The 93,377-nt window shown below is 52.0% G+C and carries 86 protein-coding genes, 6 tRNA genes and 1 pseudogene; 27 read left to right on the top strand and 66 right to left on the bottom strand.

Annotation, left to right across the window (positions count from 1 at the left end; translation table 11 throughout):
- Positions 1-122: 122 nt before the first annotated feature.
- From hemG to pepQ, 4 genes are read right to left on the bottom strand one after another with little or no spacing between them, the layout of a single operon-like run.
- The gene (gene hemG, locus ACJHW7_RS19265) at positions 123-668 is read right to left on the bottom strand and encodes a menaquinone-dependent protoporphyrinogen IX dehydrogenase (protein ID WP_000853970.1); all 546 of its coding nucleotides are present in this window, start codon (positions 666-668) and stop codon (positions 123-125) included.
- 11 nt (positions 669-679) lie between these two features.
- Positions 680-2,131 carry a Trk system potassium transporter TrkH gene (trkH, locus tag ACJHW7_RS19270; RefSeq protein ID WP_000545677.1) on the bottom strand — a complete coding sequence of 484 codons (1,452 nt, stop codon included), beginning with the start codon at positions 2,129-2,131 and terminating at the stop codon, positions 680-682.
- A gap of 41 nt (positions 2,132-2,172) precedes the next feature.
- Positions 2,173-2,784 (bottom strand): IMPACT family protein, encoded by a 612-nt coding sequence (locus tag ACJHW7_RS19275; protein ID WP_410233570.1) that lies wholly within the window; start codon positions 2,782-2,784, stop codon positions 2,173-2,175.
- Positions 2,784-4,115, bottom strand: a complete 1,332-nt coding sequence (gene pepQ, locus ACJHW7_RS19280) for a Xaa-Pro dipeptidase (protein ID WP_000444580.1) — start codon at positions 4,113-4,115, stop codon at positions 2,784-2,786. The genes ACJHW7_RS19275 and pepQ overlap by 1 nt, the downstream gene beginning before the upstream one ends.
- 189 nt (positions 4,116-4,304) lie before the next feature.
- On the opposite strand from pepQ, the gene fadB reads away from it, so the two are divergent.
- The gene (gene fadB, locus ACJHW7_RS19285; RefSeq protein WP_021557375.1) at positions 4,305-6,494 is read left to right on the top strand and encodes a fatty acid oxidation complex subunit alpha FadB; all 2,190 of its coding nucleotides are present in this window, start codon (positions 4,305-4,307) and stop codon (positions 6,492-6,494) included.
- Between the two features lie 9 nt (positions 6,495-6,503).
- Positions 6,504-7,667, top strand: a complete 1,164-nt coding sequence (gene fadA, locus ACJHW7_RS19290) for an acetyl-CoA C-acyltransferase FadA (protein ID WP_000438729.1) — start codon at positions 6,504-6,506, stop codon at positions 7,665-7,667.
- A 191-nt stretch (positions 7,668-7,858) separates the two neighbouring features.
- On the opposite strand, the gene fre is transcribed toward fadA, so the two are convergent.
- Both fre and ubiD read right to left on the bottom strand, forming a co-directional pair.
- Entirely contained in the window at positions 7,859-8,560 is a 702-nt protein-coding gene (gene fre, locus ACJHW7_RS19295) for an NAD(P)H-flavin reductase (RefSeq protein ID WP_000209826.1), read from the bottom strand.
- A 45-nt stretch (positions 8,561-8,605) separates the two neighbouring features.
- A complete protein-coding gene (gene ubiD, locus ACJHW7_RS19300) occupies positions 8,606-10,099 on the bottom strand; it encodes a 4-hydroxy-3-polyprenylbenzoate decarboxylase (RefSeq protein WP_000339804.1) in 1,494 nt (497 codons plus the stop codon).
- Positions 10,100-10,265: 166 nt separating this feature from the next.
- Between ubiD and rfaH the strand changes: the two genes are divergently transcribed.
- The gene (gene rfaH / locus ACJHW7_RS19305; RefSeq protein ID WP_001192396.1) at positions 10,266-10,754 is read left to right on the top strand and encodes a transcription/translation regulatory transformer protein RfaH; all 489 of its coding nucleotides are present in this window, start codon (positions 10,266-10,268) and stop codon (positions 10,752-10,754) included.
- Here rfaH and tatD read toward each other — a convergent pair.
- From tatD to udp, 9 genes are all read right to left on the bottom strand, one after another.
- Positions 10,751-11,533: a 3'-5' ssDNA/RNA exonuclease TatD gene (gene tatD, locus ACJHW7_RS19310; RefSeq protein WP_001296978.1), complete on the bottom strand. Its 783-nt coding sequence runs from the start codon at positions 11,531-11,533 to the stop codon at positions 10,751-10,753. The two genes, rfaH and tatD, sit on opposite strands and share 4 nt — an antisense overlap.
- A 41-nt stretch (positions 11,534-11,574) precedes the next feature.
- Positions 11,575-12,351, bottom strand: coding sequence for a Sec-independent protein translocase subunit TatC (gene tatC / locus ACJHW7_RS19315; protein WP_000109943.1), 777 nt, complete (start codon positions 12,349-12,351; stop codon positions 11,575-11,577).
- 2 nt (positions 12,352-12,353) lie between these two features.
- Entirely contained in the window at positions 12,354-12,869 is a 516-nt protein-coding gene (gene tatB / locus ACJHW7_RS19320) for a Sec-independent protein translocase protein TatB (protein WP_000459594.1), read from the bottom strand.
- Positions 12,870-12,872: 3 nt separating this feature from the next.
- Entirely contained in the window at positions 12,873-13,142 is a 270-nt protein-coding gene (gene tatA / locus ACJHW7_RS19325; RefSeq protein WP_001315927.1) for a Sec-independent protein translocase subunit TatA, read from the bottom strand.
- A gap of 78 nt (positions 13,143-13,220) precedes the next feature.
- Positions 13,221-14,861, bottom strand: a complete 1,641-nt coding sequence (ubiB, locus tag ACJHW7_RS19330) for a ubiquinone biosynthesis regulatory protein kinase UbiB (RefSeq protein WP_000187530.1) — start codon at positions 14,859-14,861, stop codon at positions 13,221-13,223.
- Positions 14,858-15,463: a ubiquinone biosynthesis protein UbiJ gene (ubiJ, locus tag ACJHW7_RS19335; RefSeq protein WP_021557374.1), complete on the bottom strand. Its 606-nt coding sequence runs from the start codon at positions 15,461-15,463 to the stop codon at positions 14,858-14,860. Before ubiJ ends, ubiB begins: the two co-directional genes overlap by 4 nt.
- A gap of 13 nt (positions 15,464-15,476) precedes the next feature.
- Positions 15,477-16,232 carry a bifunctional demethylmenaquinone methyltransferase/2-methoxy-6-polyprenyl-1,4-benzoquinol methylase UbiE gene (gene ubiE, locus ACJHW7_RS19340; RefSeq protein WP_000227958.1) on the bottom strand — a complete coding sequence of 252 codons (756 nt, stop codon included), beginning with the start codon at positions 16,230-16,232 and terminating at the stop codon, positions 15,477-15,479.
- A 94-nt stretch (positions 16,233-16,326) separates the two neighbouring features.
- A complete protein-coding gene (gene rmuC, locus ACJHW7_RS19345; RefSeq protein WP_000347714.1) occupies positions 16,327-17,754 on the bottom strand; it encodes a DNA recombination protein RmuC in 1,428 nt (475 codons plus the stop codon).
- Between the two features lie 140 nt (positions 17,755-17,894).
- Positions 17,895-18,656, bottom strand: coding sequence for a uridine phosphorylase (udp, locus tag ACJHW7_RS19350; RefSeq protein ID WP_000045177.1), 762 nt, complete (start codon positions 18,654-18,656; stop codon positions 17,895-17,897).
- Between the two features lie 261 nt (positions 18,657-18,917).
- Here udp and ACJHW7_RS19355 point away from each other — a divergent pair, with 261 nt between their 5' ends.
- A complete protein-coding gene (locus tag ACJHW7_RS19355; RefSeq protein ID WP_001296987.1) occupies positions 18,918-19,733 on the top strand; it encodes a dienelactone hydrolase family protein in 816 nt (271 codons plus the stop codon).
- A 38-nt stretch (positions 19,734-19,771) separates the two neighbouring features.
- Here the strand turns inward: ACJHW7_RS19355 and metE are convergent, their stop codons facing one another.
- Positions 19,772-22,033: a 5-methyltetrahydropteroyltriglutamate--homocysteine S-methyltransferase gene (metE, locus tag ACJHW7_RS19360; protein WP_000153973.1), complete on the bottom strand. Its 2,262-nt coding sequence runs from the start codon at positions 22,031-22,033 to the stop codon at positions 19,772-19,774.
- A 117-nt stretch (positions 22,034-22,150) separates the two neighbouring features.
- Between metE and metR the strand changes: the two genes are divergently transcribed.
- On the top strand, positions 22,151-23,104 hold the full coding sequence (gene metR, locus ACJHW7_RS19365) for an HTH-type transcriptional regulator MetR (protein ID WP_000573621.1): 954 nt from the start codon (positions 22,151-22,153) through the stop codon (positions 23,102-23,104).
- Here the strand turns inward: metR and bioP are convergent.
- The 3 genes from bioP to pldB all read right to left on the bottom strand — a co-directional run bounded on the left by bioP (position 22,992) and on the right by pldB (position 25,797).
- On the bottom strand, positions 22,992-23,891 hold the full coding sequence (gene bioP, locus ACJHW7_RS19370; protein ID WP_001196238.1) for a biotin transporter: 900 nt from the start codon (positions 23,889-23,891) through the stop codon (positions 22,992-22,994). The two genes, metR and bioP, sit on opposite strands and share 113 nt — an antisense overlap.
- A gap of 75 nt (positions 23,892-23,966) precedes the next feature.
- The gene (yigL, locus tag ACJHW7_RS19375; protein WP_000285352.1) at positions 23,967-24,767 is read right to left on the bottom strand and encodes a sugar/pyridoxal phosphate phosphatase YigL; all 801 of its coding nucleotides are present in this window, start codon (positions 24,765-24,767) and stop codon (positions 23,967-23,969) included.
- Between the two features lie 7 nt (positions 24,768-24,774).
- Positions 24,775-25,797: a lysophospholipase L2 gene (gene pldB, locus ACJHW7_RS19380; protein WP_000487654.1), complete on the bottom strand. Its 1,023-nt coding sequence runs from the start codon at positions 25,795-25,797 to the stop codon at positions 24,775-24,777.
- 110 nt (positions 25,798-25,907) lie between these two features.
- Here pldB and rhtB point away from each other — a divergent pair, with 110 nt between their 5' ends.
- Positions 25,908-26,528 carry a homoserine/homoserine lactone efflux protein gene (gene rhtB / locus ACJHW7_RS19385; protein ID WP_000171710.1) on the top strand — a complete coding sequence of 207 codons (621 nt, stop codon included), beginning with the start codon at positions 25,908-25,910 and terminating at the stop codon, positions 26,526-26,528.
- Positions 26,529-26,589: 61 nt separating this feature from the next.
- Here rhtB and rhtC read toward each other — a convergent pair whose 3' ends face one another.
- The 3 genes from rhtC to pldA form a co-directional block, all read right to left on the bottom strand.
- On the bottom strand, positions 26,590-27,210 hold the full coding sequence (gene rhtC / locus ACJHW7_RS19390) for a threonine export protein RhtC (protein WP_000928824.1): 621 nt from the start codon (positions 27,208-27,210) through the stop codon (positions 26,590-26,592).
- 63 nt (positions 27,211-27,273) lie between these two features.
- A complete protein-coding gene (recQ, locus tag ACJHW7_RS19395) occupies positions 27,274-29,103 on the bottom strand; it encodes an ATP-dependent DNA helicase RecQ (protein WP_000035581.1) in 1,830 nt (609 codons plus the stop codon).
- A 132-nt stretch (positions 29,104-29,235) separates the two neighbouring features.
- Positions 29,236-30,105: a phospholipase A gene (pldA, locus tag ACJHW7_RS19400; RefSeq protein WP_001259700.1), complete on the bottom strand. Its 870-nt coding sequence runs from the start codon at positions 30,103-30,105 to the stop codon at positions 29,236-29,238.
- A gap of 164 nt (positions 30,106-30,269) precedes the next feature.
- Between pldA and yigI the strand changes: the two genes are divergently transcribed.
- Both yigI and rarD read left to right on the top strand, forming a co-directional pair.
- Positions 30,270-30,737 carry an acyl-CoA thioesterase YigI gene (yigI, locus tag ACJHW7_RS19405; RefSeq protein ID WP_001277142.1) on the top strand — a complete coding sequence of 156 codons (468 nt, stop codon included), beginning with the start codon at positions 30,270-30,272 and terminating at the stop codon, positions 30,735-30,737.
- A 51-nt stretch (positions 30,738-30,788) separates the two neighbouring features.
- Complete coding sequence (gene rarD / locus ACJHW7_RS19410; RefSeq protein ID WP_000339103.1) at positions 30,789-31,676, top strand: EamA family transporter RarD; 888 nt, start codon at positions 30,789-30,791, stop codon at positions 31,674-31,676.
- 46 nt (positions 31,677-31,722) lie between these two features.
- On the opposite strand, the gene ACJHW7_RS19415 is transcribed toward rarD, so the two are convergent.
- Together ACJHW7_RS19415 and ACJHW7_RS19420 are read right to left on the bottom strand one after the other, a co-directional pair.
- Positions 31,723-32,022, bottom strand: coding sequence for a hypothetical protein (locus ACJHW7_RS19415; protein WP_000526430.1), 300 nt, complete (start codon positions 32,020-32,022; stop codon positions 31,723-31,725).
- A gap of 623 nt (positions 32,023-32,645) precedes the next feature.
- Positions 32,646-32,792 (bottom strand): annotated as a pseudogene (locus ACJHW7_RS19420) (CorA family divalent cation transporter); the annotation flags it as partial.
- Positions 32,793-32,978: 186 nt separating this feature from the next.
- Here ACJHW7_RS19420 and ACJHW7_RS19425 point away from each other — a divergent pair.
- Together ACJHW7_RS19425 and ACJHW7_RS19430 are read left to right on the top strand one after the other, a co-directional pair.
- Complete coding sequence (locus ACJHW7_RS19425) at positions 32,979-33,827, top strand: YPO3983 family protein (protein WP_001059703.1); 849 nt, start codon at positions 32,979-32,981, stop codon at positions 33,825-33,827.
- Positions 33,824-34,315 (top strand): DUF943 family protein, encoded by a 492-nt coding sequence (locus tag ACJHW7_RS19430; protein WP_000837563.1) that lies wholly within the window; start codon positions 33,824-33,826, stop codon positions 34,313-34,315. Before ACJHW7_RS19425 ends, ACJHW7_RS19430 begins: the two co-directional genes overlap by 4 nt.
- Positions 34,316-34,356: 41 nt before the next feature.
- Here ACJHW7_RS19430 and corA read toward each other — a convergent pair whose 3' ends face one another.
- On the bottom strand, positions 34,357-35,307 hold the full coding sequence (gene corA, locus ACJHW7_RS19435) for a magnesium/cobalt transporter CorA (protein WP_000947159.1): 951 nt from the start codon (positions 35,305-35,307) through the stop codon (positions 34,357-34,359).
- Positions 35,308-35,458: 151 nt separating this feature from the next.
- On the bottom strand, positions 35,459-35,515 hold the full coding sequence (ysgD, locus tag ACJHW7_RS19440) for a protein YsgD (protein WP_211180520.1): 57 nt from the start codon (positions 35,513-35,515) through the stop codon (positions 35,459-35,461).
- 161 nt (positions 35,516-35,676) lie between these two features.
- Between ysgD and ACJHW7_RS19445 the strand changes: the two genes are divergently transcribed.
- A complete protein-coding gene (locus ACJHW7_RS19445) occupies positions 35,677-36,441 on the top strand; it encodes a phosphodiester glycosidase family protein (RefSeq protein WP_000951164.1) in 765 nt (254 codons plus the stop codon).
- Positions 36,442-36,523: 82 nt separating this feature from the next.
- The gene (locus ACJHW7_RS19450; RefSeq protein WP_021557369.1) at positions 36,524-37,426 is read left to right on the top strand and encodes an S-adenosyl-l-methionine hydroxide adenosyltransferase family protein; all 903 of its coding nucleotides are present in this window, start codon (positions 36,524-36,526) and stop codon (positions 37,424-37,426) included.
- 54 nt (positions 37,427-37,480) lie between these two features.
- On the opposite strand, the gene uvrD is transcribed toward ACJHW7_RS19450, so the two are convergent.
- From uvrD to lptM, 6 genes are all read right to left on the bottom strand, one after another.
- Complete coding sequence (uvrD, locus tag ACJHW7_RS19455; protein WP_072847852.1) at positions 37,481-39,643, bottom strand: DNA helicase II; 2,163 nt, start codon at positions 39,641-39,643, stop codon at positions 37,481-37,483.
- Between the two features lie 83 nt (positions 39,644-39,726).
- Positions 39,727-40,443: a 5-amino-6-(5-phospho-D-ribitylamino)uracil phosphatase YigB gene (gene yigB, locus ACJHW7_RS19460; protein ID WP_001213584.1), complete on the bottom strand. Its 717-nt coding sequence runs from the start codon at positions 40,441-40,443 to the stop codon at positions 39,727-39,729.
- On the bottom strand, positions 40,443-41,339 hold the full coding sequence (xerC, locus tag ACJHW7_RS19465) for a tyrosine recombinase XerC (RefSeq protein ID WP_000130686.1): 897 nt from the start codon (positions 41,337-41,339) through the stop codon (positions 40,443-40,445). Before xerC ends, yigB begins: the two co-directional genes overlap by 1 nt.
- Positions 41,336-42,043, bottom strand: a complete 708-nt coding sequence (locus tag ACJHW7_RS19470; RefSeq protein WP_000812793.1) for a DUF484 domain-containing protein — start codon at positions 42,041-42,043, stop codon at positions 41,336-41,338. The genes xerC and ACJHW7_RS19470 overlap by 4 nt, the downstream gene beginning before the upstream one ends.
- A complete protein-coding gene (gene dapF, locus ACJHW7_RS19475; RefSeq protein WP_001160654.1) occupies positions 42,040-42,864 on the bottom strand; it encodes a diaminopimelate epimerase in 825 nt (274 codons plus the stop codon). The genes ACJHW7_RS19470 and dapF overlap by 4 nt, the downstream gene beginning before the upstream one ends.
- 36 nt (positions 42,865-42,900) lie before the next feature.
- Complete coding sequence (gene lptM, locus ACJHW7_RS19480) at positions 42,901-43,104, bottom strand: LPS translocon maturation chaperone LptM (protein WP_000799889.1); 204 nt, start codon at positions 43,102-43,104, stop codon at positions 42,901-42,903.
- 188 nt (positions 43,105-43,292) lie between these two features.
- Between lptM and ACJHW7_RS19485 the strand changes: the two genes are divergently transcribed.
- Genes ACJHW7_RS19485 through cyaY form a run of 3 tightly spaced genes read left to right on the top strand, consistent with a single transcriptional unit; the run spans position 43,293 to position 46,461 of the window.
- A complete protein-coding gene (locus ACJHW7_RS19485; protein ID WP_021557368.1) occupies positions 43,293-44,771 on the top strand; it encodes a hypothetical protein in 1,479 nt (492 codons plus the stop codon).
- Positions 44,768-46,093: a hypothetical protein gene (locus ACJHW7_RS19490; RefSeq protein WP_001014280.1), complete on the top strand. Its 1,326-nt coding sequence runs from the start codon at positions 44,768-44,770 to the stop codon at positions 46,091-46,093. The genes ACJHW7_RS19485 and ACJHW7_RS19490 overlap by 4 nt, the downstream gene beginning before the upstream one ends.
- A gap of 47 nt (positions 46,094-46,140) precedes the next feature.
- A complete protein-coding gene (gene cyaY, locus ACJHW7_RS19495; RefSeq protein ID WP_000999947.1) occupies positions 46,141-46,461 on the top strand; it encodes an iron donor protein CyaY in 321 nt (106 codons plus the stop codon).
- Positions 46,462-46,500: 39 nt separating this feature from the next.
- Here cyaY and cyaA read toward each other — a convergent pair whose 3' ends face one another.
- Positions 46,501-49,047 carry a class I adenylate cyclase gene (cyaA, locus tag ACJHW7_RS19500; protein WP_000281681.1) on the bottom strand — a complete coding sequence of 849 codons (2,547 nt, stop codon included), beginning with the start codon at positions 49,045-49,047 and terminating at the stop codon, positions 46,501-46,503.
- A 386-nt stretch (positions 49,048-49,433) separates the two neighbouring features.
- Between cyaA and hemC the strand changes: the two genes are divergently transcribed.
- The 5 genes from hemC to aslA all read left to right on the top strand — a co-directional run bounded on the left by hemC (position 49,434) and on the right by aslA (position 55,896).
- A complete protein-coding gene (gene hemC, locus ACJHW7_RS19505) occupies positions 49,434-50,375 on the top strand; it encodes a hydroxymethylbilane synthase (protein WP_001338644.1) in 942 nt (313 codons plus the stop codon).
- Positions 50,372-51,112: a uroporphyrinogen-III synthase gene (hemD, locus tag ACJHW7_RS19510; RefSeq protein WP_000026074.1), complete on the top strand. Its 741-nt coding sequence runs from the start codon at positions 50,372-50,374 to the stop codon at positions 51,110-51,112. Before hemC ends, hemD begins: the two co-directional genes overlap by 4 nt.
- A gap of 21 nt (positions 51,113-51,133) precedes the next feature.
- Entirely contained in the window at positions 51,134-52,363 is a 1,230-nt protein-coding gene (hemX, locus tag ACJHW7_RS19515; RefSeq protein ID WP_040235107.1) for a uroporphyrinogen-III C-methyltransferase, read from the top strand.
- 2 nt (positions 52,364-52,365) lie between these two features.
- The gene (hemY, locus tag ACJHW7_RS19520; protein ID WP_000921791.1) at positions 52,366-53,562 is read left to right on the top strand and encodes a protoheme IX biogenesis protein HemY; all 1,197 of its coding nucleotides are present in this window, start codon (positions 52,366-52,368) and stop codon (positions 53,560-53,562) included.
- Between the two features lie 678 nt (positions 53,563-54,240).
- Positions 54,241-55,896, top strand: coding sequence for an arylsulfatase AslA (aslA, locus tag ACJHW7_RS19525; RefSeq protein WP_021557366.1), 1,656 nt, complete (start codon positions 54,241-54,243; stop codon positions 55,894-55,896).
- Positions 55,897-56,063: 167 nt separating this feature from the next.
- Here aslA and ACJHW7_RS19530 read toward each other — a convergent pair whose 3' ends face one another.
- From ACJHW7_RS19530 to trxA, 21 genes are all read right to left on the bottom strand, one after another.
- A complete protein-coding gene (locus tag ACJHW7_RS19530) occupies positions 56,064-57,299 on the bottom strand; it encodes an anaerobic sulfatase maturase (RefSeq protein ID WP_000941536.1) in 1,236 nt (411 codons plus the stop codon).
- 146 nt (positions 57,300-57,445) lie between these two features.
- A tRNA-Pro gene (locus tag ACJHW7_RS19535) sits at positions 57,446-57,522 on the bottom strand.
- A gap of 42 nt (positions 57,523-57,564) precedes the next feature.
- Positions 57,565-57,651 (bottom strand) — tRNA-Leu (locus tag ACJHW7_RS19540).
- Positions 57,652-57,671: 20 nt separating this feature from the next.
- Positions 57,672-57,747: transfer RNA gene (locus ACJHW7_RS19545), tRNA-His, on the bottom strand.
- Positions 57,748-57,805: 58 nt separating this feature from the next.
- Positions 57,806-57,882, bottom strand: a tRNA-Arg gene (locus tag ACJHW7_RS19550).
- Positions 57,883-57,984: 102 nt separating this feature from the next.
- Positions 57,985-59,370, bottom strand: a complete 1,386-nt coding sequence (thrP, locus tag ACJHW7_RS19555; protein WP_000774731.1) for a bifunctional threonine/serine APC transporter ThrP — start codon at positions 59,368-59,370, stop codon at positions 57,985-57,987.
- Positions 59,371-59,560: 190 nt separating this feature from the next.
- The gene (gene wecG, locus ACJHW7_RS19560; RefSeq protein ID WP_001064038.1) at positions 59,561-60,301 is read right to left on the bottom strand and encodes a lipopolysaccharide N-acetylmannosaminouronosyltransferase; all 741 of its coding nucleotides are present in this window, start codon (positions 60,299-60,301) and stop codon (positions 59,561-59,563) included.
- 2 nt (positions 60,302-60,303) lie between these two features.
- Entirely contained in the window at positions 60,304-61,656 is a 1,353-nt protein-coding gene (wzyE, locus tag ACJHW7_RS19565) for an ECA oligosaccharide polymerase (protein ID WP_000055132.1), read from the bottom strand.
- Positions 61,653-62,732 carry a TDP-N-acetylfucosamine:lipid II N-acetylfucosaminyltransferase gene (gene rffT / locus ACJHW7_RS19570; RefSeq protein ID WP_000217239.1) on the bottom strand — a complete coding sequence of 360 codons (1,080 nt, stop codon included), beginning with the start codon at positions 62,730-62,732 and terminating at the stop codon, positions 61,653-61,655. Before rffT ends, wzyE begins: the two co-directional genes overlap by 4 nt.
- The gene (gene wzxE, locus ACJHW7_RS19575; protein ID WP_000050265.1) at positions 62,729-63,979 is read right to left on the bottom strand and encodes a lipid III flippase WzxE; all 1,251 of its coding nucleotides are present in this window, start codon (positions 63,977-63,979) and stop codon (positions 62,729-62,731) included. Before wzxE ends, rffT begins: the two co-directional genes overlap by 4 nt.
- Before the next feature lies 1 nt (position 63,980).
- Positions 63,981-65,111, bottom strand: coding sequence for a dTDP-4-amino-4,6-dideoxygalactose transaminase (gene rffA / locus ACJHW7_RS19580; RefSeq protein ID WP_000612036.1), 1,131 nt, complete (start codon positions 65,109-65,111; stop codon positions 63,981-63,983).
- A gap of 4 nt (positions 65,112-65,115) precedes the next feature.
- Entirely contained in the window at positions 65,116-65,790 is a 675-nt protein-coding gene (gene rffC / locus ACJHW7_RS19585) for a dTDP-4-amino-4,6-dideoxy-D-galactose acyltransferase (protein ID WP_001145196.1), read from the bottom strand.
- Entirely contained in the window at positions 65,768-66,649 is an 882-nt protein-coding gene (gene rfbA, locus ACJHW7_RS19590) for a glucose-1-phosphate thymidylyltransferase RfbA (protein WP_000676056.1), read from the bottom strand. Before rfbA ends, rffC begins: the two co-directional genes overlap by 23 nt.
- 18 nt (positions 66,650-66,667) lie before the next feature.
- Entirely contained in the window at positions 66,668-67,735 is a 1,068-nt protein-coding gene (gene rffG / locus ACJHW7_RS19595) for a dTDP-glucose 4,6-dehydratase (RefSeq protein WP_001226604.1), read from the bottom strand.
- On the bottom strand, positions 67,735-68,997 hold the full coding sequence (wecC, locus tag ACJHW7_RS19600) for a UDP-N-acetyl-D-mannosamine dehydrogenase (RefSeq protein WP_000006625.1): 1,263 nt from the start codon (positions 68,995-68,997) through the stop codon (positions 67,735-67,737). Before wecC ends, rffG begins: the two co-directional genes overlap by 1 nt.
- Positions 68,994-70,124, bottom strand: a complete 1,131-nt coding sequence (gene wecB, locus ACJHW7_RS19605; protein ID WP_000866673.1) for a non-hydrolyzing UDP-N-acetylglucosamine 2-epimerase — start codon at positions 70,122-70,124, stop codon at positions 68,994-68,996. The genes wecC and wecB overlap by 4 nt, the downstream gene beginning before the upstream one ends.
- Positions 70,125-70,179: 55 nt before the next feature.
- On the bottom strand, positions 70,180-71,226 hold the full coding sequence (gene wzzE / locus ACJHW7_RS19610; RefSeq protein WP_001299252.1) for an ECA polysaccharide chain length modulation protein: 1,047 nt from the start codon (positions 71,224-71,226) through the stop codon (positions 70,180-70,182).
- An 11-nt stretch (positions 71,227-71,237) separates the two neighbouring features.
- The gene (wecA, locus tag ACJHW7_RS19615) at positions 71,238-72,341 is read right to left on the bottom strand and encodes a UDP-N-acetylglucosamine--undecaprenyl-phosphate N-acetylglucosaminephosphotransferase (RefSeq protein ID WP_001050971.1); all 1,104 of its coding nucleotides are present in this window, start codon (positions 72,339-72,341) and stop codon (positions 71,238-71,240) included.
- Between the two features lie 239 nt (positions 72,342-72,580).
- A complete protein-coding gene (rho, locus tag ACJHW7_RS19620) occupies positions 72,581-73,840 on the bottom strand; it encodes a transcription termination factor Rho (protein WP_001054527.1) in 1,260 nt (419 codons plus the stop codon).
- A gap of 84 nt (positions 73,841-73,924) precedes the next feature.
- Positions 73,925-74,026, bottom strand: a complete 102-nt coding sequence (rhoL, locus tag ACJHW7_RS19625; protein ID WP_001295255.1) for a rho operon leader peptide RhoL — start codon at positions 74,024-74,026, stop codon at positions 73,925-73,927.
- 140 nt (positions 74,027-74,166) lie between these two features.
- Entirely contained in the window at positions 74,167-74,496 is a 330-nt protein-coding gene (gene trxA / locus ACJHW7_RS19630) for a thioredoxin TrxA (protein WP_001280776.1), read from the bottom strand.
- Positions 74,497-74,626: 130 nt separating this feature from the next.
- Between trxA and rhlB the strand changes: the two genes are divergently transcribed.
- Together rhlB and gppA are read left to right on the top strand one after the other, a co-directional pair.
- Entirely contained in the window at positions 74,627-75,892 is a 1,266-nt protein-coding gene (gene rhlB / locus ACJHW7_RS19635) for an ATP-dependent RNA helicase RhlB (protein WP_000047499.1), read from the top strand.
- A gap of 133 nt (positions 75,893-76,025) precedes the next feature.
- Positions 76,026-77,510 (top strand): guanosine-5'-triphosphate,3'-diphosphate diphosphatase, encoded by a 1,485-nt coding sequence (gppA, locus tag ACJHW7_RS19640; RefSeq protein WP_021557360.1) that lies wholly within the window; start codon positions 76,026-76,028, stop codon positions 77,508-77,510.
- A 46-nt stretch (positions 77,511-77,556) separates the two neighbouring features.
- On the opposite strand, the gene rep is transcribed toward gppA, so the two are convergent.
- The gene (rep, locus tag ACJHW7_RS19645; protein WP_001238869.1) at positions 77,557-79,578 is read right to left on the bottom strand and encodes a DNA helicase Rep; all 2,022 of its coding nucleotides are present in this window, start codon (positions 79,576-79,578) and stop codon (positions 77,557-77,559) included.
- Positions 79,579-79,794: 216 nt separating this feature from the next.
- Between rep and ACJHW7_RS19650 the strand changes: the two genes are divergently transcribed.
- The gene (locus ACJHW7_RS19650; RefSeq protein WP_000996688.1) at positions 79,795-80,244 is read left to right on the top strand and encodes a type II toxin-antitoxin system PemK/MazF family toxin; all 450 of its coding nucleotides are present in this window, start codon (positions 79,795-79,797) and stop codon (positions 80,242-80,244) included.
- 198 nt (positions 80,245-80,442) lie between these two features.
- Positions 80,443-80,724 carry a peptidylprolyl isomerase PpiC gene (gene ppiC, locus ACJHW7_RS19655; protein WP_001140251.1) on the top strand — a complete coding sequence of 94 codons (282 nt, stop codon included), beginning with the start codon at positions 80,443-80,445 and terminating at the stop codon, positions 80,722-80,724.
- A gap of 45 nt (positions 80,725-80,769) precedes the next feature.
- On the opposite strand, the gene ilvC is transcribed toward ppiC, so the two are convergent.
- Positions 80,770-82,245: a ketol-acid reductoisomerase gene (gene ilvC / locus ACJHW7_RS19660; RefSeq protein ID WP_001296985.1), complete on the bottom strand. Its 1,476-nt coding sequence runs from the start codon at positions 82,243-82,245 to the stop codon at positions 80,770-80,772.
- Between the two features lie 149 nt (positions 82,246-82,394).
- Between ilvC and ilvY the strand changes: the two genes are divergently transcribed.
- A complete protein-coding gene (ilvY, locus tag ACJHW7_RS19665; RefSeq protein WP_000365788.1) occupies positions 82,395-83,288 on the top strand; it encodes an HTH-type transcriptional activator IlvY in 894 nt (297 codons plus the stop codon).
- 51 nt (positions 83,289-83,339) lie between these two features.
- On the opposite strand, the gene ilvA is transcribed toward ilvY, so the two are convergent.
- From ilvA to ilvL, 7 genes are all read right to left on the bottom strand, one after another.
- On the bottom strand, positions 83,340-84,884 hold the full coding sequence (gene ilvA, locus ACJHW7_RS19670) for a threonine ammonia-lyase, biosynthetic (protein ID WP_000785599.1): 1,545 nt from the start codon (positions 84,882-84,884) through the stop codon (positions 83,340-83,342).
- A gap of 2 nt (positions 84,885-84,886) precedes the next feature.
- On the bottom strand, positions 84,887-86,737 hold the full coding sequence (gene ilvD / locus ACJHW7_RS19675; RefSeq protein ID WP_001127394.1) for a dihydroxy-acid dehydratase: 1,851 nt from the start codon (positions 86,735-86,737) through the stop codon (positions 84,887-84,889).
- Positions 86,738-86,801: 64 nt separating this feature from the next.
- Positions 86,802-87,731, bottom strand: coding sequence for a branched-chain-amino-acid transaminase (gene ilvE, locus ACJHW7_RS19680; protein WP_000208520.1), 930 nt, complete (start codon positions 87,729-87,731; stop codon positions 86,802-86,804).
- Between the two features lie 19 nt (positions 87,732-87,750).
- Positions 87,751-88,014 (bottom strand): acetolactate synthase 2 small subunit, encoded by a 264-nt coding sequence (gene ilvM, locus ACJHW7_RS19685; RefSeq protein ID WP_000983255.1) that lies wholly within the window; start codon positions 88,012-88,014, stop codon positions 87,751-87,753.
- Positions 88,011-89,657, bottom strand: a complete 1,647-nt coding sequence (gene ilvG / locus ACJHW7_RS19690) for an acetolactate synthase 2 catalytic subunit (RefSeq protein ID WP_021557359.1) — start codon at positions 89,655-89,657, stop codon at positions 88,011-88,013. Before ilvG ends, ilvM begins: the two co-directional genes overlap by 4 nt.
- A 2-nt stretch (positions 89,658-89,659) precedes the next feature.
- Positions 89,660-89,710, bottom strand: a complete 51-nt coding sequence (gene ilvX / locus ACJHW7_RS19695) for a peptide IlvX (RefSeq protein ID WP_001387183.1) — start codon at positions 89,708-89,710, stop codon at positions 89,660-89,662.
- A gap of 86 nt (positions 89,711-89,796) precedes the next feature.
- Complete coding sequence (gene ilvL, locus ACJHW7_RS19700) at positions 89,797-89,895, bottom strand: ilv operon leader peptide (RefSeq protein ID WP_001311244.1); 99 nt, start codon at positions 89,893-89,895, stop codon at positions 89,797-89,799.
- 351 nt (positions 89,896-90,246) lie between these two features.
- Between ilvL and ACJHW7_RS19705 the strand changes: the two genes are divergently transcribed.
- Positions 90,247-91,767, top strand: a complete 1,521-nt coding sequence (locus tag ACJHW7_RS19705; RefSeq protein WP_000058976.1) for a YifB family Mg chelatase-like AAA ATPase — start codon at positions 90,247-90,249, stop codon at positions 91,765-91,767.
- A gap of 24 nt (positions 91,768-91,791) precedes the next feature.
- Here ACJHW7_RS19705 and maoP read toward each other — a convergent pair whose 3' ends face one another.
- Complete coding sequence (gene maoP / locus ACJHW7_RS19710; protein WP_000841001.1) at positions 91,792-92,130, bottom strand: macrodomain Ori organization protein MaoP; 339 nt, start codon at positions 92,128-92,130, stop codon at positions 91,792-91,794.
- Between the two features lie 118 nt (positions 92,131-92,248).
- Between maoP and hdfR the strand changes: the two genes are divergently transcribed.
- A complete protein-coding gene (hdfR, locus tag ACJHW7_RS19715) occupies positions 92,249-93,088 on the top strand; it encodes an HTH-type transcriptional regulator HdfR (RefSeq protein ID WP_000379250.1) in 840 nt (279 codons plus the stop codon).
- Between the two features lie 95 nt (positions 93,089-93,183).
- On the opposite strand, the gene ACJHW7_RS19720 is transcribed toward hdfR, so the two are convergent.
- Together ACJHW7_RS19720 and ACJHW7_RS19725 are read right to left on the bottom strand one after the other, a co-directional pair.
- Positions 93,184-93,259: transfer RNA gene (locus ACJHW7_RS19720), tRNA-Trp, on the bottom strand.
- Between the two features lie 8 nt (positions 93,260-93,267).
- Positions 93,268-93,344: transfer RNA gene (locus ACJHW7_RS19725), tRNA-Asp, on the bottom strand.
- Positions 93,345-93,377: the final 33 nt, after the last annotated feature.

The following is a 93,377-nucleotide window of genomic DNA, read 5'->3' on the forward strand; positions in this document are numbered from 1 at the left end:
TGACCCGGCGGCGTGTTTGCCGTTGTTCCGTGTCAGTGGTGGCGCATTATAGGGAGTTATTCCGGCCTGACAAGAGGAAATTTAAAATAATTTTCTGACCGCGCATTTTTTATTCTTTATGCTTATTTCAGCGTCGGTTTGTCGGTTAAATGGGCGATTTCTCGGGCGAAATTCGCCACCTGCTCCCAATCGGTATAGACAACTTCTTTGCGCGTATCCGTTTCACCGCCTGACATCTTCATAATTAGCTTGATCATAAAACGATCGTACCAGCGATAACGTGGGTAACGCAGCGCCCCGGCAATGACCGCGCAGCGATCGGGACGCCATTGCGAGTTCATCAGAAACTTCCGCGCGTAGCTGTTGGTCTGTGGAGTACGCTTCTCCGGTTTGCGCGCCACCAGGTTTACGGAATAAAAGGCGCTCGGCATCGAATTCAGTCGCGTCGCATGTTTTTTGACAAATTCCTGGAACGCAGAGTGGTAGTGACCATAGCGAATAGAAGCACCAATGACCACACGGTCATAATTTTCCCATTGTGGTTCTTCAATGCGGTGCACATTGGCGACATCCGTCTGGATCCCCAGTTCTTTCAGTTCCGAAGCCAGGTAGGAGGCAATCTCGCGCGTTTGTCCGTCCCTTGTTGAGAAAAGAATTAATGTTTTCACGTATTACTCCATCATTCACGCCAGAAAGTCGGGGTAAAGAGCACCAGCAATGTAAAGACCTCGAGACGACCAAACAGCATGTTGGCAATCAGGATCCATTTAGCCACCGGGTTCATACTGGTAAAGTTATCAGCAACCACGCCAAGCCCTGGCCCCAGGTTATTCAATGTCGCAACAACTGAGGCAAAGGCAGAAAAGTCATCCACGCCCGTGGCGATAATCGCCAGCATACTGACAATAAACACCAATGCATAGGCGGAGAAAAATCCCCAAACGGCTTCGAGGATACGTTCCGGCAGTGCGCGATTCCCCAGCTTAATGCTATAGACGGCGTTCGGATGCACCAGTCGTTTCAGCTCACGGTTCCCCTGCTTAAACAGCAGCAGGATGCGGATCACTTTCAGGCCACCGCCCGTTGACCCGGCACAACCGCCGATAAAAGCCGAACATAAAAGCAGTACCGGCAAAAAGAGCGGCCAGCGGGCAATGCTGTCAGTCGTAAACCCGGCGGTTGTCGCCATCGACACCACCTGGAAAAACGCCTGGTTAATTGTCATCAGCGCCGAACTGTAGACATTATGAAACCACAGTACGAGGGTACAAATAACCACCAGCGTAAACTGTACGCCGATAAACATGCGAAATTCCGGATCGCGCCAATAAACCTTCAGACTACGCCCACTTAACAGTGAAAAGTGCAGACCGTAGTTACAGCCGGAGATCAGCAGGAAGATAGCAATGATAGTGTTAATAGTCGGGCTATCGAAATAACCGATACTGGCATCATGTGTCGAGAAGCCGCCAATAGCGATAGTCGCAAAGCTATGGCCGATGGCATCAAAGGCATCCATTCCGGCAAACCACAACGCCAGCGCACAGGCGACGGTCAGCAAGACATAAATCAACCACAGGGTTTTCGCCGTTTCCGCAATTCGCGGGCGCATTTTGTTATCTTTCAGCGGGCCGGGCATTTCTGCGCGATAGAGCTGCATCCCACCCACGCCGAGGATAGGCAGTATCGCAACCGCTAACACGATGATCCCCATCCCGCCAAACCATTGCAGCATCTGGCGATAAAAGAGGATGGCGTGAGGGAGCGAATCCAGCCCCACCAGCGTAGTGGCCCCGGTGGTGGTCAGGCCAGAGAAAGATTCAAAAAACGCATCGGTAATCGTGAGGTTCGGGCTTTCCGAGAAGATAAAAGGGAGCGCACCGACGCTACCCAGCACGGTCCAGAACAGCACCACTATCAGAAACCCCTCACGGGATTTAAGTTCGCCTTTCTCTTTGCGGTTCGGCCACCACAGCATAGAGCCAATGGCGAGGGCGACAAAAAAGGTCTGGGTAAAAGCGCGGCCCGCTCCATCCCGGTAGATGAGTGCTACCAGCCCAGGGATAATCATGGTCCCTGAAAATAAGATGACCAGTAGTCCAACGATTCGGGTAATGGCGCGAAAATGCATCTCTGCCGCTTCCTTAGTTCTGCAAAACGAAGTGGGGATTATTATTCAATCGCTAACAATTGCAATGAACCACGGCTAAAATCCGCCAGCTTTGCGGAAAATTCAGCCACTTTCGCCGCCGGAAGCGCCACCCGCAGCAGAACGAATGCCTGATAATCACTGTTGATAATTTTGCCGTCACACTGCCCCAGCAACGCTTCAATGCCGGTTAACTGATGATATTCACATTGCAAAGTATATTCGGTTAATGGCGTCTTGCGTTGGGTCGTTAGCTGGCGCAGCGCCTGATTCACGCCGCCGCCATACGCTTTCACTAACCCACCGGTGCCAAGCAATATGCCGCCGTAGTAGCGCACCACCACAGCGGTAATTTCCCCAACGCCGCTGCCCATTAGCTGGGCGAGCATCGGTTTACCTGCCGTTCCCGCCGGCTCCCCGTCGTCAGAGAAACCCAGCTGTTGTGAATCATCCGGCGCACCCGCCACCCACGCCACGCAATGGTGGCGGGCATCGGGGTGTTCTGCCCGCACCGATTCAACAAACGCTTTCGCCGCCTCAACGCCATCGGTATGCGCCAACATCGTTATGAAGCGGCTCTTTTTGATCTCTTCAACGACCGTGACCGGTGCCGCAGGAATTAACCAGCTTTCCATCACGCCAGTTTCAGATCCCGGGTCATGTTTTCCACGTTGTTTTCGTGGATCACCACGTTGTCTTCGATACGAATGCCGCCGAACGGTTTCAGTGCTTCAATTTTCTGCCAGTTGAAGTGCTTGCTGAACTGCCCTTCACGCCACGGTGCCAGCAGCGATTCAATGAAGTAGATACCCGGTTCGATGGTTAACACCATGCCCGGCTGGAGAATACGGGTGCAGCGCAGGTACGGATATTTTGCCGGTGCCGCGAGGTGCGTACCGCTATCATCCTGCATAAAACCGGCTACGTCATGCACCTGCAGGCCCAGCGGATGGCCAATACCGTGCGGCATAAACGGTCCGGTGAGATCGTTTTCGACCATCGCTTCTTCACTCATATCGGTGATGATTTGATGTTTACGCAGCAGTTTGGCGATGCGCTGATGGAACTGGATGTGGTAATCCACATAGCTGACGCCTGCTTTCATGGTAGCGATCAGCGCCAGTTGTTCATCATTTACGTCTTTCACCAGCTGTGCGTAGTCGTTGTCACTTTTTGCCGACCAGGTACGGGTCAGGTCAGCCGCATAGCCGTTATATTCGGCCCCGGCATCCAGCAGGAAGCTGCGCATCTCTTCCGGTGCCTGGTGGTCCAGTTTGGTGTAATGCAATACCGCAGCGTGTTCGTTGAGCGCCACAATGTTGCTGTAAGGTACGTCGGTATCACGATGACCGGTCGCGGTCAGATAGGCAATGTTGATATCGAACTCGCTCATGCCAGAACGGAACGCTTCTTCTGCCGCGCGATGACCGTTGACCGCCATTTTCTGCGCTTCACGCATACAGGCCAGTTCGTACTCGGTTTTGAAGGAGCGGTAGTAATGCAGGTAGTCGATCACCCCTTTCGGGTTGATATTGCTGGCCTCAATACCCAGTTGCAGCGCACGTTCCGGCACCGGACCGATATAACCGATATTCCCGCGCGCAGCAGGCAGCAGGCTACCAATGCCATCGGCTTTCGGCAGCGCGATCACTTCCACGTCTTCAGTCCAGAAAGAGGTCGGCAGCGGTTCGACGTTGTGCCAGTAATCAACCGGCAGATAGAACCACAGTTTCGGCTTGTTCACGCCATCCACCAGCAACCAGCAGTTTGGCACCTGAGTTACCGGCACCCACGCTTTAAATTGTGGGTTCACTTTAAACGGATAAGGATGATCGTCGAGAAAAACGTTGAACAGTTCGCCGGAGTGAATAAGTAACGCATCCAGCTTGCCGCGCGCCAGTGCATCGCGAGTCCGTTCCTGCAAGGTAGCTATATGATTTTTATAGAGCGAGGCCAGTGATTCCATTTTTTACCCTTCTGTTTTTTTGACCTTAAGTCTCCGCATCTTAGCACATCGTTCATCCAGAGCGTGATTTCTGCCGAGCGTGATCAGATCGGCATTTCTTTAATCTTTTATTTGCATATTTTTAACACAAAATACACACTTCGACTCATCTGGTACGACCAGATCACCTTGCGGATTCAGGAGACTGACATGCTTTACAAAGGCGACACCCTGTACCTTGACTGGCTGGAAGACGGCATTGCCGAACTGGTATTTGATGCCCCAGGTTCAGTTAATAAACTCGACACTGCGACCGTCGCCAGCCTCGGCGAGGCCATCGGCGTGCTGGAACAGCAATCAGATCTAAAAGGGCTGCTGCTGCGTTCGAACAAAGCAGCCTTTATCGTCGGTGCTGATATCACCGAATTTTTGTCCCTGTTCCTCGTTCCTGAAGAACAGTTAAGCCAGTGGCTGCATTTTGCCAATAGCGTGTTTAATCGCCTGGAAGATCTGCCGGTGCCAACCATTGCTGCCGTCAACGGCTATGCGCTGGGCGGTGGCTGCGAATGCGTGCTGGCGACCGATTATCGTCTGGCGACGCCGGATCTGCGCATCGGTCTGCCGGAAACCAAACTGGGCATCATGCCGGGCTTTGGCGGTTCTGTACGTATGCCACGTATGCTGGGCGCTGACAGTGCGCTGGAAATCATTGCCGCCGGTAAAGATGTCGGCGCGGATCAGGCGCTGAAAATCGGTCTGGTGGATGGCGTAGTCAAAGCAGAAAAACTGGTTGAAGGCGCAAAGGCGGTTTTACGCCAGGCCATTAACGGCGACCTCGACTGGAAAGCAAAACGTCAGCCGAAGCTGGAACCACTAAAACTGAGCAAGATTGAAGCCACCATGAGCTTCACCATCGCTAAAGGGATGGTCGCACAAACAGCGGGGAAACATTATCCGGCCCCCATCACCGCAGTAAAAACCATTGAAGCTGCGGCCCGTTTTGGTCGTGAAGAAGCCTTAAACCTGGAAAACAAAAGTTTTGTCCCGCTGGCGCATACCAACGAAGCCCGCGCACTGGTCGGCATTTTCCTTAACGATCAATATGTAAAAGGCAAAGCGAAGAAACTCACCAAAGACGTTGAAACCCCGAAACAGGCCGCGGTGCTGGGTGCAGGCATTATGGGCGGCGGCATCGCTTACCAGTCTGCGTGGAAAGGCGTGCCGGTTGTCATGAAAGATATCAACGACAAGTCGTTAACCCTCGGCATGACCGAAGCCGCGAAACTGCTGAACAAGCAGCTTGAGCGCGGCAAGATCGATGGTCTGAAACTGGCTGGCGTGATCTCCACAATCCACCCAACGCTCGACTACGCCGGGTTTGACCGCGTGGATGTTGTGGTAGAAGCGGTTGTCGAAAACCCGAAAGTGAAAAAAGCCGTACTGGCAGAAACCGAACAAAAAGTACGCCCGGATACCGTGCTGGCGTCTAACACTTCAACCATTCCTATCAGCGAACTGGCCAACGCGCTGGAACGCCCGGAAAACTTCTGCGGAATGCACTTTTTTAACCCGGTACACCGGATGCCGTTGGTAGAAATTATTCGCGGCGAGAAAAGCTCCGACGAAACCATCGCGAAAGTTGTCGCCTGGGCGAGCAAGATGGGCAAGACGCCGATTGTGGTTAACGACTGCCCCGGCTTCTTCGTCAACCGCGTGCTGTTCCCGTATTTCGCCGGTTTCAGCCTGTTGCTGCGCGACGGCGCGGATTTCCGCAAGATCGACAAAGTAATGGAAAAACAGTTTGGCTGGCCGATGGGTCCGGCATATCTGCTGGATGTCGTGGGCATTGACACCGCGCATCATGCCCAGGCTGTCATGGCAGCAGGCTTCCCGCAGCGGATGCAGAAAGATTATCGCGATACCATCGACGCGCTGTTTGATGCCAACCGCTTTGGTCAGAAGAACGGCCTCGGTTTCTGGCGTTATAAAGAAGACAGCAAAGGTAAGCCGAAGAAAGAAGAAGACGCCGTCGTTGACGACCTGCTGGCAGAAGTGAGCCAGCCGAAGCGCGATTTCAGCGAAGAAGAGATTATCGCCCGCATGATGATCCCGATGGTCAACGAAGTGGTGCGCTGTCTGGAAGAAAGCATTATCGCCACTCCGGCAGAAGCGGATATGGCGCTGGTCTACGGCCTGGGCTTCCCTCCGTTCCACGGCGGCGCGTTCCGCTGGCTGGACACCCTCGGTAGCGCAAAATACCTCGATATGGCACAGCAATATCAGCACCTCGGCCCGCTGTACGAAGTGCCGGAAGGTCTGCGTAATAAAGCACGTCATAACGAACCGTACTATCCCCCGGTTGAGCCAGCCCGTCCGGTTGGCGACCTGAAAACGGCTTAAGGAGTCACAATGGAACAGGTTGTCATTGTCGATGCAATTCGCACCCCGATGGGCCGTTCGAAGGGCGGTGCTTTTCGTAACGTGCGTGCGGAAGATCTCTCCGCTCATTTAATGCGTAGCCTGCTGGCGCGTAACCCGGCGCTGGAAGCGGCGGCCCTCGACGATATTTACTGGGGTTGTGTGCAGCAGACGCTGGAGCAGGGTTTTAACATCGCCCGTAACGCGGCGCTGCTGGCAGAAGTGCCGCACTCTGTCCCGGCGGTTACCGTCAATCGCTTGTGTGGTTCATCCATGCAGGCACTGCATGACGCAGCACGAATGATCATGACCGGCGATGCGCAGGCATGTCTGGTTGGCGGCGTGGAGCATATGGGCCATGTGCCGATGAGTCACGGCGTCGATTTTCACCCCGGCCTGAGCCGCAATGTCGCCAAAGCGGCGGGCATGATGGGCTTAACAGCAGAAATGCTGGCGCGTATGCACGGTATCAGCCGTGAAATGCAGGATGCCTTTGCCGCGCGGTCACACGCCCGCGCCTGGGCCGCCACGCAGTCGGCCGCATTTAAAAATGAAATCATCCCAACTGGTGGTCACGATGCCGACGGCGTCCTGAAGCAGTTTAATTACGACGAAGTGATTCGCCCGGAAACCACCGTGGAAGCCCTCGCCACGCTGCGTCCGGCGTTTGATCCAGTAAACGGTACGGTAACGGCGGGCACATCTTCTGCACTTTCCGATGGCGCAGCTGCCATGCTGGTGATGAGTGAAAGCCGCGCCCATGAATTAGGTCTTAAGCCGCGCGCCCGCGTGCGTTCGATGGCGGTCGTTGGTTGTGATCCGTCGATTATGGGTTACGGCCCGGTTCCGGCCTCGAAGCTGGCGCTGAAAAAAGCGGGGCTTTCTGCCAGCGATATCGGCGTGTTTGAGATGAACGAAGCCTTTGCCGCGCAGATCCTGCCGTGCATTAAAGATCTCGGGCTAATGGAGCAGATTGACGAGAAGATCAACCTCAATGGTGGTGCGATCGCGCTGGGTCATCCGCTGGGCTGTTCCGGTGCGCGTATCAGCACCACGCTGCTGAATCTGATGGAACGCAAAGACGTTCAGTTTGGTCTGGCGACGATGTGTATCGGTCTGGGTCAGGGTATTGCGACGGTGTTTGAGCGGGTTTAACCACTTGCCGGATGCGGCGTGAACGCCTTATCCGGTCTACCGATCCTGCACCAATGTAGGCCTGATAAGACGCGCCAGCGTCGCATCAGGCATCGTGCACCGATTGCCGGATGCGACATAGATCTAAATGCCACTGAATAAAGTTTTAGTTGCCGTTCTTCCCGCCTGTCAGGGGCGGGTTTTTTTATATCTCAGATAAATGCAAACGCATCGCCAAACAGGCGATCTTCCCGCGCATTACGCTCACTGCAAAACAGGTCACGGGCAATTTTCGCCATCTCAAAACGTCCGGCAATATAGATATCATGCTCTGCCAGCGTACCATGATCCTGCAATACCGCCGTTAACACGGTACCAGTACGCCCACGCCAGCCTGCTTCCGGTTGTTCAACCACCGGCACCACTTGCAGACCAGGGTGCTTTAACGAAAGCGCCTCAAGCTCGCAGAGATCATACAGATGCTGCTCTTCACGCCCGCCCCAGTAAATGGTGATATCACGGTTTGGGTTACGCGCCAACGCTGTCAGCAAAATCGAGCGGGCATAAGAGAACCCGGTGCCGCCCGCAATCAAAATCATCGGACGCTCTTCATCATCGCGCAGCCACGCTTCTCCGTGGGGAATATCGACCACGATTTGATGATCTTTGAGGATGCGGTCCATGACTGCTTTCGCGTAAAGGTTGATTTCAGAAGCGCCAATATGCAGCTCGATAAACCCTTTTTCATCCGGCGTCGAGGCCATTGAGAACGGACGTTTGTCGCGCTCATCCATCACTACCATCAAATACTGACCAGCACGAAAAGAAAAGGCCGCGTCTGGCACGATGCGGACACGATATACGGTATCCGTGATAGCTTCTACCGAGGTCACTTTACAGCTTAAGGTTGTCATGCGCTTTCTCTGTCGGATCGATAAATAGGGCAAAACAAACGCGCATCAGGCGCTTTTACCGTTGTTAAAAATAGCCAGTTCATCCCAGATGGCGTCAATATGCGCGACAACATCTGGATCTTTTTTGATGGGACGTCCCCATTCACGCTGGGTTTCCCCCGGCCATTTATTCGTGGCATCCAGCCCCATTTTTGAACCCAGCCCGGAGACAGGCGAGGCAAAATCCAGATAATCAATAGGCGTATTTTCTACCAGAACAGTATCCCGCGCCGGGTCCATACGGGTGGTAATCGCCCAAATCACATCGTTCCAGTCGCGTGCGTTGACGTCATCATCGCAAACGATCACAAATTTAGTGTACATAAACTGGCGTAAGAACGACCAGACGCCCATCATGACGCGCTTCGCGTGTCCGGCGTACTGTTTTTTGATCGTCACTACCGCCAGACGATAAGAACAGCCTTCCGGCGGCAGGTAAAAATCGACAATTTCCGGGAACTGTTTTTGCAGAATCGGTACAAACACTTCGTTCAACGCCACGCCCAGTACCGCGGGCTCATCTGGCGGACGCCCGGTATAGGTGGAATGGTAAATCGCATCTTCACGCTGGGTAATATGCGTCACGGTAAATACCGGGAAACTATCGACTTCGTTATAGTAACCGGTGTGGTCGCCATACGGCCCTTCCGGCGCCGTTTCACCTTGTTCGATATACCCTTCCAGCACAATCTCCGCACTGGCGGGCACTTCAAGGTCATTGGAGATACACTTCACCACTTCGGTCTTGGTACCGCGCAGCAATCCGGCAAACGCATACTCTGAAAGTGTATCCGGAACGGGGGTGACTGCACCGAGAATCGTGGCGGGATCGGCACCCAGCGCCACAGAAACCGGGAAACGTTCGCCCGGATGCGCCGCACACCACTCCTGATAATCCAGCGCGCCGCCGCGATGCGACAGCCAGCGCATAATCAGTTTGTTTTTACCAATCAGCTGCTGGCGATAAATGCCCAGATTCTGCCGCTCTTTATGCGGGCCGCGCGTCACTGTCAGCCCCCAGGTAATCAGCGGCGCGGCATCTTCCGGCCAGCAGGTCATAATGGGAATGCGATTGAGATCGACGTCATCGCCAGAGACGATTTTTTGTTGGCAGGGCGCACCACGCAGCCGCTTTGTCGGCATGTTCAATACTTGCTTAAACTGCGGCAGTTTATCAAACAGGTCGCGGAAACCTTTTGGCGGCTCCGGCTCTTTCAGAAACGCCAATAATTTACCAACTTCACGTAGCGCCGAAACATCTTCCTGCCCCATGCCCATTGCCACGCGCTTTGGCGTACCGAACAGGTTGCACAGCACCGGCATTGAGTAGCCTTTAGGGTTTTCGAACAACAGCGCAGGCCCACCGGCACGCAAAGTGCGGTCAGCAATTTCAGTGATTTCCAGATGCGGATCCACCGGGAGCGTGATACGTTTTAGCTCACCCTGCTGTTCAAGCAGTGTCAGGAAGTCGCGTAAATCGTTATATTTCATGGCGTCCATTGTAGCCTCTTAATCTACGCCCATTATACGGCGTTCATCTTTGCGATGCTGTAAATTTGTTAAATTAGCGTGAACTCTGACGGTATAACGCAAACCGGGGAATATAATTAACTTAGCGTAAAGCTTTTGCTATCCTTGCGCCCCGATTAAACGGATAAGAGTCATTATGCAATCCTGGTATTTACTGTACTGCAAGCGCGGGCAACTTCAACGTGCCCAGGAACACCTCGAAAGACAGGCTGTGAATTGCCTGGCACCGATGATCACCCTGGAAAAAATCGTGCGTGGAAAACGTACTGCAGTCAGTGAGCCATTGTTTCCCAACTACCTGTTTGTCGAATTTGATCCAGAAGTGATTCATACCACGACTATCAACGCGACCCGCGGTGTCAGCCACTTCGTGCGCTTTGGCGCGTCGCCAGCGATAGTCCCATCGGCGGTGATTCATCAGCTATCGGTATATAAACCGAAAGACATTGTCGATCCGGCAACCCCTTATCCGGGTGATAAGGTGATTATTACCGAAGGCGCGTTCGAAGGCTTTCAGGCCATTTTCACCGAACCCGATGGTGAGGCTCGCTCCATGCTATTGCTTAATCTTATTAATAAAGAGATTAAGCACAGTGTGAAGAACACCGAGTTCCGCAAACTCTAAAACGCAATCCCAAACAGTGTTTTGACATTGGCATCCGTGGTGGCAGCCAGCCATGCGGCATCTTCTCCACGCCAGTGCGCAATACGTTGCAAAATATGGGGCAGATGGGCTGGCTCGTTGCGCCGGGATGATGGCTTTGGCGTGAGATCGCGCGGGAGCAGATACGGCGCATCAGTTTCGATCAGCAATTTCTCCGCCGGAATCAACGGCAACAATTCCCGCAGCTCCAGCCCGCGTCGTTCATCGCAAACCCAACCGGTAATGCCGATATAAATTCCACGCGCCACGCACGCCTGCATCTCTTCGCGTGTGCCGGTAAAGCAATGAAGAACCGCACCAGGCAGTTTATCCAGCCACGGCTCCAGCAATGTCATAAACCGCTCGTGGGCATCGCGACAGTGCATAAATACCGGCATGTTTAAATCTGCGGCAATGCGGAGCTGGGCAACAAAAGCGCGTTCCTGCTCTTCCGGCGTCGAAAAGTTGCGGTTAAAGTCGAGACCACATTCACCAATCGCCACCACTTCTGGCTGCGCGGCCAGCTCAATAATCGCTTCTTCAGTCGCAGCTTGCCACTGGCTGCTGTCGTGAGGATGTACGCCCGCCGTTGACCAACAGGACGAATACTGACGCGCCAGCTTTTGCGCCTGCTGGCTTTCACGCAGGTTAGTGCCGGTGATGAGTAGCCCATTAACTCCCGCGTCAAAAGCGCGCGCTACAACATCATCACGGTCTTTCGCAAATTGCGAACTGGTCAAATTAACGCCGATATCAAACATCCTGTACTCCATATGACAACCGCCCTGACGGGCGGTTGAATTTATTCTTCAGTTTTTTCGCTTTCTGCTTCAGCGTCGTTTTCCTCTTCCCGATTTCGCCCTTTACCAACGTAAAAGCGTGAGAAGAAGACACCGATTTCAAACAGACAGTACATCGGGATCGCCAACAGCGTTTGCGAGAAGACATCCGGCGGTGTCAGCAGCATCCCGACAACGAATGCACCAACCAGCACATACGGGCGTTTTTTGCGTAAGTCTTCTGGCGAGGTAATCCCCATCCAGCACAGCAGCACAATTGCCACAGGCACTTCAAAGGAGACACCAAACGCCATAAACAACGCCATAACGAAGCTTAAATAGCTGGCGATGTCGGTGGATACCTGTACCCCTTCCGGCGCGGTATTGGCAAGGAAGCCAAATGCCAGCGGAAAGACCACAAAGTAGGCGAACGCCATGCCGATATAAAACAGCAGAGAGCTGGAAACCAGCAGCGGCACCACCAGGCGACGTTCATGCTTATACAGCGCTGGGGCGATAAATGCCCACACCTGATAGAGAATCACCGGCGCTGACAGAATCAGCGACACCATAAAGGTCAGCTTGATCGGCGTAAAGAACGGCGAGGCCACGTCGGTGGCGATCATCGTTGAACCTTGCGGCAACTGCTTGATCAATGGCGCGGATACCAGGTGATAGATGTCATTGGCGAAATAGACCAGACACAGGAATATCACGATCACCGCGATAATGCAGTTCAGCAGACGCTTACGCAGCTCAATCAGATGCGTGATAAGCGGTTGAGTATCTTCTACAGACATGTTTACGGTTTATCACTCGACGAAGGGGAAGGTGCAGCGGTTTTCGGTTCAGCGTCCGCAGCAGGTTTTACCACCGGCTCTGGCGTGGTTTCTGGCTTCTGTTCCGGCGAACTGGCCTGCGTTTGTGCAGCGGCAGGCGTTACGCCCTCATGCGCAGCTTCATTATCTTTCACCACCGGGTTATGGATGGTGTGCGCTTCATCGCTCGCCTTTTCAGGATCGTTTGCAACGTAGGAACGCTTCATCGACTCCGCGGCCTGGCGTAGTTCATCCATCGACGCTTTCAGTTCGGGCGTCAGGTTAGTGAGGCTCGCCTTTTCAACCTTTTTCAGACTGTCCTGAAACTCCTGGAGTTTTAACTCCTGGGTCAGTTCGTTCTGCACCGTTGTCGCCAGTGAACGCAACGCGCGAATCCAGCCCGCTACCGTTTTTACCGCCACAGGCAGTCGTTGCGGCCCCAGAACGACGAGGCCGATGATGAACACCAATAGCAGTTCGCTAAAACCGATATCAAACACGGATTACACCTGCTCTTTATCGTGGCGCTTCGCGTCTTCTGTTTTAGCCTGTTCCTGATTCGTATTCGCCTGCTTATCGGCGATAGTTTTCGCAGTAAAATCAGCATCCTGACTGGTTTTATCCTGCTTTGGTTCATCATCGCTCATTGCTTTTTTAAAGCCTTTGATCGACGCACCAAGATCGGAACCGATGGAGCCGAGCTTTTTGGTGCCAAAAAGCAGTACAACGATGACGGCAATAATCAATAACTGCCAAATACTGATACCACCCATACATGTTCCTCTGTGGTAGATGATGATTAAACAAGGCCGCATTATACGTTACACGGCCCGCCTTGAGCGATGAAAAAATCAGCGTGTTTTGCGCCAACCGACAAACCAGGCGATCAGACCACCTGCCATTAACCAGCCGGGCATCAGCCCCCATTCAGGTCGGCTGACCAACAAGAATGTGCCACTTAATACTAACGTAGCGCCAATTCCGAGAAAATAACGCGATTGTCCCTGACGTACATGATTTGACTGAAGCTCGCGGGCAATCTTATCAACACTGTGCTGTAAATACTTGCCCTGGCGCAAACTGTCGTAAACCAGTTCAGGCAGTTCTGGCATTTTTTCGACCCAGAACGGCGCTTTTTCTTTAAATGCTCTCACCAGCGCAGGAATACCGACCTGATCTTTAATCCACGACTCCAGGAAAGGCTTCGCCGTTTTCCATAAATCGAGTTGCGGATAAAGCTGGCGTCCTACCCCTTCGACGTAGAGCAGGGTTTTCTGGAGTAACACCAGTTGCGGCTGCACTTCCATATTGAAGCGACGCGCCGTATTAAACAGATTTAACAGTACATGTCCAAACGAAATTTCGGCCAGCGGTTTCTCAAAGATAGGTTCACAGACCGTACGAATGGCAAATTCGAACTCTTCAACGTTGGTATCTGGTGGCACCCAGCCAGAATCGACGTGTAGCTCTGCCACTTTGCGATAGTCGCGATTAAAGAAGGCGATAAAGTTTTCTGCCAGATAGCGTTTATCTTCTTTGTTTAGCGAGCCAACAATCCCGCAATCAATGCCGATATATTTCGGGTTTTCCGGGTGTTCATAGCTTACGAAGATGTTGCCAGGGTGCATATCGGCATGGAAAAAGCTGTCGCGAAAGACCTGAGTGAAGAACACCTGCACGCCGCGTTCCGCCAGCAATTTCATGTTGGTGCCGTTTTTCTCCAGCGCCGCAACATCAGACACCGGAATGCCGTAAATGCGCTCCATCACCATCATCCCTTCACTACAATAGTCAGGGTAAACTTCCGGGATGTAGAGCATCGGGCTGTCTTCAAAATTGCGCCGAAGCTGAATGGCGTTGGCAGATTCCCGCAGCAAATTCAGTTCATCAATCAAGGTCTTTTCGTACTCGCGCACCACTTCGGTTGGGCGCAGACGGCGACCATCCGGCAGCAAACGCGGCACCCAGCGAGCCAGACGGTAGATAAGTTTCAGATCCGCTTTAATGACCGGCAAAATATCCGGGCGGATGACTTTAATCACCACCTCTTTACCATTCGATTTCAATCGCGCGGTATGAACCTGGGCGATAGAAGCAGAAGCCAGCGGCTTGATTTCAAAATCGTCAAACCACGCTTCTACCGGCAAGCCGCCCATTGCAGCTTCAATCTGCTGCTTCGCCAGCTTGCCATCAAACGGAGCAACTTTGTCCTGCAATAACGCCAGCTGATCGGCAATATGCGGTGGAAAAAGATCGCGGCGGGTTGATAACATTTGCCCGAACTTGATCCAAACCGGCCCCAGTTCTTGCAGGGCCAGTCGTAGTCGCTCACCTAAAAGTTTGTCTTTATGCCGATTTGGCATCCAGAATAATGAGTATCGCCATAGCCGTAGCGGCAGGGTGATACGCATTTTGGGGATCAGTTCATCAAGTCCGTAGCTTAAAAAAGTGCGAATGATGAAATATAGGCGCCGTACTTCACCTGGCGTCATTTAGCCTCCAGTTTTTCCAGCCGTTTGGTCAGGGCATCAACAGCACGCTCGACGGCAGCCGTCTCTTCCGCAAACCAGGCCACTTCAAGCGGACCGGGTGCCATACGCCACTCTTCAGTAATGGCTTCCGCCACATAACGTTGCTGGCGCTTAATGCCGTGATGCAGGAACTTTGCGCCTCCGCGCATGGCTTTGCTGATTCCTTCAGCGGCGATATCACCGGTATAAGGGGCCAGCAGTTCCGCAGGGTCGAACTCTGCCAGATCTGCCAGCGCAACGAAGTTTTGCACCACCTGAATATCGCCCTGCACTTCCAGCTCACCACTGCGAATCAGTGCGGTAAGCTGCTGGCGATCGCGAAGTTTCGGCAACACACTGGCGTAGGCGATAACGGTGCAGTCAGCATCGCCTGCCCATTCGCCCAGTACATCAACCTGGCGTTCGCTGAACACCAGAATCAATGACGTCGAAAAGCCTTTTACCTCCACGCGCAATACTTTACCCAGCAGACGCGAGCGGGCTGTTTTCAGCGCGGTTGAGCGATACAGGAAGGTGTTGAGCAGACTTTCAATTCCTGCCGTCACTAAAGGTTTAAAAGGCATTTCCGGTCTCCTGTCAGAACTTATAACCACGATGCAGCGCCACAACCCCTGCCGTCAGATTGTAGTAGTCGACACTTTCGAATCCGGCATCCTGCATCATGGCTTTCAGGGTATCCTGATCGGGATGCATACGGATGGATTCTGCCAGATAACGGTAGCTGTCGGCGTCGTTCGCGACCAGTGAGCCAATACGCGGCAGCACATGGAAGGAGTATGCATCATAGGCTTTGCTCAGCGGCTCGATAATTGGCTTCGAGAACTCAAGCACCAGCAGGCGGCCGCCGGGTTTCAGCACGCGATACATTGAACGCAGTGCTTTATCTTTGTCGGTGACGTTACGCAGACCAAACGAAATGGTGATGCAATCAAAGGTGTTATCCGGGAACGGCAGCGCCTCAGCGTTCGCCTGAACATACTCAACGTTGCCAATCACACCGATATTACGCAGCTTCTCGCGTCCCATTTTGAGCATGGATTCATTGATATCAGCAAGGACCACTTTGCCAGTTTCTCCGACCAGGCGGGAGAATTTCGCTGTCAGGTCGCCGGTGCCACCAGCCAGATCCAGCACGGTCTGCCCACGGCGTACGCCGCTGCAATCAATCGTGAATCGCTTCCACAAACGATGAATACCAAATGACATCAAATCATTCATGACATCGTATTTTGATGCCACGGAATGGAAAACGTGGGCGACCATATCCGCTTTTTGTTCCTTCGCGACGGTCTGAAAACCAAAGTGCGTCGTTTCTTGTGACTTATCCACCATCTCAATGCCTGCTCATCAAAAAATTGTTCCAGAAGTGTAACAGATTGGGCGTCGATGCCCTAGATTTCTACCCGGCTTAACTACCCCTAATGGGCTAGCGCGACTGCTGATTATATTCATCATCGCGTTGATAAGCTTCATCATTCGGCTGCTCCGGAACCGACCGAAGTCGATACTCTTCATCCTGGCTCACCGCCTGTTCAGCCAAATCCGGATTAATCTCGCGTTTAATTTCTACTCCTAAACCGCGAAACGCTTCTGCCTGCGCCAGCACATTTCCGCGACCTGAAGAGAGTTTTTTCATTGCCTGGCGGTAGTTATCCTGCGCTTTGTCGAGACTTTGACCAATCGCGGACATGTCATCGATGAACAAACGCATCTTGTCGTACAGCTTGCTGGCACGATCGGCGATTTGCTGGGCGTTGCGGCTTTGATGCTCATAACGCCACAGGTTGGCAATAGTACGCAACGCCACCAGCAGCGTAGTCGGGCTAACCAGCATGATATTGTTTTTCAACGCTTCGGTGATCAGCTCCGGCTGGCGGTCAAGCGCCAGTAAAAAAGCGGGTTCAACGGGAATAAACATCAGCACGTAATCCAGAGTTCGCAGCCCCGGCAGCTGTTGATAATCTTTGCGTCCCAGCAAACGGATATGGTTACGCACCGACGCGATATGTTCCTGTAGCGCGCTTTCGCGGGTGTAGTCGTCTTCGGCGTTAAAATAGCGTTCATAGGCGACCAGCGTCATTTTGGCGTCGATCACCACATCTTTTCCCTGCGGCAGCCGCACGATGACATCCGGCTGCATCCGCGAGCGGGCGTCATTTTCGATGCTGACCTGGGTTTCATATTCATACCCTTCACGCAGACCGGAAGCCTCCAGCACCCGCGTCAATACTACCTCGCCCCAGTTGCCCTGGGTTTTATTGTCGCCTTTCAGCGCGCGCGTCAGGTTGATCGCTTCCTGGGCCATTTGCGCGTTGAGTTGCTGGAGATTGCGAATTTCGTGGGTCAGGGTATGGCGTTCTTGTGCTTCTTTACCGAAGCTGTCCTGAACCTGACGGCGGAAACCGTCCAGTTGTTCACGTAGCGGCGACAACAGGCTGTTCAGACTCTGACGGTTTTGCTCATCAACCCGGCGATTGCTGTGCTCAAAAATACGGTTGGCGAGGTTTTCAAACTGCTCACTGAGGCGCTGCTCGCTGTTAATCATCTGGCGAATTTTATCGTCAGCATGTTGCTGTGCGGCTTCCATCCGCGTGGTTACTTCACGCAGATCGGCCTCCAGAGAGGTGTTAATACTTTGCAGGCTGCGCACTTCGTTATTGAGTAACTCGCACTCTGCACGCCAGTGCTCGCTTTGGGTAATTTGTTGTTTTGCCGCGCTTAACTCCGCGACCATCTCTTCACGTTCAGCTAATTGCTCGGCTTTTTGCTGCGCATGTTGATAACTGGCAAACAGCCAGCCAATTGCCACACCCACCAACGCAATAACTGCGTAAACCATGATTGAGAAATCCACAACGCCTCCTGACGCAACAACTTACCCGCACAAAATAGAATTGTGCTGTACAAACGTCCAGTTGGAAAGGCATTTCCTGCGAGGCGCTACGCAAAAATACAAAAGGCCGAACGCGTCGGCCTTCAGACAGGAGAAGAGAATTACAGCAGACGACGCGCCGCTTCCACCACGATTTTCACCGCATGGCTTTCGGTTTGTTTCATCGTCTCAGCATTCGGGATCTCTTGCTGGGTGCGGTTAACGATAACACCCGCTACCATACCGGCACGCAGGCCCTGACTTGCACACATGGTCAGCAGGGTTGCAGATTCCATTTCATAGTTCATTACGCCCATCGCCTGCCACTCTTCCATAGAACCTTTAAAGTGACGAACTACGCGACCAGAGTAAGTATCGTAACGTTCCTGACCTGGGTAGAAGGTATCAGAAGAAGCTGTCACGCCAACGTGAGTTGTCGCGCCAATGGATTTCGCAGCTTCAACCAGCGCAGTCGTACATTCGAAATCAGCGACAGCCGGGAATTCCAGCGGTGCGAAGTGCAGGCTCGCGCCATCCAGACGGACAGACGCCGTGGTAACCAGGACATCACCCACATTAATATGCGGCTGAATAGCGCCCGTTGTACCGATACGCAGGAAGGTGCGAATGCCCAGCTGTGCCAGCTCTTCAACAGCAATAGAGGTAGACGGGCCGCCGATACCGGTAGAGCAGACGATAACAGGTTTACCATCCAGCTCTGCACGCCAGGTAGTGAATTCGCGGTGAGATGCCAGCTTAACCGGCTTATCCATCAGCGCGGCGATCTTTTCCACACGATCCGGGTCGCCAGGGACGATGGCAAGCGTAGCCCCTTGTAAATCGTTTTTAGTGAGGCCGAGATGAAAAACATCAGACTTGGACATATACAACTCCTCTGTGAATCGGTTTAGTCAGAAGAAGCAAAAAGACACTTTACCGAAGGGTTTAACATTTTTTCGTGATACTCATCACCATGACGCAAATGCGTTGCATAAATTTACCCACCAAAAGTGATGCAAATCACATAAATCACTCTTCATTCTGCAGGACTGCATAAAAGATGAGCCGATTCAGGCAATGTGATTTGTTGCATGCTGACTATAGTTAACATTGCGCAACATTTTTATAAGGGTACGGAGAATACCATGGCAACAACACAACAATCTGGATTTGCACCTGCTGCATCGCCTCTCGCTTCGACCATCGTTCAGACCCCGGACGACGCGATTGTGGCGGGCTTCACCTCTATCCCTTCACAAGGGGATAACATGCCTGCTTACCATGCCAGACCAAAGCAAAGCGATGGCCCACTGCCAGTGGTCATTGTAGTGCAGGAAATTTTTGGCGTGCATGAACATATCCGCGACATTTGTCGCCGTCTGGCGCTGGAGGGGTATCTGGCTATCGCACCTGAACTTTACTTCCGCGAAGGCGATCCGAATGATTTTGCCGATATCCCCACGTTGCTTAGCGGTCTGGTAGCAAAAGTGCCTGACTCGCAGGTGCTGGCCGATCTCGATCATGTCGCCAGTTGGGCTTCCCGCAACGGCGGCGATGTTCATCGTTTAATGATCACCGGATTCTGCTGGGGTGGACGTATCACCTGGCTGTATGCCGCGCATAATCCACAGCTAAAAGCCGCAGTGGCGTGGTACGGCAAACTGACGGGCGATAAGTCGCTGAATTCACCGAAACAACCTGTTGATATCGCAACCGATCTTAACGCGCCGGTTCTCGGCTTATATGGCGGTCAGGATAACAGCATTCCGCAGGAGAGCGTTGAAACGATGCGCCAGGCGCTGCGGGCTGCTAATGCGAAAGCAGAGATTATCGTCTACCCGGATGCCGGGCATGCATTCAACGCTGATTATCGCCCGAGCTATCATGCCGAATCTGCGAAAGATGGCTGGCAGCGTATGCTGGAATGGTTTAAGCAGTATGGTGGGAAGAAGTCGCTGTAATGAGAAAAGACCGGGTGGTATTACCACCCGGTTTGGATTTACCCCAGACGCAAATTCTGCGCCGCCTGCACCATGTTCGCCAGTGCCGCGCGGGTTTCTGGCCAGCCGCGCGTTTTCAGGCCACAGTCTGGGTTGACCCACAGGCGCTCTGCCGGAATGCGTTTTGCCGCTTTCTTCAGCAGGGCTTCAATCCATTCCACGCTCGGTACGTTTGGCGAGTGAATGTCATAGACGCCTGGACCGATTTCATTCGGATAATCAAACTCTTCAAACGACTCCAGCAACTCCATGTCGGAACGCGAGGTTTCGATGGTGATGACGTCTGCATCCAGCGCCGCAATGGAATCCATGATGTCGTTGAACTCGCAATAACACATGTGAGTGTGGATTTGTGTGTCATCTTTCGCCACGGCGGCGTTGATACGGAAGGCCTCTACGCCCCACTGGAGATAGGCGTCCCAGTCGCTACGACGCAGTGGTAAACCTTCGCGCAGCGCCGGTTCGTCAATCTGGATGATACCAATCCCTGCCGCTTCCAGATCGGCCACCTCATCACGCAGCGCCAGCGCAATCTGTTTGGCGATGGTTTCACGGCTGACATCTTCACGCGGGAACGACCAGCAGAGTATGGTCACCGGCCCCGTCAGCATCCCTTTCACCGGTTTGTCGGTCAGCGATTGCGCATACTTCGCCCACTCCACGGTAATCGGTGCCGGGCGACTAACGTCACCAATAACAATCGGTGGCTTCACGCAGCGGGAACCGTAGCTCTGTACCCAACCGTTTTGCGTAAAGACAAACCCGTCGAGGTGCTCGCCAAAGTATTCCACCATGTCATTACGCTCGGCCTCGCCATGTACCAGCACATCTAGTCCCAAACGTTCCTGTTCAACAATGGCCTGCCTGATATGTTCCGCAATGCCCGTGCGGTAGTTATTGGCGTCGAGATTGCCCTTTTTGAAATCCAGACGCAGGGTACGAATTTCCGTGGTTTGCGGGAAAGAACCAATCGTGGTGGTCGGCCACGCTGGCAGTTTAAAACGCGCACGCTGGGCTTCGGCACGCACTTCATAGACATTCGCACGCTGGCTGTCCTGGGCGGTGATCGCCGCCAGACGCTTTTCTACCGCCGGATTATGTACGCGGGTAGAGTGACGACGTGCCTGAATCGGGGCGCTCCACTCTGCCAGAGCTGCCGTGTCACCACTGTTCAGCGCATCGCGCAGCAGTGCCAGTTCATGGCATTTTTGTAGGGCGAAGGCAAACCAGCTTTTCACTTCTGCATCAAGACGCGTTTCCACGCTCAGGTCGATGGGGCTGTGCAGCAACGAGCAGGAAGATGCCACCCACAAATCACGTTTGCCGACAATGTCCTTAATTTGCGCATATTTCTCGGTAAGATCGGCGCGCCAGACGTTACGACCATTGATCAGACCCGCAGACAGCAACCAGTCAGAAGGCAGGCGCTTGTGCAGTTCAGCAACGTCATCTTTACCATGTACGAGGTCAACATGCAGACCCTGAACAGGCAGCGCAGTAATCGTGTCGAGATTTGGCGTTACGCCTTCAAAATAGGTGGTCAGCAGCAGTTTCACCTGTCCCTGGAGCGCGTCGTAAGCGGGTTTGTATGCGTCCAGCCACGCCTGTGGTAGTTCCAGTACCAGCGCGGGTTCATCAATCTGTACCCACTCGATGCCGCGTTTCGCCAGTTCTGCCAGCACTTGCTGATAAACCGGCAGAATGTCGTTCAGCAGGCTAAGGCGGTCAAACTGTTCACCTTTCACTTTCCCCAGCCACAGGTAAGTAACCGGCCCCAGCAGCACAGGCTTAACGTTGTGGCCCAGCGCCAGCGCCTCGTCCACTTCCTCCAGCAGCTGCGTCCAGGTCAGTTTGAACTGTTGGCCTTTAACGAATTCCGGCACCATGTAGTGATAGTTGGTGTTAAACCATTTGGTCATTTCCGCTGCCGCCGCAGGTTCGCCAGTCGGCGCACGTCCACGACCAATACGGAACAGGGTGTCGATATCTACCGAACCGTCTTTGTTCTGATGACGTGGCGGAACATTACCCAGCAGCAGACTGGTGGTCAGAACATGATCGTACCAGGCAAAATCGCCCACCGGCAGCAGGTCGATACCCGCTTGCTTTTGTTGATCCCAGTGACGAGCACGCAGTTCACGCCCTACTGTCAGCAGTTCTTCACGCGTGGAGTTCCCCGCCCAATAACTTTCTTGCGCTTTTTTCAGCTCGCGACGCAGGCCAACGCGAGGGAAACCGAGGGTGTGATTAAGAATTGTCATTATATGCCCCTTATGGAATTTTTAGTATTTAGCCGTCCAGATGTTTACACATCCATAATTGGCGGTTACTGTATATTCCTCAAGCGCAAATTATTCATGCCGAAGTGAAGGACTTTCATGATCGAAGTAAAACACCTGAAAACGCTACAAGCGTTGCGGAACTGCGGCTCTCTCGCAGCCGCTGCGGCGACGTTGCATCAGACGCAATCCGCCCTGTCTCACCAGTTTAGCGATCTGGAACAACGCCTTGGCTTCCGGCTATTTGTGCGTAAGAGCCAGCCGCTACGCTTTACACCGCAGGGAGAAATCCTGTTGCAACTGGCAAACCAGGTGCTGCCGCAAATTAGCCAGGCACTGCAAGCCTGCAATGAACCGCAGCAGACGCGTCTGCGCATTGCCATTGAGTGCCATAGCTGTATTCAGTGGCTGACGCCCGCGTTAGAAAATTTCCATAAGAACTGGCCGCAGGTAGAGATGGATTTTAAATCGGGCGTGACGTTTGACCCGCAGCCCGCGTTGCAACAGGGCGAGCTGGATCTGGTAATGACGTCCGATATTCTGCCGCGCAGTGGTCTGCATTATTCGCCGATGTTCGACTATGAAGTGCGTCTGGTGTTAGCACCTGACCATCCACTGGCGGCAAAAACGCGTATTACACCGGAAGATCTCGCCAGCGAGACGCTATTAATTTATCCGGTGCAGCGTAGTCGACTGGATGTCTGGCGGCATTTTCTTCAGCCGGCAGGCGTCAGTCCGTCACTAAAAAGCGTCGATAACACCTTATTGTTGATTCAGATGGTTGCCGCGCGGATGGGTATTGCCGCGCTACCGCATTGGGTAGTAGAGAGTTTTGAGCGCCAGGGTCTGGTGGTGACCAAAACCCTGGGCGAAGGCTTGTGGAGCCGACTGTACGCCGCCGTGCGCGATGGCGAGCAGCGTCAGCCAGTTACGGAAGCGTTTATTCGCTCAGCGCGCAATCACGCCTGCGATCATCTGCCGTTTGTGAAGAGCGCGGAGCGACCCACTTACGATGCACCCACAGTGAGGCCAGGATCACCAGCGCGCCTGTAATAAACGTTGGCCAGTGCGGCTGTTGGTGCCAGATAGCCAGGTTTACCAGCAGCCCTGCCGGAACGTGCATATTATTCATAATTCCCAGCGTTCCGGCGTCCACCTGCGTCGCGCCGTAGTTCCACATAAAGTAGCCAATCCCGGAAGCCACCACGCCAAGAAACACCAGAATGCCCCATTGCAACGTGGTTTGCGGCATTTTCTGCGCATTTCCCAGCAAGAACCATGCAATTACCGCCACCAGGAACGCGCCAAGATAGAACCACGCAAAGGCGTTATGCTGCGGCATCGGGCGAGTTTCCATCAGGCGTTTGTAACCCACCATGCCGATGGCAAAAGTGATATTGGAGAGTTGCACCAGCAACAAGCCAGTCCAGAAATGGTCGGTGACCTGATCATAGCGAATAATCCCGGCACCAATCACCGCCAACAAGGCACTAAAAGCATATCCCCAGCGCAGACGGCGCTTACTCATGATGTCATAAATCAGCGTGATGTAGAGCGGCGTCAGTACGGTGAACAGCAGCAGTTCGGAAACCGTCAGATAGAGATAAGCGCGGAAACTCAGCATATACATCACGCCAAGCTGCATCGCGCCCACCAGCATATACAGGCCGACTGTTTTCAGGCTATTGCCACGGGTACGCAGAAACGGCAGAAAAACGAGTGCCGCCAGGCCAACGCGCACCAGCACCGCAAAATAGCTATCGACGTGCCCCGCAAGGTACTCGCCATAAAAGCTAAAGGAGAAGGCCCACAGAATCGTGGTGATGATAAGTAGCGCCACAATGGAAAACTCTTTGATTAACGAGTATCCATTGTAGCGAAGTATCAGGTTGACAACTGACCAAATAAAGAACGATTACGATAAATAGAGTTTACGCAAATAATGCGGCACCGCGTCGTCGGCATTAGTACCAATCACTTCCAGCTCGGGATGAAGGTCTTTCAGACGCTGGTGCGCACTGCCCATAATGCAGCCTTTCCCCGCCATCGACAGCATTTCGGCGTCGTTCATCCCGTCACCAAACGCAATACAATCCTTCAGGCTGTAGCCCAGTTTCTTCGCCACCGCTTCCAGCGCATGGCCTTTTGAAACGCCGCCCGCCATCACTTCCAGACAGGTTAAGGTAGAGAAACTGACGTTGACGCGATCTCCCCAACGAGCGTTAATCGCCTGCTCCAGCGGCAGCAGTTGTTCATGGGAATCGCAGGTGAAGAACACTTTGCTGACGCCTTCCGGCTCCAGTAATCCAGGCTCATACAGCGCATATTTGAACACCGCTTCTTTAAAAAAGCGCATCTCTTCCGGGCGATGGCGATTCATAAACCATTCGTCGTCGCGATAAACGTTAGTAATGATGTCCGGATTGTCGTTGACTACGCCAAACAGATCGCTGGCAATGTCGCGATCCAGGTTATGAGCAAAAATCAGATTACCATCCAGATCGTGAACGCGCGCACCATTGGAGGTAATCATGTAAGACTTAATCTCCAGATTATCGCGAATTTGCCCCACATCAACGTGGTGACGACCGGTCGCAAACACAAAGTTGATGCCGCGCGCGGTGAGCAGCTTCAGAGTTTCTTTGGCGTAAGGGGATAACGTATGGTCGGGAGAAAGTAACGTGCCATCTAAATCAGACGCAACAACCTGGTACATAAGAAATTTAAACCTCTGTAGAGCGGTTTCCGCTGGGTGAGTTATGCCTGTTGAAAAAATCAACGATGGCGTGGAGCGCGACTGAGCGCATTGCGTCCTTTTCAAAAAGGATCTCATGGTAAGCACCTTTAATTACCAACGGCCGTCCTCCTTCGACAGGATGGCCCGCGGCGGTGCGGAGTTCACAAAAACGGTCATGCATGCGGTTATCCACCACGCGTTCCTCTTCAGCCTGCAAGAGAAGCGTTGGCGTGGCGTCATCACCCGCACCGGCTAACACCTGTTCGCCAGCCAGAATACTTTCGCGTACCCAATGGTAGGTCGGCCCACCGACGCGAATCGTTGGGTCATCAGCATAGAAGCGTAAGTTACGTCGATATCGCTGTCTGCTGTGGGTCAGTACGTTGATAGCAAACGGCAACGCGCGCCAGCGCCCGGTGCCTATTGCATAGCCATCACGGAAACGTGGATGCGCTTCGGCCCAGTTGAGGATCTGCCGTGCCATAAATGACGGCATACGAATCACGATCCCAAACATTGGCGCAGTTAGCGCAATGGCGTCACATACACCTGGATGGCGTTGCAGAAATAATGTGGAGATCGCACCGCCCATCGAATGTGCCAGTATATAGCGTTTACGCCACGGACCGGGCTGAACCTCCTGCTGCCAGAATGCCGCCAGATCATCAACATAATCATTAAAGCGATTAACATGCCCGAGATGCGGATCGGCTAACAGGCGACCGGAACGTCCCTGCCCGCGATGGTCGATGATTAAGACATCAAACCCCAAATGGAACAGGTCATAGGCCAGTTCCGCATATTTTACGTAGCTCTCAATACGCCCCGGGCAGATGACTACCACCCGGTCATGGTGCTGTGCGCGAAAACGGACAAAGCGCACCGGAATGTCATCCACACCAGTAAACTCTGCTTCATCACGCTGACGCCAGAAATCAGTCAGCGGTCCCATGGTAAAAGCAGCAAACGCGTTTTCTCTTGTTTCCCAGTCTTTTTGCTGCTGAAACATCGGGTAATCTGCCTCTTAAACCACGTAAAATCGTTTTTTTTAGCGTGCCTGACACAACGCTGCGACAGTAGCGTATTGTGGCACAAAAATAGACACACCGGGAGTTCATCATGACCTTAGAATGGTGGTTTGCCTACCTACTGACATCAATCATTTTAAGCCTGTCGCCAGGCTCTGGTGCAATCAACACTATGACCACCTCGCTCAACCACGGTTATCGCGGCGCGGTGGCGTCTATTGCCGGGCTTCAGACCGGACTGGCGATTCATATTGTGCTGGTTGGCGTGGGGTTGGGGACGCTATTTTCCCGCTCAGTGATTGCGTTTGAAGTGTTGAAGTGGGCAGGCGCGGCTTACTTGATTTGGCTGGGAATACAGCAATGGCGCGCCGCTGGCGCAATTGATCTTAAATCGCTGGCCTCTACTCAATCGCGTCGACATTTGTTCCAGCGCGCAGTTTTTGTGAATCTCACCAATCCCAAAAGTATTGTGTTTCTGGCGGCGCTATTTCCGCAATTCATCATGCCGCAACAGCCGCAACTGATGCAGTATATCGTGCTCGGCGTCACCACTATTGTGGTCGATATTATTGTGATGATCGGTTACGCCACCCTTGCTCAACGGATTGCTCTATGGATTAAAGGACCAAAGCAGATGAAGGCGCTGAATAAGATTTTCGGCTCGTTGTTTATGCTGGTGGGAGCACTGTTAGCATCGGCGAGGCATGCGTGAAAAATAATGTCGGATGCGGCGTAAACGCCTTATCCGACTTACTCTGAAGACGCGTCTGGCATCACCGCGAAATAATCAAATGAATGCCAAATCCGGCAAATAACGCCCCGGCAAAACCATCAATCCACTTCGCCAGACGTTGATAACCACGGCGCATTTGCGGCAGGGCAAACAGGCTGGCAACGACGGTAAACCACGCCAGTGTTTCGACAATGATCAGCGCAAAAATGCCCCAGCGCGCGGTAGTGCCAACGTTATCACCGACAAACAATGAGAACACCGAGCCAAAGTAGATAATCGCTTTCGGATTAGCGAGATTGGTCAGTAAACCTTTCAGGAAACTGCGCCCACTTTTCGCCAGCTCAACCTGTGGCGCAGGTGCAGAAACCGCCTCTTTTTTCAGCGCGCCGCGCAGCATCTGGTAACCCATCCAGCAGAGATACAGGCCACCGCCAACCATAATCAGCGTATGCAGCCAGGCCATTTTTTCGATAATCAAATGCAGGCCAAGCAACGCAATCCCTGCCCAAACCATAACGCCGCAGGTAATACCCAGCACGCCCATCATCGCTTCTTTACGGGAACGACTGACAGCGGTCTGAGAGACAAAAAAGAAATCGGGACCGGGACTCATAAGCGCCACAATGTGCACCATGGCGACGGTGAGAAATAACATCAACATACATTTGACTCGCGGGGGAAACGTTTACGGAGTCTTCATCCTGGCACTTTTTTATGCTGCTGACTACTCTTCGTCGTCGCCATCGACATGCGCACGAATCAGCGCCATAAACGGTTTACCAAAGCGTTCCAGCTTGCGCATCCCAACGCCGTTAACGCTGAGCATTTCGCTGGCGGTGATCGGCATCTGTTCAGCCATCTCAATCAAGGTTGCGTCGTTAAACACCACGTACGGCGGGACATTACTTTCATCGGCAATCGATTTACGCAGTTTGCGTAATTTGGCGAACAGTTTGCGATCATAGTTGCCGCCGAACGATTTCTGCATCGCTTTCGGTTTGAGCGCCACGATACGCGGCACGGCAAGTTGCAAAGAGGATTCGCCGCGCAGCACCGGGCGCGCGGCCTCTGTCAGTTGTAGGGCAGAATGCTGGGCAATATTTTGCGTCACCAGGCCGAGGTGAATCAGCTGGCGGATCACGCTCACCCAATGTTCATGGCTTTTATCACGGCCCATGCCATAGACTTTCAGTTTGTCATGACCATAGTCGCGGATACGCTGGTTATTAGCACCACGAATCACTTCCACCACATAACCCATCCCAAACCGCTGATTCACACGACCAATGGTGGAAAGGGCAATCTGAGCATCGGTTGAACCGTCGTACTGTTTCGGCGGATCGAGGCAGATATCGCAGTTCCCGCACGGCTCCTGACGCCCTTCGCCAAAATAGTTCAGCAATACCAGACGACGGCAAGTTTGCGCTTCGGCAAACGCGCCCATCGCATTGAGTTTGTGGCGCTCGATATCCTGCAACTGCCCCTGCGGCTTCTCTTCCAGACAACGGCGCAGCCACGCCATATCAGCCGGATCGTAAAACAGCATCGCTTCCGCAGGCAGGCCATCACGCCCGGCGCGACCGGTTTCCTGATAATAGGATTCGATATTGCGCGGAATATCAAAGTGGACCACGAAGCGAACGTTTGGTTTATTGATGCCCATGCCGAACGCCACCGTCGCCACCACAATTTGCAGGTCATCGCGCTGGAATTTCTCCTGCACGTCGGCGCGGACATTATTTTCCAGCCCGGCATGATAGGCCGCCGCGCTAATACCCTTGCTTTGCAGGCGCGCAGCGGTGTCTTCTACTTTCGCCCGGCTGTTGCAGTAGATAATGCCGGACTTACCGCGCTGTTCCTGCACGTAGCGCATCAACTGATCGAGCGGTTTGAATTTCTCCATCAGCATGTAGCGAATATTCGGACGGTCAAAACTGCTGATTTGAATCAGCGGATCGTTCAGCCCCAGCAGGCGCACGATATCCTGGCGCGTGGTGTCGTCGGCTGTGGCGGTCAGCGCCATAAACGGCAGCGTCGGGAACCGCTGGCGCAACTGACCGAGCGCGGCATATTCCGGGCGGAAATCGTGGCCCCATTGGGAGATACAGTGCGCTTCATCAACGGCTAATAACACCGGATTCCAGTGCGCCAGATGCTCAAGAAAGTTATCCAGCATCAGGCGTTCCGGGGCGATATAAAGCAGACGAATTTGCCCGGTGCGGCAGCCTGTCATCACTTCAAGTTGCTGTTCGCGGGTTTGCGTCGAGTTAAGGCACGCCGCCGCCACGCCGTTGGCTTGCAGTTGATCCACCTGATCTTTCATCAACGAAATCAGCGGTGAAACAACCACGGTAAGGCCGTTTAGCAATAAGGCAGGAATTTGATAGCAAAGGGATTTTCCGCCACCGGTGGGCATGACGACCAGGCAATCGCGACCGGAAAGCACAGTGTCGATAATTTCTTCCTGGCCCGGGCGAAACTGTTGGTAGCCAAAGGTTTCTTGTAAAACCTGTTTAGCTCCGGACTCCAGATTCAACACTTCCGCCTGCGCCACATTCACCCCGATTGCCTGAAATAAAAACAGGCGCTATTTTCAGCGCCTGCGCGAGAAACTGCAATGCTTTTAGTCTCTGAGAGGGTAATCCTGGATGCTGGATTCCAGATTTGCCAACCACTCAACCGTTCATCAAAACAAATCGTTTAGCATAACCCCCACACCGACACGGGTCTGGTTGAAGTTATAGTCGATGAGCGATTCGCCATAGCCGCTGTAAACCTGAGTATAAAGGCGCACATGTTTGGTGATCGGGTAACTTAAGCCTAACTCCGCGCCGCCGTAGCCGGTGTTCCAGTTGTACTGTCCTTTCGCACTGAGCACCGCATCACCGAGGTGATAGCCGATTTTAAGCTGGTAGTAACCCATATATTTGGTGATATCCGGGTTATCGTCAGTATTACCCACCACATACCACGGCTTCACTTCTACCAGCCAGTTACCGTTTTCTGCCATCAGGCGAGTATAAAGGCGGTTCCAGCTGCGGGAGGTCGGGTCTGAACGCCCGTTAGAGTCGTGGTTATACCCCATCTCCACATCGCGCAGCGTCCAACCTGCAAAACGGTAATCGGTGGCAAAACCGAGGAACAATTGCGGTTCGTAGTTGGTTTCACGAAACGGTGAAGACTCTTCGCTATTGGACAGTTGCCACCAGGATTTTTGCGTATAAGACGCACCCAACACCGAGTTCGGGCCTAAAATCCCACGCCACAGCGGAAATGCCAGGCTCAACTGAAACTTTACTTCATCCTTACGCGCATTTTCCGCCCAGTCGTAACTGGCAATCGCTTCTTTGTTCAGATCGCTGGTTTGGGTGTAGATGAGGTAGTTGGTATCATAAGGATAGAGCGTGAACGGATTGTCATGCTCCTGCAGCATATTGGCGATAATACTGCCACGCACCGCTGGCGCGTCATGCACCTCTTTCACCGTTGCCTCTTGTGCATATACTGCCATAGGCAACATAAACACCGGCAACAACCAGCCCTGCAGAGTCCGCATCGGTCGTGTTCTCCGTAACGAATTATTGATAAGGTGAATGTTTTTCTGCGGGGTATTTTACATACTTAACTCCATTGCCGTTAGTTATCCCTTCCTAAAGTAGAAACCAACAACAAAGAAGCATAAAATCAACATTTCATTAACCAATGAAGTGTAAGGATGATATGTCTGCCGTACTGACTGCTGAACAAGCCCTGAAATTAGTGGGTGAGATGTTTGTTTATCACATGCCATTTAACCGCGCATTGGGGATGGAACTGGAGCGTTACGAAAAAGAGTTCGCACAGCTGGCCTTTAAAAATCAGCCAATGATGGTGGGCAACTGGGCGCAAAGCATTTTGCACGGCGGGGTCATTGCGTCGGCGCTGGATGTCGCCGCCGGTCTGGTGTGCGTGGGAAGTACCTTAACCCGCCACGAAACCATCAGTGAAGATGAACTACGCCAGCGGCTATCGCGGATGGGGACCATTGATCTTCGCGTTGATTATCTGCGCCCAGGCAGGGGCGAGCGTTTTACTGCTACCAGTAGCCTGTTGCGTGCAGGCAATAAAGTCGCCGTCGCCCGCGTTGAATTACACAATGAAGAACAGCTTTATATTGCCAGTGCCACCGCCACCTATATGGTAGGTTGAAGACATAAAAGCAGGTAAACTGCTGTTACCAATTAAAAATGAGTATTCCCGATGGATGCAAAACAAACGCGGCAGGGCGTATTACTCGCTCTTGCCGCTTATTTTATTTGGGGTATAGCGCCAGCGTACTTCAAGTTGATTTACTACGTGCCTGCCGATGAAATCCTGACGCATCGCGTGATCTGGTCGTTTTTCTTTATGGTGGTGCTGATGAGCATTTGCCGCCAGTGGTCCTATTTAAAAACGCTGATTCAGACGCCACAGAAAATTTTTATGCTGGCAGTCTCTGCCGTGCTGATTGGTGGCAACTGGCTACTGTTTATCTGGGCGGTGAACAATCACCATATGCTGGAAGCGAGCCTTGGTTACTTTATTAACCCGCTGGTGAACATTGTGCTGGGGATGATTTTCCTCGGCGAGCGATTCCGCCGGATGCAATGGCTGGCGGTGATTCTGGCGATATGTGGCGTGTTAGTCCAGCTGTGGACTTTTGGTTCGCTACCTATTATCGCGCTGGGACTGGCATTTAGTTTTGCCTTCTACGGTCTGGTACGCAAGAAGATTGCCGTTGAAGCGCAAACCGGCATGTTAATCGAAACCATGTGGCTGCTGCCCGTGGCGGCAATTTACCTGTTTGCTATTGCCGACAGCTCAACCAGCCATATGGGGCAAAACCCGATGTCGCTGAATTTACTGCTGATCGCCGCCGGTATTGTCACTACCGTACCGCTGTTGTGTTTTACCGCCGCTGCCACGCGCTTGCGTCTCTCAACGTTAGGCTTTTTCCAGTACATTGGCCCGACGCTGATGTTCCTGCTGGCTGTGACGTTTTATGGTGAAAAACCGGGTGCCGATAAGATGGTGACTTTCGCCTTTATTTGGGTGGCGCTGGCAATTTTTGTGATGGATGCGATTTATACGCAGCGTAGAAAAAGTTAAGAATTAACATGGGTAGGCCGTTTAAAGAGCCTACCCACTGACTTATTTATCTTTTTTTGAAAAAAATTAAGATAAGAAAAAGAACAATATTTGTTACAGGAAATACCCCCAAAACTCCCCAGTACTTACTCCATCCTAGAGACATCGTATATCTACCAAGGATTTGACAAAACCCAAAACTTAACCCTATACCTATACTTCTTAAATTTAATGTCGTAGTCAGGCTTAAAATAAATAGAACAAGGATGGTAATAGCCCACCACAATAACCATGCCTTAACAAAATCAGATTTTTTGCTGTAAGGTTCTTTACCCAAGAACAACTGCCAAAAGTTACCATTTCCCATATAGAATCCATTCACCCAAGATATTGTTTATAGAATAAAAATACATTTCAATTATATTTAATTAAAATATACCCCATCAATAAAAACTTACACACTCTAAATTACTACTGTATAGTTATCAATGCAAAGACTGCTATATTGCATATATATATGCAAACCACATAATTCAGGTAATATATATTCAAAACAATTATATATAAAACAGTGTAAAAATGTTCAAATTATCCATCAGAAATATATTCTACCCATCCAGGCTTGAGCGTTTATCACGCTTTCAGTTCATAATCTATACATTAACATCATGGTCAATATTAATAACTTTGAATGATATCAACCTGGCTTTGAGTTTTATTCTGGTTATTAATAATACCTATGTAAATATCAATATTGGAGCAAAAAGAATAAGAGATACTGGATGTAAGGCAATCTACTTTGTATTGATTTCATTGGGCTTGACACTTTTTTCTATTATCTCTGCAGCAATTGAAGGGATGAGATGTGAGTCATTAAGCGTCCAACTCAACGTGGCATGGATATTATTCACAACAATTATGTTATCTGCGATTCCCTCGGCTAAAATGTCGCTGTCAGCACACTAACTTACTCACAGCGACATCGTATAGTTACAGCCAGTTCTTACGCTTAAAGTACAGATACGGTGTCAGGCCCGCGAGGATCATAAAGATAATCGCGCCAGGGTAGCCGAAGCCCCACTTCAGTTCTGGCATAAACTCAAAGTTCATGCCATAGCTGGAGGCAATCCGCGTAGGAAAAAGTTTCCTAATCGGTAAATTCAACATTTTGTTATTAACAATGAGCAAGACCAATCATTAACGAGGTTCTCTTCAGAGATGTAATGAAAAAATGTGAAGTTTACTTCTTTTTTAAATATTTTTTTACCCTAGCATTTGTTCTCGAATTGATATTGAGCTTAAATATAACCAAGGCAAATGCAAATGAATAACATATTACTTCCGCCAATTAATATTCCCTGTACACTTTTCGAAACTATTAGTTTATTCGATGATTTTTCTGCTGATGATATGCAATATGGTGATATGGTAGAACAAGACTTTCTCTCACTCGGCCTAAGCGATATCTCAGCAAAAGTTGATCCTTACAGACTTATTAAATACCATTTCCCTGGCCCAGGTTCTATTAATGTTGCTTTTAGTGCCTCAAGTTCCGGAACAAAAATATCACAACGTGAATGCACTGATATTTTATTTGCAGAAATGAAAGAACTAGCAAAAATGCTTTCCTTTTTTGGACAATATAAAACACTTATCGAAGATCTGATTGAACATTTTAGATATGGAAATGGCAGCAATTTTCATAGCCAACAATTAAATTTATCTTTTCATGAAAAAATAAATAAATATGGTTATAATAGTCCAATACGAATAATCAAAGAATGTATCGAAAATGGCATTAATTCAACTCCCTCGACAGGATACCAACCTCTTATCCTGCAAAGCATTAAAACCAAATTACTTTCATCAAGACTAAATAAATTTAATGACTTCGAGGACAGTTTTAATGGCTTAGGAATCAGTGTTCATGATATTTCAGCTCAAAAAATATCTCTTTTAAGTTTTCAAAAATACGCTATAGGATGGAGTGCAACAATTCATTTTGTAGCACAGGACCACTTCGGTCTTGATGTAACTGATATCAAAAACAAGACTTACAGCAAATATAGATTTTTTCGCATATGGTTCTTTTTACAACGGCATAAAGACTTTGCTTTCAAACCTTTTTTCACCAATTTTAACACTATCGAAAGAATCGAAAATTATCTATGAAAAGCAAACTCCAGAAAATTATATTATGTTTATTTCTTCTATGCTGCATCTATAATTTATGGACATTGCGTCCTGTACAGATTTTGTATACATACTCTGATGCTGGCAATTCAGTCTTTCTGGTCGTTGATCATCTGCCATGGACTGACAGCGATAAAATAAATTGGTATCTGAAGCATCAGAATGAAATTAAAAATCAACATCCCCTACCAGAAGGTAGTTGGCATACCTGGTATGTCATTGATATCGGTAATGGCTTCACTGACTATAAAAAATATATCGAAGGGCCGTATGAAGATCTCTACTGTTTCCCGACAATTAAGAGCAATGATAATTGCATCGTGAAAAATTACTTAATGGTTATTAATGAATACCCTTATCGTAACACTCATATTGGTATTAACGATTTTACTGAGTATCAATTAACACAAGAAAATAAAATAGAGCGAGTTTTCAATCCGCATGACTTTAAATACGACAATTTTTAGAAATAAGCCGGATAAAAAAATAGCTTTATCCGGCACTCATATTACAGCCAGTTCTTGCGCTTAAAGTACAGATACGGTGCCAGGCCCGCGAGGATCATAAAGATAATCGCGCCTGGGTAGCCGAAACTCCACTTCAGTTCTGGCATAAACTCAAAGTTCATCCCATAGCTGGAAGCAACGAGCGTCGGCGGCAGGAATACCACGGATACCACCGAGAAGATTTTGATGATGCGGTTCTGCTCGATGTTGATAAAGCCCATCGCCGCCTGCATCAGGAAGTTCACCTTCTGGAACAGGGATTCGTTATGCGGCAGCAGGGATTCGATATCTCGCAGGATTTCACGCGCCTGCTCCAGTTGCCCACCCGGTAAACGCGCCTTGCGTACCAGGAAGTTGAGCGCACGCTGGGTATCCATCAGACACAGGCGAACTTTCCAGCCGATATCTTCCAGTTCCGCCAGCGTGGAGAGCGCCTCATCGTACTCATCGCCCTGATGCCCTTCCATAATTACCCGGCTCAACTGCTCCAGATCGCTGTAGATATTTTCAATTTCATCTGCCAGCTGTTCGATTTTGGTTTCGAACAGATCCAACAGCAGCTCGTAGGCGTTACCGTCCACCATTGACTGGCTACGGGCGCGCATACGATACAGACGGAATGCAGGCAGTTCACGCTCACGCAGAGTAAACAGACGACCATCACGGATGGTAAATGCCACAGTGGAGTTACCGGCGTGATCTTCCGCATCTTCAAAGAAGAAGAAGGAGTGAATATGCAGGCCGTCATCGTCTTCAAAGAAACGTGCCGATGCTTCGATGTCTTCCAGTTCCGGGCGGGTTGCCAGGCTCTGGCCAAGTTCAGATTGTACGCGCAGTCGCTCGTCGTCGTCCGGTTCGACAAGATCAATCCATACTGCATTTACAAGGGGTTGTGACTCTTCGACTTCCAGCCGGGTCAGTCGGTTATTTTCCAGTTGAAATGCGCTCAGCATGACCGGGACTCCCAATGCTTAAAATATCGGACAGTTCGGTGGGCACACAGAAACAAATTGGGTTTCAGACCATTAAACAGCCTGACTCAGCGCGACGGGAAAAATTGAGGTCGCTGACAACCGCTAAGGCTATCAGCAAAAAGGGATAGCCTTAGGAGTTGATCCTGGATGACAGGATAGTGAGCCAGTATCTACTGGGTGTGTCCAAGGCGAATGTCCTCTTAGAGTGATCGTGCGCGCATGTTACGCCAGCAAAATTTTGCCGTCAACACGCAACAGAACACCACAGAACAATAGTTGAACTTCGCGCTTTTTGGTACTCGTCAAGGTCGCTAACAGGATAAAAAAATCCAACATCCAGGACCTATAATGGCGCATCGGCTACTCATTGGTAAAGGAATGATCACCTTGAATCTCAAACGGATTTTTCTCGCCCTCACCTTACTTCCCTTGTTTGCTGTTGCCGCTGATGATTGCGCACTCTCAGATCCGACGCTGACCGTACAGGCGTATACCGTTAATCCTCAAACAGAGCGGGTGAAAATGTACTGGCAAAAAGCCAATGGCGAAGCGTGGGGAACTTTACATGCTCTGCTGGCGGATATGAATAGTCAGGGTCAGGTGCAGATGGCGATGAACGGCGGCATCTATGATGAAAGCTATGCGCCGCTCGGTTTGTACATCGAAAACGGTCAGCAGAAGGTGGCGTTAAATCTCGCTTCAGGTGAAGGGAATTTCTTTATCCGTCCTGGCGGCGTGTTTTATGTCGCGGGAGATAAAGTCGGCATCGTTCGTCTGGATGCCTTCAAAACCAGTAAAGAGATTCAGTTTGCGGTGCAGTCAGGGCCAATGTTGATGGAAAACAGTGTAATTAATCCGCGTATTCATCCCAACGTCGCCTCACGTAAAATTCGTAACGGTGTTGGGATTAATAAACATGGGAATGCCGTGTTTTTGTTGAGCCAGCAGGCGACAAATTTTTATGATTTTGCCTGTTATGCCAAAGCGAAACTGAACGTTGAGCAGCTGCTTTATCTTGATGGCACGATTTCACATATGTATATGAAAGGCGGGGCAATCCCGTGGCAACGCTATCCTTTTGTCACCATGATTTCCGTCGAGCGGAAAGGTTAAGCATTGTACACTCGAGGAGGCCAGACAAACTGGGGCTGGCTACACAGCTGGAAAATCATCAGATAAATGAAGGGAAACAAAAATGAAAAAAACGCTCGCAACGTTATTTTTATTAACGTGTCTGGGATCATCATCCGCTTATTCGGATAACGCTTTGATTTTACAAACTGATTTTAGCCTGAAAGATGGTGCCGTCTCGGCGATGAAAGGGGTCGCATTCGGTGTTGACCATAATCTTAAAATCTTTGATTTAACACACGAAATTCCACCGTATAACATCTGGGAAGGCGCTTACCGCCTGTATCAGACCGCCAGTTATTGGCCACAAGGTTCGGTGTTTGTTAGCGTGGTCGATCCAGGTGTAGGTACAGACCGTAAATCGGTAGTGCTGAAAACCAAAAACGGTCAATACTTCGTTTCACCAGATAACGGTACGCTCACTTTGGTGGCGGAATCGCTGGGTATTGAGAGCGTCCGGCAAATCGATGAAAAAACCAACCGCCTGAAAGGTTCCGAAAAGTCATATACCTTCCACGGTCGTGACGTGTATGCCTACACCGGTGCACGCCTGGCTTCCGGAGCGATCACGTTCGAACAGGTGGGGCCAGAGCTTCCTGCAAAAGTTGTCGAACTTTCTTATCAGAAAGCCAAAGCAACAAAAGGTGAAGTGAAGGGCAATATCCCGATTCTCGATATTCAGTACGGCAACGTCTGGAGCAATATCAGCGACGAGTTGCTGAATCAGGCAGGAATCAAACTCAACGACACGTTGTGTGTAACCATTTCCGAAGGTTCCCAGCAAAAATACGAAGGGAAAATGCCGTATGTCGCAAGCTTCGGCGATGTGCCGGAAGGTCAGCCGATGGTGTATCTGAACAGCTTATTGAATGTTTCCGTGGCGCTGAATATGGATAATTTCGCGCAGAAACATCAGGTTGCGTCTGGTGCTAACTGGAATATTGATGTGAAGAAGTGCGCTAAGTAAGGTGCTGATGCCGGATGCGGTGTGGCGCACCGCATCCGGCACCGTGATCGTAAATTATACCGTCTCCAGCCGGGCGTAAGCCGCCACCAGCCATTTAATACCCTGGCCCTGGAATGCCACCTGCAAACGGCTATGCTCGCCGCTGCCTTCCATATTGACGATAGCGCCTTCACCAAACTTAGCGTGGCGTACACGCTGGCCGAGCTTGTAGCCGCTGTCGTTCTCGACCATCGGCGTACCCATACGCTGATGGCTGACCGGGCGGCTTACCGTGGCGCGCAGGCGCACCTCTTCCACACACTCTTCCGGCAGCTCGCCGATAAAGCGCGACGGGCGATGGTAAACCTCTTTGCCATACAGACGGCGAGTTTCCGCGTAGGTCAGCGTCAGTTTCTGCATCGCACGGGTTACGCCAACGTAGGCCAGACGGCGTTCTTCTTCCAGACGACCGCCTTCATCCAGCGACATCTGGCTTGGGAACATGCCCTCTTCCATACCGACGATAAACACCTGCGGGAACTCCAGCCCTTTCGCCGAGTGTAGCGTCATCAACTGCACCGCGTCCTGCCAGGTATCCGCCTGCCCCTCGCCCGCTTCCAGTGCCGCATGGGAGAGGAACGCCTGCAGCGGCATTAAATCTTCATCTTCTTCGTTGTAGCTGAACTGGCGCGTTGCCGTCACCAGTTCCTCTAAGTTTTCGATACGCGTCTGGCCTTTTTCGCCCTTCTCCTGCTCGTACATGGTGCGCAGGCCGGAGTCTTTAATTACCCGGTCAGTCTGTACATGCAGCGGCATATCGGCAGTTTCTTGCGCTAAGGCGTCGATTAATTCCATAAATCGCTGCAAGGCGCTGGCAGCTCGCCCGGCGAGCGCTTTTTCCTGCAACAGCTCACGACATGCCTGCCAGAGTGTTAACTGGCGATCGCGCGATGTCTGACGTACCACGTCCAGCGTCCGGTCACCAATACCCCGCGTTGGCGTATTCACCACACGCTCAAAGGCCGCGTCGTCGTTGCGGTTGGCAATCAGGCGCAGATACGAGAGCGCATCTTTGATTTCCTGGCGTTCGAAGAATCGCATCCCGCCGTAAATACGGTACGGCATACTTGCCTGCAACAGTGCTTCTTCCAGTACACGCGACTGGGCGTTGCTGCGGTAGAGAATGGCGCACTCGGCGAGCGCCCCACCGTTGTCCTGCCAGGTTTTGATGCGGTTAACCACAAAACGCGCTTCATCGAGTTCGTTAAAAGCGCAATAGAGGGAAATAGGCTCACCGTCCGCGCCATCGGTCCACAGTTTTTTACCCAGACGCCCGTTGTTGTTTTCAATCAGGGCGTTCGCGGCGCTCAGAATGTTACTGGTAGAACGATAGTTCTGCTCCAGACGGATAGTTTCGGCACCGGGGAAATCATTGAGGAAACGCTGAATATTCTCCACCTGCGCCCCGCGCCAGCCGTAGATTGACTGGTCGTCATCACCGACGATCATCACTTTGCCGGTGTCGCCCGCCAGCAGGCGGATCCACGCGTACTGAATGTTGTTGGTATCCTGGAATTCGTCCACCAGGATATTGGTAAAACGTTCGCGGTAGTGTTGCAGGATATGCGGCTTGTTAAGCCACAACTCGTGAGCGCGCAGCAGCAGCTCGGCGAAGTCCACCAGGCCCGCGCGGTCACACGCTTCCTGATACGCCTGATACACCTTCTGCCAGGTCTGCTCCACCGGATTACCGTAGCTTTGAATATGATGCGGACGCAGGCCTTCATCTTTCTGGCTGTTGATGTACCACATTGCCTGGCGCGGCGGCCACTGCTTCTCGTCGAGGTTCATGGCTTTGATCAGACGCTTAAGCAGGCGTAGCTGGTCTTCACTGTCTAGGATCTGGAAATCCTGCGGCAGATTGGCGTCCATATGGTGCGCACGCAGCAGGCGGTGCGCCAGCCCGTGGAAGGTGCCGACCCACATGCCGCCCTGGCTGGTGCCCATCAGTTGCCCGATACGATGACGCATCTCCGCCGCCGCTTTGTTGGTAAACGTCACCGCCATAATCGAGTATGGCGAGCAGTTTTCCACGCTCATCAGCCAGGCGATACGATGCACCAGTACGCGCGTCTTACCACTGCCCGCGCCCGCCAGCACCAGAAGGTTGCTGCGTGGCGCGGCCACCGCTTCGCGCTGTTTGTCATTAAGGCTGTCGAGCAGGTAAGAAACGTCCATTGGCACCGCCGCGTAAAAATAGGTTGGGCGGAGAAGCGCAACGCCCTCCGCCAAAAAGCTGGGTATATATACAGATTTGCTGATTATATCAGCGAGGTCAGAGATGCCAACCTGGAAATTTCCAGATGCGGGAGTAAACGGCTGTCCCAGGTTTGCATCAGATCGCCATTTTCCGGTCTGATCCAACAAGCCTGCATTCCGCTGCGAATTGCCCCACCCACGTCAGTGGTGAGATCGTCCCCAACATGTAAGATCTCGCCGATCGGCACGTTGAGTTTTTCCGCAGCCAAAAAGTACATATCGCTGAACGGTTTTGAGCGCCCGTGCGGGCCAGCGCGCAGCACAAACTCAAAATAGTCGCCCAGGCCGAACAGTTCTGGCTGGGCGTTACCGTTGGTGATCGCCACCAGCGGCCATTTCTTCGCCAGCTGTTTTAAGGTGTCGTGGGTTTGCTGCGGGACGTCGATCCGGCTGCGCCATTTGGCAAAGTTAATCATTGCTGCGTGTGCGCCTGCACTGGCTTCTTCGGCACTCAGCCCGGCGTCGAGCATCGCTTGTTCAATCGAACGAAAACGCCAACGCGTCACGTCGTGATAAATCTCGGGTTCCGCTTCCCGTACCGCCTGGCGCAGGCGTTGCAGATCTTCATTCTGGAAGCTGCGCAGCGCCGGATGATAATTTTGCACAAAGGTAAGCGCCTCTCGCTCGGTGCGCAAAATCACCGGACGGTTATCGTAAAGGGTATCATCCAGGTCAAAGGTGAGCGCCGAGATGCGCCCCAAAGGCCGGTAAAAACGCATTATTTCCCCCGTTTGGCGCGTGGATGCGCCGCATCGTACACCGAGGCAAGGTGTTGAAAATCAAGATGAGTATAGATTTGCGTGGTGGAGAGGTTGGCATGACCCAGCAGCTCCTGCACACCACGAAGATCGCCGCTCGACTCCAGCATATGCGTGGCGAACGAGTGACGTAATTTATGCGGGTGAACGTGATTATTCAGCCCTTGTTTTATGCCCCATTCGGCAAAGCGTTTCTGCACATTACGCGCGGAGATACGCTTGCCCAGTTTCGACAGAAAAAGTGCGTCGTCTTCGCTACCAAACAGGTCGCGCAAATCAAGCCAGTGCTCAATCCACGCCACAGCGTTGCGACCAATCGGCAGGCGGCGCTCTTTGCTGCCTTTCCCCATTACCCACACTTCACCAGACTCCAGGTCGAGGTGTTTGATATCCAGCCCCACCAGCTCGGAAAGACGCAGACCCGCGCCGTACATCACTTCCAGCATTGCACGGTCGCGTACAGCGAGGGGATCGTTGATATCAATATCCAGCAGCCGATTCATATCGTCGACGTCGATGTTTTTCGGCAGATGACGCGGCGCTTTCGGTGCCGAAACTCCTTTCGCCGGGTTAGCTTTGAGTTCGTTCTGGCTGACCAGCCAGTCAAAAAAGCTACGTAGCGCAGAAAGCCGTAACGCCAGACTTGCTGCTCCCAGCCCTTTACGGCGACTGCGTACAGCAAAATTGCGTACCATCGCTGCATCGCATTGTTGCCAGCTTTGCAGGCCGTTTTCGCTGGCAAAATTGATGATCGCCTCAAGCTGACGCTGGTAGTTAAGTAGGGTTATCGGGCTAAGCTGACGCTCCACGCTCAGATAACGTAGGTAGCGTTCTACATCGGTGTGTAAATCGGTCATACGCGTTCAATCCAACGCTCCAGAAGCTCCGGCAACATCAGCGCAATTTCATGAAGTAACTGCGTTCCCTGCCCTTGTTGATAGTGACTGGCATCGCGACTGGTAAACAGCACAATACCCAAATCAGCATCGCTTCCCAGCATCGACATCGCCACCGATCCCACCGCTTTCGCTTCCGGTAGCACCACCAGCAGCTCTGGTCCGTTAAGCGGCCCAAGATAGTGCTGTTCCTGCCCCAAACGCTGAATACGCAGCGGTTCGAAAGACTGACGGCTTAATGCCAGATGAGTGTGGTTCGACGGCGCACCTAAGCGCCAGCGATCCGGAAACAGGCGCAGACTCGCACCTGCCAGGCCGAGATCGCGCGCCCAGCGGTGAAAGCGCATCAGCATATCGTCGAGACTGCTGGCGGCGGTGAGACTGCGCTGCAGGTAGAGTAGGCGATAAAACAGGCCTTCGTTGGCGATAGCCTGTTCCATCAACAGCGCCATGTTCTCTTCCAGAACATGAATATGATTACGTGCGCGGGCCATGTGCCACTCGACCAACGAAACGGTGCCGCGTACCGGATGCGGCACACGTATCGCTTCTACTGCGCGCGCATTGCGGATAAAAAACTCAGGATTTTTAATCAGATAATCGACAACCGCCCGGTCATCAAGCTCCGTGAGTGTTTCCTGCAGTTCTTCCCCTGGTTGCTTCATAGATGAATAAATCCGTCGTAGACATGTACCGCCGGGCCAGTCATATATAACGGGTGACCCGGACCTTTCCAGGCGATATCAAGACGACCGCCGGGGAGTTCCACGCGTACTTCTTCGGCCAGCAAACCTTGCTGAATCCCTACTGCAACCGCCGCACACGCGCCGCTGCCGCAGGCCTGGGTTTCTCCTGCCCCACGCTCATAAACGCGTAAACGAATATGCTCGCGCTTAACCACTTGCATAAAACCGATATTGGCTCGCTCCGGAAAACGCTCGTGGCTTTCCAAAACAGGACCAAGCGTTTCTACCGCCGCGGTATCGACATCATCGACCTGAATCACGCAATGCGGATTTCCCATCGACACCACGCCGCATAAGATTGTCTGCTCGGCGGCGCGCATAATATAGGTCTTTTCCGCTTTGTTAGCGCGAAACGGCACAGCGGAAGGTTCGAAGTTGGGTTCGCCCATATTTACGCGGACCAGATCATCATCGGTGACGGTCAGAACCATCCGCCCGTTGGCAGTGCTGACGCGGATATCACGCTTATTGGTCAGCCCTTTCAGGCGCACAAAACGGGCAAAGCAGCGCGCACCGTTGCCGCACTGCGCCACTTCACTGCCATCAGCATTGAAAATGCGATAGTGAAAATCCAGTTCAGGATCATACGGCGGCTCAACCACCAGCAGCTGGTCAAACCCTACCCCCAGGTGCCGATCCGCCAGGCGACGAATCAGCTCCGGTGAAAAAAAGACATTCTGCGTTACCGCGTCGACGACCATAAAATCGTTGCCAAGGCCATGCATTTTCGAGAACTGCATCATTTACTCCAATCACGCGGGTACAGAAACTGACTTTTAGTAATTCACCTGGGATGGACCATCGCCAGTGGCGCGATCGTTTTTATCCGGCACCGTGGATTGCGTTTGCGTCTCTACCGGTTTGGTCGGCGGCGGTGCATTTTTATCTGCAGGCGGGAAATAGAGCGGACCTTTCAGACCGCAGCCCGTCAGGCTGAAGAGAGTAAGTAATACAGTGAGTGCCTTAAACACGTTTTTCATTATGGATTGCCTGTAAAGTTCATCGCTTTCTGCTTTCTATCATCGCAGGAGAAGGCGTAAAAGCAAGCATTTAGCGACTCTTTATGAAGTCTGAAAAGTGAGGAAATGCTGCGAGTATAACGCTTACTCGTGAGGATTTATGTTTTGCTGGTAGTTTCGTGATCAACACCTCGCGCCAGGATGGCTTTATGCACTATCGCAATGTGGTTTGTTTGTTGGCTTGTTCATTGTTCTTATCGTCGGCATGGGGATGTCGGCTTGATGCACCTGAACATAATATTTACCAGAAACAGGGAAAAGGCGTGGTGTACCTGCGCCCTTATAAAGAAACAAATCTTTCTCTACCTGACGTGAATTACAAGAGTTTGCGCCGTTTACCCAATTTATTAATAGACCCAACAACACAAGATGAATGGAATAAAGAACCACCTCTGACTGATCTAACAACCGACTACCTCTATGAAGGCGCACAAGCCTGGTATCCTCATTACTCCTGGCATAGCGATGGCCGCAATATCCTCTACGCGGGTGAAGTTGTGCAAAACCCTCCCGGCACACCTCCCGTCGATGTCGCCTCGTTCAAGGCATGGGGTGATTTTGCCGCAGATAAACACAGTCTCTATTTCGAAGGCAAGCGCACCGATGACAATGGCGGGGGAAATAGCGTAGATATCAAAACACTGCATCAGGTGGAATTCCGGCCTCCCTGGGATCCTGACTTACTGGGGCTGATATTACGTGACGCTAATTTCTTGTATATCAATGGGCATCGCCTCGCTGACCCCGAGAGTTTCCGTGTGCTGGCGCAGAAGTCCTGGGATCAGCGAGGAAAGTTTTCCACCACGTTTAACCCCTGCGTTGCCGTACCATTCGGCCCCTGGGATACCCTGGCTCGTACACGGACCAAAATCCTGATCAACGGCGAACAGCTTGATGCCGACCCGGACACCTTTTCCGTCGTGCGCTGGATGCCCGGCTCACTCTTGACCTGGCGTGATAAAAACGGGCTACAGCGTAAAGTCCTCGACAAGGAAAATCTGGCGTGGGATGAGGATTTAACAAAGCACTGTCTGGATTTTTCTCTGCTGGAAAAGAAAGTGTTCTGGCGTCAGGGGCCTGACTGTAAACAGGAAGAATTACCGGGACTCGATCCGGAACAGTTTCACCCCATCAGTGATGCTGTCGCACAGTATCAGGACTCGCTTTATACCATCATCGAAACAGAGTCTGGTGACCGCAAGCTGGAGATCGTGAAACTTGATGATCCCAATCTTATTATCAACAAACGTTTCAACGCCGGGAAACGCCACGGCTATTTACTTACGCGTGCCGAAGGGTGGCCATACCATTCCGGTTTACACGTGTTTGAATCTGACGGACCGCTGATCTTACTGGATAACCGCTCTCCGGATGAACGCGAAGCCCATCTTAATGACCATCCCTTTTTGCGCAGATGGTATGCCCGCGATAACCGCTACGTTTACAGCTTTGATGGCGCGCAGCTCTGGCGATACCGCACCGCGGATCCGAAACAAGTTCGCTTAATCTGGAAGGAACAACATTCGGGATATGGCTACGGGGTAAATTACAAAACGGGATATCTGGACGGAAAAATTACCGATGACGGCGAATTTATTCCTGCCCCGCGCAATGAGGCGACAAAATGAATGGTCAAATAATCACTGTTGCACTCATCCTGTTGGGGCACATATTTCTGACGCCTGCTGTACAGGCCATAGGGTTCGACTATTACAATGATCACGGTGTTATGTCTTACGGTAAAGGTTATTGGGGGGATAAGAAAATCATTGCCCAATTTCCGAAGATGAACAGAGCCGATTTGCGCCTTGTGACAAATATATCCGGGGAGCGGGAGTTGGTGGAAGGCTATATACCCACCGATGAAATAAGCATAAAAAATGAGGAATACCACTGGGTGACAGACGGCCGCGTTATTCTCTGGCGTGGCAAAATCGTTAGCAATCCACCGGGAACACCCACTGTCGATATTGCCAGCTTTCAGGCTATGGGCCGCTTCGCGGTCGATAAATATAGCCTCTATTTTGACGGACAGCGCACCGAAAGTAATAGCGGCGCGTCACGTGTTGATCTGGCGACACTAAAAGCTATCGAAGGTAACTCTACCACGCTGGTGGATAGTAAAAATCTCTATTTGTCCGGTCGACGTCAGGGGAGCAGCAGTAATGTTACTGTATTAGAAAAAAGATGGTGGGGTATTAATCCACGTCTTATGAGTGTAAACAGAAATTTGTATTCCAATGATCTGCTTATCCGCAGTGGGCAGAATATTTATTTAAATGGCGTTCACCTTACGGCGAATGCAGACTCATTTGAGATAATTCGCTGGATACCTCATTCACTGCTGGTTTTTCGCGACAATAAGGGTATGCATCGTTATCCCTTTGGTCAATTATCAGACAAAGCGATACCCGTAGATGATGACGTCTCTTTTGAAGTAGGGGAAAGTCGCGTTCGCTGGCGTAAACAGCTCACGTCCGACCGTCAGTGGAGCAAGTGGATAGACCTACCAGATATTGAACCTGAACAATTCCATCTGATTACTGGCAATATTGCGCAATATAAAGATCGGTTGTATGTAACAAAATTATCGACATTTGGTGAAGACCAGCTTGAGATAATCCCGCTGGATACGCCAGACCTGGTCATTGATCGCTCATTTAATAGCGGCAAACAGCATGCTTATTTTATCCGCCAATTACGGTCAAAGAGCTTGCAAATTATTCCAGTTAACGGTCCGCTAACTAAAAACGATCGCTTCGCTTATGACGATCGCAATGTTTATACATGGACCGATACAGAGGTAAGGATTACGCCCTCCCCCTGCCCGGCGAAAACTCGTGTCAGAGAGGAGAACGTACGTGAAGTTCAAAACAGAGACATCATTATTCCGGTGACGGATGAATCATGCCGGAACGCAGCAGCAGAGGTGCAAACTTTGAAGCCCTGACCCCATGCCGCTATACTGCCGCCATCACTTAAAAACAGGATACAACAATGAACGACAGTGAATTTCATCGCCTGGCTGATCAACTGTGGCTGACCATTGAAGAGCGTCTGGACGACTGGGATGGCGACAGCGATATCGACTGCGAAATCAACGGCGGCGTGCTGACCATTACCTTTGAAAACGGCAGCAAAATCATTATCAACCGCCAGGAACCGCTGCACCAGGTATGGCTGGCAACCAAACAAGGCGGCTACCATTTTGATCTGAAAGGCGATGAGTGGATTTGCGATCGCAGCGGCGAAACCTTCTGGGATTTGCTGGAACAGGCGGCGACACAGCAAGCGGGTGAAACAGTCAGTTTCCGCTAAGATTGCATGCCGGATAAGCCTCGCTTTCCGGCACGCTCATCACGAAAAATACTGCTGTAATAGCGGCGTATCGTTGTCCTGATTGGCGGGCGGCATGTTACCGATAGATTTTGTGCGGAACGGAATCACCTGTTCACGACCATCAACCTTCACAATCTGATAGAACTGCGGCAGGTTGAAGTTGATAAAGCTTGAGCCGTAGGTGAAGCGATCGTGCGATGACGAGTAGAAGCGACTGACGTCACGTACCAGCTCCTCTTTGCTGCCTTCGCAGTGGTGATACACCTCAACCCGGTTGCTTTCGTCGAGAATGTAGATATTAAAGCCATTCTCGTCTTGCGTTTCTTCGAAGAAGAACTGGATGATCCCTTCGCTGGCAAAGCCGTCCACCACCGCCGGTAATTTGACGTGATTGGTTTCAACCTGCACTGACAGGCCGTGCAGTTTGTTATGCGAAATAGCGCCATAAAACTCGATGGCGTTTTCCAGTTTTTGTACCGATACATTCAGGCGTTCGAAGAACAAGCCCCAGGTTTGACCAGAAACGCGCAGCGCCTTGAAACGCCCGGTTTCCTGGCGGGTGCTGGAAAGGCGCAGTTCAATACACTCAGAAACCAGTTGCTGCACGCGAGTACGGATTAACCCGCGCAGATGCTGGCTATAACAGAAGACTTCCACGCTATCTGGCGGTGCGGCGTCCTGATGCATTTTGCCGAGAATAGTTTTCAGGGCTTCGATCATCGATTGCTCGCCGTTGAAGTGCAGCGTACGCACTTCGTTCCACGAGTTGCGGTACAGCAGGTCAACGCTACCTACCAGGCAATTTTGATTCTCGCCAAAGCTGAAGACATCCAGCTTACGGAAATCAAAATGCACCACCTGATTGCGGAACGCCGCTGTCGGGTCATATTCCAGGTTAACGATAATCGCCAGATGGCGGATCTCACACGGGCTGTAGAGCGCCTTCGGTGTCGGTGCAGGTAAGCGCAGCGGGAAATGGTGCGACACGTCGGCGACCATCTCCTGCAACTTAGGCAAATCGACAATGCCGTTACCTTTAATATACAAACGGGTGCGCGAGGTCAGCAGGCCGTTAAACCATGCCCACGCCACCAGTTTATTCAGGTAACGGTTATATTCCAGCGGCTGATGGCTGATGATCGACTCAATATTTGGCGCGCGGTTATACAGATACCAACCTGAACGGTTAGCACGGCCCGGCGGCACATAAATAAAGGTCAGATTCGGTTCCGAGAGATCGGGTGAAATCTGCGGGTTTACCAGCGTCACTTTACCTGGTAATGCTTCAAACGCGGCATACAGCTTACGCGTCAGCACGCCGATATCCTGCGGACTGGCGGAGACGCTAAGGTTATTGCGACGCGCAAAGCGGATCAGATTACGGTAGCTCTGCATCATCGCGTCGAGCAACTCGTTGTGCGCCTCACGCACCTGATCAATCTTCCAGTTAGCGCGGTTATCGAGCATTGCCAGACGAGCTTCGTCCCAACCCCACTCGCTCACTAACTGGCTCAACACTGCGCGACGCCAGCCTACGCAGGCGCGTTCACGGCTGAGCTTTTCGCACACTTTTAAATAGAAGCAGCGACGTACTAAATCCAGACGGGTAAAATCTTCAATCGCCGTCAGGTATTCAGTAACACGCTCCAGCATCATGCAGTATGGATCGAGACCAAACGATACAATCTCGCCGTCGTGCAAACGCTGTTTGATATCTTTCGCCAGCAGACGTGGGTTCGGGTATTCCCAGGAATAGGCTTCCAGCAGCAGTGTTTTCAGTACCGCTTTGTATGGGGAATCGATACTCTTGTAGAGCTGCCAAAGGCTGGCACCAAAGTACTCTTCAGCAGAAAGCGAGCTTAAGCCACCGAGATCCAGCCATTCATTTGGCGTCAGCACGCCCTGCGCGTAAAGCGTCATCACATAGTCGTCGTAATGCTCTTCTTCGTCGCACGGCACCATATTCCACAGAATACGCTTACCGGCGAGACGCACGGCGGTACGATAAAATTCGTCAAGCAGCAGTATATGCTGGGTGGAGCCACAATCTTCGCCCCCCAGGCTGCCGCTTTCATTATGACGGAAGCGGTTTTCATCAATCAGGAAGAAGCTGACTTCCACACCCAGCGAGGCGGCCCAGCTTTCCAGCAGACTACATTTACGTTGTAGTAACTGGCGCTCTTCGCTATCGAGCCAGGATTGATGACAGACCCAGATATCCAGGTCAGAGGAACAACTTTGCCCTACGGACGAGGTGCTGCCCATGGTGTATACACCAGTAATTGGAAGCTCACCTTTCGGTGGGTCCTGTACTGACATTCCACGATACAGTTCAAGCTCGTTCAGGTAGTGGCGTTGAGTTTCATCAGGCGTGTAAAGGCAAATGCCTTTGGGAACGTTACCATCAAGGTAACCCGGCATTAGCGGATGGTGATAGTGCAACAATGTCGGCAGTAGACTGTAGACCTGTTGGAATGCAGGCCCCATAGCAGCAAGCGCGCGATCCACACGCAATTGATTTATGGCATCCAGTCTCTGTTTCAGAGTCTCAATATAGAGGTACAAGACGTATCGCCTGATTTGCTACCCGTCATGACTGTGATTCCGCCAACATCAACGGTAACACGCGGCATTCGGGATATTTCGTATGTCAAAGGTAACCGTTACCACTTTTCGCGCCTGGTTTTTTTAGTTTCACGACGAAAAAATGGTCTAAAACGTGATCAATTTAACACCTTGCTGATTGACCGTAAAGAAAGATGCGCTACATACAAGTGTAGCACCGTTTATTCTCTGTAAATTCCTTATTACGACGGCGTGAAACGCCTGTCAGGATCCACTGCCAGACCTCATTTTACGGTTTGCGCAGGCGTCTACGTTTCACCACAACACTGACATCACTCTGGCAAGGATGTTAGGATGGACCACGGATGATAATGACGGTAACAAGCATGTTAGACAATGTTTTAAGAATTGCCACACGCCAAAGCCCACTTGCACTCTGGCAGGCACACTATGTCAAAGACAAGTTGATGGCGAGCCATCCGGGCCTGGTCGTTGAACTGGTACCGATGGTGACGCGCGGCGATGTGATTCTTGATACGCCGCTGGCGAAAGTCGGCGGAAAAGGCTTATTTGTAAAAGAGCTGGAAGTCGCGCTCCTCGAAAATCGCGCCGATATCGCCGTACATTCAATGAAAGATGTGCCGGTTGAATTCCCGCAAGGTCTGGGGCTGGTCACTATTTGCGAGCGTGAAGATCCTCGCGATGCCTTTGTGTCCAATAACTATGACAGTCTGGATGCGTTACCGGCAGGCAGTATCGTCGGGACGTCCAGTTTACGTCGCCAGTGCCAACTGGCTGAACGCCGCCCGGATCTGATTATCCGCTCCCTGCGCGGCAACGTCGGCACTCGCCTGAGCAAACTGGATAACGGCGAATACGATGCCATCATTCTTGCCGTAGCCGGACTAAAACGTTTAGGTCTGGAGTCACGTATTCGCGCCGCGTTGCCACCCGAGATTTCTCTTCCGGCGGTAGGACAAGGTGCGGTGGGTATTGAATGCCGCCTTGATGATTCACGCACTCGCGAGCTGCTTGCCGCGCTGAATCACCACGAAACTGCACTGCGCGTTACCGCAGAACGCGCCATGAATACCCGTCTCGAAGGCGGATGTCAGGTGCCAATTGGTAGCTACGCCGAGCTTATTGATGGCGAAATCTGGCTGCGTGCGCTGGTCGGCGCGCCGGACGGCTCGCAGATTATTCGCGGTGAACGCCGCGGTGCGCCGCAAGATGCCGAACAAATGGGGATTTCGCTGGCAGAAGAGCTACTGAATAACGGCGCGCGCGAGATCCTCGCTGAAGTCTATAACGGAGACGCCCCGGCATGAGTATCCTGGTCACCCGCCCATCTCCCGCTGGAGAAGAGTTAGTGAGCCGTCTGCGCACACTGGGGCAGGTGGCCTGGCATTTTCCGCTGATTGAGTTTTCTCCGGGTCGACAATTACCGCAACTTGCTGATCAACTGGCAGCGCTGGGGGAGAGCGATCTGTTGTTTGCCCTCTCGCAACACGCGGTTGCTTTTGCCCAATCACAGCTGCATCAGCAAGATCGTAAATGGCCCCGACTACCTACTTATTTCGCCATTGGACGCACCACCGCACTGGCGCTACATACCGTAAGCGGACAGAAGATTCTCTACCCACAGGATCGGGAAATCAGCGAAGTCTTGCTACAATTACCTGAATTACAAAATATTGCGGGCAAACGTGCGCTGATATTACGTGGCAATGGAGGTCGTGAGCTAATTGGGGATACCCTGACGGCGCGCGGTGCTGAGGTCACTTTTTGTGAATGTTATCAACGATGCGCAATCCATTACGATGGTGCAGAAGAAGCGATGCGCTGGCAATCCCGCGAGGTGACGACGGTCGTTGTTACCAGCGGTGAAATGTTGCAGCAACTCTGGTCGCTGATCCCACAATGGTATCGTGAGCACTGGTTACTACACTGTCGACTATTGGTCGTCAGTGAGCGTTTGGCGAAACTCGCCCGGGAACTGGGCTGGCAAGACATTAAGGTCGCCGATAACGCTGACAACGATGCGCTTTTACGGGCATTACAATAACTCTCATAACAGGAAGCCATAATGACGGAACAAGAAAAAACCTCCGCCGTGGTTGAAGAGACCAGGGAGGCCGTGGACACCACGTCACAACCTGTCGCAACAGAAAAAAAGAGTAAGAACAATACCGCATTGATTCTCAGCGCGGTGGCTATCGCTATTGCTCTGGCGGCGGGCGTCGGTTTGTATGGCTGGGGTAAACAACAGGCCGTCAATCAGACCGCCACCAGCGATGCCCTGGCTAACCAACTGACGGCATTGCAAAAAGCCCAGGAGAGCCAAAAAGCCGAGCTGGAAGGCATTATTAAGCAACAAGCTGCACAGCTTAAGCAGGCGAATCGTCAGCAAGAAACGCTGGCAAAACAGTTGGATGAAGTCCAACAAAAGGTCGCCACCATTTCCGGCAGCGATGCTAAAACCTGGCTGCTGGCTCAGGCCGATTTTCTGGTGAAACTCGCCGGACGGAAGCTGTGGAGCGATCAGGACGTCACGACCGCTGCAGCGTTGCTGAAAAGTGCAGATGCCAGCCTGGCGGATATGAATGACCCGAGTCTGATTACCGTTCGTCGGGCAATTACCGATGATATCGCCAGCCTTTCTGCAGTTTCGCAGGTGGATTATGACGGCATCATCCTTAAGCTTAATCAGCTTTCAAATCAGGTAGATAACCTGCGTCTGGCCGATAATGACAGCGATGGTTCGCCGATGGATTCCGACGGTGAAGAGCTTTCCAGTTCTATCAGCGAATGGCGTATCAATCTGCAAAAAAGCTGGCAGAACTTTATGGACAACTTCATTACGATTCGCCGTCGTGATGACACCGCCGTACCGCTGTTAGCGCCAAATCAGGATATCTATCTGCGCGAAAATATTCGCTCTCGCCTGCTGGTCGCAGCACAAGCTGTACCGCGTCATCAGGAAGAGACTTATCGCCAGGCGCTGGAGAACGTCTCCACCTGGGTACGTGCTTACTACGATACTGATGATGCCACCACCAAAGCATTCCTCGACGAGGTGGACCAGTTAAGCCAGCAAAATATCTCGATGGATCTTCCGGAAACCCTGCAAAGCCAGGCGATGCTGGAAAAACTGATGCAGACTCGCGTGGGTAACCTGCTGGCACAACCGGCAGCGGAGACAACGGAAGCTAAACCTGCACCTGCACCTGCACCTGCACCTGCACCTGCACCTGCACCTGCACCTGCACCTGCACCGCAAGCTGATACTCCGGCAGCCGCGCCGCAAGGAGAATAACCATGCTAAAAGTGTTATTGCTCTTTGTGTTGCTGATTGCGGGGATCGTGGTTGGCCCGATGATTGCCGGTCATCAGGGTTATGTGCTGATCCAGACCGACAACTACAATATCGAAACCAGCGTCACGGGCCTGGCGATCATATTGATTCTGGCGATGGTAGTGCTGTTTGCCATTGAGTGGCTACTGCGGCGGATCTTCCGCACTGGCGCACACACCCGTGGGTGGTTTGTCGGGCGTAAGCGTCGCCGTGCACGTAAGCAGACCGAACAGGCGCTGCTGAAACTGGCGGAAGGCGATTATCAGCAAGTTGAAAAGCTGATGGCGAAAAATGCCGATCACGCTGAACAACCGGTGGTGAACTATCTACTGGCTGCCGAAGCCGCGCAACAACGTGGTGATGAAGCGCGCGCCAACCAACATCTGGAACGCGCAGCGGAGCTGGCCGGCAATGACACCATTCCGGTAGAAATCACCCGTGTACGTCTGCAACTGGCCCGTAATGAAAACCATGCTGCACGCCACGGCGTGGATAAGCTGCTGGAAGTTACGCCACGCCATCCGGAAGTATTACGTCTGGCGGAACAGGCGTATATCCGCACAGGTGCATGGAGTTCGCTGCTGGATATTATCCCATCAATGGCGAAAGCCCATGTTGGTGATGAAGAACATCGTGCAATGCTGGAACAACAGGCATGGATTGGCCTGATGGATCAGGCGCGTGCCGATAACGGTAGCGAAGGTTTGCGTAACTGGTGGAAAAACCAAAGCCGGAAAACGCGTCATCAGGTAGCGTTGCAGGTGGCAATGGCGGAACATCTTATTGAATGTGACGATCATGATACTGCCCAGCAAATTATCATCGACGGCCTGAAACGCCAGTATGACGATCGCCTACTGCTGCCGATCCCGCGTCTGAAAACCAATAACCCTGAACAGCTTGAAAAAGTGCTGCGCCAGCAAATCAAAAACGTCGGCGATCGCCCGCTGTTGTGGAGCACACTGGGTCAGTCACTGATGAAGCACGGCGAATGGCAGGAAGCATCGCTCGCCTTCCGCGCAGCGCTGAAACAACGTCCGGACGCCTACGATTACGCATGGCTTGCCGACGCGCTGGACAGACTGCACAAACCAGAAGAAGCTGCAGCGATGCGTCGCGACGGTTTGATGTTAACGTTGCAGAACAACCCACCACAGTAGTTCCTTCTCACCCGGAGGCAAGCACCTCCGGGGCCTTCCTGACACATAAAAAAACGCCTGCTCTTACTACGGAGCAGGCGTTAAAACAGGTCTGTATGACAACAAGTGGGTGCTTCACTCAACGTTGTGTCCATGGTGTCTGATGAGGCATAAGCGACATCTGTCAGTGGACGATAAGCACCGTAAACGGCTCTGCGTCATTCCGGAGTTTATGAGGCACTAAGGCGAACATAAGAGATGGAATGAGCATCTACTCGTTTATTATGCCACAGAGAATCGGGAAATAACATCCCTTAACACTTGTTATGAGATAATTCTGTAATCCTCTTTGCTTCCTGAGTAATAACTTCCTGAGTGAATATTTAACCTGAGCTTGATCCTACACATACTTATTATGAATGATAAAATTCATTCAATTAATAACACATATATTAATTGCCGTTAAAACTAAAAACAGCATCAATAATCAACGCGATATAATAAACCTGCCTTACATATCAACTGTGACAGAGGTAGCATTGAAAATGCTCTCCTGATTTTCTAATTCATTTTCTGGATAAATAAATAATTTATTTTTATCACTATTATTTATGTAATCATCCTGTCAGGGAGAGGGATCTCAATTATCAATGCTTAATTACGTCATCATTTTGTTGACATGAAACCGGAGCATTTTGCATGGAATTTTCGTTTTCACCCAAACTTCTTGTTGTTGCTGTCGCCGCCGCTCTTCCTCTCATGGCCAGCGCAGCAGATACCCCGTCAACTGCCACCGCACGCAAAGGCTTTGCCGGATACGATCACCCAAACCAGTATCTGGTTAAACCGGCGACCACTATTGCCGACAACATGATGCCAGTAATGCAGCATCCGTCGCAGGATAAAGAAACCCAGCAGAAGCTGGCAGAACTTGAGAAAAAAACCGGTAAGAAACCGAATGTGGTTGTTTTCTTGCTGGACGATGTGGGCTGGATGGACGTCGGTTTTAACGGTGGCGGCGTGGCGGTAGGTAACCCTACACCAGATATCGACGCCGTTGCCAGCCAGGGGCTGATTTTAACTTCGGCGTATTCTCAACCAAGCTCTTCCCCAACCCGCGCCACTATTCTCACCGGACAATACTCCATCCACCACGGCATTCTGATGCCGCCAATGTATGGGCAACCGGGCGGGCTGCAAGGGTTAACCACGCTGCCGCAACTGCTGCACGATCAGGGCTACGTCACCCAGGCCATCGGGAAATGGCATATGGGGGAAAACAAAGAGTCGCAGCCGCAGAACGTTGGCTTTGATGATTTCCGTGGCTTTAACTCGGTGTCTGATATGTACACCGAATGGCGCGATGTTCACGTAAACCCGGAAGTGGCCCTGAGTCCGGACCGTTCTGAATACATCAAGCAATTACCATTTAGCAAAGATGACGTTCATGCGGTGCGCGGCGGCGAACAACAGGCCATTGCCGACATTACGCCGAAATATATGGAAGATCTGGATCAACGCTGGATGGAATATGGCGTTAAGTTCCTCGACAAGATGGCGAAGAGTGATAAGCCTTTCTTCCTCTATTATGGCACTCGCGGCTGTCACTTCGATAACTACCCGAACGCCAAATATGCGGGTAGCTCTCCGGCACGCACCTCGTATGGCGACTGCATGGTGGAAATGAACGATGTGTTCGCTAATCTGTATAAAGCACTGGAGAAAAACGGTCAGCTTGATAACACGCTGATTGTCTTTACCTCCGATAACGGACCGGAAGCCGAAGTACCGCCGCACGGACGCACACCGTTCCGTGGTGCGAAAGGATCTACCTGGGAAGGCGGCGTTCGCGTTCCGACTTTCGTGTACTGGAAAGGGATGATCCAACCGCGTAAATCTGACGGTATTGTCGATCTGGCAGATCTCTTCCCTACCGCGCTGGATCTGGCAGGGCATCCTGGCGCGAAAGTGGCGAATTTAGTGCCGAAAACCACCTTTATCGATGGTGTGGACCAGACATCTTTCTTCCTGGGAACAAATGGTCAGTCTAACCGTAAGGCCGAGCACTACTTCCTCAACGGTAAACTCGCTGCTGTGCGTATGGATGAATTCAAGTATCACGTCCTGATTCAGCAACCTTACGCTTATACCCAGAGCGGATATCAGGGTGGATTCACCGGCACAGTAATGCAAACGGCGGGATCGTCGGTGTTTAACCTGTACACCGATCCGCAGGAAAGCGACTCCATTGGCGTGCGCCATATTCCGATGGGTGTACCGCTACAGACCGAAATGCACGCGTATATGGAGATCCTGAAAAAATATCCACCACGCGCGCAGATTAAATCTGATTAAGCCGGCGCTATCGCTGAGATCTGCCTTTGCCGGATGCGATGCTGACGCATCTTATCCAGCCTACAGAACGCTGCAATTTATTGAATTTGCACGATCATGTAGGCCGGATAAGGCGTTTACGCCGCATCCGGCAATCAACCGCAGGTGGCCACAAAATGGCCGCTTTTTTACTTACTCACCACCAGCAAATGCGCATGCATAATGTCGCTGGCCGGACGACCGTGCGCCAGCAAATCAGCCATAGCTTTAAGATATGGCGGTAGATGGCGGAAATAACGCTGATATCCGGCACACAAATAATTCAGCCCCGGTTTACCGCTAGCATCGAGCATGAAGCGGTGTTTCGGGCAGCCTCCCCAGCACGCTTTTAACACGTTACAACTGCGACACTGCGCCGGTAACTGCTTAAATTTATCTTCACCAAACACCTGCTGTTGTGGGGAATCGATCATTTCTGCAATTGTTTGCTGGTGCATATTCCCCAGTCGATATTGCGGATAAACATAGTGATCGCAGGCGTAAACGTCGCCGTTGTGCTCAACAATCACCGAGCGCCCACAGGTTGGCTGATGATGGCAAACCGCACCCGGCGCACCGACAAAATTGGCAAACGCCCATTCGATATTCATCACGAAAATCTTGCCGACGTCGCGTTTAATCCAGTGGTCGAATATCGCCACCAGAAATTCACCGAACTCCTCGGGGCGCACCGACCATTCCGTTAGCTCACCCTGAATATCACCAGGCGCATGCAATTTCAGTCCTTCGCGGGCAGCCGTTTCATCAGCCAGGCGCTCGACCACCGGAATAAACTGGATGAATTCCACTCCCGCATCGCACAAAAAATCATATACCTGCAACGGTTGCTGCGCGCTGGTGCGATTAACGCAGACCAGCACGTTATAGTCGACATGATGTTTTTGCAGCAGCGTCAGGGCACGCATCACCAGCTTATGCGTTGGTCTGCCGCCTTTGGTCACGCGATATTGATTGTGGATCTCAGCCGGACCATCCAGCGATAACCCAACAAGAAAATGATTTTCTGCCAGAAATGCACACCATTCGTCATCGAGCAGCACGCCGTTAGTCTGGAAGCTGTTACTTATCTTCCTGCCAGCACCATATTTCGCCTGTAGCGCTACGGCACGGCGGTAAAACTCCAGCCCGAGTAACGTTGGTTCGCCGCCCTGCCAGGTAAAAGCCACTTCGTTTTGCGGTTCGCTGGCAGCGATATAGTGACGGACATACGCTTCCAGCGTGTCATCGTCCATATGCGTGACTGGCTTTTCGCGGTAAAGGGATTGTTTTTCGAGATAAAAACAGTAGTCACAGTTCAGATTACAATCGGAACCGCTCGGTTTCGCCATCACATGAAAAGCACGCGTTGGAACCTGTTGCAGCATGGTCGCTCCTTGCCTGAAGTCATCCTTCAATACGTTAAGGGCGAAATCATACCGTGGGGCAATGAGTTATTACGGGCGTTTATTGCGAAGGGAGGGTGACGAAATGCACAGAAAACAAAAAACCCCGCCGAAGCGGGGTTCAAAATTGGTCGGCGAGAGAGGATTCGAACCTCCGACCCACTGGTCCCAAACCAGTTGCGCTACCAAGCTGCGCTACTCGCCGAAATACTGCTTTTTGAATTTTTAGTTCAATTCTTTAAAGTCGTGGTGCGAGGGGGGGGACTTGAACCCCCACGTCCGTAAGGACACTAACACCTGAAGCTAGCGCGTCTACCAATTCCGCCACCTTCGCATTGTCACAACTTCTAATAATGGGGTGGCTAATGGGATTCGAACCCACGACAACTGGAATCACAATCCAGGGCTCTACCAACTGAGCTATAGCCACCACTACAAATCTTGTTACGCGGTATTACTACCACCGCAGCTCAAGCGCCGGGACTAAATGGCGCGCCCGACAGGATTCGAACCTGAGACCTCTGCCTCCGGAGGGCAGCGCTCTATCCAGCTGAGCTACGGGCGCTTAGCGCCGTTGCGGGGGTGGATAATACGGACTTCCCACCCCTCTGTCTAGTCCCTTTTTAAATAAATTGCGCATTTGGTTACGGTTTGTGCGTTTTGCTGCTTATTCCTCCAGTTTATGCGCTTTCCCGTGGCGATTAAGGCCAAAAACTTTATAAATCGCCGTCACCGCCAGCATAAAGATGATGCCAACAAACAGCGACATACGCGTATCTTCATTAAAGTACATGCCGATCAAAACGCAAATCAGGAATGCCATTGTTACGTAGTTGGCCCACGGGAACAGGATTGAGCGGAACGGATGGCTGGCAATCGCCGCTTTATGTGCACGCCGAAAACGCAGCTGGCTTATCAATATCACAAACCATGGCACCATCCCCGGAAGCACGCTGGCACTGTAGACGTAGACAAACACACGCTGCGGATTGGGAATGATGTAGTTCAGGCATGAGCCAATTAGCAGAATAGCAATAGATACTGCCACACCCGCAACTGGTACGCCGTGACGGGAAACTTTCGCCATCGCCGCCGGTAACTGACGGTTTTTCGCCAGTGCGTAGAGCATACGTCCGCAACTGTACATGCCGCTGTTACAGCCAGAGAGCGCAGCCGTCAGCACCACAAAGTTGATAATGCCCGCCGCTGCGGTAATACCGATTTTGGCAAAAGTCAGTACGAACGGGCTGCCGTTGCTGCCAATTTCATTCCACGGGAAGATGGTGACGATAACGAAAATCGCGCCTACGTAGAAAATCAGGATCCGCCACAGCACTTTGCCTACGGCACTGCGCAGCGTCACCTGCGGATTCTTCGCTTCACCGGCAGTAATGCCAATCAGCTCCACGCCCTGGTAGGACGCCACCACAATACACAGCGCGGTCAGGAACCCTTTCCAGCCACCCGCAAAGAAACCGCCATGCTCTGTGAGATTGCTAAAACCAATCGACTGCCCGCCATTGCCAAAGCCAAAGAAAATCACGCCCAGGCCAATGACAATCATCACGATAATCGTGGTGACTTTGATCATCGCGAACCAGAACTCGATTTCGCCGTACAACCGCACCGCCGCCAGATTCGCCAACGCCACCAGCGCCACTGCGATCAATGCGGGTATCCACTGCGCCATCTCCGGGAACCAGAACTGGACATAAACGCCAATGGCGGTGATTTCTGAGATCCCCACGGCCATCCACATAAACCAGTAAGACCAGGCGGTGAGATAACCAAAGAACGGGCTCATATAACGATGCGCATAAACGGCGAACGAACCGGTAACCGGTTCGAGGAACAACATTTCGCCCATTGAACGCATGATGAAAAAGACGAATAGCCCGGCGATGATATAGGCCAACAATACGGATGGCCCGGCCCATTTCAAGGTACTGGCGGCCCCCATAAACAGGCCGACGCCAATGGTGCCCCCCAGGGCGATGAGTTCGATATGTCGAGCTTCCAGCCCACGCTGTAGCTCTGGTTTGTTATCTGCCATAAATCCTCGTGTTGTGTTTGCATGCTTTCCGGTGTTACCGGTTATCGTTATGGGTACATCGAGTGTTGCGAATGTTTTCGTAATTCAGGAGAAATGGCAAATAAAGCATTAAAAATTTGAATGCTTTGTGTAATAAAAAAGCAGACAGGCGACGGAGTGACCACTCCGTCGCTTTACAAAGAGAGGAAAATCAGAGGTTGCCGGTGTAGTGCCAGCGTAAATAACGCAGCAAACGAAGCTGACGCTTAATGCGGCTCGGCTGCGAAAGCAGGCGGTAGAGCCACTCCAGTCCCAGCGTTTGCCAGATTTTCGGTGCGCGTTTTACGTGACCGGTGAAAACATCGTAAGTCCCGCCAACGCCCATATACAGCGCATCTGGATGCACCAGACGGCAGTCGCGCATGAAGATCTCCTGCTTTGGCGATCCCATCGCAACGGTGACGATTTGCGCTCCGCTGGCATGAATGCGTTCAAACAGCGCCTGACGCTGCTCGGGTTTAAAATAACCATCCTGACTGCCAACGATATTCACATTCCATTGGTTGCGCAGTTTAGCTTCAGTTTGCGCCAGCACTTCAGGTTTACCGCCCACAAGAAATACCGGCGTCCCTTCTTTGCCTGCGCGCGCCATCAGCTCTTCCCAGAGATCGGCACCGGCAACGCGGGAAACCTGCGCCTGCGGGTACTTTTTACGTACTGAACGTACAACGCTGATGCCATCCGCATATTTAAATTCGGCAGCGTTAATTAACTCCCTGACCTCGGCGTTATCTTCAATAGTCAGCATTTTTTCAGCATTAATGGCAACCAGCGTTCCCTGCTTAAGCTGCCCGTCAGCAAACAGATAATCGAGGGCGTGCTGCATATCACGCCAACCAATCAACTGTAAGCCACGCAGCGTATAGGTTGGTGCCGTGGTGTTGTTATTCATTGTTATCCTTCAACCTGCGTCCGGAGCGATGATTTTGTACGTTTATGAATGAGTCCGGCGCTTTCAAAAAGCCAGTACAACAGTTTTGCGATCATCAGACATGCGCCGAAGACCACGATAAAAAAGACTACGCGTGAGACAAACGAATCCAGCCCTTCACGTGCCAGCACGATCATATTGAAGATCGCCCCAAAGCAGAAACTGTGCAATATCGCAGCCTTATAGCGATTAGTCTCGCGGTTGCCCAGCTCATACAGCCAGTCGAACCATTTGATGATCAGTCCAACCACAATCGCCCCGAGTGGGATGAACAACGCGCCGCCCATCACCACCAGTGAGCCTATAAGCGTAGGCGAGATCGCCAGTCCGGAGTGGTTATTCAGCACTTCCCAGGTAAAGTAGTTGGCTGAGTTCAGCACCATACTCGGGCGACCCGGCCACAGCCAGGAAGGGATAAAGACATAGAAATCGCGGACAATTGGAGCCAGGCCCTGGAAGTCGATGTTGTCGTAGTTCTGCAACAGCAACGCCAGATTCTCCCATGGCGAGAAGGTGTCGCGAGTGAGATAGAGAAACGTATAGAACGCTTCATCACCGCTCACATTCATTCCATAGCGTTTTAGCGCCAGCCAGAACATGCCCACAATCCCCAGCACGCCCGCCGCCGCCAGCATCCACAACGAAATCCAGCCGCGAATAATGCCAATAAACAGGAAGATAGCGAATGCGATGATGATATTGGCGCGAGTGCCGCCGACAATCATATAAGTCAGCAAGCCAAAGGCGACCGTGCTGACGAGGAAAAACAGCCACGCTTTGCTATCCTGGCGCAGAAAGTAGACCACCAGCATCGCCGGGATGAAAAAGTAAAAGAAGCGTTTTAACGCCACGCCGGAGACTTCACTGGAGAAGATCTGACTGTAGGAGTTAAGCCGGAACAGCAAAAAGCCGTTGTGCATGAAGAAGATGCCGACGCTTACCAGCGCGATGCCCATCAGGATCACCCACGTAAGATTGGTCTCCACGCGGTTCATGGTAAACAGCGGACGGCGCGGTACATCAGCAACGCGTTTGCGTAGGCGGGTTTTGTAGGTGACATAGTAAACCGCGTAGAAGCAGCCCGCAGAAAGCAACGCCTGCAACAAGATTTCTGGCGGCGCGACACCAACATCAAAGCGAAATACCAGCACGCTGGTCAGCGGGAAGCCGAAGAAAAAGGTGAGCAAAAACAGCAATGAAAAGAAGACATTGAAGTTAAAGCGCACACGGCGAAACTCAAACCAGGTCAGCGTGGCAATAAACAGCGTGCAGAGCAGCCAGACCACAAACAGGCCACTGAATTGCAGCAGACTCATGCGCCCTCCCCGGCGGCAATCGCCAACGCCCGCTGCCAGCCTTGTAGATAGTTAGGGCTAAAGAAGGCAATGGTGTTTTTATCCACCGACGCCAACTGGCGCTGCGCTTCACGCACAATATCCTCGTTGAGATCGTCGGTAGTAAACAGCACTGGCAAATGCTGTTCCGTCATATCCTGCCAGAACGGATTTTCCCGGTTAAGCACACAAGGAATGCCCGCCTGAATCAGTAAGCACAGCGTACCAATGCCCTGCTGGCGAGCAAAAATAAAGTAACCAAGATCGCACTGACGAAGTAGCGCCAGATAGGCGTCAAATTCCAGTTTTTCGCTCAAAATTTGCAGATTTTCTTCGCTGAATAACTCCAGCCCCGCCTGACGAACTTCCTCAATGTACGCTTCGTTATTAGGCGGATATCCCATCGGCACCACCACTTTTACCGTATCGCCAAATTGCTGATGAACGGCGCACAAGGCAGCAATATGGTCATTGCTGCGGTCACCGGAGTTCCCCACCAGAATGGTCATTTTCCCTTCACGTTGCCGATCGTTCGCCATCGTATTGAGAGAAGGGTCCATCCGCGTCGGGAAGTACAGCAGTTCGCCCCGCACCTTTGGATGCGTTTTGGCAAAAAAGCTCAAATCGCCGCGGGTGGCAAATACACAGCCGACTCGCTTTTGCGCCAGGCGACGTAGTGGGTAAAAAAGCTTATATCTCAAGCCACTGGAAAGCTCATACAGGTCTGCCCCCCAGATATGCCAGAAAAACTGGCTGGGCTTAATGCCACCACTCAGCAGAGCCAGCCACAGTGTGGGATTGAACTGACCGTGGAAGAAAAAACGCTGCTGACGGTTAGCTTTTGCTTTCGCGATGACCGCTTCCGCCAGCGATTTTTTCCCAGGGAAAAATTGCACAGAAAGCGCCGGACAGCTATCACTTAAGCCGTCGTCCTTGCCAACAACCATAAACTCGCGCGCGTGCTCGCTCGTCGCAGCCAGCGCGTCATTGAAAAACCGCAAAACGGTTCGGTTATGGTGAGGGATATCCGATCCCAGTACGTGAATCAGTACAGTCATGCCCGCCTACGCCAGAGTAAAAACACGCCACAACAAAGAGAAAAATAGACGATATAAGTTGCCATATATGCCTGCGCCGCGCCCAGTGCACCATGCGCAGGGATTAGCCAGTGGGCAAATACCATCAATAAAGTGAACTGGCTGACTTCCGCCAGAATATAAAACCGCAGTGACGCTTTGGCGATCACCAGATAACCAAAGACATAAGCGCCCACTTTTAACACATCACCCACTAACTGCCAGGCAAAGAGATCGCGCATAGCGGTAAATTTATTCGACAACAGCAGCCAGATAGCAAAATCACGCAGCAGCCAGACGGTAAAACTCGCCGCCGCCACTGCCGGTAAGACGAATTTCAGCGATTTAACCACTTCCCGGGTGATATCGCGCTTTTCCGTTAGCCGCGACAACGTGGGCAGCAAATATACGCTGAACGATGCCGTAATAAATTGCAGGTAGGCATCGGAAATACTGCTCACCCCTTGCCAGATCCCCACTTCATCCCAGCTATACTGCGCCGCGAGCAGTTTACGCATCATGATGTAAGCAACAGGCAAGGTCACCGACGTAATCAACGCCATGAGCGTAAATTTGCTCAACTGCCCTGCCAGACCGTTATCCCAGCTGGGTTTCAGATAGCTTAACGGGATGACACCACGTTTGATCAACATGATGGCGGCAGGAATCACCACCAGCGCGGGAATCAGCGCCAGACCCAGCAACGCCCCTTCATAACCGCCCAAACGGTAACTGACGTAGTACGCGAGAACGCCAATCAAGCTGCCGACAATCAGCGATAACGCATTACCTGCGGCATCGCGAAAGCCTTTCATCAGCGCCAGTAACAGGTTGCCCCAGGCGATCCCCATTTGCACCAGCGCCACTAAACGCACCAGCCCCTGATAGTCGGTATTACCAAACAATCCCTGGCTGATTGGCGCAGCTGCCAGCACAAAAACCAGCGCCATCAGCGTAGAGAAACCAAGTACCATCGCTGATGAAGTGCCGACCACGCGGCGCAGCTGTTGCGGATTATCATGGTACTGGGCAACGTATTTGGTTACACCGTTAAAGATGCCAGCCCCGGCAAGCACGCCGAGCACGGTAATCAACTGGCGGAAATTTGCCGCCAGCCCAAGCCCCGCCGGACCAAATGACACCGCCAGCAACTTACCGACCAGTAACCCGGCACCAATCTTGACCAGTGTACTGGCCGCCGTCCACAAGGACGCTTTTGCCAACGACATATCAGGAGAAGTAGTTCAACAAAGTCGCAATTACCGTACGCTGATTGACGGGCGACAGGTTGTAGAACAGCGGCAGGCGCAGCAGGCGCTCGCTCTCTTTGGTGGTGTAGCGATCTTCACCGTGGAACTCACCAAAGCGTTCCCCCGCAGGGCAACCGTGCAGCGGAATGTAATGGAACACCGCCATGATTTCCGCTTCTTTCAGAAAGTTAATCAACGCGCTCCGGTCATCAATATCCCGCAGTTTAATGTAGAACATATGCGCGTTCTGCACGCAGCCATCGGGAATCGACGGCAGCTCGATACGCCCGGCTTTCGCCAGAGGCGCTAACGCATCGTAGTAGTTTTGCCACAGCGCCAGACGTTGCTGGTTGATACGATCCGCTGCTTCCAGTTGCGCCCACAGGTACGCAGCTTGCAGATCGGACATCAAATAGCTGGAGCCAATATCGCGCCAGGTATATTTATCGACCTGACCACGGAAGAACTGGCTGCGGTTAGTGCCCTTTTCACGGATGATCTCGGCTCGTTCGATTAACGCTTTATCGTTAATCAGCGTCGCGCCGCCTTCACCACCCGCCGTATAGTTTTTGGTTTCATGGAAGCTAAAGCAGCCAATATGACCAATGGTTCCCAGTGCACGCCCTTTGTAAGTGGATATCACGCCCTGAGCGGCATCTTCTACCACAAACAGATTATGCTTTTTCGCCAACGCCATAATGGTGTCCATTTCGCAGGCCACACCCGCGTAATGGACCGGCACGATAACGCGCGTTTTGTCGGTGATCGCCGCTTCAATCAGCGTTTCGTCGATGTTCATGGTGTCCGGGCGAACATCCACAAAAACGATTTTTGCGCCACGCAGCACAAAGGCATTGGCGGTGGAGACAAAGGTGTAGCTCGGCATGATCACTTCATCGCCAGGCTGGATATCGAGCAGCAGCGCCGCCATCTCCAGCGAAGCGGTGCAGGACGGCGTCAGTAACACTTTGGCGCTGCCAAAACGTTGCTCCAGCCACTGCTGGCAGCGACGGGTAAAACCGCCATCGCCACACAGTTTGCCGCTACCCATTGCCGACTGCATATAGTCGAGTTCGGTTCCCACCACCGGCGGTGCGTTAAATGGAATCATGTGATCACCTGTATAACCAGTACGCGGTGCTTTCTACATTCGCACCACTTTGTATGTATCGTTTAAGCGCGGCGGTGTTGCCCATTTGGGTCGCCACCCGCAAAGTTGTTTTACCGCGAGCATACGCCCAGTTTAGCGCCGTTTGCATCAGCTCAGCACCTACACCGCGTCCAGCCAGCAGGCCAATTCGCGCATCTGTCGCATTGAGTTCCCGTAAAGAGACATAACCGCGAATACCGCCGGACGCCGCACGTAAAATCAGACATTGATGATCAAAGGTGCCGCGCACGGCATTTTCAATCCACTGTGCATAAAAGCGTCTGCTGGCGTCAGGCGCATACCACGGCGCACGAAAACGGCTTTGCGCAAATGCGGCGCTGGCTAACTGACGTAATGCGGGAATATCGGTCTCTTGTGCCACTACAGCACCACTATCACTGACATTGTTCACGGGTAGTGCCAAATCAACTTCACCTTCTACCAGGGAGAATCCCAGCTGTTGCAGGGCATCCAGTTCACCCGTATTTGATGCCGCAATTTTGGCCTGCACCCGTGACCACGGCGCTAACACGTCTGGCGTCAGGAGCGGTGCTTCAGACGTAATGCGCACGATGGCGCTGTTAACACCAAAGAAGGCGTTTTCCCAGGTTAGTGGCTCAATACTGGCGCGGACGGGCACGAAGTAACTCCAGCAGATATTGGCCGTAGCCAGTTTTCGCTAATGAACTGGCAGCACGCTTCACACCCTCGTCATCGAGCCAGCCGTTACGCCAGGCGATCTCTTCCAGGCAGGCAATCTTAAAGCCCTGGCGTTTTTCTACTGTCTGCACAAAGGTACTGGCTTCAATCAGGCTGTCGTGAGTGCCAGTGTCCAGCCAGGCAAATCCGCGCCCGAGCAGTTCAACGGTCAGGTTGCCCGCCTCGAGGTACATCTGGTTGATGGAGGTAATCTCCAGTTCACCACGCTCCGACGGCTTCACCTGCTTTGCGTACTCCACGACTTTACTGTCGTAGAAATAAAGCCCGGTCACCGCCCAGTTTGACTTCGGCTGTTTTGGCTTTTCTTCCAGCGAGATAGCGCGGAAATTGTCGTCAAACTCCACCACGCCAAAGCGTTCCGGGTCCATCACCTGATAGCCAAATACCGTCGCCCCTTCCGTGCGCGCCGCAACATGACGCAGCTTCGGACTGAAGCCCTGACCGAAGAAGATGTTATCGCCCAGCACCAGACAAGAAGGTTCACCGTTGAGGAAGGTTTCACCGATGATAAAGGCCTGCGCCAGACCGTCCGGGCTGGGCTGTTCGGCGTATTCCAGCTGGATACCGAACTCACTACCATCGCCCAGCAGGCGCTGGAAATAACCTTTATCTTCCGGCGTAGTGATGATGAGAATTTCGCGGATACCGGCCAACATCAGCACCGACAGCGGATAGTAAATCATTGGCTTATCGTAAATCGGCAACAGTTGCTTCGATACGCCGCGCGTAATCGGATGCAATCGGGTGCCGGAACCGCCCGCCAGGATAATACCTTTCATGTTTGCCTCCGCTGAAAATTAGCCTTTCAGACCTAAACGCTCGCCCTGATAGCTGCCGTCCTGCACCTGCTTCCACCAGCTTTCATTAGCCAGATACCACTGCACCGTTTTACGCATTCCACTTTCAAAGGTTTCCTGTGGCAGCCAACCAAGTTCACGGGCAATTTTCGAAGCATCAATGGCATAACGCAGATCATGCCCCGGACGGTCAGCGACAAAGGTGATCAAGTCACGATAGTGCGCCACGCCGTGCGGCTTGTTCGGAGCCAGTTCTTCCAGCAGCTCGCAAATGGTTTCCACAACATCGAGATTCTTACGCTCGTTGTGACCACCAATATTATAGGTTTCACCGACTTTCCCGGTGGTCGCCACGCAATACAGCGCGCGGGCGTGATCTTCCACATACAGCCAGTCACGGATTTGCTGCCCGTTGCCATATACCGGCAGCGGTTTACCCGCCAGCGCGTTGAGGATCATCAGCGGGATCAGTTTTTCCGGAAAGTGGTAAGGACCGTAGTTATTCGAGCAGTTGGTGATCAGCGTCGGCAGACCGTAGGTCCGCAGCCAGGCGCGCACCAGATGGTCGCTACTGGCTTTTGACGCGGAATAAGGGCTGCTCGGCGCATACGGCGTGGTTTCGGTGAAGAAATCATCCGTCGAGTGCAGGTCACCATATACTTCGTCGGTGGAGATATGATGAAAACGGAACGCTGATTTTTTATCTTCCGTCAGCGTATTCCAGTAAGCCCGCGCCGCTTCAAGCAATGTATAAGTCCCGACAATGTTGGTTTCAATAAACGCTGCCGGGCCGTCAATAGAACGGTCAACATGGCTTTCGGCTGCCAGATGCATGACACAGTCTGGCTGATGCTCAGTGAATACGCGTGCCAGTTCTGCCCGATCGCAGATATCAACTTTCTCAAAGGCAAAGCGCTCGCTTTGCGCGACCGGTGCCAGCGACATCAGGTTTCCGGCGTAGGTCAGCTTATCGACCACTACCACCGCGTCGCTCGTTTCGTTGATGATATAACGCACCAGCGCCGAGCCAATAAACCCGGCACCACCTGTTATCAGAATTTTTCTCATCAACGCCAGACTCCTTTGGCATCGACGACATACTGCTGATGGACATTGTCGCCATTGATAACTTTGAACTGACTATGATCGACCAGCATCACCAGCACGTCTGCCGTTGCCAGCGCCTCGTCAAGCTGCGCCAGAGTACAAAGCCCGGTCAGTTTTTTCGGCAACTGGTGGATGTTAGGCTCAACAACCAGAGTTTCGCCGCTATGCCACTGGGCGATCAGTTCAGCGATTTCCATCGCCGGGCTTTCGCGCAGGTCATCAATATTCGGTTTAAACGCCAGACCAAAGCAGGCGATTTTCAGTTCACTGGCGCGTTTATCGGTAGCAGCAAGGCAGTCGGCAACCGCCGCTTTCACCTGATCGATAACCCAGAACGGTTTGTGATCGTTAACTTCGCGCGCGGTACGGATAAGCCGCGCCTGCTGGGGGTTCTGTGCCACGATAAACCACGGATCAACAGCAATGCAGTGACCGCCCACGCCAGGGCCAGGCTGAAGAATATTAACGCGAGGGTGACGATTCGCCAGGCGAATCAGTTCCCAGACGTTAATCCCCTGATCGGCACAAATCAGCGACAATTCATTAGCAAAAGCGATATTCACATCGCGGAAGCTGTTTTCGGTGAGCTTACACATTTCCGCCGTCCGCGAGTTAGTGACGACACACTCACCTTCGAGGAAAATTTTGTACAGTTCGCTGGCGCGGGTCGAACAAACCGGCGTCATACCACCAATCACGCGATCGTTTTTAATCAGCTCGACCATAACCTGGCCCGGTAACACGCGTTCCGGGCAGTAAGCAATGTTGACGTCCGCCTGCTCGCCCACCTGCTGTGGGAAAGTGAGATCCGGACGCATCTCTGCTAACCATTCTGCCATCTTCTCGGTTGACCCCACCGGCGAGGTGGATTCAAGGATCACCAGCGCGCCTTTTTTCAGCACTGGCGCAATGGAGCGAGCAGCCGATTCAACGTAGGTCATATCTGGCTCATGATCGCCTTTAAACGGCGTGGGTACAGCAATCAGCCAGGCATCCGCTTCAACTGGCGTCGTGCTCGCTCGTAAAAAACCGCCTTCTACGGCAGTTTTTACTACGCTCGCCAAATCAGGCTCGACGATATGGATTTCGCCACGATTGATGGTATCAACCGCGTGTTGGTTGATATCGACACCAATCACCTGTTTTTGCCGTGAGGCAAACGCTGCTGCTGTAGGCAGCCCGATGTAACCCAGTCCGATAACAGAAATGGTCGCAAAACTCATAGTGATATCCGATTATTTTTTAACGCTTCCAGAATGCGAGAGCATGCCTGACCATCACCATACGGGTTATGGGCGCGGCTCATAGTTTGATATTCGTTTTCGTCTTTTAAAAGACGCGTCACTTCCTCGACAATTCGCTGCTTATCCGTGCCTACCAGACGCACCGTACCCGCCGTCACCGCTTCCGGACGCTCAGTGGTATCGCGCATCACCAGCACCGGTTTCCCCAGCGAAGGCGCTTCTTCCTGAATGCCGCCTGAGTCGGTCAAAATCAGCCAGGCGTGGTTCATCAGCCAGACAAACGGTAAATACTCCTGGGGATTGATCAGAATGACATTTTTCACATGCCCCAGAATGCGATTGACCGGCTCTCTGACGTTCGGGTTGAGATGCACCGGATAGACAATCTGGATGTCCTGGTGCGTGGTGGCGATGTCTGCCAGCGCGTGGCAGATTTCTTCAAAGCCACGACCGAAACTTTCACGCCTGTGACCGGTCACCAGAATCATCTTTTTATCGGGGTCGATAAACGGGTAATTTGCCGCCAGTTCTGAACGCAGCGTGTCGCTGCTCATCACCTGATCACGCACCCATAACAGTGCATCAATGACTGTATTACCAGTAATGAAGATTCGGCTATCCGCAACGTTTTCACGCAGCAAGTTTTGCCGGGAAGTTTCGGTTGGAGAGAAGTGATACATCGCCAGATGCCCGGTCAATGTACGGTTAGCCTCTTCCGGCCACGGCGAATAGAGATCGCCCGTGCGTAAACCAGCCTCAACGTGACCAACAGGAATACGCTGATAAAACGCCGCCAGGCTGGTTGCCAGCGTCGTTGTTGTGTCGCCGTGAACCAGCACGACGTCTGGTTTGAACTCGGCAAGAATAGGTTTTAGCCCTTCCAGAATCCGACAGGTTATCTCTGTCAGGCCCTGTCCTGGCTGCATTATGTTGAGATCGTAGTCAGGTACAATGGAAAAGAGTTTCAGCACCTGATCGAGCATCTCCCGATGCTGCGCAGTGACGCAAACTTTAGCCTCAAAAAAAGGATCTTTTGCCAACGCATGCACCAACGGAGCCATCTTGATGGCTTCCGGGCGCGTACCAAATACAGTCAGTACTTTCACATCGATTCTCTTCGAATAAGCGGCGAGCGCCTTTGCGCTCGCAGCAGCAGTGTTGCTATTTCGAGCAACGGCGGGTTAATGCGACACCAGCCCCGATCAGCCCCCCGACAATGCCCCACATAATCATCAGGAAGGCACGACGTGGGCTATCGCGTTTTACCGGTTCTTCCGGCGTACGCAAATAGCGATAGGTCTGAAAACGCGGATCCAGGGTTGGACCAACATTCAGGGTGTTTAACATGGCCCGATTCTGATCATAGTCGAGATCAAAGGCCGGACCGACGGCCTGTAAATTTTCCAGTCGAGCCTGGAGCATTGGACGCCCAAGCAGGAACATTTCTGAATCAGGTAATTCCTCGGCAGGCACATCTGTCGCACTGCGCGAAATATTATGCTGCTCAGCAATTTTCAGCGCCTGCTCAATGCTGTTCATCCGGCGGTCGTAGATGGCTTTCGCCACCTCTTCCTGACGCTTCACCTGAGCTTTCATCTGGATGGTGCGTGCCGCCCATGCGCCTTTCAGCTCATCATTCAGATGGCTGGCTGCACGCTGGCTGGCAAAAGCAACATACTGACGTAACAGGTTATTAGCGTCAGGCGCGGTTTCGGCAATAAGCTTCACGCTGTCATTGACCGCGCGGGTAAAGTCTCCGGGGATAAACTGGATGTTGTTAATCATTTCATCCAGCAACGCCGCATCGGCTTTGCTGTTGCCCACCATCCGCTGCTTGTAATAGTCGGTTTGCAGCCAGAACTCTCTGCGGGTATCCCACGAGGCCAGTTGCATAACAAACTCTTTATAGGCTTCGTCCATGACCGATGGTTGGTCGGCAGAAGCCATGTTTGAACGGGCATCCAGGTTACGCAAAAATTGCTGCTGCGAGTAATATCCCCCCAGCATATTCACCGTTGGACGATCGGTAATCGCCGTCGCGCTCCACTCTTGTCGAGCAAAAAAAGTATACGCCAGCGCGATTAACGCAAACGCCAGCCCCATGCCAATAATCCATAGCTTCCCAGCCCACAAGGTACGAAACAACCCACGAATATCCAGTTCATTTTCAGCGTCTTCGGCCGGTTTCCCAGGCATTGGTTGTGTCATCACATCCTCATTTATTTGGTTAAATTGGGGCTGCCACCACGATTTCTACGCAGTCTGCGTTTTACGCGCTTAATAAAGCGAGCAACTTTCCAGGCACGCTTAATGCAATATCCATAGAGGAAGAATGCTAGCAAAAAGAGCACCAGCATGACCCACTCCGGGACAAAATGAGAATATTCTGCCAGCACGCCAATGGAAGCGAGCAGTGCTGCGGCAAGGGTAATCAGCACAAACGCCTGACGGGAAGTAAACCCGGCACGCATGATCAAATGGTGAATATGCTGACGGTCAGGAGAGAATGGGCTCATGCCTTTACGCAGGCGACGGTACATAATCGCCACCATATCCATTAGCGGAATGGCGATTATCCACAAAGCGGTAACCGGGCTGATGGGATGGGTTTTGCCCTGGGTCGTTTCGAGCAGGATCCAGATAACGGTAAAACCAATCAGCGTACTGCCCGCATCACCCATAAAGACTTTGTAGCGGCGACCCAGGATACCAAGGTTAAGCATGATGTATGGCAGGATGGCGGCGATCATCGCAAAGCACCAGATTGCGAGGCTGGTTTGCCCGTCGAACCACAAAATCATACCGATTGCTGCAAACGAGACGCAGGACAACCCGCCCAGCAAGCCATCAATGCCATCAACCATGTTGAACGCATTAATGGCCGCCCAGACGGCAAATAGCGTCAGGAAGTAACCAAACGGTCCGAGCACCATCTCCCAGGAGCCAAAGATATAACCCAGGCTACTGAGATAAAGGTTGCCAAACACCATCATAACAATGCCAACAGCGGCCTGTATGGTGGCACGGATTTTTACGCTGATATCAAAACGGTCATCCAGCGCGCCAATGAAAACAAGCACACCGGCACAAGCGAGATAGAGAGATGCATGCGGAATATAGTAATCGACAATTCCGAACGTGAAGCAAATCCCTGCGTAAACCGAAATACCCCCAACGAGTGGTATCAACCCCTGGTGACGTTTGCGGAAGTTTGGTTTATCCACTAAACCGACTTTTTTTGCCACCTTACGGGCAAAAAACAGAAACAGTGTCGTGAATAAAAAAATACTGATGAGATCAGTACTCACTGTCAGTAAATTCACAATGCATGCTCTCAGAGAAAATTATTAGCAGAAGTATAACCACGAAGACCTTTATTCAGAAGGGAAAGTCCGTTCCGAACCCACCAGTCCTGTGCAAAAATTAACCATTTGATATGCAAATTGCATAACATGCCAGCAAATTCCAGGAATTTTCCTAACATCGCCAGCGCGGCATTAAGATTACAGATATAAAAGCAAAACGCCACGTAAACACGTGGCGTTTTTGGCATAAGACAAATTTATGAGCGTTTCATCATTTCGAAGAAATCGTCATTGGTCTTGGTCATTGCCAGTTTATTAATGAGGAATTCCATTGCATCGATTTCGCCCATCGGGTGAATGATTTTGCGCAGGATCCACATTTTCTGCAGTTCTTCCTGAGTCGTGAGCAGCTCTTCTTTACGGGTACCGGAACGGTTGTAGTCGATAGCCGGGAAGACGCGTTTTTCAGCGATCTTACGAGAGAGGTGCAGTTCCATGTTGCCTGTACCTTTAAACTCTTCGTAGATAACTTCGTCCATTTTAGAACCGGTATCGATAAGCGCCGTCGCGATAATGGTCAGGCTGCCGCCCTCTTCCACGTTACGCGCCGCACCAAAGAAGCGTTTCGGACGATGAAGGGCATTGGCGTCCACACCACCGGTCAACACTTTACCTGACGCCGGAACAACGGTGTTGTAAGCGCGCGCCAGACGAGTGATGGAGTCGAGCAGAATGATAACGTCTTTCTTGTGCTCAACCAGGCGTTTCGCCTTCTCGATCACCATTTCCGCAACCTGAACGTGGCGAGATGCGGGTTCGTCAAAGGTAGAAGCAACAACTTCACCTTTTACCAGACGCTGCATCTCGGTTACTTCTTCCGGACGTTCGTCGATCAGCAGAACCATCAGCACACAATCCGGGTGGTTGTAAGCAATGCTCTGAGCAATGTTCTGCAGCAGCATGGTTTTACCGGCTTTCGGCGGTGCCACAATCAGACCACGCTGACCACGACCGATAGGTGATGCCAGATCCAGTACGCGAGCAGTTAAATCTTCAGTAGAACCGTTACCACGTTCCATACGCAGACGAGAGTTTGCGTGCAGCGGGGTTAAGTTCTCAAAGAGGATTTTGTTGCGGGCGTTTTCAGGTTTGTCGAAGTTAACTTCGTTAACTTTCAGCAGCGCAAAATAGCGTTCACCTTCTTTCGGCGGGCGAATCTTACCAGAGATGGTATCACCAGTGCGGAGGTTGAAACGGCGGATTTGGCTAGGGGAAACGTAGATGTCATCAGGACCGGCGAGGTAGGAGCTGTCTGCGGAACGGAGGAAACCAAATCCATCCTGCAATATCTCCAGTACGCCATCACCAAAGATATCTTCGCCACTCTTTGCGTGCTGCTTCAGGATGGCAAAAATAATGTCCTGCTTACGCATACGAGCCAGGTTTTCCAGCCCCATATTTTCGCCGAGAGTGATCAGCTCAGAAACCGGCGTATTCTTTAATTCGGTAAGATTCATAGTGGTGTGAGTTCTTAAACTTGGGGTAAATCTCGAACTTAATGTTGTGAATGGTATGGCAGGATCATCCATGCCTGTTTACGGTCATCGACTCATGTCTTTTCGCTGCCTGGTCACAGGAGAGTACGCAGAACTGAAACGACAAGACGGATTGAGTGACGAGCCAGAAATCTGTTCACTTCGCATTTAAGATAAAACGGGAAGCGTTGGAAATTACAAGATTCAAACTTAATAAGGTATGTTTAATACGAAGTCAACACTAAGTTAGCATGACTCACGCCGGGCGTCCAGTTTTTAGCGACGGGGCACCCGAACATGAAATTCCCTTACGCCAGGTTAGCGTCGAGGAACTCTTTCAACTGACCTTTAGACAGTGCGCCCACTTTGGTTGCCGCCACTTCACCGTTTTTGAACAGCAGCAGAGTCGGGATACCACGGATGCCATATTTCGGCGCAGTGCCAGGGTTTTGATCGATGTTCAGTTTTGCAACGGTCAGTTTGCCCTGATATTCGTCAGCGATTTCATCCAGAATCGGGGCGATCATTTTGCACGGACCGCACCACTCTGCCCAGAAATCGACGAGGATCGCCCCGTCCGCTTTGAGTACATCCGTGTCAAAACTGTCGTCAGTCAGGTGAATAATTTTATCGCTCATATATAACTCCACAGGAATAAGCCTGGCGTGTTGGTTTCGTTGTTGGTGTAACATTAACCAACTAAAGGTTGACTTTATTTCACCGGATACGCTTTCGTAAAGCAATAGTAAGCTGATATTCTACCACACTATGAGCAAAACACATTTAACAGAACAGAAGTTTTCCGACTTCGCCCTGCATCCGAAGGTTGTAGAAGCCCTTGAAAAAAAAGGGTTTCATAACTGTACGCCCATTCAGGCACTGGCCCTTCCGCTGACGCTGGCGGGTCGTGACGTAGCCGGGCAGGCGCAAACCGGTACCGGGAAAACGATGGCGTTTCTTACGTCAACGTTTCATTATCTTCTCTCTCATCCTGCGATTGCCGATCGCAAGGTGAATCAACCACGTGCCTTAATTATGGCACCGACGCGTGAACTTGCCGTGCAGATCCATGCCGACGCAGAACCGCTGGCGGAAGCTACCGGCCTGAAGCTGGGTCTGGCTTACGGTGGTGATGGCTACGACAAACAGCTGAAAGTGCTGGAAAGCGGCGTTGACATTCTGATTGGCACCACGGGTCGTTTAATTGACTACGCCAAGCAGAACCACATTAACCTCGGTGCCATTCAGGTAGTGGTACTGGACGAAGCCGATCGCATGTACGATCTGGGCTTTATTAAAGATATCCGCTGGCTGTTCCGCCGTATGCCGCCTGCAAACCAGCGCCTCAACATGCTGTTCTCCGCCACGCTTTCGTACCGGGTACGTGAACTGGCGTTCGAGCAGATGAACAATGCCGAATATATTGAAGTGGAACCGGAACAGAAAACGGGCCACCGTATTAAAGAAGAGCTTTTCTACCCTTCTAACGAAGAAAAAATGCGTTTGCTGCAAACGCTGATCGAAGAAGAGTGGCCAGACAGAGCGATTATTTTCGCCAATACCAAACACCGTTGTGAAGAGATCTGGGGCCACCTGGCGGCAGATGGTCATCGTGTCGGTTTGTTGACAGGCGATGTCGCGCAGAAAAAACGTCTGCGTATTCTTGATGAATTTACCCGTGGCGATCTGGATATTCTGGTTGCCACCGACGTTGCCGCGCGTGGTTTGCATATTCCGGCAGTGACGCACGTCTTTAACTACGATTTACCCGATGACTGTGAAGATTACGTTCACCGTATTGGTCGTACAGGTCGCGCAGGCGCAAGCGGTCACTCTATTAGCCTGGCGTGTGAAGAGTATGCATTGAATTTGCCTGCTATTGAGACCTATATTGGTCACTCAATTCCGGTAAGCAAATACAATCCGGACGCATTGATGACCGATCTGCCAAAACCGCTGCGCCTCACGCGCCCGCGTACAGGCAATGGTCCGCGTCGTACTGGCGCTCCGCGTAATCGTCGTCGTTCAGGTTAAATAAAATGTCATACTCAAAATCATTCAAACTGTATCAAGATGGCAAGAGAATGAATCCTGAATCACTTACTGTAGTAAGTGATTCAGGTGAAAGAATGCAGCCAACACAGAGACAGATTGAAGGATGAAGAGTATGGGTTCCACCTCGTCGCTGTATGCAGCCATTGATCTCGGTTCGAATAGTTTTCATATGCTGGTTGTGCGCGAGGTGGCTGGAAGCATCCAGACGCTGACGCGAATAAAACGCAAAGTGCGTCTGGCTGCTGGCCTGAATAGCGAAAATGCCCTTTCCAATGAAGCAATGGAGCGCGGTTGGCAATGTTTGCGCCTGTTTGCTGAACGTCTGCAAGATATTCCTCCCTCGCAAATTCGCGTTGTCGCTACGGCGACGTTACGCCTTGCCGTCAATGCGGGTGATTTTATTGCCAAAGCGCAGGAAATTCTCGGTTGTCCGGTACAAGTGATCAGCGGTGAAGAGGAAGCACGTCTGATTTATCAGGGCGTTGCTCACACCACTGGTGGTGCCGATCAGCGCCTGGTGGTGGATATAGGCGGAGCCAGTACTGAACTGGTAACCGGCACGGGTGCACAAACCACCTCGTTGTTCAGCCTGTCGATGGGCTGCGTCACCTGGCTGGAACGCTATTTTGCCGATCGTAATCTGGGGCAGGAAAATTTTGATTCTGCAGAAAAAGCGGCACGCGAAGTGTTACGTCCGGTTGCCGATGAATTACGGTATCACGGCTGGAAAGTGTGCGTTGGTGCTTCCGGCACCGTGCAGGCGTTACAGGAAATCATGATGGCACAGGGGATGGATGAACGCATTACCCTGGAAAAGTTGCAGCAATTGAAACAGCGAGCCATTCATTGCGGTCGGTTGGAGGAACTGGAGATTGACGGGCTGACGCTGGAACGTGCGTTAGTGTTCCCGAGTGGTCTGGCGATCCTGATCGCCATTTTTACCGAACTGAATATTCAGTGTATGACCCTGGCGGGCGGTGCGCTGCGTGAAGGCCTGGTCTACGGCATGTTGCATCTGGCCGTCGAGCAGGATATTCGCAGCCGTACGCTGCGTAATATTCAACGCCGCTTTATGATCGATATTGATCAGGCACAGCGCGTAGCCAAAGTTGCGGCTAACTTCTTCGATCAGGTGGAAAACGAATGGCATCTTGAAGCAATAAGCCGCGATTTGCTCATCAGCGCCTGTCAGCTTCATGAAATCGGCCTGAGCGTTGACTTCAAACAAGCGCCGCAACACGCTGCTTATCTGGTGCGTAATCTGGATCTTCCCGGTTTTACCCCCGCACAGAAAAAATTGCTGGCGACGCTACTGCTCAACCAGACTAATCCGGTCGATCTCTCATCGCTGCATCAGCAAAATGCCGTACCGCCGCGCGTCGCAGAACAACTCTGCCGTTTACTCCGCCTGGCTATCATTTTTGCCAGCCGTCGCCGTGACGATCTCGTGCCAGAGATGACATTACAGGCTAACCATGAACTGTTGACCTTGACGCTTCCGCAAGGTTGGCTAACCCAACATCCGCTGGGTAAAGAGATTATTGCTCAGGAAAGCCAGTGGCAGAGCTATGTCCACTGGCCGCTGGAAGTGCATTAATGAGTAAGTGCCGGATGCGATGCTGACGCATCTTTTCCGGCCTTGATTATTTCCCTCGTTTTGCCGCCATCATCGCTTTCAGATTCGCCAGATGGCTTTGCCCTTTCTGCATCCGTTCTTCGGCGCTGACCACTTTGCGCTCCTGTTCCCAAATCAGATCATCCTGCGGCAGCTCCAGCAAAAAGCGGCTCGGCTCCGGGCGCACCAGTTCGCCGTACTGACGGCGTTCTTTACACAGCGTAAAGGTCAATTCCTTCTGGGCGCGGGTAATGCCGACATAGGCCAGCCGCCGCTCCTCATCGATATTATCTTCATCGATACTGCTCTGGTGCGGCAAAAACCCTTCTTCCATACCGACCATGTAGACATAAGGAAACTCCAGCCCTTTCGACGCGTGGAGAGTCATCAGTTGCACCTGATCCAGCTCTTCTTCACTCTCACCACGCTCCATCATGTCGCGCAAAGTAAAGCGCGTCACCACCTGGGTGAGCGTCATCGGCTCATCCAGTTCGCTGCCTTCCAGCATCTCCGTCATCCAGCTAAACAGTTGGTTGACGTTCTTCATGCGCATTTCGGCTGCTTTCGGGCTGGGCGATGTTTCGTACAGCCAGGATTCATAATCCATGCCATGGATCAGATCACGCACCGCAGCAATCGGCTCCCGCTCCGCCAGGCGCTGGATTTCTGCCAACCAGTGAGTGAAGCGGGTCAATGCTTCATAACCACGTCCGCTAAGCGTCTGACTCAGGCCCATATCAAAGCTGGCGGTAAACATGCTTTTATTGCGCGTCATCGCCCACTCACCCAACTTTTTCAGCGTCGCCGGGCCAATCTCTCGCTTCGGCGTGTTAACGATACGCAGAAATGCGCTGTCATCGTCCGGGTTAGTCAGCACGCGCAGATAAGCCAGCAAGTCCTTGATTTCAGGACGAGAGAAAAACGACGTACCACCAGATATTTTGTACGGGATGCGGTTTTGCATCAGGAATTTTTCAAATACCCGCGACTGATGGTTGCCGCGATAAAGAATGGCGTAATCTTTGTACTGCGTTTTATTGACGAAGTGATGGGCGATCAGCTCGCCGGTGACGCGCTCGGCTTCATGTTCCTCGTTATTCGCGCTTAAAACTTTTAGCTCTGTGCCGTAACCCAGTTCGGAGAACAGACGCTTTTCAAAGACGTGCGGATTATTGGCGATCAGGATGTTCGCCGCTTTCAAAATACGTCCGGAAGAGCGGTAGTTCTGCTCAAGCTTAATCACCTTCAGCGCCGGAAAATCCTGACTCAGCAGCACCAGGTTTTGCGGACGTGCACCGCGCCAGGAGTAGATCGACTGGTCGTCATCGCCCACCACGGTAAAGCGCGCGCGGCTGCCCACCAGCAGTTTCACCAGCTCATACTGGCTGGTGTTGGTGTCCTGATACTCATCCACCAGCAGATAGCGAATTTTGTTCTGCCAGCGCTCGCGGACTTCTTCATTGCGTTGCAGCAGCAACGTCGGCAATAAAATCAGATCATCGAAGTCGAGAACGTTACAGGCTTTCAGGTGTGCATCATACAGCCCATAACAATGGGCAAAAATACGATCCCGCTCGCCCTTTGCCTCTGCCGCCGCCTGCGCCGGAGTTTTGAGATCGTTCTTCCAGTTAGAGATGGTCGAAATCAGTTGTTGCAGGAGAACTTTGTCATCTTCAATCAGCCCCTCGGTCAACTCTTTAAGCAAAGCAAGCTGATCGGTATCGTCAAACAACGAGAAGTTCGCTTTCATCCCAAGCGCCGCATACTCGCGTTTGATGATATCCAGCCCCAACGTATGGAAAGTGGAGATCATCAGCCCACGCGCCTCTTTGCGCCCCAGCGTCTGCCCTACACGCTCTTTCATCTCGCGCGCTGCTTTATTAGTAAAGGTCACCGCCGCAATGTGCCGCGCCTGATAACCGCAACCGCGGATCAGATGGGCGATTTTATTGGTGATCACGCGAGTTTTACCGGAACCCGCGCCCGCCAGCACCAGGCAGGGGCCGGTAACGAATTCGACAGCTTGTTGTTGGCCGGGGTTTAGACGCATAGGTGTATTGCTCAATCTTCGAACGGGGGGAGGATTGTAGCAGAATCGCATTTGAATGTGACCGCGTGTAAGCCGCTAACCGGTTGGCTGCGGATGTTTAAATCAGAGAGAGAAGACCGAAATCGGAGTTCATCGTGAATCCATTAGACTTAGAAAATATCGGGTCGTAACGTTGTGTTATTACTTTTTCAGAGTTTACTAAGGAGAGGTTTACTCGTGGCGATTAATTTCAGCCCTAAGGTTGGTGAAATACTGGAATGCAACTTTGGTAACTATCCTGTTAGCCAAAATGGACCGTTCAGCACCACGTATTACGATGGCCGCATTCCTCCTGAAATGATAAAAAACAGGTTAGTTGTCGTGCTCAACGGAAAAATTAATGGCAACGCATGTATCGTCGTTCCATTATCAACCACTCGCGACCATGACAAGTTAAATCGTGGAATGCATGTTGAAATAGCCAGTAATGTTATCAATGACCTGCAATTCTTTGATCAGCAGATTCGTTGGGCCAAAGCCGACCTGGTACAACAAGTCAGTCGAAACAGATTAAACAGAGCAAGAACTTACAGAGGGTATCTTAATCAATGTTTGCCACATGAGTTGGTTGCAGACATACAGAGGGCGGTCATCAAGTCAATCAATGCCATATCGCTCATAAATTGACAATAAAATCACCATCCCCGATAATGACTTTGTAGCCCATAGAGGCCCTAAGTTTTCTCCCCTTGAGGGACCTGCGAAGCCCGGATTTTCCGGGCTTTTGCCATATATGTACCAGCCCCTCCCTGACTGACAATTACGTTAGCATCTGCGGATCATGCTAAAATCGCCGCCTGACAATTATTCACTCAAGGCACGATCATGGCAAAAACAGCAGCAGCACTGCATATCCTTGTAAAAGAAGAGAAACTGGCTCTGGATCTTCTCGAGCAGATTAAGAACGGTGCCGATTTCGGCAAGCTGGCGAAGAAACACTCCATTTGCCCATCAGGCAAACGCGGCGGTGATTTAGGTGAATTCCGCCAGGGTCAGATGGTTCCGGCGTTCGATAAAGTTGTGTTCTCTTGTCCGGTACTGGAGCCAACCGGCCCGCTGCACACCCAGTTCGGTTACCACATCATTAAGGTGCTGTACCGTAACTAATAGCAAGGCCTTCTCCGGGAGAAGGCCTTGAACTCTGAATCGCTATTAACCCGCAACTGCAATACGTTTCATATCAGTCATGTAGCCGCGCAGTTTCTTACCTACCTGCTCAATCGCATGGCTGCGAATCGCTTCGTTCACATCACGCAGTTGCGCGTTATCTACCGCACCTTCCGGAATAGCTTTACCCAAATCGCCCGGTTGCAGCTCTGCCATAAACGGTTTCAGCAACGGCACACAAGCGTAAGAGAACAGATAGTTACCGTACTCAGCGGTATCAGAGATAACCACGTTCATTTCGTACAGACGCTTACGGGCGATGGTGTTGGCAATCAGCGGCAGCTCGTGCAGTGATTCATAATATGCAGACTCTTCAATGATGCCGGAATCGACCATGGTTTCGAACGCCAGTTCAACGCCCGCTTTTACCATCGCGATCATCAGTACGCCTTTATCGAAGTACTCCTGCTCGCCGATTTTGCCTTCATACTGCGGCGCGGTTTCAAACGCGGTTTTGCCGGTCTCTTCACGCCAGGTCAGCAGTTTCTTATCATCGTTGGCCCAGTCCGCCATCATACCGGAAGAGAATTCGCCGGAGATGATGTCGTCCATATGTTTCTGGAACAGCGGTGCCATGATCTCTTTCAGCTGTTCTGACAGCGCATAAGCACGCAGTTTCGCCGGGTTAGAGAGACGGTCCATCATCAGGGTGATGCCGCCCTGCTTCAGCGCTTCGGTGATGGTTTCCCAACCGAACTGAATTAGTTTTTCTGCGTATGCCGGATCGGTGCCCTCTTCCACCAGCTTGTCGAAGCACAGCAGCGAGCCAGCCTGCAACATACCGCACAGGATGGTTTGCTCACCCATCAGGTCAGATTTCACTTCCGCAACGAAGGACGATTCCAGCACGCCCGCACGGTGACCACCGGTTGCTGCCGCCCATGCTTTAGCGATCGCCATACCTTCGCCTTTCGGATCGTTTTCCGGGTGAACGGCAATCAGCGTCGGTACGCCGAATCCACGTTTGTACTCTTCACGCACTTCGGTGCCAGGGCATTTCGGCGCAACCATGACTACGGTGATATCTTTACGGATCTGCTCGCCCACTTCGACGATGTTGAAACCGTGCGAGTAACCCAGCGCCGCGCCGTCTTTCATCAGTGGCTGTACGGTGCGCACTACATCAGAGTGCTGCTTGTCCGGCGTCAGGTTAACCACCAGATCCGCCTGCGGGATCAGTTCTTCGTAAGTACCAACTTTAAAACCGTTTTCGGTCGCTTTACGCCAGGACGCGCGCTTCTCGGCAATCGCTTCTTTACGCAGAGCGTAGGAGATATCGAGACCAGAATCACGCATGTTCAGGCCCTGGTTCAGCCCCTGTGCGCCACAGCCGACGATAACCACTTTTTTATCCTGAAGGTAGCTCGCGCCGTCGGCGAATTCGTCGCGCCCCATAAAGCGACATTTGCCCAGCTGTGCCAGCTGCTGGCGCAGGTTCAGTGTATTGAAGTAGTTAGCCATGGTGATTCCTCGTGATGTTGTGCTTCTTATTGTTCGGTTCGCGTTTGCGAGATTGAATTCACTATATGACAGGAAATTTATTGCGGAAATTGATATATTCACAACGTCACATTGCAATTTCTGCAACGTCAACATTGAGAGCTGCGCCATTGGATTTACGCGATCTGAAAACCTTCCTGCATCTGGCGGAAAGCCGCCATTTTGGCCGCAGCGCGCGGGCGATGCACGTTAGCCCATCCACGCTCTCACGGCAGATTCAGCGCCTGGAAGAAGATCTTGGTCAGCCGCTATTTGTGCGCGATAACCGCACGGTAACGCTGACCGAAGCGGGCGAAGAGTTACGCGTTTTCGCCCAGCAAACATTGTTGCAGTATCAGCAACTGCGCCACACCATCGATCAGCAAGGGCCGTCGCTCTCTGGCGAGTTACATATTTTCTGCTCGGTGACCGCCGCTTACAGCCATCTACCGCCGATTCTCGACCGCTTCCGCGCGGAACACCCGTCGGTGGAGATCAAACTCACCACTGGTGATGCGGCAGATGCAATGGAAAAAGTGGTCACGGGAGAAGCGGATCTGGCGATTGCCGGGAAACCGGAGACGCTACCCGGCGCTGTGGCGTTTTCGATGCTGGAGAATCTGGCAGTAGTGCTGATTGCCCCCGCGCTGCCCTGCCCGGTGCGTAATCAGGTATCTGTCGAAAAGCCCGACTGGTCAACGGTGCCGTTTATTATGGCCGATCAGGGGCCGGTACGCCGCCGCATTGAACTGTGGTTTCGACGCAATAAAATCAGCAACCCGATGATTTACGCCACGGTTGGCGGGCATGAAGCGATGGTATCGATGGTGGCGCTCGGCTGTGGTGTGGCGCTGTTGCCGGAAGTGGTGCTGGAAAACAGCCCGGAGCCTGTACGCAACCGGGTAATGATTTTAGATCGCAGCGATGAGAAAACGCCGTTTGAACTGGGCGTGTGTGCACAAAAAAAGCGGCTGCATGAGCCGCTGATTGAGGCGTTCTGGAGGATTTTGCCGAACCACAAATGACGTTGTCGCGCGGGTAGGCCTGATAAGCGAAGCGCTATCAGGCATTTTTCCCTAACCCGCCAAAAAGAACCTGAACGCCGGATTATTGGTTTCGTCGTGGCAATCGTAGCCCAGCTCATTTAGCCGGGTTTCGAAATCCGGTTCATGGTCGCCGAGTTCGAACGCCGCCAGTACGCGCCCGTAGTCGGTGCCATGGCTGCGATAGTGGAACAAAGAAATGTTCCAGTGCGTACCCAGCGTGTTGAGGAAGCGCAGCAGCGCGCCCGGTGATTCCGGGAATTCGAAGCTGTAGAGGCGTTCCTGCAACGGATGTGACGGACGCCCGCCGACCATATAGCGCACATGCAACTTCGCCATTTCGTCGTCGGAGAGATCCACCACGCTGTAGCCGCCGTCGTTGAGCATCTGCAAAATTTCTTTGCGCTCTTCGAGGCCGCGGCTCAGGCGCACGCCGACAAAGATGCAGGCGTTTTTGGCATCGGCAAAACGGTAGTTGAACTCGGTGACCGATCGCCCGCCAAGCAGTTGGCAGAATTTGAGGAAGCTGCCTTTTTCTTCCGGAATGGTCACCGCCAACAACGCTTCACGCTGTTCGCCCAGTTCGCAGCGTTCCGAGACGTAGCGCAGGCCGTGGAAGTTCACGTTGGCACCGGAAAGAATATGCGCCAGCCGTTCGCCGCGAATGTTGTGCTGGGCGATATATTTTTTCATTCCCGCCAGCGCCAGCGCGCCAGAGGGTTCCGCCACCGCGCGCACATCTTCGAATAAATCCTTCATCGCCGCACAGATCGCATCACTATCGACGGTGATGATGTCGTCGAGATACTCCTGGCATAAACGGAAGGTTTCGTCACCGATGCGTTTTACCGCTACGCCTTCAGCAAATAGCCCTACGCGCGGCAGATCAACCGGATGACCCGCATCCAGCGCTGCTTTCAGGCAGGCGGAGTCTTCCGCTTCTACGGCGATCACTTTGATTTGTGGCATCAGTTGTTTGATCAGCACCGCAACGCCCGCCGCCAGACCGCCGCCGCCGACTGGCACAAATACGCGGTCGAGATGGGCGTCCTGCTGGAGCAGTTCCAGCGCCAGCGTGCCTTGCCCGGCAATCACCATCGGATGGTCGAACGGCGGCACCCAGGTGAACCCCTGCTGCTGTGACAGTTCGATCGCTTTAGCTTTCGCTTCGTCAAAGTTCGCGCCATGAAGCAGCACTTCGCCGCCGAATCCACGTACCGCATCGACTTTGATGTCGGCGGTGGCGGTTGGCATAACGATCAGGGCCTTCACGCCTAACCGCGCAGAAGAAAACGCGACGCCCTGCGCGTGGTTACCCGCAGAAGCAGTGATCACGCCGTGCGCTTTTTGTTCTTCCGTCAGGCCCGCCATCATGGCGTATGCGCCGCGCAGCTTAAAGCTGTGCACTGGCTGGCGATCTTCGCGCTTCACCAGAATGACGTTATCAAGACGCGACGACAGTTTTTCCATTTTTTGTAGCGGCGTAACCTGCGCCGCCTCGTAAACCGGCGCGCGCAGCACTGCTCTTAAATATTCGGCACCTTCCGGAGCACCGGACAGGGGTTGCGAGTCAGCCATTATTAACCCCCCAGTTTCGATTTATCGCGCACCGCACCTTTGTCGGCGCTGGTTGCCAGGCTGGCGTAGGCGCGCAGGGCAAAGGAAACCTGACGTTCACGGTTTTTCGGCGTCCAGGCTTTGTCACCCCGAGCTTCCTGCGCTTCACGACGCGCCGCCAGTTCGGCATCGCTTACCTGTAACTGAATGCCACGGTTCGGGATGTCGATAGCGATCAGGTCACCATCTTCAATCAGACCAATGCTGCCGCCGCTTGCCGCTTCCGGTGAGACGTGGCCGATGGAAAGACCAGAGGTGCCGCCAGAGAAACGACCGTCGGTGATCAGCGCACAGGCTTTACCGAGACCCATTGATTTCAGGAAGCTGGTTGGGTAGAGCATTTCCTGCATGCCAGGGCCGCCTTTCGGGCCTTCATAGCGGATCACCACCACATCGCCCGCGACAACTTTGCCACCGAGGATCGCTTCTACCGCGTCGTCCTGGCTTTCGTACACTTTCGCCGGGCCGGTGAATTTGAGGATGCTGTCATCGACGCCCGCGGTTTTAACGATGCAGCCGTTTTCTGCGAAATTACCGTAGAGCACCGCCAGGCCGCCGTCTTTGCTGTAGGCGTGTTCCAGCGAGCGGATACAGCCATTGGCGCGATCGTCATCGAGAGAATCCCAACGGCAATCCTGCGAGAATGCCTGTGTGGTACGAATACCCGCAGGGCCGGCGCGGAACATATTTTTTACCGCGTCATCCTGGGTCAGCATAACGTCGTATTGTTCCAGCGTTTGCGGCAACGTCAGGCCAAGTACGTTTTTCACATCACGGTTCAGTAACCCCGCGCGATCCAGTTCGCCGAGAATACCGATAACACCACCAGCACGGTGAACATCTTCCATATGGTATTTCTGGGTGCTCGGCGCAACTTTACACAGCTGTGGAACCTTGCGGGAAAGCTTATCGATATCACTCATGGTGAAGTCGATTTCCGCTTCCTGCGCCGCCGCCAGCAGGTGAAGTACTGTGTTAGTCGATCCACCCATCGCGATATCCAGCGTCATGGCGTTTTCAAACGCCGCCTTACTGGCGATATTACGCGGCAGTGCACTTTCGTCGTTTTGCTCGTAATAACGTTTGGTCAATTCAACAATGCGTTTACCAGCATTAAGGAACAGCTGCTTACGGTCGGCGTGGGTTGCCAGCAGCGAGCCGTTGCCCGGCTGCGACAGGCCCAGCGCTTCGGTCAGGCAGTTCATTGAGTTAGCGGTAAACATCCCGGAGCAGGAACCGCAGGTCGGACACGCGGAACGTTCAACCTGATCGCTCTGGGAGTCAGATACTTTCGGGTCTGCGCCCTGGATCATCGCATCAACCAGATCGAGCTTGATGATCTGATCGGAAAGTTTGGTTTTCCCGGCCTCCATCGGGCCGCCGGAAACAAAGATCACCGGAATATTCAGGCGCAGGGAAGCCATCAGCATCCCCGGGGTGATTTTGTCGCAGTTAGAGATGCAGACCATGGCGTCGGCGCAGTGGGCGTTGACCATATACTCAACGGAATCAGCGATCAGTTCGCGAGATGGCAGTGAATAAAGCATCCCCCCGTGGCCCATGGCAATCCCATCATCCACCGCAATGGTGTTGAACTCTTTGGCAACGCCGCCAGCCGCTTCAATTTGTTCGGCGACCAGTTTACCGAGATCGCGCAGATGGACGTGACCCGGTACAAATTGGGTGAACGAGTTCACAACCGCGATAATCGGCTTGCCAAAATCGGCGTCGGTCATTCCGGTGGCGCGCCACAGCGCACGAGCACCCGCCATATTACGACCATGAGTGGTGGTGGCGGAACGGTACTTAGGCATACTTTATTTACTCCCAGTGTCTGTCTCGTAAATGGGACGGTGCGTGCCGTCCCATTTTTTGTATTTATTGATTAACTTGATCTAACCAGCCCCATTTATCTTCGGTTTCGCCAGTGAAGAGGCCGAAGAAGGCTTGCTGAATGCGTTTGGTAACCGGGCCACAACGGCCTTCGCCAACCTGAATACCGTCTACGCTGCGCACTGGCGTGATTTCTGCCGCAGTACCGGACATAAACACTTCATCCGCCAGGTACAGGGATTCGCGCGACAGAACCTGCTCACGCACTTCAATTCCCAGCTCTTTCGCCAGTTTGATGATGGCATCACGGGTAATACCCGGCAGCGCGGAGGAGGTGAACGGTGGGGTGAACAGCACACCATCTTTCACTTCAAACAGGTTTTCGCCTGCGCCTTCAGAGATATAACCGTTCACATCCAGCGCGATACCTTCCTGATAACCGTGGCGGCGCGCTTCGCTACCCACCAGCAGGGAAGAGAGATAGTTACCACCGGCTTTTGCCGCGGTTGGGATGGTGTTTGGTGCTGCGCGGTTCCAGGAGGAAACCATCGCATCGATCCCCTGCTCCAGCGCTTCTGCGCCCAGATACGCCCCCCACGGGAAAGCGGCGATAATCACGTCGGTTGAGTATCCCGCTGGCGGGTTTACGCCCATGCCAACATCACCAACGAAGATCAGCGGACGGATATAGGCGCTGGTGAGATTGTTTTTGCGGATCACGTCACGACAAGCTTCCATCAGCTCATCAATGCTCTGCGAAACCGGGAAGCGATAGATTTTGGCGGAGTCATGCAGACGCTGCATATGCTCACGATGGCGGAATACAACCGGTCCTTTGTGCGAGTCGTAGCAACGGATGCCTTCAAAAACCGAGGTTCCATAGTGCAGCGCGTGCGACATCACATGCACCTTCGCGTCTTCCCAGCGAACCATCTCCCCATTGAACCAAATGTAATCAGCTTTCTTCGTGGTCATTTTTATATTCCTTTTGCGCTCAGGCGCGGATTTGTTGTGATGTGGTTGTGCTCTGGCAGATGGCAACGTGTGCGACGTCCACCAGTTTATTTAACTGACTAAACAGTAAGTCGACCGACCGTGGGCTGGCAACGGTCAATTCGATATTTATATTTTGTGCATCGCTGGCGGCGGCCATATTCATTGAGCAGACGTGGAAACCACGATGACGCACCACGCGTAAAACACGTTCTAAGGTTTCCGGATTGAAGCGAGCCGATACATTGACCTGATGTTGCATCATGATAATTTCTCCAACATTTCTGAATTACTGGCACCTGGCGGCACCAGCGGCCAGACGTTCTCAAGTTCGTCGATTGAGACATGAAGCAGGTATGGCCCATCACTGTTCAGCATGGTGTCGAGTGCCGCTTCAACCTGGTCTTTACGGGTGATGTGTTGGCCAGGGATGCCGAAGGCGCTGGCTAACATGAGGAAATCGGGGTTATCGGTAAGGGTGGTTTCGCTGTATCGTTCCTGGAAAAACAGTTGCTGCCATTGTCGAACCATCCCTAACCGTTGGTTATCGAGTAAGACGATTTTCAACGGTAACTGCTTGCGTTTTACGGTGCCCAGCTCTTGCACATTCATCATGAAAGAGCCGTCACCGGAGATACAGACGACGGTATCGTTCGGTCGCGCGACTTGCGCGCCAACCGCCGCCGGTAAACCAAAACCCATGGTACCTAAGCCGCTGGAGGTGATGAAATTTTCCGGGCGAGTGTGGGCGATGTGCTGCGCAGCCCACATCTGGTGCTGCCCCACATCTGTGGTCACGACGCAATCCGCAGGTTTACGATCCGACAGTTGTTTTAACAACAACGGCGCGTAGATAGCGTCACCGGGATGGTCGTAACGCCAGGCATGTTCATCACGCAGCTGCGCGCAGTGTTGCTGCCAGTCATTGATATTTAACGGCTGCTGTAATGCTGGTAACAGAGCATTTAAATCACCTTGTAATGCCACATGTGCCTGACGCAGCTTGTTCATTTCTGCCGGGTCGATATCCATATGGATAACACTGGCGTGTGGTGCGAAGGTGTTCAGTTTGCCGGTCACCCGGTCATCAAAACGTGCACCCACGGCGATCAGCAAGTCGCACTCCTGCACCGCGAAGTTCGCCGCTTTGGTGCCATGCATTCCCAGCATGCCCAGATAGTACGGATAATCTGCTTCAACTGCGCCCAGCCCTTTCAGCGTGCAGGTGGCAGGCATTTTTGTGGTAGCGAGAAATTCTCGTAAAGCAGGAACTGCCTGCGCCATACCCACGCCACCACCAACGTACAGCATCGGTTTTTGCGCTTTTGCCAGCATCTGGCGCGCTTGCTCAACTTCGGCATGGGGGAAAGTCACTTCGTTTTCAACGGTGGTGAACCACGGTTCCAGATCGCCGCTGGCTAACTGGATATCTTTTGGGATATCGACCAGAACCGGACCAGGACGACCTGAGCTGGCAACGTCGAATGCTTCAGCCATGATGCGCGGCAACTCTTCCAGCGACTGCACCAGAAAGCTGTGCTTGGTACAGGCTAACGACAATCCCAGGACATCCACTTCCTGAAATGCGTCGGTGCCGATAAACGGTGCGGACACTTGACCGGTGATGGCAACAACGGGGATGGAATCTAACAGTGCGTCCGCAAGCCCGGTTATCAGGTTGGTTGCGCCCGGACCAGACGTGGCGATACATACGCCAGTTTTGCCAGTAGCACGGGCATAACCGATAGCCGCCATTGCCGCACCCTGTTCATGTCGGCACAGCAAGTGCTCCACGCCGCCGTCATACAATGCATCGTAAACCGGCATAATTGCGCCACCCGGATAACCGAAAACGGTATTCACACCCTGTGCCCGCAACGCATGTACCACCCACTGTGCGCCATTCATAGTTAGTTCCCCGTCCTGAATCTTGAGAAACAGAATTTTGTGCTGTTATTCATTGTCTGCTCCTCGGTTATGTTTTTAAGGTCAAAAAAAACCCCCGGACCTTTCGGTGCGGGGGTCTTAGTTCGTTAAGGCTTGATTTCTAAGCCTTTCCTCGTCCAAGTGCAGCCCCGCACGGTGGGATAATAATCACCACCACGCTAATCACGACCAGGCTAATCACTCGTAGAAGGGCTGTCATTTTGTCTTTTCTTGCATCTTGTTCGAAGGAATACCTAAAGAGTTACCATAGGTTTTGTTAATAGTACAAGATATTTTTTGGCCGATTTTTATGATGCGTTTAATAATTTCAATATAAATTGTTGTTTTTTAAAAATAAAATAGTGAGTGAAAAAATTCAATTTCAGTATGAATGTTGTTCCCTTCCTCGTAGTTCATCCTTTGTCCGCTGCATTTTTGCGAGCATCATTCCACCGCCAGAACAACTCAACTTCACTTGCACAAATAAACAGGAATCAGCCACTAAAATTCACGAATTAGCGGGCTACAGCAGCGATATCTTATGCACATAATGGTGACTCAAGGAGGGCTTATGTCACTGTCAATTGTTCATACCCGCGCAGCCCTGGGAGTAAATGCGCCCCCGATCACTGTTGAGGTACATATCAGTAAAGGTCTACCCGGCTTAACGATGGTGGGCTTACCAGAAACAACGGTAAAAGAAGCTCGCGATCGCGTGCGCAGCGCCATTATCAATAGCGGATATGAATATCCGGCGAAAAAAATCACCATCAACCTGGCTCCAGCCGATCTGCCAAAAGAAGGGGGACGATATGATTTACCTATCGCCATTGCGTTGCTGGCGGCCTCAGAACAGCTTACAGCCAATAAGTTAGATGAATATGAATTAGTCGGAGAACTGGCTCTTACAGGCGCTCTGCGTGGCGTTCCCGGTGCAATCTCCAGTGCAACTGAAGCTATTAAGTCGGGCAGAAAAATTATCGTCGCGAAAGATAACGAAGATGAAGTGGGGCTAATTAACGGTGAAGGATGCCTGATAGCCGATCATCTGCAAGCTGTCTGTGCGTTTCTGGAAGGTAAGCACGCTCTCGAACGCCCGAAACCAACTGATGCAGTATCCCGGGCGCTACAACATGATCTCAGTGATGTTGTCGGTCAGGAACAAGGAAAGCGAGGACTGGAAATTACCGCCGCTGGCGGGCACAACCTTTTACTGATTGGGCCGCCGGGAACAGGTAAAACAATGCTCGCCAGCCGTATTAATGGCCTGTTGCCAGATTTAAGCAATGAAGAGGCACTGGAGAGCGCTGCGATATTAAGTCTGGTAAATGCTGAATCAGTACAAAAACAATGGCGGCAGCGCCCGTTCCGCTCACCTCATCACAGTGCGTCGTTAACTGCGATGGTGGGCGGTGGTGCAATTCCAGGGCCAGGTGAAATTTCGTTGGCGCATAACGGCGTGCTTTTTCTTGATGAGCTACCTGAATTTGAACGGCGTACACTGGATGCCTTGCGAGAGCCGATTGAATCCGGGCAGATCCATCTTTCACGCACACGAGCAAAAATAACCTATCCAGCCCGTTTCCAGCTTGTTGCGGCGATGAATCCCAGCCCTACCGGACATTATCAGGGAAACCATAACCGCTGCACGCCAGAACAGACATTACGTTATCTCAACCGGCTCTCGGGGCCCTTTCTCGACCGCTTCGATCTCTCACTGGAGATCCCATTACCACCCCCCGGCATTTTGAGTAAAACGGTAGTGCCGGGAGAAAGCAGCGCCACCGTTAAACAACGCGTAATGGCCGCCAGAGAGCGCCAATTTAAGCGGCAGAATAAACTGAATGCCTGGCTGGATAGTCCGGAAATACGCCAATTCTGCAAACTTGAGAGCGAAGATGCGATGTGGTTGGAAGGAACACTGATCCATCTGGGGTTATCGATTCGTGCCTGGCAGCGGTTATTGAAAGTTGCACGAACCATTGCTGATATTGATCAGTCTGACATTATCACACGTCAGCATTTGCAGGAGGCAGTTAGCTATCGTGCGATTGACCGTTTGCTCATCCATCTGCAAAAACTACTGACATAAAAAAAGGGCATTTCGCCCTTTTTATTAATCATCAGAATCGGTGTAGTCTTCAGCACCTTCAACCTGCGGTTTACCGCCGGAAAGGGTGTGAAAACGTTTTGGACGCTTAATACGCGTCATATACTTGGACCACACGCGTTCTGCTTCTGTCACTGGCTCACGTTCGCCACGGCATACTGCTACGAAGAGTTTCTCTTCCTCGGTAACCGGCTCGCGTTTGCCAAGATCCAACTCATTGAAGGCATAACCATGACGCTCAAGCAGTTGTGCCTCTTTGATGGTGAAATCACCATGACGAGAGAATCCACGTGGATAATGTTTATTGTCGAAATATCGATTAGTCGTCGTAAAGCTTTCCGCCATCCTGCACGCTCCTAATTCTTTGACCGAGCTAGTTATGGCGCGGAGTATTAGTTACGCTTGACAGAGTGTAAAACAAAACATTTAAATCATAACGACAAATAATTTTGCGGAGAGCACTGTGGATACGGAATTGTTAAAAACTTTCCTGGAAGTTAGCCGAACGCGTCACTTTGGTCGAGCGGCTGAATCGCTCTATCTGACCCAGTCAGCAGTGAGCTTTCGAATCAGACAACTGGAAAATCAACTGGGTGTGAACCTTTTCACCCGCCACAGAAACAATATCCGTTTAACCGCTGCCGGTGAAAAACTACTGCCTTATGCAGAAACGCTCATGAGCACCTGGCAGGCCGCCCGTAAGGAGGTGGCGCATACCTCACGACATAACGAGTTTTCTATCGGTGCCAGCGCCTCGTTGTGGGAATGTATGCTTAATCAGTGGCTGGGACGCTTGTATCAAAATCAGGATGCCCATACAGGCTTACAGTTCGAAGCGCGAATTGCCCAACGGCAGTCTCTGGTAAAACAGCTGCATGAACGCCAGCTTGATCTTCTTATTACCACTGAAGCGCCCAAAATGGACGAACTTAGTAGTCAGTTGCTGGGATATTTCACTTTAGCGCTTTATACCAGTGCCCCTTCAAAACTAAAGGGAGATCTTAATTATCTGCGACTTGAGTGGGGGCCAGATTTTCAACAGCATGAGGCAGGTTTGATCGGTGCTGACGAAGTGCCCATTCTGACAACCAGTTCTGCTGAACTGGCACAGCAACAGATTGCGATGCTTAATGGTTGCACCTGGCTACCCGTCAGCTGGGCGCGTAAAAAAGGCGGCCTGCATACCGTTGTCGATAGCACAACACTTTCACGGCCGCTTTATGCCATATGGCTGCAAAATAGCGATAAAAATGCGTTGATTCGCGATCTTTTGAAAATTAACGTGCTGGATGAAGTGTATTAATATGAATGGCTGGCAAGGATGCCGGTAGAAGGATTTACTTCGGAGAGGGTTATTTCAGATAAAAAAAATCCTTAGCTTTCGCTAAGGATGATTTCTGGCAGGGGCGGAGAGACTCGAACTCCCAACACCCGGTTTTGGAGACCGGTGCTCTACCAATTGAACTACGCCCCTAATTAGGGTGGCGGAACGGACGGGACTCGAACCCGCGACCCCCTGCGTGACAGGCAGGTATTCTAACCGACTGAACTACCGCTCCACCGAATTCTTTTACAACCACCGGTTTTATGAC

The organism is Escherichia sp. WS1152 (assembly GCF_046487665.1).
Lineage (GTDB): Bacteria > Pseudomonadota > Gammaproteobacteria > Enterobacterales > Enterobacteriaceae > Escherichia > Escherichia coli.

Coding starts and splice junctions, on each gene's coding strand:
- wzyE (WP_000055132.1), bottom strand. CDS start 61,656: ATGAGTCTGCTGCAATTCAGTGGCCTGTTTGTGGTCTGGCTGCTCTGC.
- fadA (WP_000438729.1), top strand. CDS start 6,504: ATGGAACAGGTTGTCATTGTCGATGCAATTCGCACCCCGATGGGCCGT.
- ubiD (WP_000339804.1), bottom strand. CDS start 10,099: ATGGACGCCATGAAATATAACGATTTACGCGACTTCCTGACACTGCTT.
- ACJHW7_RS19430 (WP_000837563.1), top strand. CDS start 33,824: ATGAAAAGCAAACTCCAGAAAATTATATTATGTTTATTTCTTCTATGC.
- ACJHW7_RS19450 (WP_021557369.1), top strand. CDS start 36,524: ATGAAAAAAACGCTCGCAACGTTATTTTTATTAACGTGTCTGGGATCA.
- trxA (WP_001280776.1), bottom strand. CDS start 74,496: ATGAGCGATAAAATTATTCACCTGACTGACGACAGTTTTGACACGGAT.
- yigL (WP_000285352.1), bottom strand. CDS start 24,767: ATGTACCAGGTTGTTGCGTCTGATTTAGATGGCACGTTACTTTCTCCC.
- lptM (WP_000799889.1), bottom strand. CDS start 43,104: ATGAAAAACGTGTTTAAGGCACTCACTGTATTACTTACTCTCTTCAGC.
- metR (WP_000573621.1), top strand. CDS start 22,151: ATGATCGAAGTAAAACACCTGAAAACGCTACAAGCGTTGCGGAACTGC.
- ubiB (WP_000187530.1), bottom strand. CDS start 14,861: ATGACGCCAGGTGAAGTACGGCGCCTATATTTCATCATTCGCACTTTT.
- wecG (WP_001064038.1), bottom strand. CDS start 60,301: ATGAATAACAACACCACGGCACCAACCTATACGCTGCGTGGCTTACAG.
- ppiC (WP_001140251.1), top strand. CDS start 80,443: ATGGCAAAAACAGCAGCAGCACTGCATATCCTTGTAAAAGAAGAGAAA.
- ACJHW7_RS19355 (WP_001296987.1), top strand. CDS start 18,918: ATGGCAACAACACAACAATCTGGATTTGCACCTGCTGCATCGCCTCTC.
- yigB (WP_001213584.1), bottom strand. CDS start 40,443: ATGCGTTTTTACCGGCCTTTGGGGCGCATCTCGGCGCTCACCTTTGAC.
- pepQ (WP_000444580.1), bottom strand. CDS start 4,115: ATGGAATCACTGGCCTCGCTCTATAAAAATCATATAGCTACCTTGCAG.
- rhoL (WP_001295255.1), bottom strand. CDS start 74,026: ATGCGAAGTGAACAGATTTCTGGCTCGTCACTCAATCCGTCTTGTCGT.
- aslA (WP_021557366.1), top strand. CDS start 54,241: ATGGAATTTTCGTTTTCACCCAAACTTCTTGTTGTTGCTGTCGCCGCC.
- fre (WP_000209826.1), bottom strand. CDS start 8,560: ATGACAACCTTAAGCTGTAAAGTGACCTCGGTAGAAGCTATCACGGAT.
- ilvL (WP_001311244.1), bottom strand. CDS start 89,895: ATGACAGCCCTTCTACGAGTGATTAGCCTGGTCGTGATTAGCGTGGTG.
- hemX (WP_040235107.1), top strand. CDS start 51,134: ATGACGGAACAAGAAAAAACCTCCGCCGTGGTTGAAGAGACCAGGGAG.
- yigI (WP_001277142.1), top strand. CDS start 30,270: ATGTCTGCCGTACTGACTGCTGAACAAGCCCTGAAATTAGTGGGTGAG.
- rfbA (WP_000676056.1), bottom strand. CDS start 66,649: ATGAAAGGTATTATCCTGGCGGGCGGTTCCGGCACCCGATTGCATCCG.
- wzxE (WP_000050265.1), bottom strand. CDS start 63,979: ATGTCGTTGGCAAAAGCGTCCTTGTGGACGGCGGCCAGTACACTGGTC.
- tatA (WP_001315927.1), bottom strand. CDS start 13,142: ATGGGTGGTATCAGTATTTGGCAGTTATTGATTATTGCCGTCATCGTT.
- dapF (WP_001160654.1), bottom strand. CDS start 42,864: ATGCAGTTCTCGAAAATGCATGGCCTTGGCAACGATTTTATGGTCGTC.
- hemY (WP_000921791.1), top strand. CDS start 52,366: ATGCTAAAAGTGTTATTGCTCTTTGTGTTGCTGATTGCGGGGATCGTG.
- ACJHW7_RS19705 (WP_000058976.1), top strand. CDS start 90,247: ATGTCACTGTCAATTGTTCATACCCGCGCAGCCCTGGGAGTAAATGCG.
- ACJHW7_RS19425 (WP_001059703.1), top strand. CDS start 32,979: ATGAATAACATATTACTTCCGCCAATTAATATTCCCTGTACACTTTTC.
- pldB (WP_000487654.1), bottom strand. CDS start 25,797: ATGTTTCAGCAGCAAAAAGACTGGGAAACAAGAGAAAACGCGTTTGCT.
- ACJHW7_RS19445 (WP_000951164.1), top strand. CDS start 35,677: ATGGCGCATCGGCTACTCATTGGTAAAGGAATGATCACCTTGAATCTC.
- ACJHW7_RS19490 (WP_001014280.1), top strand. CDS start 44,768: ATGAATGGTCAAATAATCACTGTTGCACTCATCCTGTTGGGGCACATA.
- ACJHW7_RS19485 (WP_021557368.1), top strand. CDS start 43,293: ATGCACTATCGCAATGTGGTTTGTTTGTTGGCTTGTTCATTGTTCTTA.
- ilvA (WP_000785599.1), bottom strand. CDS start 84,884: ATGGCTGACTCGCAACCCCTGTCCGGTGCTCCGGAAGGTGCCGAATAT.
- ilvG (WP_021557359.1), bottom strand. CDS start 89,657: ATGAATGGCGCACAGTGGGTGGTACATGCGTTGCGGGCACAGGGTGTG.
- ilvM (WP_000983255.1), bottom strand. CDS start 88,014: ATGATGCAACATCAGGTCAATGTATCGGCTCGCTTCAATCCGGAAACC.
- ubiE (WP_000227958.1), bottom strand. CDS start 16,232: ATGGTGGATAAGTCACAAGAAACGACGCACTTTGGTTTTCAGACCGTC.
- rhlB (WP_000047499.1), top strand. CDS start 74,627: ATGAGCAAAACACATTTAACAGAACAGAAGTTTTCCGACTTCGCCCTG.
- ilvD (WP_001127394.1), bottom strand. CDS start 86,737: ATGCCTAAGTACCGTTCCGCCACCACCACTCATGGTCGTAATATGGCG.
- ubiJ (WP_021557374.1), bottom strand. CDS start 15,463: ATGCCTTTTAAACCTTTAGTGACGGCAGGAATTGAAAGTCTGCTCAAC.
- ACJHW7_RS19415 (WP_000526430.1), bottom strand. CDS start 32,022: ATGGGAAATGGTAACTTTTGGCAGTTGTTCTTGGGTAAAGAACCTTAC.
- tatC (WP_000109943.1), bottom strand. CDS start 12,351: ATGTCTGTAGAAGATACTCAACCGCTTATCACGCATCTGATTGAGCTG.
- ACJHW7_RS19470 (WP_000812793.1), bottom strand. CDS start 42,043: ATGAAGCAACCAGGGGAAGAACTGCAGGAAACACTCACGGAGCTTGAT.
- metE (WP_000153973.1), bottom strand. CDS start 22,033: ATGACAATTCTTAATCACACCCTCGGTTTCCCTCGCGTTGGCCTGCGT.
- thrP (WP_000774731.1), bottom strand. CDS start 59,370: ATGGCAGATAACAAACCAGAGCTACAGCGTGGGCTGGAAGCTCGACAT.
- rhtB (WP_000171710.1), top strand. CDS start 25,908: ATGACCTTAGAATGGTGGTTTGCCTACCTACTGACATCAATCATTTTA.
- hemD (WP_000026074.1), top strand. CDS start 50,372: ATGAGTATCCTGGTCACCCGCCCATCTCCCGCTGGAGAAGAGTTAGTG.
- rep (WP_001238869.1), bottom strand. CDS start 79,578: ATGCGTCTAAACCCCGGCCAACAACAAGCTGTCGAATTCGTTACCGGC.
- rarD (WP_000339103.1), top strand. CDS start 30,789: ATGGATGCAAAACAAACGCGGCAGGGCGTATTACTCGCTCTTGCCGCT.
- udp (WP_000045177.1), bottom strand. CDS start 18,656: ATGTCCAAGTCTGATGTTTTTCATCTCGGCCTCACTAAAAACGATTTA.
- ilvC (WP_001296985.1), bottom strand. CDS start 82,245: ATGGCTAACTACTTCAATACACTGAACCTGCGCCAGCAGCTGGCACAG.
- tatD (WP_001296978.1), bottom strand. CDS start 11,533: ATGTTTGATATCGGCGTTAATTTGACCAGTTCGCAATTTGCGAAAGAC.
- gppA (WP_021557360.1), top strand. CDS start 76,026: ATGGGTTCCACCTCGTCGCTGTATGCAGCCATTGATCTCGGTTCGAAT.
- xerC (WP_000130686.1), bottom strand. CDS start 41,339: ATGACCGATTTACACACCGATGTAGAACGCTACCTACGTTATCTGAGC.
- rhtC (WP_000928824.1), bottom strand. CDS start 27,210: ATGTTGATGTTATTTCTCACCGTCGCCATGGTGCACATTGTGGCGCTT.
- cyaY (WP_000999947.1), top strand. CDS start 46,141: ATGAACGACAGTGAATTTCATCGCCTGGCTGATCAACTGTGGCTGACC.
- ilvE (WP_000208520.1), bottom strand. CDS start 87,731: ATGACCACGAAGAAAGCTGATTACATTTGGTTCAATGGGGAGATGGTT.
- trkH (WP_000545677.1), bottom strand. CDS start 2,131: ATGCATTTTCGCGCCATTACCCGAATCGTTGGACTACTGGTCATCTTA.
- hemC (WP_001338644.1), top strand. CDS start 49,434: ATGTTAGACAATGTTTTAAGAATTGCCACACGCCAAAGCCCACTTGCA.
- ACJHW7_RS19530 (WP_000941536.1), bottom strand. CDS start 57,299: ATGCTGCAACAGGTTCCAACGCGTGCTTTTCATGTGATGGCGAAACCG.
- fadB (WP_021557375.1), top strand. CDS start 4,305: ATGCTTTACAAAGGCGACACCCTGTACCTTGACTGGCTGGAAGACGGC.
- rho (WP_001054527.1), bottom strand. CDS start 73,840: ATGAATCTTACCGAATTAAAGAATACGCCGGTTTCTGAGCTGATCACT.
- uvrD (WP_072847852.1), bottom strand. CDS start 39,643: ATGGACGTTTCTTACCTGCTCGACAGCCTTAATGACAAACAGCGCGAA.
- rffA (WP_000612036.1), bottom strand. CDS start 65,111: ATGATTCCATTTAACGCACCGCCGGTGGTGGGAACCGAACTCGACTAT.
- pldA (WP_001259700.1), bottom strand. CDS start 30,105: ATGCGGACTCTGCAGGGCTGGTTGTTGCCGGTGTTTATGTTGCCTATG.
- rffG (WP_001226604.1), bottom strand. CDS start 67,735: ATGAGAAAAATTCTGATAACAGGTGGTGCCGGGTTTATTGGCTCGGCG.
- wzzE (WP_001299252.1), bottom strand. CDS start 71,226: ATGACACAACCAATGCCTGGGAAACCGGCCGAAGACGCTGAAAATGAA.
- ACJHW7_RS19275 (WP_410233570.1), bottom strand. CDS start 2,784: ATGGAAAGCTGGTTAATTCCTGCGGCACCGGTCACGGTCGTTGAAGAG.
- wecC (WP_000006625.1), bottom strand. CDS start 68,997: ATGAGTTTTGCGACCATTTCTGTTATCGGACTGGGTTACATCGGGCTG.
- rffT (WP_000217239.1), bottom strand. CDS start 62,732: ATGACTGTACTGATTCACGTACTGGGATCGGATATCCCTCACCATAAC.
- corA (WP_000947159.1), bottom strand. CDS start 35,307: ATGCTGAGCGCATTTCAACTGGAAAATAACCGACTGACCCGGCTGGAA.
- maoP (WP_000841001.1), bottom strand. CDS start 92,130: ATGGCGGAAAGCTTTACGACGACTAATCGATATTTCGACAATAAACAT.
- rfaH (WP_001192396.1), top strand. CDS start 10,266: ATGCAATCCTGGTATTTACTGTACTGCAAGCGCGGGCAACTTCAACGT.